General features: G+C 64.6%; 100 protein-coding genes and 2 pseudogenes (1 of these 102 only partly in view). 39 read left to right on the forward strand and 63 right to left on the reverse strand.

The features are described from left to right. The 6 genes and pseudogenes from DNK34_RS00005 to gloB form a co-directional block, all read right to left on the reverse strand. Positions 1–325 (reverse strand): annotated as a pseudogene (locus tag DNK34_RS00005) (ABC transporter permease); the annotation flags it as partial. A gap of 1 nt (position 326) precedes the next feature. Beyond that, positions 327–1,415 carry a microcin C ABC transporter permease YejB gene (locus DNK34_RS00010; protein WP_131177767.1) on the reverse strand — a complete coding sequence of 363 codons (1,089 nt, stop codon included), beginning with the start codon at positions 1,413–1,415 and terminating at the stop codon, positions 327–329. Further along, a complete protein-coding gene (locus DNK34_RS00015; protein WP_131177766.1) occupies positions 1,416–3,266 on the reverse strand; it encodes an extracellular solute-binding protein in 1,851 nt (616 codons plus the stop codon). It abuts the gene before it with no gap. Beyond that, positions 3,263–5,092, reverse strand: coding sequence for an extracellular solute-binding protein (locus tag DNK34_RS00020; RefSeq protein ID WP_131177769.1), 1,830 nt, complete (start codon positions 5,090–5,092; stop codon positions 3,263–3,265). The genes DNK34_RS00015 and DNK34_RS00020 overlap by 4 nt, the downstream gene beginning before the upstream one ends. A gap of 121 nt (positions 5,093–5,213) precedes the next feature. Then, positions 5,214–6,776 (reverse strand): LysM peptidoglycan-binding domain-containing protein, encoded by a 1,563-nt coding sequence (locus tag DNK34_RS00025; protein WP_131177765.1) that lies wholly within the window; start codon positions 6,774–6,776, stop codon positions 5,214–5,216. Positions 6,777–6,976: 200 nt separating this feature from the next. Further along, positions 6,977–7,750 carry a hydroxyacylglutathione hydrolase gene (gene gloB, locus DNK34_RS00030; RefSeq protein WP_131177764.1) on the reverse strand — a complete coding sequence of 258 codons (774 nt, stop codon included), beginning with the start codon at positions 7,748–7,750 and terminating at the stop codon, positions 6,977–6,979. Between the two features lie 74 nt (positions 7,751–7,824). Between gloB and DNK34_RS00035 the strand changes: the two genes are divergently transcribed. The 7 genes and pseudogenes from DNK34_RS00035 to nudC all read left to right on the forward strand — a co-directional run. Then, positions 7,825–8,586: a methyltransferase domain-containing protein gene (locus DNK34_RS00035; protein WP_131177763.1), complete on the forward strand. Its 762-nt coding sequence runs from the start codon at positions 7,825–7,827 to the stop codon at positions 8,584–8,586. A gap of 48 nt (positions 8,587–8,634) precedes the next feature. Next, complete coding sequence (gene rnhA / locus DNK34_RS00040) at positions 8,635–9,087, forward strand: ribonuclease HI (protein WP_131177762.1); 453 nt, start codon at positions 8,635–8,637, stop codon at positions 9,085–9,087. Further along, entirely contained in the window at positions 9,080–9,814 is a 735-nt protein-coding gene (gene dnaQ, locus DNK34_RS00045; RefSeq protein ID WP_131177761.1) for a DNA polymerase III subunit epsilon, read from the forward strand. The genes rnhA and dnaQ overlap by 8 nt, the downstream gene beginning before the upstream one ends. Positions 9,815–9,889: 75 nt before the next feature. After that, positions 9,890–12,178, forward strand: a complete 2,289-nt coding sequence (locus DNK34_RS00050; protein WP_131177760.1) for an Orn/Lys/Arg family decarboxylase — start codon at positions 9,890–9,892, stop codon at positions 12,176–12,178. A gap of 221 nt (positions 12,179–12,399) precedes the next feature. Further along, positions 12,400–13,212 carry a crotonase/enoyl-CoA hydratase family protein gene (locus DNK34_RS00055; RefSeq protein ID WP_131177759.1) on the forward strand — a complete coding sequence of 271 codons (813 nt, stop codon included), beginning with the start codon at positions 12,400–12,402 and terminating at the stop codon, positions 13,210–13,212. A gap of 37 nt (positions 13,213–13,249) precedes the next feature. Next, positions 13,250–14,908, forward strand: coding sequence for a FimL-related protein (locus tag DNK34_RS00060; RefSeq protein WP_131177758.1), 1,659 nt, complete (start codon positions 13,250–13,252; stop codon positions 14,906–14,908). Beyond that, positions 14,908–15,732: pseudogene (nudC, locus tag DNK34_RS00065) on the forward strand (NAD(+) diphosphatase); the annotation flags it as partial. The gene DNK34_RS00060 and the pseudogene nudC, both read left to right, overlap by 1 nt. Here nudC and DNK34_RS00070 read toward each other — a convergent pair. Next, entirely contained in the window at positions 15,706–16,491 is a 786-nt protein-coding gene (locus tag DNK34_RS00070; RefSeq protein WP_242675391.1) for a TSUP family transporter, read from the reverse strand. The pseudogene nudC and the gene DNK34_RS00070 overlap by 27 nt on opposite strands. A 98-nt stretch (positions 16,492–16,589) precedes the next feature. Here DNK34_RS00070 and DNK34_RS00075 point away from each other — a divergent pair, with 98 nt between their 5' ends. Then, on the forward strand, positions 16,590–17,237 hold the full coding sequence (locus DNK34_RS00075; RefSeq protein WP_131177756.1) for a hypothetical protein: 648 nt from the start codon (positions 16,590–16,592) through the stop codon (positions 17,235–17,237). 10 nt (positions 17,238–17,247) lie between these two features. Here DNK34_RS00075 and DNK34_RS00080 read toward each other — a convergent pair whose 3' ends face one another. From DNK34_RS00080 to DNK34_RS00095, 4 genes are all read right to left on the reverse strand, one after another. Then, on the reverse strand, positions 17,248–18,015 hold the full coding sequence (locus DNK34_RS00080) for an SDR family oxidoreductase (protein ID WP_131177755.1): 768 nt from the start codon (positions 18,013–18,015) through the stop codon (positions 17,248–17,250). A 26-nt stretch (positions 18,016–18,041) separates the two neighbouring features. Then, positions 18,042–19,109 carry a phosphotransferase family protein gene (locus DNK34_RS00085; RefSeq protein WP_131177754.1) on the reverse strand — a complete coding sequence of 356 codons (1,068 nt, stop codon included), beginning with the start codon at positions 19,107–19,109 and terminating at the stop codon, positions 18,042–18,044. A gap of 428 nt (positions 19,110–19,537) precedes the next feature. Further along, the gene (locus DNK34_RS00090) at positions 19,538–19,849 is read right to left on the reverse strand and encodes an SCP2 sterol-binding domain-containing protein (RefSeq protein WP_131177753.1); all 312 of its coding nucleotides are present in this window, start codon (positions 19,847–19,849) and stop codon (positions 19,538–19,540) included. 59 nt (positions 19,850–19,908) lie between these two features. Then, positions 19,909–20,607 carry a histidine phosphatase family protein gene (locus tag DNK34_RS00095; protein ID WP_131177752.1) on the reverse strand — a complete coding sequence of 233 codons (699 nt, stop codon included), beginning with the start codon at positions 20,605–20,607 and terminating at the stop codon, positions 19,909–19,911. Positions 20,608–20,818: 211 nt separating this feature from the next. Here DNK34_RS00095 and sohB point away from each other — a divergent pair, with 211 nt between their 5' ends. Together sohB and DNK34_RS00105 are read left to right on the forward strand one after the other, a co-directional pair. Beyond that, on the forward strand, positions 20,819–21,838 hold the full coding sequence (gene sohB, locus DNK34_RS00100; RefSeq protein WP_131177751.1) for a protease SohB: 1,020 nt from the start codon (positions 20,819–20,821) through the stop codon (positions 21,836–21,838). A 38-nt stretch (positions 21,839–21,876) separates the two neighbouring features. Then, positions 21,877–22,869 carry a YhdH/YhfP family quinone oxidoreductase gene (locus DNK34_RS00105; RefSeq protein WP_131177750.1) on the forward strand — a complete coding sequence of 331 codons (993 nt, stop codon included), beginning with the start codon at positions 21,877–21,879 and terminating at the stop codon, positions 22,867–22,869. Positions 22,870–23,367: 498 nt separating this feature from the next. On the opposite strand, the gene DNK34_RS00110 is transcribed toward DNK34_RS00105, so the two are convergent. Both DNK34_RS00110 and DNK34_RS00115 read right to left on the reverse strand, forming a co-directional pair. Further along, positions 23,368–23,868 carry a DUF934 domain-containing protein gene (locus DNK34_RS00110; RefSeq protein ID WP_131177749.1) on the reverse strand — a complete coding sequence of 167 codons (501 nt, stop codon included), beginning with the start codon at positions 23,866–23,868 and terminating at the stop codon, positions 23,368–23,370. Next, on the reverse strand, positions 23,852–25,510 hold the full coding sequence (locus DNK34_RS00115) for a nitrite/sulfite reductase (RefSeq protein ID WP_131177748.1): 1,659 nt from the start codon (positions 25,508–25,510) through the stop codon (positions 23,852–23,854). The genes DNK34_RS00110 and DNK34_RS00115 overlap by 17 nt, the downstream gene beginning before the upstream one ends. A 424-nt stretch (positions 25,511–25,934) precedes the next feature. On the opposite strand from DNK34_RS00115, the gene DNK34_RS25825 reads away from it, so the two are divergent. Continuing rightward, the gene (locus DNK34_RS25825) at positions 25,935–26,057 is read left to right on the forward strand and encodes a hypothetical protein (protein ID WP_278248892.1); all 123 of its coding nucleotides are present in this window, start codon (positions 25,935–25,937) and stop codon (positions 26,055–26,057) included. A gap of 8 nt (positions 26,058–26,065) precedes the next feature. Here DNK34_RS25825 and DNK34_RS00120 read toward each other — a convergent pair whose 3' ends face one another. After that, on the reverse strand, positions 26,066–26,287 hold the full coding sequence (locus tag DNK34_RS00120; protein ID WP_131177747.1) for a DUF2970 domain-containing protein: 222 nt from the start codon (positions 26,285–26,287) through the stop codon (positions 26,066–26,068). A 322-nt stretch (positions 26,288–26,609) separates the two neighbouring features. After that, entirely contained in the window at positions 26,610–27,077 is a 468-nt protein-coding gene (locus tag DNK34_RS00125; RefSeq protein ID WP_131177746.1) for an OsmC family protein, read from the reverse strand. Between the two features lie 340 nt (positions 27,078–27,417). On the opposite strand from DNK34_RS00125, the gene DNK34_RS00130 reads away from it, so the two are divergent. The 3 genes from DNK34_RS00130 (at position 27,418) to DNK34_RS00140 (ending at position 29,570) form a co-directional block, all read left to right on the forward strand. Further along, entirely contained in the window at positions 27,418–28,347 is a 930-nt protein-coding gene (locus DNK34_RS00130; protein WP_131177745.1) for a ZIP family metal transporter, read from the forward strand. An 89-nt stretch (positions 28,348–28,436) separates the two neighbouring features. Beyond that, positions 28,437–29,219 (forward strand): substrate-binding periplasmic protein, encoded by a 783-nt coding sequence (locus tag DNK34_RS00135; protein ID WP_165496859.1) that lies wholly within the window; start codon positions 28,437–28,439, stop codon positions 29,217–29,219. A 48-nt stretch (positions 29,220–29,267) separates the two neighbouring features. Further along, entirely contained in the window at positions 29,268–29,570 is a 303-nt protein-coding gene (locus DNK34_RS00140; protein WP_131177743.1) for a DUF1883 domain-containing protein, read from the forward strand. 51 nt (positions 29,571–29,621) lie between these two features. Here DNK34_RS00140 and DNK34_RS00145 read toward each other — a convergent pair whose 3' ends face one another. The 3 genes from DNK34_RS00145 to metH form a co-directional block, all read right to left on the reverse strand. Further along, complete coding sequence (locus DNK34_RS00145; RefSeq protein WP_131177742.1) at positions 29,622–29,978, reverse strand: hypothetical protein; 357 nt, start codon at positions 29,976–29,978, stop codon at positions 29,622–29,624. Positions 29,979–30,128: 150 nt separating this feature from the next. Beyond that, entirely contained in the window at positions 30,129–30,455 is a 327-nt protein-coding gene (locus tag DNK34_RS00150; RefSeq protein ID WP_131177741.1) for a DUF5629 family protein, read from the reverse strand. Further along, positions 30,452–34,162 carry a methionine synthase gene (gene metH / locus DNK34_RS00155; protein WP_131177768.1) on the reverse strand — a complete coding sequence of 1,237 codons (3,711 nt, stop codon included), beginning with the start codon at positions 34,160–34,162 and terminating at the stop codon, positions 30,452–30,454. The genes DNK34_RS00150 and metH overlap by 4 nt, the downstream gene beginning before the upstream one ends. Before the next feature lie 219 nt (positions 34,163–34,381). Between metH and DNK34_RS00160 the strand changes: the two genes are divergently transcribed. The 3 genes from DNK34_RS00160 to nfuA all read left to right on the forward strand — a co-directional run bounded on the left by DNK34_RS00160 (position 34,382) and on the right by nfuA (position 38,482). Continuing rightward, complete coding sequence (locus DNK34_RS00160; RefSeq protein ID WP_131177740.1) at positions 34,382–36,661, forward strand: fatty acid cis/trans isomerase; 2,280 nt, start codon at positions 34,382–34,384, stop codon at positions 36,659–36,661. A 145-nt stretch (positions 36,662–36,806) separates the two neighbouring features. Next, positions 36,807–37,838 carry an acyltransferase family protein gene (locus DNK34_RS00165; protein ID WP_131177739.1) on the forward strand — a complete coding sequence of 344 codons (1,032 nt, stop codon included), beginning with the start codon at positions 36,807–36,809 and terminating at the stop codon, positions 37,836–37,838. Between the two features lie 59 nt (positions 37,839–37,897). Further along, entirely contained in the window at positions 37,898–38,482 is a 585-nt protein-coding gene (gene nfuA / locus DNK34_RS00170; protein WP_131177738.1) for a Fe-S biogenesis protein NfuA, read from the forward strand. A 63-nt stretch (positions 38,483–38,545) separates the two neighbouring features. Here the strand turns inward: nfuA and DNK34_RS00175 are convergent, their stop codons facing one another. From DNK34_RS00175 to DNK34_RS00205, 8 genes are all read right to left on the reverse strand, one after another. Beyond that, positions 38,546–39,721: an MFS transporter gene (locus DNK34_RS00175; RefSeq protein ID WP_131199520.1), complete on the reverse strand. Its 1,176-nt coding sequence runs from the start codon at positions 39,719–39,721 to the stop codon at positions 38,546–38,548. Next, positions 39,705–39,956 (reverse strand): DUF1272 domain-containing protein, encoded by a 252-nt coding sequence (locus DNK34_RS00180; RefSeq protein WP_131176459.1) that lies wholly within the window; start codon positions 39,954–39,956, stop codon positions 39,705–39,707. Before DNK34_RS00180 ends, DNK34_RS00175 begins: the two co-directional genes overlap by 17 nt. Next, positions 39,949–40,959, reverse strand: coding sequence for a GlxA family transcriptional regulator (locus tag DNK34_RS00185; protein ID WP_131176460.1), 1,011 nt, complete (start codon positions 40,957–40,959; stop codon positions 39,949–39,951). Before DNK34_RS00185 ends, DNK34_RS00180 begins: the two co-directional genes overlap by 8 nt. 92 nt (positions 40,960–41,051) lie before the next feature. Further along, positions 41,052–42,062, reverse strand: a complete 1,011-nt coding sequence (locus tag DNK34_RS00190) for a DNA topoisomerase IB (protein ID WP_131176461.1) — start codon at positions 42,060–42,062, stop codon at positions 41,052–41,054. A 10-nt stretch (positions 42,063–42,072) separates the two neighbouring features. Further along, complete coding sequence (locus DNK34_RS00195) at positions 42,073–42,762, reverse strand: YetF domain-containing protein (RefSeq protein WP_131176462.1); 690 nt, start codon at positions 42,760–42,762, stop codon at positions 42,073–42,075. 188 nt (positions 42,763–42,950) lie between these two features. Then, on the reverse strand, positions 42,951–43,220 hold the full coding sequence (locus tag DNK34_RS00200; protein ID WP_131176463.1) for a hypothetical protein: 270 nt from the start codon (positions 43,218–43,220) through the stop codon (positions 42,951–42,953). Between the two features lie 103 nt (positions 43,221–43,323). Continuing rightward, a complete protein-coding gene (locus DNK34_RS25345) occupies positions 43,324–43,497 on the reverse strand; it encodes a hypothetical protein (protein ID WP_165497328.1) in 174 nt (57 codons plus the stop codon). 118 nt (positions 43,498–43,615) lie between these two features. Then, positions 43,616–44,695 carry a patatin-like phospholipase domain-containing protein gene (locus tag DNK34_RS00205; RefSeq protein ID WP_131176464.1) on the reverse strand — a complete coding sequence of 360 codons (1,080 nt, stop codon included), beginning with the start codon at positions 44,693–44,695 and terminating at the stop codon, positions 43,616–43,618. Between the two features lie 139 nt (positions 44,696–44,834). Between DNK34_RS00205 and DNK34_RS00210 the strand changes: the two genes are divergently transcribed. From DNK34_RS00210 to DNK34_RS00225, 4 genes are read left to right on the forward strand one after another with little or no spacing between them, the layout of a single operon-like run. After that, entirely contained in the window at positions 44,835–45,143 is a 309-nt protein-coding gene (locus DNK34_RS00210) for a PepSY domain-containing protein (RefSeq protein WP_131176465.1), read from the forward strand. Beyond that, on the forward strand, positions 45,143–45,457 hold the full coding sequence (locus tag DNK34_RS00215) for a PepSY domain-containing protein (RefSeq protein WP_131176466.1): 315 nt from the start codon (positions 45,143–45,145) through the stop codon (positions 45,455–45,457). Before DNK34_RS00210 ends, DNK34_RS00215 begins: the two co-directional genes overlap by 1 nt. Position 45,458: 1 nt before the next feature. Beyond that, positions 45,459–46,127, forward strand: coding sequence for a response regulator transcription factor (locus DNK34_RS00220; RefSeq protein WP_131176467.1), 669 nt, complete (start codon positions 45,459–45,461; stop codon positions 46,125–46,127). Next, positions 46,124–47,446 (forward strand): sensor histidine kinase, encoded by a 1,323-nt coding sequence (locus DNK34_RS00225; RefSeq protein WP_131176468.1) that lies wholly within the window; start codon positions 46,124–46,126, stop codon positions 47,444–47,446. The genes DNK34_RS00220 and DNK34_RS00225 overlap by 4 nt, the downstream gene beginning before the upstream one ends. A gap of 105 nt (positions 47,447–47,551) precedes the next feature. Here the strand turns inward: DNK34_RS00225 and DNK34_RS00230 are convergent, their stop codons facing one another. Further along, complete coding sequence (locus DNK34_RS00230) at positions 47,552–48,148, reverse strand: NADPH-dependent FMN reductase (RefSeq protein WP_131176469.1); 597 nt, start codon at positions 48,146–48,148, stop codon at positions 47,552–47,554. Positions 48,149–48,589: 441 nt separating this feature from the next. On the opposite strand from DNK34_RS00230, the gene DNK34_RS00235 reads away from it, so the two are divergent. From DNK34_RS00235 to DNK34_RS00250, 4 genes are all read left to right on the forward strand, one after another. Then, on the forward strand, positions 48,590–49,906 hold the full coding sequence (locus DNK34_RS00235; protein WP_131176470.1) for a Na+/H+ antiporter family protein: 1,317 nt from the start codon (positions 48,590–48,592) through the stop codon (positions 49,904–49,906). Between the two features lie 191 nt (positions 49,907–50,097). Beyond that, the gene (locus tag DNK34_RS00240; protein ID WP_131176471.1) at positions 50,098–51,780 is read left to right on the forward strand and encodes a methyl-accepting chemotaxis protein; all 1,683 of its coding nucleotides are present in this window, start codon (positions 50,098–50,100) and stop codon (positions 51,778–51,780) included. Between the two features lie 114 nt (positions 51,781–51,894). Then, the gene (locus DNK34_RS00245) at positions 51,895–52,959 is read left to right on the forward strand and encodes an AI-2E family transporter (protein ID WP_131176472.1); all 1,065 of its coding nucleotides are present in this window, start codon (positions 51,895–51,897) and stop codon (positions 52,957–52,959) included. 144 nt (positions 52,960–53,103) lie between these two features. After that, positions 53,104–55,116, forward strand: coding sequence for a methyl-accepting chemotaxis protein (locus tag DNK34_RS00250; protein WP_131176473.1), 2,013 nt, complete (start codon positions 53,104–53,106; stop codon positions 55,114–55,116). A gap of 40 nt (positions 55,117–55,156) precedes the next feature. Here the strand turns inward: DNK34_RS00250 and nuoN are convergent, their stop codons facing one another. From nuoN to DNK34_RS00365, 23 genes are all read right to left on the reverse strand, one after another. Next, positions 55,157–56,644: an NADH-quinone oxidoreductase subunit NuoN gene (gene nuoN / locus DNK34_RS00255; RefSeq protein WP_165496864.1), complete on the reverse strand. Its 1,488-nt coding sequence runs from the start codon at positions 56,642–56,644 to the stop codon at positions 55,157–55,159. A 33-nt stretch (positions 56,645–56,677) separates the two neighbouring features. After that, positions 56,678–58,207 (reverse strand): NADH-quinone oxidoreductase subunit M, encoded by a 1,530-nt coding sequence (gene nuoM / locus DNK34_RS00260; RefSeq protein WP_131176475.1) that lies wholly within the window; start codon positions 58,205–58,207, stop codon positions 56,678–56,680. A gap of 41 nt (positions 58,208–58,248) precedes the next feature. Further along, complete coding sequence (gene nuoL, locus DNK34_RS00265; RefSeq protein WP_131176476.1) at positions 58,249–60,096, reverse strand: NADH-quinone oxidoreductase subunit L; 1,848 nt, start codon at positions 60,094–60,096, stop codon at positions 58,249–58,251. Continuing rightward, positions 60,093–60,401, reverse strand: a complete 309-nt coding sequence (gene nuoK / locus DNK34_RS00270; RefSeq protein WP_131176477.1) for an NADH-quinone oxidoreductase subunit NuoK — start codon at positions 60,399–60,401, stop codon at positions 60,093–60,095. The genes nuoL and nuoK overlap by 4 nt, the downstream gene beginning before the upstream one ends. Further along, complete coding sequence (nuoJ, locus tag DNK34_RS00275; RefSeq protein ID WP_131176478.1) at positions 60,398–60,907, reverse strand: NADH-quinone oxidoreductase subunit J; 510 nt, start codon at positions 60,905–60,907, stop codon at positions 60,398–60,400. Before nuoJ ends, nuoK begins: the two co-directional genes overlap by 4 nt. 88 nt (positions 60,908–60,995) lie before the next feature. Then, a complete protein-coding gene (nuoI, locus tag DNK34_RS00280; RefSeq protein WP_131176479.1) occupies positions 60,996–61,544 on the reverse strand; it encodes an NADH-quinone oxidoreductase subunit NuoI in 549 nt (182 codons plus the stop codon). A 12-nt stretch (positions 61,545–61,556) separates the two neighbouring features. After that, on the reverse strand, positions 61,557–62,549 hold the full coding sequence (gene nuoH, locus DNK34_RS00285) for an NADH-quinone oxidoreductase subunit NuoH (RefSeq protein ID WP_131176480.1): 993 nt from the start codon (positions 62,547–62,549) through the stop codon (positions 61,557–61,559). Then, entirely contained in the window at positions 62,546–65,290 is a 2,745-nt protein-coding gene (nuoG, locus tag DNK34_RS00290) for an NADH-quinone oxidoreductase subunit NuoG (RefSeq protein ID WP_131176481.1), read from the reverse strand. Before nuoG ends, nuoH begins: the two co-directional genes overlap by 4 nt. A gap of 145 nt (positions 65,291–65,435) precedes the next feature. Then, a complete protein-coding gene (gene nuoF / locus DNK34_RS00295; protein ID WP_131176482.1) occupies positions 65,436–66,788 on the reverse strand; it encodes an NADH-quinone oxidoreductase subunit NuoF in 1,353 nt (450 codons plus the stop codon). Continuing rightward, positions 66,785–67,297 (reverse strand): NADH-quinone oxidoreductase subunit NuoE, encoded by a 513-nt coding sequence (gene nuoE / locus DNK34_RS00300; RefSeq protein WP_131176483.1) that lies wholly within the window; start codon positions 67,295–67,297, stop codon positions 66,785–66,787. The genes nuoF and nuoE overlap by 4 nt, the downstream gene beginning before the upstream one ends. A gap of 1 nt (position 67,298) precedes the next feature. Continuing rightward, positions 67,299–69,080 (reverse strand): NADH-quinone oxidoreductase subunit C/D, encoded by a 1,782-nt coding sequence (gene nuoC / locus DNK34_RS00305; protein WP_131176484.1) that lies wholly within the window; start codon positions 69,078–69,080, stop codon positions 67,299–67,301. Between the two features lie 62 nt (positions 69,081–69,142). Further along, complete coding sequence (locus tag DNK34_RS00310) at positions 69,143–69,820, reverse strand: NADH-quinone oxidoreductase subunit B (RefSeq protein WP_131176485.1); 678 nt, start codon at positions 69,818–69,820, stop codon at positions 69,143–69,145. A 10-nt stretch (positions 69,821–69,830) separates the two neighbouring features. Then, a complete protein-coding gene (locus DNK34_RS00315) occupies positions 69,831–70,244 on the reverse strand; it encodes an NADH-quinone oxidoreductase subunit A (RefSeq protein WP_131176486.1) in 414 nt (137 codons plus the stop codon). 462 nt (positions 70,245–70,706) lie between these two features. Then, a complete protein-coding gene (locus DNK34_RS00320) occupies positions 70,707–72,302 on the reverse strand; it encodes an isocitrate lyase (protein ID WP_131176487.1) in 1,596 nt (531 codons plus the stop codon). Between the two features lie 491 nt (positions 72,303–72,793). Then, positions 72,794–73,603 (reverse strand): secretin N-terminal domain-containing protein, encoded by an 810-nt coding sequence (locus DNK34_RS00325; RefSeq protein ID WP_131176488.1) that lies wholly within the window; start codon positions 73,601–73,603, stop codon positions 72,794–72,796. Beyond that, positions 73,600–74,235 (reverse strand): DUF7931 domain-containing protein, encoded by a 636-nt coding sequence (locus tag DNK34_RS00330; protein ID WP_131176489.1) that lies wholly within the window; start codon positions 74,233–74,235, stop codon positions 73,600–73,602. The genes DNK34_RS00325 and DNK34_RS00330 overlap by 4 nt, the downstream gene beginning before the upstream one ends. Before the next feature lie 238 nt (positions 74,236–74,473). Continuing rightward, positions 74,474–74,899 carry a GNAT family N-acetyltransferase gene (locus DNK34_RS00335; RefSeq protein WP_131176490.1) on the reverse strand — a complete coding sequence of 142 codons (426 nt, stop codon included), beginning with the start codon at positions 74,897–74,899 and terminating at the stop codon, positions 74,474–74,476. Then, positions 74,892–76,058, reverse strand: a complete 1,167-nt coding sequence (locus DNK34_RS00340) for a ribosomal protein uL16 3-hydroxylase (RefSeq protein WP_131176491.1) — start codon at positions 76,056–76,058, stop codon at positions 74,892–74,894. The genes DNK34_RS00335 and DNK34_RS00340 overlap by 8 nt, the downstream gene beginning before the upstream one ends. A gap of 81 nt (positions 76,059–76,139) precedes the next feature. Further along, entirely contained in the window at positions 76,140–77,510 is a 1,371-nt protein-coding gene (gene purB / locus DNK34_RS00345; protein ID WP_131176492.1) for an adenylosuccinate lyase, read from the reverse strand. A 186-nt stretch (positions 77,511–77,696) separates the two neighbouring features. Continuing rightward, the gene (gene hflD / locus DNK34_RS00350; RefSeq protein ID WP_131176493.1) at positions 77,697–78,317 is read right to left on the reverse strand and encodes a high frequency lysogenization protein HflD; all 621 of its coding nucleotides are present in this window, start codon (positions 78,315–78,317) and stop codon (positions 77,697–77,699) included. After that, complete coding sequence (mnmA, locus tag DNK34_RS00355) at positions 78,314–79,438, reverse strand: tRNA 2-thiouridine(34) synthase MnmA (protein ID WP_131176494.1); 1,125 nt, start codon at positions 79,436–79,438, stop codon at positions 78,314–78,316. The genes hflD and mnmA overlap by 4 nt, the downstream gene beginning before the upstream one ends. Before the next feature lie 81 nt (positions 79,439–79,519). Then, a complete protein-coding gene (locus DNK34_RS00360; RefSeq protein ID WP_131176495.1) occupies positions 79,520–79,960 on the reverse strand; it encodes an NUDIX hydrolase in 441 nt (146 codons plus the stop codon). Between the two features lie 343 nt (positions 79,961–80,303). Further along, positions 80,304–82,532 (reverse strand): NADP-dependent isocitrate dehydrogenase, encoded by a 2,229-nt coding sequence (locus tag DNK34_RS00365; RefSeq protein ID WP_131176496.1) that lies wholly within the window; start codon positions 82,530–82,532, stop codon positions 80,304–80,306. 552 nt (positions 82,533–83,084) lie between these two features. Here DNK34_RS00365 and icd point away from each other — a divergent pair. Further along, positions 83,085–84,341: an NADP-dependent isocitrate dehydrogenase gene (icd, locus tag DNK34_RS00370; protein ID WP_131176497.1), complete on the forward strand. Its 1,257-nt coding sequence runs from the start codon at positions 83,085–83,087 to the stop codon at positions 84,339–84,341. Between the two features lie 65 nt (positions 84,342–84,406). On the opposite strand, the gene cspD is transcribed toward icd, so the two are convergent. Continuing rightward, the gene (gene cspD, locus DNK34_RS00375) at positions 84,407–84,667 is read right to left on the reverse strand and encodes a cold shock domain-containing protein CspD (RefSeq protein ID WP_131176498.1); all 261 of its coding nucleotides are present in this window, start codon (positions 84,665–84,667) and stop codon (positions 84,407–84,409) included. Between the two features lie 219 nt (positions 84,668–84,886). Here cspD and clpS point away from each other — a divergent pair, with 219 nt between their 5' ends. Both clpS and clpA read left to right on the forward strand, forming a co-directional pair. Next, positions 84,887–85,249 (forward strand): ATP-dependent Clp protease adapter ClpS, encoded by a 363-nt coding sequence (clpS, locus tag DNK34_RS00380; protein ID WP_131176499.1) that lies wholly within the window; start codon positions 84,887–84,889, stop codon positions 85,247–85,249. A 29-nt stretch (positions 85,250–85,278) separates the two neighbouring features. Then, entirely contained in the window at positions 85,279–87,549 is a 2,271-nt protein-coding gene (clpA, locus tag DNK34_RS00385) for an ATP-dependent Clp protease ATP-binding subunit ClpA (protein ID WP_131176500.1), read from the forward strand. Positions 87,550–87,655: 106 nt separating this feature from the next. Here the strand turns inward: clpA and infA are convergent, their stop codons facing one another. The 4 genes from infA to trxB all read right to left on the reverse strand — a co-directional run bounded on the left by infA (position 87,656) and on the right by trxB (position 90,513). Then, the gene (gene infA, locus DNK34_RS00390) at positions 87,656–87,874 is read right to left on the reverse strand and encodes a translation initiation factor IF-1 (RefSeq protein WP_002553999.1); all 219 of its coding nucleotides are present in this window, start codon (positions 87,872–87,874) and stop codon (positions 87,656–87,658) included. 158 nt (positions 87,875–88,032) lie between these two features. Continuing rightward, positions 88,033–88,740: an arginyltransferase gene (locus tag DNK34_RS00395; RefSeq protein WP_131176501.1), complete on the reverse strand. Its 708-nt coding sequence runs from the start codon at positions 88,738–88,740 to the stop codon at positions 88,033–88,035. A 92-nt stretch (positions 88,741–88,832) separates the two neighbouring features. Next, entirely contained in the window at positions 88,833–89,513 is a 681-nt protein-coding gene (gene aat, locus DNK34_RS00400; RefSeq protein ID WP_131176502.1) for a leucyl/phenylalanyl-tRNA--protein transferase, read from the reverse strand. 49 nt (positions 89,514–89,562) lie between these two features. Continuing rightward, positions 89,563–90,513: a thioredoxin-disulfide reductase gene (gene trxB / locus DNK34_RS00405; protein WP_131176503.1), complete on the reverse strand. Its 951-nt coding sequence runs from the start codon at positions 90,511–90,513 to the stop codon at positions 89,563–89,565. 38 nt (positions 90,514–90,551) lie between these two features. Here trxB and DNK34_RS00410 point away from each other — a divergent pair, with 38 nt between their 5' ends. From DNK34_RS00410 to cysG, 7 genes are all read left to right on the forward strand, one after another. Next, positions 90,552–90,743 (forward strand): hypothetical protein, encoded by a 192-nt coding sequence (locus tag DNK34_RS00410; RefSeq protein ID WP_131176504.1) that lies wholly within the window; start codon positions 90,552–90,554, stop codon positions 90,741–90,743. After that, on the forward strand, positions 90,730–93,132 hold the full coding sequence (ftsK, locus tag DNK34_RS00415; protein WP_131176505.1) for a DNA translocase FtsK: 2,403 nt from the start codon (positions 90,730–90,732) through the stop codon (positions 93,130–93,132). The genes DNK34_RS00410 and ftsK overlap by 14 nt, the downstream gene beginning before the upstream one ends. 19 nt (positions 93,133–93,151) lie before the next feature. Next, positions 93,152–93,778, forward strand: coding sequence for an outer membrane lipoprotein periplasmic chaperone LolA (gene lolA, locus DNK34_RS00420; RefSeq protein WP_131176506.1), 627 nt, complete (start codon positions 93,152–93,154; stop codon positions 93,776–93,778). Positions 93,779–93,785: 7 nt separating this feature from the next. Further along, the gene (locus tag DNK34_RS00425) at positions 93,786–95,111 is read left to right on the forward strand and encodes a replication-associated recombination protein A (protein ID WP_131176507.1); all 1,326 of its coding nucleotides are present in this window, start codon (positions 93,786–93,788) and stop codon (positions 95,109–95,111) included. Beyond that, on the forward strand, positions 95,108–95,482 hold the full coding sequence (crcB, locus tag DNK34_RS00430) for a fluoride efflux transporter CrcB (protein WP_131176508.1): 375 nt from the start codon (positions 95,108–95,110) through the stop codon (positions 95,480–95,482). Before DNK34_RS00425 ends, crcB begins: the two co-directional genes overlap by 4 nt. Before the next feature lie 16 nt (positions 95,483–95,498). After that, positions 95,499–96,776: a serine--tRNA ligase gene (gene serS, locus DNK34_RS00435; RefSeq protein WP_131176509.1), complete on the forward strand. Its 1,278-nt coding sequence runs from the start codon at positions 95,499–95,501 to the stop codon at positions 96,774–96,776. Positions 96,777–97,000: 224 nt separating this feature from the next. Further along, positions 97,001–98,398, forward strand: a complete 1,398-nt coding sequence (cysG, locus tag DNK34_RS00440; RefSeq protein ID WP_131176510.1) for a siroheme synthase CysG — start codon at positions 97,001–97,003, stop codon at positions 98,396–98,398. 113 nt (positions 98,399–98,511) lie between these two features. Here the strand turns inward: cysG and DNK34_RS00445 are convergent, their stop codons facing one another. From DNK34_RS00445 to DNK34_RS00475, 7 genes are all read right to left on the reverse strand, one after another. Further along, positions 98,512–99,513: a TRAP transporter substrate-binding protein gene (locus DNK34_RS00445; protein WP_131176511.1), complete on the reverse strand. Its 1,002-nt coding sequence runs from the start codon at positions 99,511–99,513 to the stop codon at positions 98,512–98,514. A 224-nt stretch (positions 99,514–99,737) separates the two neighbouring features. After that, positions 99,738–101,036: a glycosyltransferase gene (locus DNK34_RS00450; protein ID WP_242675351.1), complete on the reverse strand. Its 1,299-nt coding sequence runs from the start codon at positions 101,034–101,036 to the stop codon at positions 99,738–99,740. 7 nt (positions 101,037–101,043) lie between these two features. Next, entirely contained in the window at positions 101,044–101,550 is a 507-nt protein-coding gene (locus tag DNK34_RS00455; RefSeq protein ID WP_131176512.1) for a disulfide bond formation protein B, read from the reverse strand. A gap of 307 nt (positions 101,551–101,857) precedes the next feature. Then, on the reverse strand, positions 101,858–103,288 hold the full coding sequence (locus DNK34_RS00460) for an efflux transporter outer membrane subunit (RefSeq protein ID WP_131176513.1): 1,431 nt from the start codon (positions 103,286–103,288) through the stop codon (positions 101,858–101,860). Continuing rightward, positions 103,285–106,458 carry an efflux RND transporter permease subunit gene (locus tag DNK34_RS00465; RefSeq protein WP_131176514.1) on the reverse strand — a complete coding sequence of 1,058 codons (3,174 nt, stop codon included), beginning with the start codon at positions 106,456–106,458 and terminating at the stop codon, positions 103,285–103,287. Before DNK34_RS00465 ends, DNK34_RS00460 begins: the two co-directional genes overlap by 4 nt. A 111-nt stretch (positions 106,459–106,569) precedes the next feature. After that, positions 106,570–107,802, reverse strand: coding sequence for a multidrug efflux RND transporter periplasmic adaptor subunit MexE (mexE, locus tag DNK34_RS00470; protein ID WP_131176515.1), 1,233 nt, complete (start codon positions 107,800–107,802; stop codon positions 106,570–106,572). 204 nt (positions 107,803–108,006) lie between these two features. Further along, positions 108,007–108,924 carry a LysR family transcriptional regulator gene (locus tag DNK34_RS00475; protein ID WP_131176516.1) on the reverse strand — a complete coding sequence of 306 codons (918 nt, stop codon included), beginning with the start codon at positions 108,922–108,924 and terminating at the stop codon, positions 108,007–108,009. A gap of 311 nt (positions 108,925–109,235) precedes the next feature. On the opposite strand from DNK34_RS00475, the gene DNK34_RS00480 reads away from it, so the two are divergent. Together DNK34_RS00480 and DNK34_RS00485 are read left to right on the forward strand one after the other, a co-directional pair. Then, the gene (locus DNK34_RS00480; RefSeq protein ID WP_131176517.1) at positions 109,236–110,252 is read left to right on the forward strand and encodes a zinc-dependent alcohol dehydrogenase family protein; all 1,017 of its coding nucleotides are present in this window, start codon (positions 109,236–109,238) and stop codon (positions 110,250–110,252) included. A gap of 258 nt (positions 110,253–110,510) precedes the next feature. Continuing rightward, complete coding sequence (locus tag DNK34_RS00485; protein WP_131176518.1) at positions 110,511–110,759, forward strand: hypothetical protein; 249 nt, start codon at positions 110,511–110,513, stop codon at positions 110,757–110,759. Positions 110,760–110,775: 16 nt separating this feature from the next. Here DNK34_RS00485 and gntR read toward each other — a convergent pair whose 3' ends face one another. Further along, positions 110,776–111,801 (reverse strand): HTH-type transcriptional regulator GntR, encoded by a 1,026-nt coding sequence (gene gntR, locus DNK34_RS00490; protein WP_131176519.1) that lies wholly within the window; start codon positions 111,799–111,801, stop codon positions 110,776–110,778. A gap of 181 nt (positions 111,802–111,982) precedes the next feature. Between gntR and DNK34_RS00495 the strand changes: the two genes are divergently transcribed. Beyond that, positions 111,983–112,516, forward strand: a complete 534-nt coding sequence (locus tag DNK34_RS00495) for a gluconokinase (RefSeq protein WP_131176520.1) — start codon at positions 111,983–111,985, stop codon at positions 112,514–112,516. 151 nt (positions 112,517–112,667) lie between these two features. Further along, a protein-coding gene (locus DNK34_RS00500) for a GntP family permease (RefSeq protein WP_131176521.1) crosses the window boundary here: on the forward strand, positions 112,668–113,100 show its beginning. It continues 944 nt past the right edge of the window; only the first 433 of its 1,377 coding nucleotides appear in the window; its start codon is at positions 112,668–112,670; its stop codon lies off the right edge, out of view.

The following is a 113,100-nucleotide window of genomic DNA, read 5'->3' on the forward strand; positions in this document are numbered from 1 at the left end:
GTTCGTAGTTGATGCTGGAGTAGCTGAAGGGGATCGGCGGCCAGACCATCCAGCCATCCTTCTGCTCGATCAGGTCCTTGATGTAGGGGCTCTTGTAATTGGCCTGCAGCGGGAATTCGCCGCCGAAGGTGGTTTCCGGATAGCGCTTGAGCACCGGGAAGTACAGTTCGCCGTCGTAGCTGACCACCAGCGGCTTGTCGTTGGCGATCAGTTCGGCGCCCAGGGTCACGAAGAACAGGGCGAGGAAGATCCACAACGACCACCAGCCGCGCTTGTGTGCCTTGAAGCGTTCGAAGCGGCGTTGATTGAGGGGCGAGAGTGCCATGTCAGCCCTCCCTGCTTTCGAAGTCGATGCGCGGATCGACCAGGGTGTAGGTGATGTCGCCGATCAGTTTCACGACCAGTCCCAGCAAGGTGAAGATGAACAGGGTTCCGAAGACCACCGGGTAGTCGCGGTTGATGGCCGCCTCGAAACTCATCAGGCCGAGGCCGTCGAGGGAGAAGATCACCTCGATCAACAGCGAGCCGGTGAAGAAGATGCCGATGAACGCCGCCGGGAAGCCGGCGATGATCAGCAGCATGGCGTTGCGGAACACATGGCCGTAGAGCACGCGGTTGTTGCTCAGGCCCTTGGCCCGGGCGGTGATCACGTACTGCTTGTTGATCTCGTCGAGGAAACTGTTCTTGGTCAGCAGCGTCAGCGTGGCGAAGTTGCCGATGACCAGGGCCGTGACCGGCAGGGCCAGGTGCCAGAAGTAGTCGAGCAGCTTGCCGGTGAAACTGAGCTCGGCGAAATTGTTCGAGGTCAGTCCGCGCAGTGGGAACCAGTCGTAGTAGCTGCCGCCGGCGAACAGCACGATCAGCAGGATGGCGAACAGGAACGCCGGAATCGCGTAGCCGACGATGATCGCCGAACTCGACCAGACGTCGAAGGCGCTGCCGTGGCGGGTGGCCTTGGCGATGCCCAGGGGGATGGACACCAGGTACATGATCAGCGTGCTCCACAACCCGAGGGAGATGGACACCGGCATCTTCTCGACGATCAGGTCGATGACCTTGGCGTCGCGGAAGAAGCTTTCGCCGAAGTCGAGGCTGGCGTAGTTCTTCAGCATGATCCAGAAGCGCTCGGGCGCCGACTTGTCGAAGCCGTACATCTTCTCGATCTCGGCGATCAGCTCCGGATCGAGGCCCTGGGCGCCGCGGTAGTTCGATCCGGCCACCGAGACTTCGCCGCCACCGCCGCCGGATACCCGGCCGGTGGCGCCGCCGGAGGCGGCATCGAAACCTTCCAGCTTGGCGATCATCTGTTCCACCGGTCCGCCAGGGGCGGCCTGGATGATGATGAAGTTGATCACCAGAATGCCGAACAGCGTGGGGATGATCAGCAGCAGGCGCCGCAGGATATAGGCCAGCATTCAGCGTTCTTCCTGCTCGGGGGCCTGCTTCGGCTCGGGGCCGACCACGTCGCCGATCGGTCGTTCCTGCCACCAGGTCATCAGGCCGTAGTCATAGAGGGGCGACTTCTCGGGGTGGCCGAAACGTTTCCAGTAAGCCACGCGGTAAGTGTCGACATAGTAGTTGGGGACCACGTAGTGCCCCCACAGCAGCACCCGGTCGAGGGCGCGGGTGTGGGTGATCAGCGACTGCCGCGAGTCGGCGCGGATCAGGCCTTCGACCAGTTGGTCGATGGCCGGGTCGCGCAGGCCGATGAGGTTGCGGCTGCCGGGGTTTTCCGAGCTGCTCGAATGCCAGAACTCGCGTTGTTCGTTACCGGGCGAGCTCGATTGCGGCCAGATCGACGAGGTCATGTCGAAATCCCGCGAGCGCAGGCGGTTGATGTATTGCGACACGTCGACACGACGGATCTGCAGGTCGATGCCCAGTTCGGCCAGGTTGCGCTTGAACGGCAGGATCACCCGCTCCAGGTTGGCCTGGGTATTGAGGAACTCGAACGCCAGCTGCTTGCCGTTGGCGTCGACCATCTTGTCGTTCTCGATACGGTAACCGGCTTCGGTGAGCAATTGATAGGCGCGACGCGCCTGGTCGCGGATGATGCCGCTGCCGTCGCTGACCGGCGGCTTGAAGGCCTCGGTGAAGACCTGGGGCGGGATCTGCGCGCGCAGCGGTTCGAGCAGTTTCAGCTCGTCTTCGCTGGGCAGGCCGCTGGCGGCCATTTCCGAGTTTTCGAAATAGCTGTGGGTGCGCTTGTAGGCCCCGTAGAACAGCTGCTTGTTGGCCCATTCGAAATCGAACAGCAGGGCGATGGCTTCCCGCACGCGGCGGTCCTGGAAGATCGCCCGGCGGGTGTTGAAGGCGAAGCCCTGCATGCCCGCCGGGTTGCGGTTGGGGAAGGCCTCCTGGACGAAACGGCCGGCGCGCAGGGCCGGGGAGTTGTAGCCGGTGGCCCAGTCCTTGGCCGAGTACTCGAGGTTGACATCGAACTGCCCGGCCTTGAAGGCCTCCAGGGCCACGGACATGTCGCGGTAATAGTCGATGCTGATCACGTCGAAGTTGTACTGGCCGCGGGCGACGGGCAGGTCCTTGGCCCACCAGTCCTTGACCCGCTCGAAGCGGATCGAGCTGCTCGGCGAGAAACCGGCGATGCGATAGGGGCCGCTGCCCAGGGGGATTTCCAGCCCGCCGCGGGAGAAATCGCGGTCGGCCCACCAGTGTTTGGGCAATATCTGCAGTTGGCCGAGAATCAGCGGCAATTCGCGATTGCCGGGGTGCTTGAAATCGAAGCGCACGGTGCGCTCGTCCTCGGCGACCACTTCCTTGACGTCGGCATAGTAGTGGCGATAGAGCGGATCGCCTTTCTCGAGCAGGGCATTGAAGGTGAAGATCACATCCTCGGCGGTGATCGGTTCGCCGTCATGGAAATGCGCCTTGGGGTTGAGATAGAAGCGCACGTAGCTGTCATCGGCGGCCTTTTCGATCTTCTCGGCGATCAGGCCGTATTCGGTGAAGGGTTCGTCCGGCGAGTGGTAGGTCAGGGTGTCGTAGATCAGGCCAATCCGATCGGCCGCATTGCCCTTGGGAATGAACGGGTTGAAGCTGTCGAAACCGTTCAGGCCGGGCAGCCGCAGGGTGCCGCCCTTGGGCGCATCGGGATTGACGTAGTCGAAATGCTGGTAGTCGGCGGGGTACTTGGGGGCTTCGCCGTACAGGGTCAGCGCGTGCTGGGGCGCGGCCTGGGTCAGGCTGGCGAGTCCGAGCAGCAGCAGGCCGCTGCCGTGCAACAGGAATGAGCGCAGCGGATGCGTCATTGAACGTTCTCCGTGGGTTTCAGCCACCAGGTGCGCAGCCCCAGGGTATAGGGCGGCGTGGCGACGAAGGCAAATCGATTGCGATACGCCAGACGGTGATAGTCGATGTACCAGTTGGGGATGGTGTAATACTGCCAGAGCATGACCCTGTCCAGCGCGCGGGTCGCGGCCACTTGCTGGTCCCGGGTCTGCGCCGAGAGCAGCTTGTCGAGCAGGGCGTCGACGATCGGATCATTGATGCCGGCGTAGTTCTTGCCCCCTTTGACGCTGGCCTGGCTGGAGTGAAAATACAGCGATTGCTCCAGGCCGGGGCTGAGGGTCTGCGGCAATGTCAGCAGGATCATGTCGAAGTCGAACTGATCCAGGCGCTGTTTGTATTGTGCCCGGTCGACCGTGCGCAGTCTGGCCTGGATGCCGATGCTGGCCAGGTTCTCGGTGAAAGGCTGAAGAATCCGCTCCAGATTGGGATTGACCAGCAGTATCTCGAAGCGCAGTGCTTGCCCCTTGTCGTTCAACAGGCGCTGGCCGGAAGGTTTCCAGCCCGCTTCGGCCAATAGACCGAGGGCACGGCGCAAGGTTTCCCGGGGGATGCCCCGGCCGTCCGTGGTCGGCATCCGGAAGGCTTCGCTGAACAGGTGCGGCGGCAGTTGCTGGCGGTAGGGCGAAAGCAGCAGCCACTCCGCTCCTTCGGGTTTGCCGGTGGCGGAGAATTCGCTGTTGGGGTAGTAGCTGCTGGCCCGGGTGTAGGAGCCATTGAACAGGGTGCGGTTGGTCCACTCGAAATCGAACATCAGCCCCAGGGCTTCGCGCACCCGCACGTCGGCGAAGGTGGTGCGCCGGGTGTTCATGAACAGGGCCTGGGTCTGGGTCGGGATCTGGTGCGGGATCTCGGCGCGGATCACGTCGCCGCGGGTGACCGCGGGAAAACGGTAGCCGTTGGCCCAGTTCTTCGCCTGCTGCTCGATATAGAAGTCGAATTCGCCGGCCTTGAACGCCTCGAAGGCGACGTGGCTATCGCGGTAGAACTCCACCTCGACACGCTCGAAGTTGTACTTGCCGCGATTGACCGGCAGCGATGCCCCCCACCAGTCCCTGACCCGATCGAAGGTCAGGCTGCGGCCGGGGTTGACCCGGGTGATGCGATAGGGCCCGCTGCCCAGGGGCGGTTCGAAGGTGGTGGCCTTGAAGTCGCGATCCTTCCAGTAATGCTGCGGCAGCACCGGCAGTTCGCCGAGGCGCAGGATCAACAGCGGATTGCCGGCGCGCTTGAAGACGAAGCGCACGCGGTGACGGTTGAGGATGTCGACCCGCTGCACTTCCTGCAGGTTGGTGCGGTACTGCGGATGACCGTCGCGCAGCAGCAGGCGATAGGAAAAGGCCACGTCGTAGGCGGTGATCGGTTTGCCGTCGTGGAAGCGCGCCTCGGGGCGCAGATTGAACACCACCCAGCTGCGATCCTCGCTGTATTCGACCGAGCGGGCGATCAACCCGTAGCTGGAGGCGGGCTCGTCGCCCGAGGGGTCGTACGGACCGGTACCGACCATCAGCGGCTCGTTCAGTTCGCTGACGCCGTACTGCAGGAAGTTCGCCGTGGCGACGGGGCTGATGCCCTTGAAGGTATAGGGATTGAGCGTGTCGAAACTGCCGGCGGCCATGATCCGCACCGTGCCGCCCTTGGGCGCCTCGGGATTGACCCAGTCGAAGTGGGTGAAGCTGGCGGGGTACTTGAGCGCACCGAACTGGGCATAGCCGTGGCTTTCGCTGAGCGTGGCCATGACCGGGAAACTGGCTGCCAGGCTGATCATCAGCGAGAGGAGGGGACGTATCAAGTGAAATATCCGATCCGAGGCGGCGTGGTCTTCCGTACAGTAACAGCTTGTATCGACAGGAAAAAGGCCGGGCTGATCAGCTTTTATGCAGTCTGTTGCGGCATGTTGGGCCCAGGGCTCAGTTGGGCAGGCGCAGGGTGAGAACCTGGCCGGGCTTGAGCGCCTTGCCGGTCTTCGGGTTCCAGCTTTGCAGGCTATTCATCTGCACCTTGAAACGCTTGGCGATCAGGTGCAGGGAGTCGCCCTTGCGGACCTTGTAGTAGGTCACGCCGTTACGCTCGAGCTCGGTACGCGCGGCAGTCGTCGCACCGCCGCCCTGCAGGCTGAGCCGCTGGCCGACACGCAAGGCGTTGCCCTGAAGCGCATTCCAGTGCTGTATATCCTTGACCGAGACATTGTGCGCCTTGGCGATCTGCCACAGGTTGTCGCCCTGCTTGACCCGGTAGCTGCGCGCCTCGGGCGTGGCGCTGGCAACGCGCTGGGGGGCGGTTTCGACTGCCGGCTGCCCGGCCTGCATGGGCAGATTCAGCACCTGGCCGACGCGCAAGGTGTTGCCGCCGAGCTGATTGAGTTCCTTGATGCTGGCCACGTTCAGGGCATGGCGATTGGCGATGCCATGCAGGTTATCGCCCGGGCGCACCACGTATTCCTGCCAGTCGAGCAGGTCCTGGGGCTTGATGGTGGAGAGGTTGGCGGTCAACAGCTCGGCTTTATCGGTCGGCACCAGCAGGTGCGACGGCCCGTCGAAGGTGATGCGTTTCTTGAAGGCCGGGTTGAGCTGGTACAGCTCGTCTTCATCCAGCTCGGCCAGGGCGGCGATGCGCGACAGGTCCATGCGCTGCTTGAGCTCCACTTCCTCGAAGTAGGGTTCGTTGGCGATCGGGTCGAGGCTCACGCCATAGGCCTCGGGCGCCATGACGACCTGAGACAGGGCGAGCAGCTTGGGCACGTAGTTCTGGGTTTCCTGCGGCAGCGACAGGTTCCAGTAGTCGGTGGGCAGGCCGAGTTTCTGGTTGCGCTCGATGGCCCGGCTGACGCGGCCTTCGCCGGCGTTGTAGGCGGCCAGGGCGAGCAGCCAGTCGCCATTGAACATGGCGTGCAGGCGCGCCAGGTAGTTCATCGCCGCCTGGGTGGAAGCGGTGACGTCGCGGCGGCCGTCGTACCAGTTGGTCTGACGCAGGTTGAAGTGGCGCCCGGTGGACGGAATGAACTGCCACAGGCCCACCGCATCGGCGGAGGAATAGGCGAACGGGTTGTAGGCGCTCTCGATCATCGGCAGCAGCGCCAGCTCCATCGGCATGTTGCGCTCTTCGAGGCGTTCGACGATGTAGTGGATGTACGGACTGCTGCGCTCGCCGGAGGTCTCGACGAAGGACGGATTGCTGGCGAACCACAGGCGCTGCTGCTCGATGCGCGGGTTGACGCCGATGGCATCCTGCAACTGATAGCCGTCGCGAACCCGCTCCCAGATGTCCTGGGGTTTGCTGGCCTGAGACGCGCCATTCAACCAGAGTGGCTCATGGGGTGTTCTGGCGCTCAGATCGAGGGGGTCGCCCTCCTCGGTCGGGCGTTGCTCGAGACTCTGACAGCCGCTCAGGACGACACACAGGAGCACGGCGAGCGTCGGATAACGCAGAGCCGATGCCTTTTTATTCAACGAGTTACGAGCTTGCGAAGGCATCGGCTGGTGGGCATCCCGGGTCGAAAGTCGAGCGATTCTAGAAACCGTTCCCGGGGTGGTCAAGTTTTAACCAGGATTTTGCGTCATGGTTGGCGCTTTTACAGCGTAACGGTTCACAGGCGAGGCGTTTGTCCACTGTAAACGTCACGTCCTGGCCGCAATTGGCGCAGGGCCGACACGGAGCAGGCTTGTACGGCTAGCTAGAAATTGTCCTTCCACGCGCGCAGCGCCGCGAACACCTCGGCCTCGCTGTCGATCGGGCGACCCGAGCGGCTGGCGAGCATTTCTTTAACGGATGTTTCCGCGCTGCGCAGAAAGGGGTTGGTGGCCCGTTCCAGGGCCAGTTCCGAGGGCAGGCTGATACGACCGGCCGCGCGCCATTCGCTGACCTGCCGCAGGCGTTCGGCGATGGCGGCGTTGTGCGGTTCCACCGCCTGGGCGAAACGCAGGTTGCTCAGGGTGTATTCATGGGCGCAGTAGATCCGGGTCGCGTCGGGCAGGGCGGCGAGGCGTTGCAGCGAGTTGTGCATCTGCAGCGGCGTGCCCTCGAACAGGCGGCCGCAGCCCGCCGCGAACAGGGTGTCGCCACAGAACAGCCAGTGCTGGTCGGCCTGGTAGTAGGCGATATGACCGAGGGTGTGGCCCGGCACCTCGAACACCTGCAGCGTCAGCCCCAGTACCTCGATCCGCTCGCCGTCGAGCAGGGCCTGCTGGCGGGCCGGGATCTCTTCATGGGCCGGGCCGAACACCCGGGCGCCGGTCTCACGGCTGAGTTGTTCGACGCCGCCGACGTGATCGAAATGGTGGTGGGTGACCAGGATGTCGCTCAGCGTCCACCCCGGGTTGGCGGCGAGCCAGGCCTGCACCGGGGCCGCGTCGCCCGGGTCGACCACGGCGCAACGGCGCTGCCGGGTATCCAGCAGCAGCCAGATGTAATTATCGGAGAATGCGCAGAGGGCATCGATCTTGATCATCGTGTGGGTCGCCAAGCGGGGGACAAAGGTGCATCTTAGGTGTCATTGTTAACGATGGCTATGCAGGTGACCCCATGAGCGACGATCCCTTTGTCCAAGCCGATGCCGACTGGCTCGCGCTGATCGGTGCCGCCCGGCAGTGGTTCGCCGGGCCGCTCGGGCGCTTGTTGCTGGAGCAGGAACAGCGCCTGCTGGACGACGAACTGGCGCGTTTCTTCGGCGGTTACCTGGTGCATTACGGGCCCTGCGCCGAGGCGTCGATCGAAACCGAGCAGATTCAGCGCAGCGTGCGCGTCGGGGCGCCGTTCGACGGCGTCGAGATCGTCTGCGAGGAGCAGTCCTGGCCATTGATCGAGCATGCCGCCGACGTGGTGGTGTTGCAGCACGGTCTGGATTTCAGCCTGTCGCCCCATGGCCTGCTGCGCGAGGCAGCGCGCAGCGTGCGCCCGGGCGGGCACCTGCTGGTGGTCGGGATCAACCCGCTGAGCCTGTGGGGGGCGCGCCATCTGTTCGCCCATGATGCCTTGCACGAGGCCCGTTGCATCGCGCCGGGGCGCATCTGCGACTGGCTGCACCTGCTCGGTTTCGCGCTGGAGAAACGCCGCTTCGGGTGTTATCGTCCGCCGCTTGCCGCGGCGGCCTGGCAGGCACGCCTGGCGCCCCTGGAGCGCTGGGGCGGCGCCTGGCAGTCGCCGGGTGGTGGCTTCTACGTGCTGGTGGCGCGCAAGCTGGTGGTCGGTTTGCGGCCGTTGCGCCAGTCCCGACGCGAGCCGATGGGCAAACTGGTGCCCATGCCGGTGGCCAAGGTCAGTCGACGCGACAACCCGCGTTCCTGAAGCCACCTCCTTACATTATCGAAACAAAGGCCAGAGAAAAGGCGTTGCATGTCCGATCAAGTTGAGCTCTACACCGATGGCGCCTGCAAGGGCAATCCCGGCATCGGTGGCTGGGGTGCGTTGCTGGTATTCCAGGGCGTGGAGAAGGAATTGTGGGGCGGCGAGGCCGTTACCACCAACAACCGCATGGAGCTGATGGGCGCGATCCGCGGGCTGGCCGAATTGAAACGGCCCTGCGATGTGCGCCTGGTGACCGATTCGCAATACGTCATGAAAGGCATCCAGGAATGGATGCCCAACTGGAAGAAGCGCGGCTGGAAGACCGCGAGCAAGGAACCGGTGAAGAATGCCGATCTGTGGCAGCAGCTCGATGAGCAGGTCAATCGGCACAATGTGACCTGGCAGTGGGTGCGCGGCCACATCGGCCATCCCGGCAACGAGCGTGCCGACCAACTGGCCAACCGCGGCGTGGAAGACATCAGGAGCATGAAGCGTGCGTAGAGTCGTACTGGATACCGAAACCACGGGTATGCCGGTGACCGATGGTCACCGGGTCATCGAGATCGGCTGTGTCGAGGTCGAGGGGCGACGCCTGACCGGGCGGCACTTCCACGTCTACCTGCAGCCGGATCGCGACATTGACGAGGGCGCCATCGCGGTGCACGGCATCACCAGCGAGTACCTCAAGGACAAGCCACGCTTCAAGGATGTGGCCGACGAATTCTACGAATTCATCAAGGGCGCGCAACTGATCATCCACAACGCGCCGTTCGACGTAGGCTTCCTCAATAACGAATTCGTGCTGATCGGTCAGCCCGAGCGCTCGGATATCGCCTCCTACTGCGACGTGCTCGACAGCCTGCAGATGGCCCGCGAGCGCCATCCGGGCCAGCGCAACAGCCTCGATGCGCTGTGCAAGCGCTATGGCGTCGACAACTCCGGACGCGATCTGCACGGCGCCTTGCTCGATGCGGAGATCCTCGCCGACGTCTACCTGACCATGACCGGCGGGCAGACCAACCTGTCCCTGGCCGGTGACGGTTCCGAAGGCGATGGCAACGGTCGCCAGCAGCCCACGGCGATCCGCCGCCTGCCGGCCGAGCGCCCCCGTGGACGCGTGATCCGCGCCGATGGCGAAGACCTGGCCGCCCATGCCGCGCGTCTGGCGCTGATCGAAAAGTCCGCCGGCGGGCCCTCGCTGTGGGCGCAGATGGAGCGTAAGGATTAGCCGCAAGCTACAAGCCACAAGCGGCAAGTAAAAGCCCGTTTGGCTTGCAGCTTGCGGCTACCAGGAGTTGCAGCGATGTACAAAGACCTCAAGTTCCCCGTGCTGATCGTGCACCGCGACATCAAGGCCGATACCGTGGCCGGCGAACGGGTGCGGGATATCGCCGGGGAACTGGAGCAGGATGGTTTCGTCATTCTCTCCACCTCAAGCTCGGCGGAGGGGCGCATCGTCGCGTCGACCCATCACGGCCTGGCCTGCATCCTGGTGGCGGCCGAGGGCGCGGGGGAGAACCAGCGCCTGCTGCAGGACATGGTCGAGCTGATCCGCATCGCCCGCCGGCGTGCGCCGCAATTGCCGATCTTCGCCCTGGGCGAGCAGGTCACCATCGAGAACGCCCCGGCCGAGGCCATGGCCGACCTCAACCAGCTGCGCGGCATCCTCTATCTGTTCGAAGACACCGTGCCGTTTCTGGCGCGTCAGGTGGCGCGTGCCGCGCGCAATTACCTCGATGGCCTGCTGCCGCCGTTCTTCAAGGCCCTGGTGCAACATACCGCCCAGTCCAACTATTCCTGGCACACGCCGGGCCACGGCGGTGGCGTGGCCTACCGCAAGAGCCCGGTGGGGCAGGCGTTTCACCAGTTCTTCGGCGAGAACACCCTGCGTTCCGATCTCTCGGTGTCGGTGCCGGAACTGGGCTCGCTGCTCGACCACACCGGGCCCCTGGCCGCGGCCGAGGAACGGGCGGCGCGCAATTTCGGCGCCGACCACACCTATTTCGTGATCAACGGCACCTCCACGGCGAACAAGATCGTCTGGCATTCGATGGTGGGCCGCGACGATCTGGTGCTGGTGGATCGCAACTGCCACAAGTCGATCCTGCACTCGATCATCATGACCGGCGCGATTCCGCTGTACCTGTCGCCGGAGCGTAACGAGCTGGGCATCATCGGGCCGATTCCGCTGAGCGAGTTCACCCGCGAGTCGATCCAGGCCAAGATCGACGCCAATCCGCTGGCCAGGGGGCGTGCGCCCAGGGTCAAGCTGGCGGTGGTGACCAACTCGACCTACGACGGCCTGTGCTACAACGCCGAACTGATCAAGCGCACCCTCGGCGACTCGGTGCAGGTGCTGCACTTCGACGAGGCCTGGTACGCCTATGCCGCCTTCCACGAGTTCTATGCCGGTCGCTATGGCATGGGCACGGCGCGCGAGGCTGACGGGCCGATGGTCTTCACCACCCATTCCACGCACAAGCTGCTGGCGGCGTTCAGCCAGGCGTCGATGATCCATGTGCAGGACGGCGGCGTGTGCAACGGTGTGCGCAAGCTCGACCGCGATCGCTTCAACGAAGCCTTCATGATGCACATCTCGACCTCGCCGCAGTACGGCATCATCGCCTCCCTGGACGTGGCCTCGGCGATGATGGAAGGGCCGGCCGGGCGTTCGCTGATCCAGGAAACCTTCGACGAGGCCCTGAGTTTCCGTCGCGCCCTGGCCAACCTGGGGCAGAGCCTGAGCGCCGAGGACTGGTGGTTCAGCATCTGGCAGCCGCCACAGACCGAGGGCGCCGATGACGTCGCGACCCACGACTGGCTGTTACAGCCCGAGGCGGATTGGCACGGTTTCGGCGATATCGCCGAGGACTACGTGCTGCTCGATCCGATCAAGGTGACCCTGGTCATGCCCGGGCTGACCGCGGGCGGGCGTCTCGACCAGCGCGGCATTCCCGCAGCGGTGGTCAGCAAGTTTCTCTGGGAGCGCGGCCTGGTGGTGGAGAAGACCGGCCTGTATTCCTTCCTGGTGCTGTTCTCCATGGGCATCACCAAGGGCAAGTGGAGCACCCTGCTCACCGAGCTGCTGGAGTTCAAGCGCAGCTATGACGCCAACCTGCCACTGACCAGCGTGCTGCCCTCGATCGCCCGCGAAGGCGGCGCCTGCTACCAGGGCATGGGCCTGCGCGATCTGTGCGATGCCCTGCACGACTGCTACCGGGAAAATGCCACGGCCAAGGCGCTCAAGCGCATGTACACGGTGTTGCCGCAGATCGCCCTCAAGCCCGCCGACGCCTATGACCGACTGGTGCGCGGCGAGGTGGAGGAGGTGCCCATCGAGGAGGTCGAGGGGCGGATCGCCGCGGTCATGCTGGTGCCCTATCCGCCGGGCATCCCGCTGATCATGCCGGGCGAGCGCTTCACCGCCGAGACGCGTTCGATCGTCGACTACCTGCGCTTCGCCCAGACCTTCGACCGCAGCTTCCCCGGCTTCGACGCCGACGTGCATGGCCTGCAGCGGCACGAGGGCGAGCAGGGCGGCTATTACACGGTGGACTGCGTCATCGAGGCGGGCGGGGCGTCGTTGTCATGAGCAGGCGAAGGGGCGATTCCAGGCAGATCATAGGTTTAGCGCAATAAGCTGAAGTGCATTGATCATTGACGGCGTGCGCCAGGTCACACTGGACGGCATCGACATTTGAGCCCTGCTTGTTATAGTTGCGCGGTTGTGGCCGGCTGCCGTCGTGCGGTCGCGCCAGCCGAGCAATCAAGAACCGTCCCGCACCTGTGCGCCACTTGCTGAGGATGACTGCCGTGTCCGACTACAAGGCCTTTCGTGTCGAGTTGGCAGATAAGGTCGCCCATGTGGTGATCGATCGCCCGGAAAAGATCAATGCCATGAACGCCGACTTCTGGACGGAGATCATCGATATCTTCCGCTGGGTCGACGACACCGATGAGGTGCGCGCCGTGGTGCTTTCCGGGGCCGGGCGGCATTTCTCCTCGGGTATCGACCTGAGTCTGCTGGCGCAGCTCGGCGGCCAGCTGGGCAAGGACGTGGGGCGCAACGCGCAGACCCTGCGGCGCAAGATTCTCGAGCTGCAGGCTTCGTTCAACGCCGTCGACAACTGCCGCAAGCCGGTGCTGGCGGCGATCCAAGGCTATTGCCTGGGTGGCGCCATCGACCTGGTGTCGGCCTGCGACATGCGCTACTGCGCGGAGGACGCGCAATTCTCGATCAAGGAAATCGACATCGGCATGGCCGCCGACGTCGGCACCCTGCAGCGCCTGCCACGGATCATCGGTGACGGCATGCTGCGCGAGCTGGCGTTCACCGGGCGCAGCGTCGATGCACGGGAAGCCCTGGACATCGGCCTGGTCAACCGCATCTTTGCCGATAAGGAAGCGTTGCTGGCCGGGGTGATGGACATTGCCCGGGTGATCGCCGCAAAATCGCCGATCGCCGTGCGCGGCACCAAGGAGATGATCCGCTACATGCGCGATCATCGAGTCGATGACGGGCTCGAGTATGTCGCCACCTGGAATGCCGCCATGCTGCAGTCCGTCGATCTGCGTGTGGCCATGGCGGCCCACATGAGCAAGCAGCATCCGGAATTCGCTGACTGAGGCGTTCTTTTCACCTGCGCGGGAGGCGCACTAGCGAATGGTTTCTGGAGCATCGTCACTGAGTCTGGTTCGCGACGAACTGTTCGCCACTATCGAAGAGGCCGAATCGAGCCTCGAACAGTTCATCGTCGAACGCAATAACGGCAGCCTGCTGCAGCAGGCCGTGGACAACCTGCAGCAAGTGCGCGGCACGCTCAATCTGATCGAACTGACCGGCGCCGAGCTATTGGCCCAGGAAGTCCTCGATCAGGCCACCGATATTCCCGCCGGCGTGGGCCAGGAGCGTGATACCCAACTGGCCGCGCTGAGCAATGCCCTGCATGTGCTGCGCCGCTACCTGGAAGGGCTGGACACGCATCGCCAGGAAATGCCCGAGCTGCTGCTGCCGGCGATCAACGATCTGCGCCAGGCCTGCGGCCAGCCGCCGTTGCCGGAAAGCTTCTTCTTCAGCGTGCGCCTCGACCAGGCGCGCCCGCGCATGGCGCCGCCGGCGCTGGATGCCGCGGCCAAGGAAGTCGAAGGCCGGCGCCTGCGACAGATGTACCAGGTCGGTCTGCTCGGCTTCATTCGCGAGCAGAATCCCCAGGCCAGCCTGAAACTGATGGGCCGGGCGATGATCCGCCTCGATGGCCTGTTCGCCAACGAGCCTCGTGGCCGCCTGTGCTGGCTCTGCGCCGCGGCGCTGGAAGCCCAGGCGGATGGCCAGTTGCTGCCGCGCAAGTCGCGCAAGCAACTGTTCTCGCGCATGGACCGGGAAATGCGCCAGATGCTCGGCAATGGGCAGTACGAACCGCCCCGCAGCCTGCTCAAGGAGCTGCTCTATCTGGTGGCGCTGGCGGGCAGCCAGGGCGCCCTGGCCAGCGAAGTGCGCGCCTTGTTCGGCATGACGCCGATGCCGTTCACCGACCACTTGCTGGAAGAGGAATACCAGCGTCTTTCCGGCCCGGGGCAGGCGGTGATGCGCTCGCTCAGTTCGGCGATCCGTGAAGAGCTGGCCAGCGTCAAGGATCTGCTCGACCTGATCGAGCGCGGCACCCTGCAGGCGGACGGTTTCGCCAGCCTGCATGCGTTGCTGGGCAAGCTGAGCAAGACGCTGGGCATGGTCGGCCTCAGTTCCGCCGGCAACTCGCTGGGGGCGCAGCTGCCGACCGTGGCGGCCTGGAGCGAGCAGAGCCCGGCGCAGCCCGATGAGCTGATCAAGCTGGCCGATGTCGTGCTGTATGTCGAGGGCATGGTGGCGACGCTGGAGCGTGGCGAGCGCGCGTCGGCGCCACGTGCGGAGCAGGAAGTCGGCTCCTTCGCCCATCATCAACTGCTCGAGGCGCGCATCGTCGTCATCGACGAGGCGCGTGCCGGGCTGGCGCTGGCCAAGCGCGCGATCACCGCTTACCTGGAGTCGGCGGGCGATCGCATGCACCTGGCCAATGTCCCCTTCAGCCTGCAGGCCGTGCGCGGTGGCCTGTGGTTCCTCGGCCAGGAGCGCGCTGCAGCGCTGGTCGGCGCCTGCGCCGAATACATCCAGACGCAGATGCTCGACAGCGAGCAGATGCCCGCCGAGCAGCGCCTGGAGACCCTTGCCGATGCCCTGAGCAGCCTGGAGTACTACCTCGAGTCCGGTGCGCTGCCGGCGCAACCCAACGTGCTCGACCTCGCCGCCGACAGCGTGCGCGCGCTCGGTCTGTCGGTGGCGGCTTGATGGTCGAGCCCTGGCAGCCCGCGATACTCGATGAGCGGCAGCCGGGCGGCTGGGCCCTGGCCCACCATCGCCAGCATTTCCTCGGCGACGCCAATGGCCTGCTGTTCCCCCGCGAGTGGCTCAAGGGGCAGGAACTGCCGGTGATCGCCGAGCATGGTATCGGCCACTTCCATGGCGATGCCCTGTATCTGCTGGAGCTGGAGCGGCAGGTCGAGCTACCCGGCTGCAGTTGGCAAGGCTTGCGCCAGGTGATGTTGCACGGCGATGCCGACCTGTACCGCATGCTCGGTTATGCCGCGCAGATCGGCACCTGGGCCAGCCAGAATCGCTTCTGCGGTTGCTGTGGCTCGGCCATGCAGCGGGTTCCCGGTGAGCGGGCCATGCACTGTGCGCACTGCCACCTGCATCACTACCCGCGTCTTTCGCCGAGCATGATCGTGCTGGTGACCCGCGGCGATGAAGTCCTGCTGGCGCGTTCTCCGCGTTTCGTCAGCGGCGTCTACAGCACCCTGGCCGGGTTCGTCGAGCCGGGTGAGTCGGTGGAGCAGTGCGTGGCCCGGGAGGTTCGCGAAGAGGTCGGGGTGGAGGTCTGCGACATCGAGTACGTCGGCAGCCAGAACTGGCCGTTCCCGCATTCGCTGATGCTGGGCTTCCATGCGCGTTATGCCGGCGGCGCCATCGTCCGCCAGGAAGAGGAGATCGAGGATGCGCAGTGGTTCAGCGTGCACGACCTGCCGCTCTTGCCCGCGCAGCGCTCCATCGCCCGGTATCTGATCGACCTGTACGTGGCGCGCCGCTTAGGCAGCTCCGAACCAGTGCTGCCAGACCAGCCGCGCGGTCAGCCCCAGTACCACCAGAATGAACACCGGGCGGATGAAGCGGGAGCCGCCGCGTATCGCTGTGCGCGCCCCGAGCCATGAACCGCCCATCAGCGCCAGGCCCATGCACAGGCCGAGCAGCCAGGCCACCTGGCCGGCGCCGATGAAGATGATCAGGGCGCAGATATTGCTGACGAAGTTCATGCTCCGGGCCACGCCGCTGGCGCGCACCAGATCCAGTGGATAGAGCAGCAGGGTGCTGACCGTCCAGAACGCGCCGGTGCCCGGGCCGGCCACGCCATCGTAGAAACCCAGGGTCAGGCCTTGTGGCCACTGCCGCTTCCGTGCGATCGGGGGATCGGCATCCACGGGAGCGGCGGGCGTGCGTCCGAACAGCAGGTAGAGCCCGCAGGCGAACACCACCACCGGCAGCATCTGGTTGAGCCATTCGGCCGGCATCCAGTGCACCACCACCGCGCCAGCGAAGGCGCCCACGGCGGTGCCGATCAGGGCGGTGCGCCATTGCCATGGGGCGAACAGCTTGCGCCGGTAGAAGGTGTAGCTGGCGATGCCGGCGCCGAAGGTCGAGCTGAGCTTGTTGGTGCCCAGCACCAGGTGAGGCGGCAGGCCGGCGGTGAGCAGCGCGGGGATGGTCAGCAGGCCGCCGCCACCGGCGATGGCATCGATGAAGCCGGCGACGAAGGCGACCAGGGCGAGGATCAGCAACGTCGTGGGATCGACGGCCAGTTCGAGCGGGAAGAACATAAAAGGCGACCTGTATCCGATTGCGCAGTGTTGTCGCTGTTCGGGAGCGAATGCGCTGCGCATAATGCCGGCATTTTCACGGACAAGGAATTGATTCGATGCAGTACAACGGTCTCGCCTGGGTGACGGCCCTGCTGGCATTGCTGGTGCTGTTCGTCGCCGCCCGTATCCTGTTCGACAGCCGCTGGTTCCTCGGCTGGCTGCGCGGTACCTGCGGCCTGGCGTTTCTCGCGCTGGCCGCCTTGGTGGGGCTGGTCGCCTATGACCTGAGCAGCTACCAGCCGCTGCCCGAGAACAAGCCGCTGCTGACCCTGAGCTTCCACGCCAGCGGCGACCTTTATCAGGTCGAGATCCTGGAGAACGGCCACGAGCGCAGTGTGACCCTGGAAGGTGATCTGTGGCAGTTGGATGCCCGTCTGCTGCAATGGAAAGGGCTGGCCGCGCTGATCGGCCTGCAGCCGGGCTACCGCCTGGAGAAACTGAGCGGGCGTTTCCTCGCCATCGAGCAACAGAGCCAGGCGCGCCATACCCAGGTCGAACTGGCGCAGAGCCTGTACGGCGTGGATCTGTGGCGCTGGTTGCGCCTGGGTCGGCACGACCTGTTCGTGTTCGATGCCCAGGCCCGGCGTGTCACCTACCTGCCGCTGGCCGATGACGCCGTGTTCAGCGTCAGCCTGACACCGACCGGGCTGCTCGCGCAGCCGATGAACCAGGCGGCCAACCAGGCCATGCATGACTGGCAGTGACAGCCGTCGCTCAGGAGAGGAAGCCGCCGTCCACGTTGAGCGCCACGCCCGTGGTGTAGCTGGAGGCGTCGCTGGCCAGGTACAGCACGGTGCCGGCCATCTCGCTCGGGTCGGCCACCCGCTTGAGCGGTATGCGCTGCAGGGCGATCTTGAGGATGGCGTCGTTCTTGGTCAGCGCCGAGGCGAACTTGGTATCGGTCAGCCCCGGCAGCAGAGCGTTGCAGCGGATGCCGAACTGTGCGCATTCCTTGGCGAAGACCTTGGTCATGCTGATCACCGCGGCCTTGGTCACCGAATAGATGCCCTGGAACTCGCCCGGCGATACGCCGTTGATCGAGGCGACGTTGATGATGCTGCCGCCACCGTTCTCCTTCATCAGCTTGCCGCCTTCGATGGACATGAAGTAGTAGCCGCGGATGTTCACGTCCACGGTCTTCTGGAAGGCGGCCAGGTCGGTGTCCAGCACGTTGCAGAACTGCGGGTTGGTCGCGGCGTTGTTGACCAGGATGTCGAGGCGGCCGAACTGCTGGCGGATCTGCGCGAAGACCGCCTGGATCTGCTCCATTTCGCCGATGTGGCAGGCCATGGCCGTGGCCTTGCCGCCCTCGGCATTGATCGCCTCGGCGACCGCCTGGCAGCCTTCGAGCTTGCGGCTCGAGACGATCACCTGGGCACCTTGCTGGGCCAGCAGCCTGGCGATGGCCTCGCCGATGCCGCGGCTGGCGCCGGAGACGAAGGCGATCTTGCCATCGAGGTCGAACAGTTGGGTCTTGGACATGGGGGAGGCCTTTGTCAGGAGTGGGGTCAGAGCGAAGACGTGCCGATGACCTGCAGGCTCATCTGTTCCAGCAGGCGGTTCATCTGCACGAAGGAGGCGAAGCGCTTGTCCTGGGTCTGACCGTGGTGGTAGCGGTAGTAGATCTGCTGGACGATGCCGGCCAGGCGGAACAGCCCGTAGGTGTAGTAGAAATCGAAGCAGGGGATCGCGATGCCGGCGCGTTCGGCGTAATAGTCGACGAACGCCTGGCGGCTGAGCATGCCCGGGGCGTTGCTCGGTTGCCGGCGCATCCGTTGCACCGGCGCCGGGTCGCTGGCTTCGATCCAGTAGGCCAGGGTGTTGCCCAGGTCCATCAGCGGGTCGCCAAGGGTGGTCAGCTCCCAGTCCAGCACGCCGATGATGCGCATGGGGTTGTCGGCGTCGAGGATGACGTTATCGAAGCGGTAATCGTTGTGCACGATGGCCGGGCGTGGATGGTCGGCGGGCATTTTCTCGCGCAGCCAGGTCTGCACCGCCTCCCATCGCGGTGCGTCCGGGGTCAGCGCATTCGCGTAGCGCTCGCACCAGCCGCCGATCTGACGCTGGACGTAGCCCTCGGGCCGGCCCAGATCGGCCAGGCCACAGGCCTGGTAGTCCACCTGGTGCAGGTCGACCAGCTTGTCGATGAAGCCCTTGCACAGCTCGCCGGTCTGCGTGGAGCTCAGGTTCAATTGTGGCGGCAGGTCGGCCCGCAGGATGATGCCCTTGACCCGCTGCATGACGTAGAACTCGGCGCCGATGACCGTTTCGTCGGTGCAGTGCACATAGGCTTTCGGGCAATAGGGGAAGCCGACGTTGAGCTGGTTGAGGATGCGGAACTCGCGGCCCATGTCATGGGCCGAGCGGGCCTTCTGGCCGAAGGGCGGTCGGCGCAGGACGAACTCCTGGCCGGGGTACTGCAAGAGATAGGTCAGGTTCGAGGCGCCACCGGGGAACTGGCTGATGCGCGGCTCGCCCTGCAGGCCATCGATATGGGCCTTGAGGTAGCGGTCGATGGCGACGGCATCGAGTTCCTCGCCGTCGCGGATGGCGGTGGACTGGTCGGTAAGCGTCATCCCTATCCCTTCTACTTATGATTGCCGGCACGCATCATTGGCCAATCTAATGGTGCGCATCGCCCCCGACAAGCGCAGCCCGGCGTTATAGATGCGCGTGTTGCCGCGGGATCAAGGGCTCTGATCATCCGCTGTTCACCCTTCTCCCTCCGGGAGAGGGGCCGGGGGAGAACGTCGCTTGCGACGGCCCGAAGGGTACCTCCAGGGAATGGCAGGCCATAAAAAATGGTCGGGAGCCATTTTTAACGCCGCTTGCGACGGCCCGAAGGGTGGCCGCCAGGGATGGCAGGCCATAAAAAATGGCCGGGAGTCATTTTTAACGTCGCTTGCGACGGCCCGAAGGGTGGCCGCCAGGGATGGCAGGCCATAAAAAAACCGGAATCCTCAGACTCCGGTTTCAGGCACACGGCAAGCGGCCGCCCGCTGACTCAGACCGGGAACAGCTCGCCCAGCTTCATGGCCAGCATCATGTCGCCTTCGGCGCGCAGCTTGCCGGCCATGAAGGCCTGCATGCCGTCGGTTTCGCCGCTGGTGATGCCCTTGAGGGTTTCCTTGTCCATGATCAGGGTGACGTTGGCGTCCGGGCTGTCGCCCTGCTTGACGTCGCAGGTGCCGTCCTTGACGACCAGGTAGTGGTTCTCGCCATCTTCGATGTTGAACTGGAAGACCAGGTCCAGGCCGGCGGCGGCACTGGAGTTGAACTTGGCCTGCATGGTTTGGACGATGTCTGCAACGCTCATGGTGTTTTCCTTTGTTTTCGGGTTTTTCTCGCACCCTCACGGGCGCAGTGGGCCGGCGCTCAGCGGTAGGTAATGAGCGACGGCGTCTTCAACAGCTGTAAATGCGCATGGCTGTTGAAGGAAGCCAGGGTCACCTGCTCGCCGCGGAACTTAAGGCAGCTTAGCGAGGTGTTGACGATTTGCCAGTTGAGCTGGAAAGCGCTGCTGACCGGTATATCGGTCAGCAGGTGCAGCAGCGCGGTAATGGTGCCGCCCGAGGTGAACACGGCGATGCGCTGACCGTCGTGGGCAGCCGCCAGCAGCCGCTCGAGCCCGCCGCGTACCTGCTCGAGAAAGGCCTGCCAGCTCTGCAGGGCGGGTTCGTTGTAGTCGCCACCGATCCAGGTATCCAGCAGCCGGGCGAACAGGCGTTGGAACTCGGCGCGGTTGTGCGCGGCATTGCGCATGATGTGCAGGGCGTCGGGTTCGTGGGGCAACAGCGCGGGAAGCAGGGTGCGGATCACCGCTTCGGCGTCGAATTCGTTGAAGGCGGCATCGATGGCCAGCGCTGGCGCTTCCGGCAATTGTTGCAGGGCGATGCTGGCGGTGTGTTTCTGCCTGAGCAGGTCGCCGCTGATGGCGTGATCCAGTTGCAGTCCGGTCTCGGCGAGGTAGGCACCCAGCACTTCGGCCTGACGGATACCGATGGGCGACAGCACATCGTAGTCATCCGCGCCGAACGAGGCCTGGCCATGTCGAATCAGGTAGATGCTGCCCACGTTCGCCGCGATCCCGGTGCCTTGAATGTCTGGCGAGGTTATGAGGATCACCTGGGGCTGTCAACGAAAAAACATACGCTTGTTTGAATCCTCTCCGGCCGCCGTCGCCGCCGATTCCAGGGCTGCTGGCCGTGCACCTGTGGCACCGGTATGCTTGGTCGAGGCGATGCCCGCGAGTCAGGGCATTGATATTTCGAATGAGGGGAAATGCGTGGAGTTTCTTGCTGATTACGCGGGCTTTCTGGCCAAGACCATCACCCTGGTGGTGGCCATCGTGGTGGTCCTGGTGACCCTGGCCGCCATACGTGGCCGCGGCCGTCGCAGTGCTGGGCAACTGCAGGTGACCAAGCTCAACGAGTTCTACAAGGATCTGCGCCAGCGCCTGGAGCAGTCGGTGCTGGACAAGGATCAGCTCAAGGCCCTGGGCAAGGAAGAAAGCAAGGCGGCCAAGCAGGCGAAGAAGAATCCGCCGCGTAAATCCCGTGTCTATGTGCTGGACTTCGAGGGCGATATCAAGGCCTCGGCCACCGACGGCCTGCGCCACGAGATCACCGCGTTGCTGAGCATGGCCACGCCCCAGGATGAAGTGGTGCTGCGCCTGGAGAGCGGCGGCGGCATGGTGCACAGCTACGGCCTGGCCTCTTCGCAACTGGCGCGCATCCGTCAGGCCGGGGTGCCGTTGACGGTGTGCATCGACAAGGTTGCCGCCAGCGGCGGCTACATGATGGCCTGCATCGGCGAGAAGATCATTTCCGCGCCGTTCGCCATCCTCGGTTCGATCGGCGTGGTGGCCCAGCTGCCCAACGTCAACCGCCTGCTGAAGAAGCACGATATCGATTTCGAGGTACTGACCGCCGGCGAGTACAAGCGTACCCTGACGATCTTCGGCGAGAACACCGAGAAGGGTCGGGAAAAATTCCAGGAAGATCTGGAAACCACCCATGAGCTGTTCAAGAACTTCGTGGCCCGCTACCGTCCCCAGCTGGAAATAGACGAGATCGCCACTGGCGAGGTATGGCTGGGCATGGCCGCGCTGGAGAAACAACTGGTCGATGAGTTGAAGACCAGCGACGAATACCTGGCCGAGCGTGCCCGGGACGCCGAACTGTTCCAACTGCACTACGCACAGAAGAAATCCCTGCAGGAGCGTGTCGGCCTGGCCGCCAGTGTGGCGCTGGATCGTTTCGCCCTGACCTGGTTGAGTCGGCTCAATCAGCAGCGTTTCTGGTAATTGCGCAAACCCCGGCCAGCCGGATGGAGGAGGGCGAGATGACAGGTTTCTTGGCACTACAGGCTTCAAGCAATGACGCAGGGCTGTTCGAGCAGCGGGTGATCGAACGGGATACCGACGACTTGCCGGCGGGTGAGTTGCTGATCCGCGTTCGCTACTCGTCGCTCAACTTCAAGGACGCCTTGTCGGCCAACGGCCTGCGCGGTGTGACACGGCAGTACCCGCATACGCCGGGTATCGATGCCGCCGGGGTGGTGGAGCATTCCGCGGTGGCCGAGTTCAGCGTCGGCGATGAGGTGATCGTCACCGGTTATGACCTGGGCATGAACACGGCGGGGGGACATGGCCAGTACATCCGTATTCCGGCCAGTTGGGCGATCAAGCGGCCCCAGGGGCTATCGCTGCGTGATGCGATGATTCTCGGGACCGCCGGGCTGACGGCCGCGCTCTGCGTCGACAAGCTGGAGCAGGCGGGGCTGACCACGGACAACGGGCCGGTGCTGGTGACCGGCGCTTCCGGCGGCGTGGGCAGTATCGCCGTGGCGCTGCTCACCTCGCTCGGTTACCGCGTGGCGGCCGCGACCGGCAAGGCCGCACAGCACGACTTTCTGACCCGCCTCGGCGCCGAGCGGATCGTTGCCCGCAGCGAACTGCAGGGCGGTACGGATCGCCCGCTGCTCAAGGAGCAGTGGGCGGGGGCCGTCGATACCGTCGGCGGGGACATTCTCTTCAATGTGCTCAAGGCCGTGCGTTATGGCGGCAGCGTGGCCTGCTGCGGGCTCACCGCCGGCGTGGAGTTCCAGGCCAGTGTGCTGCCGTTCATCCTGCGCGGCGTCAATCTGCTGGGGGTGGACTCGGTCGAGCTGCCGCTGGTGGTCAAGGCGTCGATGTGGGACAAGCTGTCGCTGCAGTGGAAGCTCGACGGCCTCGACGAGCTGGTCACCGAGGTGAGCCTGCAGCAGCTGCCGGAGGCCATTGCCCGCATTCTGCAAGGGGGCCAGGTTGGCCGCGTGCTGGTCAGGCTGGACTGAGCCGTCAGTCAAGCGTTTGGCCCGCAAAACGGCGGTTTGCTCCGACCCTGTAGGAGCCGCGACCTCGCGGCGATTGGTGGCCGTGATACGCATCGTGGGACGGCCACCCTCGCATCGCGCTACACGGCGGGTGGCTTTCTGCAATCCTGTAGGAGCTGTCGCGCCGTAGGATGGGTCGGGCCGCCTAGGTGGCAACCCATCAATTGCCGATGGGTTGCCACCCATCCTACGAGGCCGCCCGTCCTGCAATTTCTACGCGCCTATAAATCAATGGGTTACCTGATGTTCGATAAGCGCTGCGACCCCGCAGCGAATGGCGGTTGCGCCACGGATTTTTCGGGATGGCCGCAAGCGCATCGCGCCGAGGTCGACGCTCCTACACCGGTGGCGGCTTGCCGCTCTTCTGCGCCCCCCTGCTAGTATGGGCCAGGGAGATGCGCGATCCTGTGAAGAGTCTGCAAATGAAGAGCCCCGCCAATTTGGCGGGGCTCTCTGGTTTCAGCCGTGGCGGCGGCGGAACAGCGGCAGGGGCTGGTCGCTGGAGGCCTGATACACCTCGGAGAATTCCTCGAAGGCTTTCAGGGCGTCCTGCGGGTCCTTGTCCTCGCGCAGGGCGAAGGCATCGAAACCGCAGCGCTTGAGCGCCCACAACTGGTCGCGCAGCACGTCGCCGATGGCCCGTACTTCGCCCTTGTAGCCATAGCGGGTGCGCAGCAGGTAGGCGGTGGAGGAGTGGCGGCCATCGGTGAACGCCGGGAAATTCAGCGCGATGACCTGGAAGTTGTCCAGCTGATTGGCGATTTCCTCGATTTCCTCGTCCGCATCCAGCCATACGCCCAGGCCGCCATCGCGGGCCTTGAGCGCATGACCGTGCTCCACCCACAGCGCCAGCGGCACGATCAGGTCGTCGCAGTTGGACAGTTCTTCCAGGGTGGTTTCCTTGGGCAGCAGGTGCCAGCTTTCGTCGACCACCTGGCCGTTCTTAATGATTCGCTGCATATACGCGCTCCTTGAACGGGGCGACACCGATACGGCGGAAGGTGTCGATGAAGCTTTCTTCCTCGGTGCGTTGCTCGACATAGACGTTGACGATCTTGTCGATCACGTCCGGCATGTCGTCCTGGGCGAAGGACGGGCCGAGGATCTGCGCCAGGCTGGCGTCGCGGCCGGCGCTGCCGCCGAGGGACACCTGGTAGAACTCCTGGCCTTTCTTGTCCACCCCGAGGATGCCGATATGGCCGACGTGGTGGTGGCCGCAGGCGTTCATGCAGCCGGAGATGTTCAGGTCGATATCGCCGATGTCGAACAGGTAGTCGAGGTTGTCGAAACGGCGCTGGATGGCTTCGGCGACCGGGATCGACTTGGCGTTGGCCAGGGAGCAGAAGTCGCCGCCCGGGCAGCAGATGATATCGGTCAGCAGGCCCACGTTGGGCGTGGCGAAGCCCTGTTCGCGCAGTTCGCCCCACAGGCTGAACAGTTGCGCCTGCTCGACGTCGGCGAGGATGATGTTCTGGTTGTGGCTGTTGCGCACCTCGCCGAAGCTGTAGCGGTCGGCCAGGTCGGCGATGGCGTCCAGCTGCTTGTCGGTGACGTCGCCGGGCGCCACGCCGGTGGGCTTGAGCGACAGGGTGACCGCGACGTAGCCGGGCTTCTTGTGGGCGAAGGTGTTGCGCTGACGCCAGCGGGCGAAGCCCGGGTGCTCGGCGTCGAGCTGGGCGAGGGCCGCGTCTTCGTCGTTCAGGCTCTTGTACGTGGGGTCGACGAAGTGGGCGGCGACGCGCTGCACTTCTTCCTCGGTGAGGGTGGTGGGGCCGTCCTTCAGGTGGGCCCACTCGGCCTCGACGCGCTCGGCGAAGACCTCCGGCGTCAGCGCCTTGACCAGGATCTTGATCCGCGCCTTGTACTTGTTGTCGCGCCGGCCGTAGCGGTTGTACACGCGCAGGATGGCGTCGAGGTAGCTGATCAGGTGCTTCCAGGGCAGGAATTCATTGATGAAGCTGCCGACGATCGGGGTACGGCCCAGGCCGCCGCCGACGGAAACGCGGAAGCCCAGCTCGCCAGCGTCGTTGCTCACCGCCTCCAGGCCGATGTCGTGCACCTCGATGGCGGCACGGTCGCCGACCGCGCCGTTGACGGCGATCTTGAACTTGCGCGGCAGGTGCGAGAATTCGGGGTGGAAGGTCGACCACTGGCGGATGATCTCGCACCAGGGGCGCGGATCGACCAGTTCGTCCTTGGCCACGCCGGCGAACTGGTCGGTGGTGGTGTTGCGGATGCAGTTGCCGCTGGTCTGGATCGCGTGCATCTGCACGGTGGCCAGCTCGGCGAGGATTTCGGGCACGTCTTCCAGCTCCGGCCAGTTGAACTGCACGTTCTGACGGGTGCTGATGTGGGCGTAGCCCTTGTCGTAATCGCGGGCGATCTGCGCCAGCTTGCGGACCTGGGTGGACGACAGCAGGCCGTAGGGCACGGCAATGCGCAGCATCGGCGCGAAACGCTGGATGTACAGGCCGTTCTGCAGGCGCAGAGGGCGGAATTCTTCGCCACTCAGTTCGCCACTGAGGTAACGGCGGGTCTGGTCGCGGAATTGCTTGACGCGATCCTCGACGATTTGTTGGTCGTACTGGTCGTATACGTACATGGAGAATCCTGTTATCAGGCTGCTTGCCAGATCGGTGAAAGGCTACTGCGCGCAGCCACGTGGTGTGGAAGTTATCCGGGGTATCGCCCATGCAGTGCCCGTGCATGGCGTCTCCTCGATAAATTCGTCCCTGGCTGGTCGTCGCTCGCTACGTCTTCGATGACCTGTTACAGCAAATCTGCGCGCACGGCCGCGCACTCCAGGCGGAGCCGGGGGAAGATACCAGTTCAGGGTTATGCGCAAAAGTGAAGTTTAAGTATATGGAAAGAACTTTTGCTGCTAACCCGGACTTGAAGCATAACTGCGCCGGTTGAGCCGCCGGCAAAGCTGGTCTTAACTCAGTCTGACGCCTTCCCGAGCCTTGCGGTATTAGTGGGAAGCGTTCGCGAATGAGCCAGCCATAACGCCAAGAACGAGGCCATCGATGAGCGAGCATGACGACTCCGAAAACCGCCACAGCCGCGACAGCGTGGTCGACGCCAGGGCGATCTTCGCGCTGATCCTGATCGTGGTGATCAGCGCCGTGTATTGGGTCAGCCACCAATAGCAGGCCTGTCACAGGCCGGCGAAGTACAGCACCAGTTGCACCACGCCGATGATCAGCAGCACGAACAGCGCGGTAAACGAAACCCCCAGGATAATGAAATGGCTGGGTTTGCCGCGGCTGAAATCGCGGCTGCGGTTCTTCGCGCTTTGCACGCCCAGCGCCGCGGCCAGCACGCTGTGCAGCATCTCGCGCAGGCTCAGGGGCGCGTTGTCGTCCTCAGGTTCGCTCATGGGGCCTCCCTTTTAGCTTTCAGCCTAGGGTCTGTTGACGTTTCACGCACGCCGCGCCGGAGTCCGTTTTGCCGCGAGGCAAGGCACGAGCCGCGAAGTTTAGCGGGCTAAATGAGCCGGCGAGAAACGCAGCATCGCGGCAAAACGGGCCCGGCCCTGCGGGTTGCGCGGGAAATCTCGCCATGCGTTGTTGGAGGACTTGGCAAGGGAACAACCATTACCGGCGTCCTCCGCCTAGCCTGGCGAGATTTCTCGCGGCAACGCGGCTCGCGCTGAAACGTCAACAGACCCTAGCTGCCCACCCGTCATTGCAACAGTGCCGTCAGTCCCACTGCGGTTCGCAGTGCACCTCGCTGGTTACCGAATTGGCGATGAAACAGGCCTCGTGCGCCGCATGATGCAGGGCCTGCAACTGGGGCGCATCGGGCTGGGGGCCGGCGCCGAAGCTGACGCGCGGGCGCAACACGACTTCGGTCATGGCCAGCTTGCCCTGGCTGTCGCGAGCCAGCGTGCCCCGGGCGCAATCCTCGTAGCGATCGACCTGAAAGCCCTGCTTGGCGGCCAGGGACAGGAACCAGAGCATATGACAGCTCGACAGCGAGGCGACGAACGCCTCTTCGGGGTCCACGGCGCTGGCGTCGGACATCGGCAGGGGGACGACGTGGGGCGAGGAAGAGGCGGCCACTTCCAGACCGCCATCGAACTGCCAGCGGTGGGCGCGGCTGTAGCGATTGTCGAGGAAGGCTTGTTCGCCCCGTAGCCAGAGGATGGTCGCGTGATAAGCAGACATGCTTGAACTCCTGTGAAAAACTTGCGATGAAACGCTCCGTGTCGTGCGATTGTCGCAGACAATAGTGTCGCGACGCAGATCAAATGTCGGTCGCACGGTATCTACACGGGATTCAGCAATAAGCGCGCAGCATTGCCACATTCGTGTGGGAGCCGCGACCTCGCGGCGAATCGTGGCCATCGCGCGTTTGTGCGGCATGGCCGCCAGCGCATCGCGCCGGGGGCGGCGCTCCCACGGGCGAATCCTGATTGCGAACGGGCTCTTGCAGGCCGGGAATCAAGACGGTATCCACGGGAGTCCGACATCCGTCCCGCTATTTCGATCGTTACCGAGGGCTTTCATGCAAACACTTCCCCAGCCGCACAACAGCCTTGTACAAGCCTGGCTCGCCCAGATGCGGGCTTCGCCCTGGATCGCCACGGGCCTGGGCATTTCCCTGCTGGCAGTGCTGTGGCTGCTGGTCAGCAGTACCTTCAACGCCTTCTTCGCCGACAATCCCGAGCGGCTGCGGCACGCCCTGTACGGTGGTGGCGCGGGGTTCGCCGCCACGGCCGCCGGCGCCATGCTGGCCCTGGCCCTGGGCAGCATCAGTGTGCGCACCCAGGACACCCTGCTCGGTTTCGCCGCCGGCATGATGCTCGCCGCCAGTTCGTTCTCGCTGATCCTGCCCGGGCTGGAAGCAGCGCAAGGCATCACCGGCAACGGCATGCTCGGTGCCGCCACCGTGGTGCTGGGCCTCGGCCTGGGGGTGTTGCTGATGCTCGGCCTGGATCGCTTCACCCCGCACGAGCACGAAAGCACCGGACCCTGCGGGCCGGAAAGCGAGCGGATCAGCCGGGTGTGGCTGTTCGTCTTCGCCATCACCTTGCATAACCTGCCCGAGGGCATGGCCATCGGGGTCGGCTTCGCTGGCGATGACCTGACGGTCGGCATTCCCCTGGCCACCGCTATCGCCATTCAGGACATCCCCGAGGGGCTGGCCGTGGCCCTGGCGCTGCGCACCACCGGTCTGTCGGCATTGAATGCCGCGCTGATCGCCATGGCCAGCGGCCTGATGGAGCCGATCGGGGCATTGGTCGGCGTCGGCATGTCCAGTGGTTACGCGCTGGCGTATCCGATAGGCCTGGGGCTGGCCGCCGGGGCAATGCTGTTCGTGGTGTCCCACGAGATCATCCCCGAGACTCATCGCAATGGTCACCAGACCCCGGCGACCCTGGGGCTGATGGGCGGCTTTGCGGTGATGATGTTCCTGGATACCGCGCTGGGCTGATTGGCCTTTGCCGGCGCCTCATGCAAACTGCCGCATGCTGGCTGTCGTTGCGAAGGAAGTGGAGTTCGTGCGTGCGAATGAGTGAGGTCATGGGGCGAGGGCGCCGATTCGGCCGTGTCGTGTGCGTGCTGGGCGCATTGTGCGGCAGCGCGGCGGCGTTGGCAGAGCCCGAGCCGCTGCATGTGTATGTCGGCCAGGGGCAGATGCCCTTTGCCAACGGTAGCGCTGCGCAAGCGGGCCTGTTCGGCGATCTCATGCGTGAACTCTGCGTGCGTATCGAGCGGCAATGCCTGTTTCGCAGCGTGCCCTGGCGGCGGGTGCTGAGTGCGGCGGCCGAGGATCCACACGGCATCGTGCTCAACCTGGGGCGAACCCGGGAGCGGGAAGACAGTTTCGTCTGGCTGCTCGACGTGCTGCCCACGCCCTATGTGCTGGCCAGTCAGGACCGGGCGTTCGACAGCATCGCCGACGCGCTGGCCGCCGGCCCGGTCGCGGTGATGGCCGGCACGCCGCGAGCCGCCGCTGTCAACGCCGCACGTCGTGGCCGCCAGCAGGTGGTCGAGGTCACCGATCCCGAGCAGGCCGCACACCTGCTGCACAGCGGCCGAGTCGCCACCTGGTACGAGATCGATCTGCGTATCCTCTACCTGTGGCGGTACCTGGGGTACGACTCGTCCCCGCTATTCGGGCAGCCGATCAACCACACCCGCAGCTACATCGCCAGCGGCCTCAACCTCGAGGATGCCGAGCTGGTACATCAGCGCATGCTGGCGGCATTTCGTGACATGCGCCGGGACGGCAGCTGGCAGCGGATACTCGCCACTTACCTGGGGCCGGACAAAGCCGGGGCTGTGCTGTCGGACGATACCTGAGTCATGCTAGCCTTTCGTTTTGGCTGAAAAAGCCGCGTGGAGCGCCCGATGAAGTTCATACACCAGCGCGAACACCTCAATGAAGACGATATCGTCGTCATCGAGTGCTCGCAGACCTGCAACATCCGCCTGATGAACGATGCCAATTTCCGCAGCTTCAAGAATGGCGGGCGCCATACCTACCACGGCGGCGCGTTCGACAAGTTCCCGGCGAAGATCGTCGTGCCCAGCAGCGGCTTCTGGAACATCACCCTCGATACCGTCAGCCGCAAGGCGATCAGCGTGACCCGCAAACCGACGCTCAAGCACTCGATCAAGATCGTACGGCGTTCGTCGTCTCACCTGTCGTGACAGCGGTTGCTCGCCGCCGCAGCGCTGGCTGAATGACAGGCCTCCGGGCCTCTATTGCTCGCGTGACAGGCCAAAAAAGGTACCGCCAGCCCCGTCTGGCGTCAGCGTCACCAAGAATGGAATCTGCCGATCGCACAACTGAACCAGCCAGCGCTCCTCGACACTGCCATATTGCTGCGAGGCGATGCTTGGCCCGGTTCCCACCGGATTGATCTTGAGCACCTGGGTCTGGATGGATTCGACCTGATTGCACTTGGCATAAAGCTTCGCCTGCATGATCAGATGCTGCGAGATATCAGACTTGAGCGTGCCATCCGCATGGGATTCACCAGTGAAAGGCACCTTCGTGGCACAGCCCGCCAGGACCAGCAGCAGTGTCAGTGACGTGAGATAAAATCCATTTTTCATTGTCTTTCCTTCAGATAGCAACGTTCATTGAGGTCATCGCTCAGTGCCTGACCAGAATGATGCTCCAGGCGGCCACTAGAGTTGGCTTGCCAGTGGGGGGCGGCTTCCCAGGCCTCCATACCCATAACGGATAGTCGCCATCGTCCCGACTTATTCGTCGTCGCTGCTGGCGGCCGTTGCCGCGAAACACTTGAGCCCATGCCCCGAGAGGTTCCAGCCGTCATCCTCGGCCCGGTACTCGGCTTCCATCACCGCGTTATAGCTGAACTGCCAGTGTTTGCGCTCGCGCCCGTCCTGGGCCTCGATGCTCAGCACTGGCGCTTCGCTGGCGAAGCTCTGCCCGGCTGCGGCGGCGGCATCGGCCTGATCGAGCAGGGCGTCGTCGAGCTGGAAGGCGAAGGCGTGCAGGCCGTCGATCTCCAGCATGTCGGCGCTTTCCAGCTGATCGAGCAGGTACGGCACTGGCTCGTCGTTCATTCGTCATACCCCAGGTTGGGCGCCAGCCAGCGCTCGGTGACCGCCAGTGGCTGCTGCTTGCGGGCGCTGTAGCTGTCGACCTGGTCCTTGTCCACCTTGCCCACGGCGAAATACTGCGCCTGGGGATGGGCGAAATACCAGCCGCTGACGGCGGCGGCCGGGAACATGGCGTAATGCTCGGTGAGGAACACGCCGCTGCGCCCGGCCCTGTCGAATCCGGCCTCGGGGTCGAGCAGGGCGAACAGGGTCTTCTTCTCGGTGTGATCCGGGCAGGCCGGGTAGCCGGGAGCGGGGCGGATACCCTTGTAGGCTTCCTTGATCAGTTCTTCGTTGCTCAACTGTTCGTCCGGCTGGTAGCCCCAGTATTCCTTGCGCACACGCTCGTGCAGCCATTCCGCGCAGGCTTCGGCGAGGCGGTCGGCCAGGGCCTTGACCATGATCGAGTTGTAGTCGTCGCCGGCGTCCTGGTAGGCCTTGGCCACTTCCTCGGCGCCGATCCCGGCGGTGGTGATGAAGCCGCCCACGTAATCGGTCACGCCGCTGTCCCTGGGCGCGACGAAGTCGGCCAGCGACAGGTTCGGCTTGCCGTCCGGCTTGATGGTCTGCTGGCGCAGGTGGTGCAGGGTGGCCAGGGGTTCGCCGTCGTCTCCGTAGACCTGCAGGTCGTCGTCGTGCACCTGGTTGGCCGGCCAGAAGCCGAACACGGCACGGGCGCTGATGAGTTTCTCGTCGATCAGTTTCCTGAGCATGGCCTGGGCGTCGGCGAACAGCGCGCTGGCCGCTTCGCCGACCACCTCGTCACTGAGGATGCGCGGGTATTTGCCGGCCAGATCCCAGGAGATGAAGAAGGGCGTCCAGTCGATGTACCTGGCCAGCACCTCGAGGTCGATGTCGTCGAGCACCCTGACTCCGGTGAAGCTGGGCACGGTCGGCCGGTAGCCGGCCCAGTCGAACTGCGGCTTGTTGGCCACCGCGGCGGTGTAGGGCAGGCGCTCGGTGCGGGCGCTGCGGGCGGCGGTACGCTCACGCACCTCGACGTAATCGGCGCGGGTGCGGGCGACGAAATCCTGCTTGAGCTCCTTGGACAGCAACTGGGTGGCCACGCCCACGGCGCGCGAGGCGTCGGTGACGTAGACCACGGCGTCGTTCTGGTACCTGGGCTCGATCTTCACCGCGGTATGGGCCTTGGAGGTGGTGGCGCCGCCGATCATCAGCGGCAGCTTGAAGCCTTGGCGCTGCATCTCGCGGGCGACGTGCACCATCTCGTCGAGCGACGGCGTGATCAGCCCGGACAGGCCGATGATGTCGCACTTCTCGGCGATGGCGGTCTGCAGGATCTTTTCCGCCGGCACCATCACGCCGAGGTCGACGATGTCGTAGCCGTTGCAGCCGAGCACCACGCCGACGATGTTCTTGCCGATGTCGTGCACGTCGCCTTTCACCGTGGCCATGAGGATCTTGCCCTTGGCTTCCGGCTTGTCGCCTTTCTCCGCCTCGATGAAGGGGATCAGGTGGGCCACGGCCTGTTTCATCACGCGGGCGGACTTGACCACCTGGGGCAGGAACATCTTGCCCGAGCCGAACAGGTCGCCAACGATGTTCATGCCGCTCATCAGCGGCCCCTCGATCACCTCGATCGGCCGCTTGAACGACTGCCGGGAGAGTTCGGTGTCTTCGACGATATGGGTGGTGATGCCCTTGACCAGCGCGTGCTCCAGCCGCTTGTTGACGTCCCAGCCGCGCCATTCCTCGGTTTCCGCTTCCTTGACGCTGCCGTCGCCGCGGTATTTGTCGGCGATCGCCAGCAGCGCTTCGGTGCCCTCCGGGGTGCGGTTGAGGATCACGTCCTCGACCGCGTCGCGCAGCTCGCGCGGGATCTCGTCGTAGATCTCCAGCTGGCCGGCGTTGACGATGCCCATGGAGAGGCCGTTCTGGATCGCGTAGTAGAGGAACACCGAGTGGATCGCCTCGCGGACCGGGTTGTTGCCGCGGAACGAGAACGACACGTTGGACACCCCACCGCTGGACAGCGCGTAGGGCAGGTGGTCGCGGATGTAGGCGCAGGCCTCGATGAAGTCCACCGCGTAGTTGTTGTGTTCCTCGATGCCGGTGGCGACGGCGAAGATGTTCGGGTCGAAGATGATGTCCTGCGGCGGGAAGCCCACCTCATCGACCAGGATGTCGTAGGAGCGCTTGCAGATTTCCTTCTTGCGCGCCGCGGTGTCGGCCTGGCCGGCCTCGTCGAAGGCCATCACCACCACAGCGGCGCCGTAGCGCTTGCACAGCCTGGCGTGGTGCTTGAACTGCTCGACGCCTTCCTTCATCGAGATCGAGTTGACGATGCCCTTGCCCTGGATGCACTTGAGGCCGGCCTCGATCACCTCCCACTTGGAGGAGTCGATCATGATCGGCACGCGGGAGATGTCCGGCTCGCCGGCGATCAGGTTGAGGAACCTGACCATGGCCGCCCTGGAGTCGAGCATGCCCTCGTCCATGTTGATGTCGATCACCTGGGCGCCGGCCTCGACCTGCTGCAGGGCGACCTCTAGGGCCTCGGTGTAGTTCTCCTCGCGGATCAGCCGGGCGAAGCGCGCCGAGCCGGTGATGTTGGTGCGCTCGCCGACGTTGACGAACAGCGACTGGCGGTCGATGGTGAACGGCTCCAGGCCGGACAGGCGACAGGCCGGGGCGATCTGCGGGATCGCCCGTGGCGGGTACTTGGCCACGGCCTCGGCGATGGCCTGGATATGCGCCGGGGTGGTGCCACAGCAACCGCCGATGATGTTGAGAAAGCCGCTCTGGGCGAACTCCTCGATCACTGTGGCGGTCTGCGCCGGGGTCTCGTCGTACTCGCCGAAGGCGTTGGGCAGGCCGGCGTTGGGGTGGGCGGAGACATGGGTGTCGGCCTTGGCCGCCAGCTCCGCCAGGTAGGGGCGCAGGTCGGCGGCGCCGAGGGCGCAGTTCAGGCCGACGGAGATCGGCCTGGCGTGGGCCACCGAGTTCCAGAAGGCTTCGGTGGTCTGCCCGGACAGGGTACGCCCGGAGGCATCGGTGATGGTGCCGGAGATCATGATCGGCAACTCGAAGCCAAGCTCCTCGAACACCCCCTGCACGGCGAAGATCGCCGCCTTGGCATTGAGGGTGTCGAAGATGGTCTCGATCAGGATCAGGTCGGCGCCACCTTCGATCAGGCCCTGGCTGGCCTCGGTGTAGTTCTCCACCAGTTCGTCGAAGGTGACGTTGCGGTAGCCGGGATCGTTGACGTCCGGCGAGATCGAACAGGTGCGACTCGTAGGACCGAGCACGCCGGCGACGAAGCGTGGCTTGTCCGGGGTTTCCAGGGTCTTGGCATCCGCTACCCGGCGGGCCAGGCGCGCGCCTTCGACGTTGAGCTCGTAGACCAGCGCTTCCATGCCGTAGTCGGCCTGGGACACCTGGGTGGCGTTGAAGGTATTGGTTTCCAGGATGTCGGCGCCGGCATCCAGGTAGGCCTTCTCGATGGCGCCGATCACGTCCGGGCGGCTGAGGATCAACAGGTCGTTGTTGCCCTTGACGTCCTGCGGCCAGTCGGCGAAACGCTCGCCGCGGTAATCCGCTTCCTCGAGCTTGTAGCTCTGGATCATCGTGCCCATGCCGCCGTCGAGGATCAGGATGCGCGCCTGCAGGGCATGCTGAAGCGCTTGGAGACGGGCGGAACGATCTGACAGGGACATGGACGACGCTACCTGAACGGGACTGCAAACAAGGGGACGGGATAATAGCAAAGGTTGGCGGTTTTTCTGCGCCGCGCGCCATTGCATGAATTATGCTCATGTTGGTAGCTACAAGCCGCAAGCTTGAGGCTTATGGCTGCCACCCGCAGGGTAATGGCGCAGCGCTGCCGCTGCGGCTAGAATCGCCGGTCATTTTTTGCCGGAACGTCGAACATGCTGCCCCGGGTGCTGTCGAGCCTATGCCTTTTTCTGGTCAGCCCGTTGCTGGCCGCGCAGCCCATTTCCTACAGCCGGGACATCCAGCCGATCTTCACCCGCCACTGCGTGGCCTGCCATGCCTGCTATGACGCGCCGTGCCAGCTCAACCTGGGCAGCGGCGAAGGCGCCGAGCGTGGTGCCAACAAGCTGCCGGTGTACGACGGCACGCGCAGCAAGACCCAGGACACCACGCGTCTGTTCGTCGATGCCCATGGCGAGCAGGCCTGGCGGCGCAAGGACTTCTTCTCGGTGCTGGAGCAGCAGGGCAGTCAGGCGGCGCTGATGGCGCGCATGCTCGAACTGGGCCATGCCACGCCGCTGGCGGCCAACGGCAAACTGCCCCAAGAGCTGGCCATCGGTATCGACCGGGTCAACCAGTGCCCGTTGCCGGGTGAGTTCGATGCCTTTGCCGGCGACAACCCCATGGCCGGCATGCCGTTCGCCGTGACCGGGCTCAGCGAGCAGGACTACCAGACCGTGCAGCGCTGGCTGGCCGAGGGCGCGCCGCTCGACCAGGTGGACCTGGTCGCCAGCGCCGCCGAGGCGCGACAGATAGCCAGCTGGGAAGCTTTTCTCAATGCTCCGGGGGCGCGGCAGCAACTGGTCAGTCGCTGGCTCTACGAGCATCTGTTTCTCGCCCATCTGTATTTTGATGATGGCGAGTCCGGGCACTTCTTCCAACTGGTGCGCTCGCGCACGCCCAGCGGCGAGCCGGTGGACATCGTCGCCACGCGCCGGCCCAACGATGATCCGGGTACCACCATCTATTACCGCCTGCAGCCGATCCAGGGCGTGATCGTGCACAAGACGCACATCACCTACCCGTTGAGCGCGCAGAAACTGCAGCGGGTCAAGACGCTGTTCCTCGGCAGCGACTGGCAGGTGGATAGCCTGCCCGGCTATGGCGTGCAGCGCCGCGCCAATCCCTTCGAGACCTTCGCCGCGATTCCGGCCCGGGCGCGCTACCAGTTCATGCTCGATAACGCCGAATACTTCGTGCGCACCTTCATCCGCGGGCCGGTGTGTCGCGGGCAGATCGCCACCGACGTGATTCGCGACAATTTCTGGGTGCTGTTCCAGGACCCGCAGCACGACCTGTATGTCACCGACCCGGCTTACCGCGGCGAAACCACGCCGTTGCTGGCCATGCCCGGCCAGCTCGACCAGATCGGCGATCTACTCGGGCTGTGGCGCAGCTATCGTGACAAACGCAACGACTACGAGAAATTGCGCGCCCGGAGCTATGCCGACGCCCCGGCGCCGCAGTGGTCGCATATCTGGGCCGGCAACGACAACGCGCTGCTGTCGATCTTCCGTCAGCACGACAGCGCCGCGGTGCGCAAAGGCCTGATCGGCGAGATCCCGCAGACCCTGTGGTGGATGGATTACCCGCTGCTGGAGCGCACCTACTACCAACTGGTGGTCAACTTCGACGTGTTCGGCAACGTCTCGCACCAGGCGCAGACGCGGCTGTACTTCGACCTGATCCGCAATGGCGCCGAGCAGAACTTCCTGCGTCTGATGCCGGCCGATGCGCGCCAGGGCCTGTTCAGCGACTGGTACCAGAACAGCGGCAAGCTGAAAGCCTGGATGGACTACTACCCGCTGGACCGCAAGACCCCGAGCGGGCTGACGCTTGCCGAAGAAGACCCCAAGCGTGACTTCGCCCAGGGCTTGCTGCAGCGCTTCGCCAGCCTCAATGCGCGGCCCGATCCGATCAACCGCTGCACGGGCGCCCACTGCCATCGCGACGACCTGCCGGCCGAGCTGCGCAACGCCGAGCAGGCGCTGAGCCGCCTGGCCGCACGCCCGGCGGCGGCGCTCAAGGTCATCCGGCAGTTGCCGGAAGCGACCCTGCTGCGCGTCGAAACCGAGGATGGCAAGCGCGAGGTGTACAGCCTGCTGCGCAATCGCGCCCATAGCAACGTGGCCTTCATGTTCGGCGAGGACCTGCGTTATCAACCGCGCCTGGACACCCTGACCCTCTACCCGGGCGTGCTCAGCAGCTACCCGAACTTCATGTTCTCGTTGCGGACGCTGGAGGTTCCCGAGTTCGTCGGCGCGCTGGAGCAGGCGAAGGATGCCGCCGGCTTCGAGCGTGTCGTCGCACGCTGGGGTATCCGCCGTAGCCATCCCGAGTTCTGGCGCTACTTCCATGACCTCACGGCCTATATCCGCGAAACCGAGCCGGTGGAGGCGGGGGTGCTGGATATGAATCGCTACCAGAACCTCTGAGTCCATGCCCCGCAAGGGGCGGCGTTTTTGCCAGACCTTTCTCCGCCCTCTGCGGTCGGACGCTGTGCGCCCCTGTTTCGGGACGGGGTGCTACAGCTATTCGACGTCCTGGCGTCAGGTAAAGAGAAGGAGGGGTTGGGTTTTTATGTTGATTTCAGTACAGGCGCTGCGTGCGTTGGCGGCCTGGGTCGTGGTTTTCCATCATGTGATGCAAGTGTTCTTCAATTTCGAGGCGGACAGTTTCATTGGCCAGCTGTTCGCCGACAAGGGCGCCGTCGGCGTCGATGTGTTCTTCATCATCAGCGGGCTGGTGATCTACCTGTCCACCCAGGGCAAGGAGGTCACGCCCTGGCGTTTCATGCTCAATCGCGCCCTGCGCATCGCGCCGGCCTACTGGCTGTACACGCTGCTCGCCGCCCTGATCATCGCCTTTGCCAATCCGGTGATGCCGACCCAGGAATTCGACCTGCAGCACCTGATGCTGTCATTGCTGTTCATCCCCGCAGAGAATCCCGCCGGTTTCGGCCTCTATCCGACGCTCAACGTCGGCTGGACGCTGAACTACGAAATGTTCTTCTACCTGCTGTTCGCCCTGGCCTTCACCGTGCCCGAGCGCTTTCGCCTGAGCCTGATCGCCGCTGCGCTGTTGCTCAGCGGCCTGCTGGCGCGGCAGCCGTGGGTCAGCGACTTCTACCGCGACAGCATCGTCTACGAGTTCCTCTTCGGCGTGGTGCTGGGCATGTTCTATCGCCGTGGCTGGATTCGTCAGGGCCTGTGGCTGCCGGTGCTGCTGATCGCCGCTGCGCTGCTGGCCATCTATCATCTCGACAACTCCATGCGCCTGTTGCACTGGGGCCTGCCCAGCGCCCTGATCGTCGCGGCCTGCGTTGCCATGGAACCCTGGTTCCGCGGCAACCGCCTGCTGGCGAGAATGGGCGACTGTTCCTATTCGGTGTATCTGCTGCACGTCATCGTGCTGTCGCTGGGCTGGTACCTGCAGGCCAGCCTGGACTTGAACCCGTATTGGGTAATCGCCGCCTGCATGCCGGTGATCGCGCTGGCCTCCTGGGGCAGCTACGAGCTGATCGAGAAGCGCTTTTTCCGCCAGGCCAAGGCCTGGGTGGCTGCCGAAGCGGCAGGCGGCGGGGCGCAAGGCCTTTCCCGAGTAAAACAGTAGGACTTTATCCGCATGGAGCATTTGGCGTACACTGCAGCCCATGACCGTGAGGAGTTGCCATGAGCACCATTACCATTACCGACGCCGCCCATGACTACCTGGCAGACCTGCTGAGCAAGCAGGACACGCCGGGGATCGGCATCCGCGTTTTCATCACCCAGCCCGGCACCCAGTACGCCGAGACCTGCATCGCCTATTGCAAGCCGGGCGAGCAGAAGCCGGAAGACCAGGCCATCGGCCTGGCCAGCTTCACCGCCTGGATCGATGCCGTCAGCGAGCCGTTCCTCGAGGATGCCGTGGTCGATTACGCCACCGACCGCATGGGTGGCCAGCTGACCATCAAGGCACCGAACGCCAAGGTGCCGATGGTCAACGAAGACAGCCCGATCAACGAGCGCATCAGCTATTACCTGCAGACCGAGATCAACCCCGGCCTGGCCAGCCATGGCGGTGAGGTCAGCCTGATCGACGTGGTCGAGGACGGTATCGCCGTGCTCAGGTTCGGCGGCGGTTGCCAGGGCTGCGGCCAGGTCGACCTGACCCTCAAGGAGGGGATCGAGAAAACCCTGCTCGAGCGTATCCCGGAGCTCAAGGGGGTGCGCGACGTGACCGATCACACCAACAAGGAAAACGCCTACTACTGATCGCCGACCTGCGTCCCGGGCCGCGCTCGCCCGGCCCGGACGGGGCGGGGCGGGGCGGGGCGTTCAGGGCAAATCGCCGATCGGACGTCGGCGGCTGCCAAGCAGCGCCAATGCGGCCAGTATCAGCAAGGGCAGCATGGCGAGGTTCACCGGACCCCAGCCCAGGCCGCTGATCAACGCCCCCGAGGCGAACGAGGCCACGGCGGCGACGCCCCCGTTGGCCAGTTCCATCAGCCCCTGGGCCTGGCCGCGCTCGTCGCTGCCGTGGCCTTGTCCCAGCTGGGTGGTGCCGGCCACCAGCATCAGGTTCCAGCCCACGCCGAGCAGGAACGACGACAGCAGGAAGTGGCCCTGGCTCAGGCCGGCCACGGCCGTGCCGGCGCTGATCATCAGCAGCACGATACCGAGCATGGCCACGCGCATGCTGCCGAGGCGGTCGACCAGGCTGCCGGCCGCGAATGCCGGCAGGAACATGCCCAGCAGGTGCCACTGGATCACCTGGGCGCTGTTTTCCAGGGACAGGCCGCAGAAACTCATGGCCAGCGGCGTGGCGTTCATCACCAGAATCATCAGCCCGTGGCCGCAGGCGGCGATGATCACGGCCGCCCGCACCTTGGGACGTGCGAGCAGATCCAGCATCAACCGGGGGCTGCCCGCGACGCGGGCCGGCACGCTGCCTTCGCGCAAGCTGGCCAGCAACAGCAGAGCGAGCAGGGCGAGGCTGGCCAATAGCAGGTAGGCACCGACGAAGGGCGTGCTCAGGGCATGGCGCGACCACAGCGTCAGCGTCGGCGCCACCAGGGCCGCACAGACACCGCCACCGATGACCCAGGCCGCTGCGCGGCCCTTGTGCGCTTCGTCCACGGCTTCCAGGGCGGCGAAACGGTAGTACATGGCCGACGCCTGGTACACGCCGATGGGTAGCGCGCCGAGGCAGAACAGGGTGAAATCGGCGAGGTAGACGCCCAGGGCGCTGATCAGCCCGCCAACGATCCCGGCCGCGGCGCCCAGGGTCAGCCCCGGGCGACGGCCGTGACGCTGCATGAACAGCGACAGTGGATGGGTGGCCAGCAGATTGCCCAGCACCAGAAGCGCCAGCGGCAGCGTCGCCAGGCTGTTGTAAGGCGCCAGTTGCAGGCCGATCAGCGCGGTCAGGGTGATGCCGATCAGCGAGCAGCTCCAGTACAGCGCCTGGGCCACGAACAGGGTGAGCAGCGTGCGGTTACGCAGTAGCGACATGGCAGCCTCCGGGCTTGTGCAGGCGTTGCGTCGATGCCGGGTTGGCGGCCAGGCGTTCGGCCGGGCGGATCGGCCTGCGCAGCAGCTCCCCCGAGCAGTTCGGGCAGCGGCCGTGCAGCCGCGTGTCGGCGCAGTGCCGGCAGAAGGTGCATTCGAACGAGCAGATCCGCGCGTCCACGGAATCCGCTGGCAGGTCGCGGTCGCAGCACTCGCAATTGGGTCTCAGTTCAAGCATGGGGCGTCTCCCGGCCGAAGCGTTCGGCGTATTCCTGGGGGCTGACGGCAAGGTGTTTGTGAAAAACCCGGCGCAGGTTCTCCGGGTGACCGAAGCCGGTGAGCCTGGACACCGTGGCGATCGAGGCCTGGGCATCCTGCAACAGCGCCCGGGCCGCCTCCAGGCGCACGCGCTCGACGTAGCGGGCCGGGCCGGTGCCCAGTTCCCTGGCGAACACGCGCGAGAGTGTGCGCGGGGTCAGTCTGGCCCGTTCGGCCAGCGCTTCCAGGGACAGATCCCCGCCCAGGTTGCCGGGAATCCAGGCCAGCAGTTCGGCCAGCCTCGGCGTATGGCTCGGCTCCGGCGCCAGCAGGGCGCTGAACTGGGCCTGGCCACCGGGGCGGCGCAGGAACATCACCAGGCGACGCGCCACGGCCAGGGCCATGCTGCGACCGAGATCGGCCTCCACCAGGGCCAGCGCCAGGTCGATCCCCGCGGTCACGCCCGCGGAGGTGAACAGGTGCGCGGCACCGCTGCGGTCGTCCGGGTCGTAGGTGTGCAGGCAGTTGGCGTCCACCCGCACCGCCTCGTGCTGGCGCAGGCTGTCCATATCGGCCCAATGGGTGGTCACCCGCTGGCCATCCAGCAGCCCGCTGCGGGCCAGGATCAGCGCGCCCGAGCAGACCGAGCCGAGGCGGCGGATATGCGGTTCGGCACTGCGCAGCCAGGCCAGCAGCGCCTGGTTGTCACACTGGGCGGTCTCGCCGCTGCCGCCGGGGACGAGCAGGGTATCCAGGCCGCTCGGGTCGCAATCGGCCCAACTGGCGTCGGCCAGCATGCGCATGCCGGAGGAACTGTTCACCGGGCCGGCCCGTTCGCTCAGCAACTGCAGCCGGTAGGCGTCGCCCAGGCCTTGCCGGTTGCGCTCGGCATTGGCCGAGGCGAATACCTGCAGCGGCCCAACCACATCCAGGCTCATGAAGTCGGGGTAGAGCAGGGCGGCGATGCATTTGACGCTGTCCATTGTCGTTCTCGCGGGAAAGATGGACAGAGTGTGCGCAGGCTTATGCCTGGCGGCAATGACAATGACCCCACATATCTGGCCATTTTACTTTGTCAGGCGGGTGGCAGCCTCTCCAGAAAGCGCATCAGCAGGCTTTCCTCGGCGCGCAGGCCCTTGCGTGCGGCCGCCAGGCGCAGAGCCGCCAGTTCCCCGGCCTGGAAGGCGTCGATCAGCGCCGGGTGGATATAGCATTTGCGGCACACCGCCGGTGTGTTGCGCAACTGCTCGGCCACGTCCTTGACCATGGCCACCACGTGCTTCCTGGCCATGCTCTCGGGTTGCCAGTCCAGCTCCCGCAGCAGGCCCAGGGCCAGGGTGCTGCCGGCCCAGGTGCGGTAGTCCTTGGCAGTGAAATCGGCACCGGTCAGTTCGCGCAGGTAGGCATTGATGTCGCTGGAGGTCACCGTATGCCGCTGGCCCTGTTCGTCGAGGTACTGGAACAGGTGCTGGCCCGGCAGTTCCAGGCAACGGCGGATGATGCGCGCCAGGCGTTTGTCACTGACCTCGACCTCATGTTCGATGCCGCTCTTGCCGCGAAAGTGGAAGCGGATGGCGCTGCCTTGTACCTCGACATGGCGATTACGCAGGGTGGTCAGGCCGTAGGAACGGTTTTCCCGGGCGTAGCGAGAATTGCCAATACGGATCAGGGTACTGTCGAGCAGGGTGATCACCGTGGCCATGACCTTCTCACGCCCGTGCTCGGGTAGCAGCAGGTGCTGCTCCAGGGTCTGGCGCAGCTTCGGCAGGGCCTGGCCGAACAGCAGCAGGTTGGCGTATTTGTCGGTGTCGCGTACTTCCCGCCAGCGCGGGTGGTAGCGGTACTGCTTGCGCCCACGGGCGTCACGGCCGGTGGCTTGCAGATGTCCTTTCGGGTCGGCGCAGATCCATACCTCGGTATAGGCCGGTGGCACGGCCAGGGCGTCGATGCGGGCGATCTGTCGCGGATCGCGGATGCGTTCGCCGGCCGCATCGAAATAGCGGAATTTGCCGCGCAGCTTGCGGCGGCTGATGCCCGGCATGCGGTCATCGACATAGTGCAGGTCGTGTTCGACGACAATCGTCATGCTCGTGCGCTCATGCTCTTGGATTGCTCAGGGCCCGCACCCACTGGCGGTAGCCGCAGCGCGGGCAGTCCTGCAGTTGCCCGGCGACCAGCTGTTGCAGTTCACCGCAATGATTACAGGCGTACAGGTCGCTCTGCTGCGCCAGGGGTTGTACCGCTTTCAGGGGTGCAGGCAGCACCGGAAGGCCTGGCCGGGTGCTGGCCGTATCGTAGAAATACAGGCTCACGCCGCCATTGATTTCGACGATCCCCAGGCGTACCTGGCCGAGGTGCTCGACCCCGCCCTGACGCAGTTCCATGAGGAATTCATCGTGGGAGATATTGCCTGCGGTGAGCGTTTCCAGTTCGAAGCGGCCGTCGCGGATCAGGATGAACGGCTCGCCTTCCATCCAACGCTGCAGGCGCGGGCTGCGACTCATCACCTGGGTGGTCAGGCGGTAGGCCAGGCTCATGGCGACGAACACGGTCAGCACGGGCAGCAGCGGCACATCCTCGTAGAAGGTCATGTCGCCGGCTGCCGAACCCAGCGTCAGGATCACCACCAGTTCGAACAGCGACAGTTGCTTGACGCCTCGTCGTCCGGCGACTTTCAGGAACAGAAAGACGACGATATAGGCGAGCAGGGTGCGCGCCACCACTTCGCCGAGAAATACCAGGGGCTGACCGTCGAGGAACAGGCGTTGCCAATCGAAGGCAGGCATAGCGATCAACTTTTCCGTATCGATACAGGATTAGCCCGTTGATCGATAAGGGAAGTTCAGTGTTTTTGCGGTATGAGGCGTGCGGCGAGGAGGGAACTTGAGGGGGGATAAAAGAGGCGCTTTAAGTTGGGTGCGCCAGCCCTGATAAAGAGCGGCGCGCACCACACTCTAAGGTTTAACGCGAGCGTCTATTCCGGCATGCTCCACGGGGCGAGATCGAAACCTTTGCGGCTCAGCTCGTCACGGGATTTTTTCAGCGCCTTGGCCAGCTCTTGCGGGTCGCTGTACGTGCTGCTGGTAAGTTGCGCGCGATCGATCAGGCGCGTGTTGGTGCGGTCCACGACCGTCAGGCTCAACATACCGCTACCGTCCTGTGGCGCCCAGGCGACACATTGAAAAGGTTGAAAGGCACGGTCGGCAATCAGCAGTGCATCGTTGAAACGCAGCGAGGCGTTCATGGGGTCGGTTCTCCGAGGGTATCCCAGTGATTCAGAAGTCAGCGGGTTTTCAATCCAACACTGACCGGTTCATAGCAGTTGATGATTCGACAGGGCCGTCAAGTCACATCCAGGGGATTAAATTTTTCGAAAAAGCGAAAAACAAGTTGTGAAGTTGATCCGCATCAAAGTTTTCAACGGCGGCAACTTCGACAGGGCATGCCGGATATAAACCGCCTTGAAAGAACACCAACACTTTATTGGAAACAAACGGCGCCGCAGGGTTCCCTGCGCTCATCGACTTTTATCAATAAGGGCAGACGTTTAAACGGGCTGGATAGAACGATGTCGGCTTTCCGGCATGCTCGGGCAGGCCGCCGCCCTGGGCAGGTGAGCGCAGCGGATAAGCAGTGCGCTCAGAGCGGGAGCATTCGATCGGCCAGGCGGCCGCTCTGCGCGAGTTCGAGAAACTCGTCGCCCATGCGCCGGCTTTCGTCCATGGCGACGCGCCAGTAGCGTTCGCGACTGCTGTCGTCGCCGAGAAAACGGGTGAAATCCTTGCGATCCGGCAGCTTGCCGTAGGGCAGCCGTGCCAGGTAGGCGGGAGAAGGCGCCACTAGCAGGACATCCTGCAGGCGCGTGGCATCGCCGCGGCGCCAGGGCATGCTCTTGTCGAACCAGCCGGGGATGATGCGATCGGTGAAGTGCGGATAGAGTACGATGTCACTGCCGCTGTAGGGCAGATCCAGGTGGTAGTCGAGCAGGCCGCCGTCGCGGTAGGTGCCGGGGCCGGCACCGGGAATGTCGCGTACACCCTGCATGACCAGGGGGATGGAGCCCGAGGCGAGCAGGGCGTGACGCAGGTTGCCGAGATCCAGCGGCAGGCAGCGCGAGGGAAAGTCGACCAGCTCATGCAGCGGCGGGGCCAGCCGCGCATCGTGCAGGATCAGCCGCTCGAAATGGCGGGCCAGCCGCGCCCGGCCCAGCAGGTTGTTGCCGATCACCGAGGACAGGCCCAGTCCCAATGCGCCGCGGCGATCCTGGGCCAGCAACCCGTGGCTCTTCACCACGACGATGTTCAGGCGGTAGTGGGCGTTGCTCAGCACCTCGGCGTCCTGGCTGCCGAGCAGATCCTCGAGCATTCGCGTACAGCTGCGCGACACTTCGGCCATGCTCACGCCCTTGGCGAAGCGTTGCGCGGTGTACAGTTCGCCCAGGCGGCGCAAGCCTGCGGCGGCATCCGGCAGGCAGGCACTGGCGAAGCGCCAGGAACCGATGGACGCGCCGATCAGCGAGCGCTCGCGCGGTGCGCGCGCCAGCCAGTCGCCGAACAGGGCGATATCCAGCCCCTGGATGCCCAGCGCCTTGGGGCCTCCGGCGGCGCCCGGCAGGATGCCCACGTCGGCGGGCTGCAGGCCCTGTTCGCGGATACGGGCGAAGGCGCGCCGGCCGGCCTTGAGGGTGAGGGCGGGAAACTTGATCTGTATGGCGCTCATGCGGGTCTCCATCTGCAGGTCGGGGAGTATAGAGCGGCTGACCCGCCGGTGACGCGCTACGGACGGCTGAATTCAGTTTGGCTTAAGTCGCATCCCATACCCTGCAAGCGTCGAAACGGAAGCCATTGGAGACATCGCCATGAAAAGCCCGACGCTGCTGTTTGCCGCCGCTGCCCTGAGCGCCACCGCCGCTATCGCCCAGGCCCGCGACCTGGGGCCTGACGAAGCGCTGCAACTGCGTGACGCCGGCACCATCCTGTCCTTCGAAAAACTCAACGAGGCTGCCCTGGCGCAGCATCCAGGCGGTAGACTGGAGGGCAGCGAGCTCGAAGAAGAGTACGGTCGCTATCTCTACCAGGTCGAAGTGCGTGACGCCAAAGGTCAGCAGTGGGATGTCGAACTGGATGCGACCGATGGCACCCTCCTCAAGAACCACCTGGACGACTGATGAAAGGCATCCGAGGTTTATCCATCGTTTCGCTGGTGTTGCTGGTGCTGCTGAGCGGCATCGCCGGCGCGCGCGATCTCGATCAGGACGAGGCCCGGCATCTGCGTCTCAGCGGCGTGATCATGCCGCTCGATCAACTGATGCGGGCGGCGCTGGAGCGCTACCCCGGGGCGACCTTGCTGGAAGCCGAGCTGGAAGAAGACGATGGCATCTTCATCTACGAAGTGGAATTGCTGACCCGCGAGGGTGTGGTGCGCGAACTGGAACTGGATGCCCGTGACGGGCGGATCCTGAAGGATGAGGTAGACGACTGAGATGCGCCTGTTGCTGGTGGAAGACCATGTTCCTCTCGCCGACGAGCTGATCGCCGGGCTGACCCGCCAGGGCTACGCCGTCGATTGGCTGGCCGATGGCCGCGATGCCGCCTACCAGGGGGCCAGCGAGCCCTACGACCTGATCATTCTCGACCTCGGCCTGCCCGGCAAGCCGGGCCTCGAGGTGCTGCAGGAGTGGCGCAAGGGCGGCCTGGCCACGCCGGTGCTGATCCTCACCGCGCGCGGCTCCTGGGCCGAGCGCATCGAGGGGCTCAAGGTCGGCGCCGACGACTACCTGAGCAAACCCTTCCACCCGGAAGAACTGCACCTGCGTATCCAGGCCCTGCTGCGCCGTGCCCGCGGCCTGGCCAACCAGCCGCAGCTGCAGGCCGCCGGGCTGCAGCTGGACGAAGGGCGCCAGTGCGTCAGCCGCGGCGACGCTGAGATCGAACTCACCGCCGCCGAATTCCGCCTGCTGCGCTACTTCATGCTGCACGCCGGGCAGATCCTCTCCAAGAGCCATCTGGCCGAGCACCTGTACGACGGTGAAACCGAGCGTGACTCCAATGTCATCGAGGTGCACGTCAATCACCTGCGCCGCAAGCTGGGCCGCGAGGTGATCGAGACCCGCCGTGGGCAGGGCTACCGCTTCAGCGGTAGCGCCGTTTGAGATCGATTCAGCGGCGTCTGAGCCTGGGCCTGATCAGCGTTCTGCTGATCATTGGCCTGCTGCTGGCACAGACCTGCCTGTGGCTGTTCGACAACAGCCTGCGCCGCTACATGCAGGCCGGCCTGGAGGATGAGGCGCAGTCGCTGCTGATCGCGCTGGTCCGTGGCCCGCAAGGTCTCCAGCTGGACGAGTCGCGACTCAGCGGCGCCTTCCAGCGTCCCTATTCCGGCCTGTACTTCCGCATCGAGTTCGCCGACAGGAGCTGGCGTTCGCGCTCGCTGTGGGACAGCGAGCTGCTGGCGAGCGAGGAGGGTGGGCTGCTCCCCGAGCTGAGCGATGGCCCCCAGGGCCAGCTGTTGCTGACCTATCGCGGCGATTACCAGCGTTTCGGCCAGCAACTGTCCATCTATGTGGCCCGCGATTACACCCCGGTGCTGCAGAGTTTTCGCCGTGTACAGCGCATCGGCCTGGCACTGGGCCTCGGCGGCCTGGCGCTGATCCTGCTGCTGCAGCGCCTGACCGTCAGCCGCGCGCTGCGCCCACTGGAGCAGACGCGCCTGCAGATCGCCCAGTTGCAGGAGGGCCAGCGCAGCGAACTGGACAACCAGGTGCCCGAGGAGCTGGAGCCGCTGGTCGAGCAGATCAACCATCTGCTGGCGCATACCGAAGACACCCTCAAGCGTTCGCGCAATGCCCTGGGCAATCTCGGTCATGCGCTGAAGACCCCCCTGGCGGTACTGGTCAACCTGGCCTCGCGCGAGGAGCTGCGCGCGCACCCGGCGCTGCGCGACAGCCTGCTCGAACACCTGCAGCAGATCGAACAGCGCATCGCCCGCGAGCTGGGCCGTGCGCGGCTGGCCGGGGAGGCCTTGCCCGGTGCCCACTTCGATTGCCAGCAGGAGCTGCCGGGGCTGTTCGCCACCCTGGGCATGATCCATGACCGCGGCCTGCGGTTGAGCTGGCAGGCGACGCCCACGGACCTGCGCCTGCCACGTGATCGCGAAGACCTGCTGGAACTGCTCGGCAATCTGCTGGACAACGCCTGCAAGTGGGCCGACGGGCAGGTTCGCCTGCACATCGAGCGCACGGCCGAGGCCTATGTGCTGGACGTCGATGACGACGGCTCGGGGATCGAGAGCGAGCGGCGCGAGGATGTGCTCAGTCGCGGTACTCGCCTGGACGAACAGACCGCCGGCCACGGCCTGGGGCTGGGCATCGTGCGCGATATCGTCGACGCCTGGGGCGGGACGATATCGCTGCATGACAGTGACCTGGGCGGACTACGGGTAAGGATCGAACTGCCGCTGCGCGGCCGCTGATTCTTGGCCTGTCTTTGAGCGAAGATCGTCCCGGGTTTCGCTTCGCTCTACCCAGGCTACGGCGCGCTCGTTTCTGACATTGCGGGTGGAAATGCTCCCTGCCGCTTACATGCCGTTGGTGAACGCCGGGTTGCTCAGGTCGATGCCGGCCCGTACCGGTTTCAGGGCATGGCCGTACTGAACCAGGATATCCAGGGTGTAGTCGATGCGCGCGCGCAGACGGCTGTCGTCTTCGCTGGCTGGCTGTTCGTCGTTCAGCAGCTTTTCCACATGCCGCACGATCAGGTGTTCGGGCAGGTAGCACAGGCGGCAGTTCTTGTAGCTGGAGCTGCGCAGCTCGGCGATCGGGCTGCCGCCACCGATTCCCGATGACACGCCGACCAGCAGCCCTGGCTTGTGCCCCAGCTCGGCCTTGCTGGTATAGATGAAGAAGTTCTTGGTCGCCGGGCAGGCCATGCCGTTCCATTCCGGCGCGACCACCACCAGCGCATCGGCGCGTTTCAGGCGCTGGCTGTAATCGGCCCAGGTGCCGTTGTCCTCGGCCGGCCACAGCGGCAGTGGCCCGGCGCCCAGGTCGAGTACCTGGCTCAGTTCGGCGCTGGTGTTGCCCAGGGCGATCAGGCGCTGGCGCAGGAAGTGGGCGACTTTTGCCGACTGGCTGCCAGGGCGGCTGGAACCGGCGATCAGAACGATATCGAGCATGGTGATCCTCCATAGACTGAAGGGCGCAACGGTAACGCCGGCAACGAAGAGCGGGCAACAGCGTTCGGGTTATTTGCTTATAAGCCGATTTTTAGCGGCAAGCCGCAAGCACCACATATGAACTCAAATGGCTATGAATTGCCGCCAGGGCAATCGTGCTATGTCGATGAAAAGCGCTGGAGGCTGGAAAACTGGACGAGAAACCGCTGTTTCACGTCGTGCTCGAGCCGCTTTTCGTTCAACCTCCAGCTTTCCAGCGCTGTTTTCGGCTCGGGCTCCTGTTTCGCTCTACCTCCTGCATCCATGCAGTCGCCGGCTCTTCGAGCGCATAGCGCGATTGCCCTGGACTTGCCGCTTGAAGCTTGCAGCTTGCAGCTGCTTTGCGGCAAAGTGCGACGCTTTTTCGCCGCCGCCAAAGTGGCCGCGCCTGAGGAGCCATTCATGAACGCAGTCATCGCCGCCGTCGGCATCATGCTGATACTCAGCCTTTGCCGGGTGCACGTGGTGGTGGCACTGATCGTCGGCGCACTGGCCGGTGGCTTGCTCGGTGGGCTGGGCGTACAGGGCTCCCTGGCCGCCTTCAACAAGGGCCTGGGCGGTGGCGCCACGGTGGCCTTGTCCTACGCACTGCTCGGTGCCTTCGCCGTGGCCATCGCCAAGTCGGGCCTGGCCCACGCCCTGGCGGACAGGGCCCTGGCCATGGTCGGTCGCCAGGACGTGCGCGGCGGCGGTTCGCTGAAGTGGCTGCTGATCGCTCTGCTGCTGGTGGTGGCGGTGTCGTCGCAGAACATCCTGCCGATCCACATCGCCTTCATTCCCTTGCTGGTGCCGCCGCTGCTGTACGTCGTCACCCGACTGCAGATCGATCGCCGGCTGATCGCCTGCGTGATCACTTTCGGCCTGATCACGCCCTACATGTTCCTGCCGGTGGGCTTCGGCAACATCTTCCTCAACGAGATCCTGCTGGCCAACGTGGTGCGCAGTGGTGTCGACGTCAGTGGCGTGAATGTCAGCGAGGCCATGCTGATTCCCGCGCTGGGCATGGTTACCGGCCTGCTGATCGCGCTGGTCAGCTACCGCGGCAAGCGCAGCTACGACCTGGCGCGCATCGAGCGCACCGAGCGCGTGGACATTCCCTACAGCCGCCGTAGCCTGCTGGTCGCCGCCCTGGCCGTGGCCACGGCGTTCGGTGTGCAACTGTGGCTGGATTCGATGATCATCGGCGCGTTGTTGGGCTTCGTGGTGTTCTCGGCTTCCGGCATCGTGCGCTGGAAGGAGGCCGACGACCTGTTCACCGAGGGCATGAAGATGATGGCGATGATCGGCTTCATCATGATCGCCGCCTCGGGCTTTGCCGAGGTCATGCGCGAGACCGGTGAAGTGAAGGGCCTGGTCGATGCCAGCGCGGCCTGGATCGGCGACAGCAAGGGACTCGCCGTGCTGATGATGCTGCTGGTCGGCCTGCTGGTGACCATGGGCATCGGTTCATCGTTCTCCACGGTACCGATCATCGCCGCCATCTTCGTGCCCCTGTGCGTGCAGCTGGGGTTCAGCCCGCTGGCCACGGTGTGCATCGTCGGCACCGCGGGAGCGATCGGCGATGCCGGCTCGCCCGCTTCGGACTCGACCCTGGGGCCGACCTCGGGCCTGAACGTCGACGGCCAGCACAACCATATCTGGGATACCGTGGTGCCCACCTTCCTGCATTACAACCTGCCGCTGCTGGTATTCGGCTGGGTAGCGGCCATGCTGCTGTAACGGTCACGCATCGGCCATGCGGCGTTGAAAACAGGCTGGAGCGCGCGCGCAAACCACTCGCCTGCCGAAGCGAGCCTTTGAGCGGGGCCAGGGGGCGCCCGTTCCACGGCCGGGTTTAACATTCTCGACGGGGCTGCCGATATGCACGGTAGCCGCGTTGTATTTCGTATGGCTCACAAGGAAAACAAAAAATGCGCCTGACCTTGAAATCGAAAGTCGTTCTGTTGGCTCTGATCCCGGTGTTGCTGTTCGCCGTGGTGCTCAGTGGTGCCGCGGCCAAGGTGCTGTACGGGCTGGCCGAGCAGGAGGTGGAAGAAACCCGCAACCGCCTGCTGGAGGAAAAACGCAGCGAACTGCAGAACTACATGTCCATCGCCCTGGGTTCCGTACAGAGCCTGTACGACGCGGCGGCCAATGGCGACCTGGCCAGCCGTGAGCGGGCCATCGCCATCCTGGCGAAGATCAAGTACGGCAAGGACGGCTATTTCTTCGCCCACGATTCCAACGTGGTGCGCCTGTTTCGCAGCGACAGCCCGGTGGATGTCGGCAACAACCTGTCGGACCGCCGCGATGTCAACGGCGTCTACATCAACCGCGAACTGGTGCGCGTCGCCAAGGACAACAGCTACTACGTCAACTATTCCTCGCCGCTGCCCGGCAACGAGGCGGTGCAGGTGCCCAAGCTCGCCTACAGCTACTACCTGCCGAAATGGGACATGGCCCTCGGCACGGCGCTGAACCTCGACGGCGTCGAGGCGCAGATCGCCGGGGTGCAGGAAGAAATCGACCAGCGCGTAGGCACCATCATCACCAGCATCATGGTCATCGGCGGGGTGCTGCTGGTGGTGTTCGGCGTGGTCGGCCTGATCCTCAGCAACACCTTTCTGCGTCCGTTGCAGCAGATCAAGGCCAACCTGGACGACATCGCCGCCGGCGAGGGCGATCTGACCCGGCGCCTGCCCATCGGCAGTCACGACGAGCTGGGAGAACTGGCCGGCTCGTTCAATCGTTTCGTCGAGAAGGTGCATGGCCTGGTGCGGCAGATCGTCGAGATGACCGGCCAGTTGACCGAACTGGTCGGCCAGGTCTCCGCCCAGGCCCAGCGCTCGGAACAGGCCATGGAACGTCAGCGCCACGAGACCGATCAGGTGGCCACGGCGATCAACGAAATGTCCGCCGCCGCCCATGAAGTGGCCAAGAGCGCCCAGGGCGCAGCGGAAGCGGCGCAGCAGACGGATCGTGAAGGCCTGGCGGCGAAACAGGTGGTGGACGGCAGTATCGAGCGCATCCACTCGCTGGTCAGCGATATCCGCGGCAGCGGCGTGTCCCTCGACAGCCTGCAGCAGGACGTGCAATCGATCGTCAGTGTGCTCGACGTGATCCGTTCCATCGCCGAACAGACCAACCTGCTGGCGCTCAATGCCGCCATCGAGGCGGCGCGTGCCGGCGAGGCCGGCCGCGGTTTCGCCGTGGTGGCCGACGAGGTGCGCGCCCTGGCCAGCCGCACCCAGCAGAGTACCCAGGAGATCCAGGGCATGATCAACCGCCTGCAGAGCGGCACCCTCGAGGCGGTCAACTCGATGCGTCAGTCCAGCGATGCCGGCGAGATCACCAGCGAGCAGGCCAACAAGGCTGGCGCCTCGCTGGATGCCATCGCCCGCCTGATCGGCACCATCAACGCCATGAACGCGCAGATCGCCAGCGCCGCCGAGGAACAGACCGCGGTGGCCGAGGAGATCAACCGCAGCGTGCACCAGATCGCCGTGGCCGTGGACAGCGTGGCCGACGAGACCCAGCAGGGGGCGCAGACCGCGCGCAGCCTGGCCGACCTGGGCGAGCGTCTGGGGCAACTGGTACGGCAATTCCGGATCTGATCCGGGAGGGGCAGGGAGTGCCCCATGGCCAGCACCTGATGGCCATACAAGTTTGTCGCACTTTGTCCGCGCCGCCAGGGACTAAACAGGACACCCCTGTATCGCGGAAATACCATGTCCGACACCTCGCTGGAAAAGAAAGCCTTCATCCTGCTGCTGCTGATCGTCAGCATCGCCTTCGGCTGGATCCTGCTGCCATTCTATGGCGCGGTGTTCTGGGCGGTGGTGCTGGCGGTGGTGTTCGCACCGATGCAGCGGCGCCTGGCCAAGCGTATCGGCGGGCGCGGCAACCTGTCGGCCCTGTTGACCCTGATCATCTGCCTGCTGGTGGCGGTGCTGCCGGTGATTTTCACCACCTCGATGATGGTGGCCGAGGGGACCGCGCTCTACCAGCGCATCGAATCCGGTGAGCTGGATGTCGGCGCCTATGTCACCAGCACCAAGGAAATGCTGCCGATGTTCATGCAGAACCAGCTGGATCGTCTGGGTATGGGCAACCTCGACGGCCTGCGCGAGCAGATTTCCAATGGCGCCATGGCCGGCAGCCAGTACCTGGCGACCAAGGTATTCGCCATCGGCCAGGGCACCTTCGAGTTCGTCATCGGCTTCTTCATCATGCTCTATCTGCTGTTCTTCCTGTTGCGCGATGGCCAGGAGCTGGTGCGCGACATCCGCATGGCGGTACCGCTCGGCGATACCCAGAAGCGCCGCCTGCAGATCAAGTTCACCCGTGTGGTGCGCGCGACGGTAAAAGGCAACATCGTGGTGGCGGCCGTACAGGGTGCCCTGGGCGGCCTGATCTTCTGGGGGCTGGGCATCCCCAGCCCGTTGCTGTGGGGCGTGCTGATGGCTTTCCTGTCGCTGCTGCCCGCGGCAGGCGCCGGGATCGTCTGGGGCCCCGTGGCGATCTATCTGCTGGCCAATGGCAGTATCTGGCAGGGCGTGGTGCTGATTCTCTTCGGTGTGCTGGTGATCGGCCTGGTGGATAACATCCTGCGCCCGATCTTGGTGGGCAAGGACACGCGCATGCCGGACTACCTGATCCTGATCTCCACCCTGGGCGGGCTGGCGCTGCTGGGGCTCAACGGTTTCGTCATCGGCCCGCTGGTGGCCGCGTTGTTCGTGTCGTGCTGGAACCTGTTCAGCGCCGGCAAGAAGAGCGTGAAGCTGCCCAGCTGAGGCTGCACTGCCAATTTCCACGGCGTGCCGATATGCCGCATGGCGCTGGGCAATACGCAACGCTGACAGCGCTGGCGGTGACCATACAGAGCAGATCGGTCGTGCTAAATTGAGCGCCACCGATCAGGCTCAGAAGAGGTCGCCATGTTCAGGTTTTCCCGTCGTCAATCCAGTGCCGGAGTCGCGAGCCTCGTCAGCAGTCTGGGGCAGCTTTCCAGGCAACTCGATACGGTGCGCCTGCTACCGACCTATATCTGCGGATACGTTTCTCCGCATCTGGATCTGGATGCGGTGGCGCGGCAATTGGCCCAGCGTTTCCCCGACGCGACCGTCAGCCTGTGCAGTTCGGCCGGTGAACTGAGCAGCGAGAACGGGCGCAACCTCTATTGCCAGACGGGCGAGCACTGGGATCGCATCGTCCTGCAACTGTTCGATGCCAGCGTGATCGCCGCTGCCGAGGTGGTACGCGTCCCCCTCGGCAGCGAAGATATTCGTGGCGGCGGCGCGCGCAAGCCACTGGCCGAGCGTATTGCCCGGCTGACCGCGGCCCTGCGCCAGTTGCAGGTGAACATGGCCATCGATTACCGCGACACCCTGGCCTACGTCAGTTTCGACGGGCTCAGCGCCTCGGAGTCCTTCTTCATGGAGGCGCTTTACGAATCGGGGCGCTTTCCCTGCCTGTTCGTCGGCGGGTCGGCCGGAGGCACCCTGGATTTTCGCAGCACCGGCCTGCACGATGGCCAGCGGCGCTACGAGAACCATGCCCTGATCGTGTTTCTCAAATGTGCGCCAGGCGTGCGCTTCGGCGTGTTCAAGAGCCAGAACTTCCAGGCCACGGATTTTTCCCTGAGCGTGCTCAGCGGCTCCCTGGAGGAGCGCTACATTTCCCAGGTGGTCAACCCGCAAGGTCAGGTGCGCAGCATGATCGATGCCCTGTGCGAGCGCTTCGGCTGCGCGCCCGGGCAACTGGAAAGCCACCTGGCGGACTATTCGTTCGCCGTGCGGGTCGGCACGGAGTTGTTCGTGCGCTCCGTTTCGCGCATCGACGTGCAGAGCCAGCGGGTGCATCTGTATTGCGACGTGGCGCCCGGGGAAGAACTGCTGATGGTCAAGCGCACGTCCCTGATCGAGACCACGCGGCGCGACTTCGAAGGTTTCATGCAGGATAAATCCGGGCTCCCCCTGGCAGGCCTGCTCAACGACTGTATCCTGCGGCGGCTGAACAACCCGCGCGAACTGGCGGGGATGGACGATGTGTTCCAGGGCATCCCGGTCACCGGTCTGTCCACCTTCGGCGAGATCCTCGGGCTCAATCTCAACCAGACGCTGACCGCGGTGTTCTTCTTCAGGGTCGCCGCCAGGCAAGCGTTCCATGATGCCTATACCGATGATTTCATCGCCCAATACGGTGAATTCAAGGCGTTCTTCCTGCGCCGGCAGATCAAGAAACTGAGCGGTCTGAACCAGGTGGTGGTCCGGCAGATCGAGCAGTTCAAGCGCCGCGACTTCAGCAGCCAGCTGGATGTGAACGGGCTGGATGCGAGCATCCAGCCGGTGTTCCACGGCCTGGCCGATCTTGGCCAGGTACTGCACGCGGCCCAGCAACAGCAGGAAATGGTCGATGGCGAGCTGCGCCACTGTGCGCAGAACCTGCACGAATCCATGGACGACCTGGGGCACACTATCGGCCGGCAGACCACGGTGATCGAGCAGGCCGGCGGATCGGTGCGGCAACTGGTGACCCGGGCCGAGGAGGTGGTGGGCAGTGCCCGTGACCTGGCGCAGTCCAGCCAGCGCATCCAGTCGGTGGTGCAAGTGATTCAGCAGATCGCCGGGCAGACCAACCTGCTGGCGCTCAACGCCGCCATCGAGGCGGCTCGCGCCGGGGACATGGGCCGTGGTTTCGCCGTGGTGGCCGACGAGGTGCGACAACTGGCCGGCAAGACCCGGCAGAACGCCGAGGAAATCGGCAGCGACATCGAACAGCTCGCCGAGGCCATTCGCCTGGTTGCCCAGCATATCGAGACGCAGTCGGCCGATGTCGCGGCACTGACCACCTTGCTCGATGCCCTGCAGGCGTCCAGTGGCTCCACCGTGGACACCTCGCAACGGACCAAGGGCGTTGCCGACATGCTGATCGCCATGACCGACCGCTGAACGGCGCGCGGGCCCGGTGGCGCGCGCCGCCAGGCCAGACTCAGGGGGCGATGCTGGCCAATCCGGCCTGCTGCACCAGATCCAGCAACGGCTGCGGGTAGACGCCGAGGATGAAGGTGAGCAGCGCCACCACCAGCAGCATGATGCCGCCGGCGCGCTGGCCCCAGTTGAAGGGGGCGTCGTGGCGATGCAGGCTGGGCTCGACCAGGAACAGGGTGACCATCACCCGCAGGTAGTAGAACACCGCGATGGCGCTGCCCAGTACCAGGGCGCCGAGCAGCCACCAGAGCTGACCCTGCACGCCGGCGGCGATGACGTAGAACTTGCCGATGAAGCCGGCGGTCAGCGGGATGCCGGCCAGCGACAGCATCATCAGCGTGAGCACCGCGGTCAGGTACGGGCGGCGCCAGAACAGGCCACGGTACTCGTACAGGGCGTCGGCGTCGCGACCGTTGTAGGGCGTGGACATCAGGGTGATCACGCCGAAGGCGCCGAGGCTGGTCAGCACGTAAGTGGCCAGGTACACGCCGATGGCTTCCACCGCCAGGCCCTTGCTGGCGATCAGCGCCACCAGCAGGTAACCGAAGTGGGCGATGGAGGAGTAGCCGAGCAGGCGCTTGAGGTTGTTCTGGGTCAGCGCCAGCAGGTTGCCGAACAGGATCGAGGCGATGGCGATCACCGTCAGCAGGTCGTTCAGCCAGCCGCCGGCGGTGGCCGGCGACACCTGATACAGGCGCAGCAGCACGGCGAACACCGCGACCTTGCTGGCGGTGGCGAGGAAGGCGGCGACCGGCGCCGGGGCGCCTTCGTAGACGTCCGGCGTCCACAGGTGGAAGGGCACCATGGACAGCTTGAAGGCCAGGCCGACGAGCATCATGCCGATGCCGATCTGTACCAGCAGGCTGCCGCCGGCGCTGGCCAGGCTGCCGCCGATCTCGACGAAGCTCAGGCTGCCGGCTTCGGCGTACAGCAGGGCCATGCCGAACAGCAGGAAACCGCTGCCGGCGGCCGACAGCACCATGTACTTGATGCCGGCTTCCAGCGAGCGCTTGTTGAAGTAGGCGTAGGCGATCATGCCGTAGGTGGGAACCGACAGCAGTTCCAGGCCGATGAACAGGCCCGCCAGGTGCTCGGTGCTGACCAGCACCAGTCCGCCGGCGGCGGAGAGCAGCAGGAGCAGGTACATTTCCTCACGGTTGCGCGGGTAGCCCTTGGTCTGGCCGTCGCTGACCGTGGCTTCGCCGAGGTAGGCATGGGTCAGGGTCACGCAGGCCAGGGTGGCGGCCAGCACCAGCGCCATGTAGTAGCAGGCGAAGGTGTCGATCTGCATCAGCGGGGTCACCTGCAGCGGCGTGACGCCCAGGCTGGGCAGCAGCGACAGCAGGGCCAGGTTGAGGCCGAGCACCGAGAGGATGAAGGTCATCGCGTGGCTGCGCTTCCAGGCGATGGCCAGCATCACCACCAGGATGGTGGCGCAGGTGACCAGCAGCGGCAGCAGGGCGATCAGGTGTTGGGTGGTGAATTCCACAGCGTGATGTTCCATAAAATTTGAACCCTTACCCTATCGGCCCGAAGCGAGTTGATTGAGGGCGCCACCGATCCACTGCTGCACGCCTTGCATGCTGGCGGCGGAGGTGTCGAGCACCGGCTGCGGGTAAACACCGAGCAGGATCAGCAGCACGGCCAGGCACAGCACCATGCTCAGTTCGCGCGGCTGCAGGCCCGGCAGGGCGGTTTCGACCTTGACCGGGCCGAAGTAGGCCCGGTGGATCATGATCAGCGAATACACCGAGCCGAGCACCAGGCCGGTGGCCGCGATGATGGTGATCCAGGGCGCGACCGGGAAGCTGCCGATCAGGATCAGGAACTCGCCGACGAAGTTGCCGGTGCCCGGCAGGCCCAGCGCCGCGGCGGCGAAGAACAGGCTGAGCGCCGGCAGCCAGGGCAGGCGCGCCCAGATACCGCCCATCTCGCGCATGTCGCGGGTGTGCAGGCGTTCGTACAGCTGGCCACAGAGAATGAACAGCGCGGCGGCGGACAGGCCGTGGGCCATCATCTGCACCACCGCGCCCTGCAGGGCGATCAGGCTGCCGGAGTAGATGGCGATCAGCACGAAGCCCATGTGCGAGACGCTGGAGTAGGCCACCAGGCGCTTGATGTCGGTCTGGGCGAAGGACAGCAGCGCGCCGTAGACGATGGCGAACACGCCCAGGCCCATGGCGATCGGGGCGAACTCGGCCGAGGCATCGGGGAACAGCGGCAGGGCGAAGCGCAGCAGGCCGTAGGCGGCGGTCTTCAGCAGGATACCGGCCAGATCCACCGAGCCGGCGGTCGGCGCCTGGGCGTGGGCGTCGGGCAGCCAGGAGTGCAAGGGCACCACCGGGAACTTCACCGCGAAGGCGATGAAGAAACCGAGCATCAGCAGGTACTCGGTGCCACCCGACAGCTCGGTCTTGAGCAGGTCGGCGTAGTTGAAGGTGAGCACGCCGGTCTGGTCGAAGTGCACGAACACCAGGCCGAGGATCGCCACCAGCATGATCAGGCCGCTGGCCTGGGTGAAGATGAAGAATTTGGTCGCCGCGGTGATGCGGCTCTTGCCAGGGCTGCCGCTATGACCCCAGAGCGCGATGAGGAAGTACATCGGCACCAGCATCATTTCCCAGAAGAAGAAGAACAGGAACAGGTCGATGGCGAGGAACACGCCGACCACGCCGCCGAGAATCCACATCAGGTTGAGGTGGAAGAAGCCCACGCGGTTCTGGATCTCGTTCCACGAGCAGAGCACCGAGAGCACACCGAGCAGGCCGGTGAGGCTCACCATCAGCACCGACAGGCCGTCCATCGCCAGGTGGATGCTGATGCCGAAGCGCTCGATCCAGCGCACCTGGAATTCATGGGCCCAGCGCGGATCGGCGCCGGGCGCCGGCGCCAGGCTGAAGTCGCCACTGGCCCACAGCCACAGGCCGAGGCCGAACAGCAGGGACATGCTCAGCAGGGCGATCCAGCGCGGCAGGGTGCCGCCGAAGCGTTCCGCCTGCCAGCACAACAGGCCGCCGATGAAGGGAATCAGGATTAGCCAAGGCAGAATCATGACGGACGGGGTTCCTTAGGAAAAGTATTCGGGATCATCGGTCAGGCCAGCAGCACGGCGGCGAGCACCAGCACGGCGCCCCCGGCGATGGAGATGGCGTACCAGCGCAGGTGCCCGGTCTCGCTGCGGCTCAGCACCCCGTGCCCGCCACGCGCCAGGCGCGGGATGATGCCGATGGCGCCATCGATCGGGTCATGGGCCAGCACGCGGCAGAGCAGCAGGTAGGGCTGCACGAACAGCTTGTCGTAGAGCCAGTCGAAGCCCCAGGCGGCGAACCACCACGCCGAGAGGAAGCGACCGGGGCCACTGCTGGCCACCGCCGTGGCGAAGCTGCGTTTGCCGAGGAACAGCAGGGCCGCCAGGAGGATGCCGGCCAGGGCGATGCAGGCCGAAACGATTTCCAGGCTGTGCTTGGCCTCGCCACCGGCGTGGCCGGCGCTCTCGGGCAGCACGCCGGCCAGCGGCGGGCTGATCCAGGCGCCGATGAAGGTCGACAGCACGATCAGTACGATCAGTGGCAGGTTGTGGGCGATGCCATGACCGGCATGGGCCTCGGTCTTCTGCTCGCCGTGGAAGGCGATGAAGATCAGGCGGAAGGTGTAGAGGGAGGTCATGAAGGCGCCGACCAGGCCGGCGTAGAGCAGGCCGGAATGGCCACTGGCGAAGGCTTCCCAGAGAATCTCGTCCTTGGAATAGAAACCTACGGTGACCAGCGGCAGCGCGGCCAGCGCCGAGCCGCCGACGATGAAGCTGGCGTAGGCCAGTGGCAGTTTCTTCCACAGGCCGCCCATCCTGAAGATGTTCTGCTCGTGGTGGCAGGCATGGATCACCGAGCCGGAAGCGAGGAACAGCAGGGCCTTGAAGAAGGCGTGGGTCATCAGGTGGAAGATCGCCGCGTCCCAGGCGCCAACGCCCAGGGCGAGGAACATGTAGCCGATCTGGCTCATGGTCGAGTAGGCGAGGATGCGCTTGATGTCGGTCTGCACCAGGGCGGCGAAGCCGGCCAGCACCAGAGTCACGCCGCCAACGATGCCGACCAGCTCGAGAATCTCCGGGGTCAGCAGGAACAGGCCGTGGGTACGCGCGATCAGGTACACGCCGGCGGTGACCATGGTCGCCGCGTGGATCAGCGCCGACACCGGCGTCGGGCCGGCCATGGCGTCGGCCAGCCAGGTCTGCAGCGGCAGTTGGGCCGATTTGCCCACCGCGCCGCCGAGCAGCATCAGCGTCGCCAGCCACAGCCAGCTGTCGCCTGCGGCGTACCGCTGCGGCGCCAGCACCATCAGTTCCTGGATGTTCAGGGTGCCGAGGTTGAGGAACAGCAGGAACAGGCCGATCATCAGGAACACGTCGCCGATGCGGGTGACGATGAAGGCCTTGAGCGCGGCGTTACCGTTGGGCACGTGCTTGTAGTAGAAACCGATCAGCAGGTAGGAGCACAGGCCGACGCCTTCCCAGCCGAAGAACAGCGTCATCAGGTCGTCGCCCAGCACCAGCAGCAACATGCTGAAGATGAACAGGTTGGTGTAGGCGAGGAAGCGCGAGTAGCCCTCTTCGCCACGCATGTACCAGCTGGCGAACATATGGATCAGGAAGCCCACGCCGGTGACCACGCCGAGCATGGTCAGCGACAGGCCGTCCAGGTACAGGGTGAAGCTCGGCGCCAGGCCGTCGACATTCATCCACTGCCACAGGGTCTGTGTGTACACGCCGCCTGCCGGTGGCGCGACATTGAACTGCCAGACGATCCAGGCGCTGGTCAGGGCGGACAGGCCCACCGAGCCGACGCCGATCAGCGCGGCGCTGGCTTCGCTCAGGCGGCCGCGGGAGAAGGCCAGGATCAACCAGCCGAGCAGGGGGAACAGCAAGGTCAGGAATAGAAGGTTCATCCGCGCATCTCGCTGGCTGCGTCGATATCGAGGGTGTGGAAGCGGCGATACAGCTGCAGCAGGATCGCCAGGCCGATGCTGGCCTCGGCGGCTGCCAGGGTGATCACCAGGATGAACATGATCTGGCCGTCGGCCTGGCCCCAGCGCGCGCCGGCCACGACGAAGGCCAGGGCGGCGGCATTCATCATCACTTCCAGGCTCATCAGTACGAAGAGGATGTTGCGGCGCACCATCAGGCCGACCAGCCCCAGGCTGAACAGCACGCCGGCCAGGGCCAGGCCGTGCTCCATTGGAATACCGTTCATGGCGTTGCGTCCTTGATGTCGTTGCGGCCGAGGTGGTAGGCGGCGACCAGGGCGGCGAGCAGCAGCATGGAGGCCAGTTCGACGGCCAGCAGATAGGGGCCGAACAGATGGATGCCCACGGCTTTGGCGTCTACCGTGGTGTGGCCGATGGTGGCGCCGCTGGGGGCGACGAACAGCACGTACAGCAACTGCCCCAGCAGCAGGGCCGAGAGCACGGCCGGGCCGATCCAGATGCCGGGCGTCAGCCATTTGCGCTCCTGATCCACGGCCGCCGGGCCAAGGTTGAGCATCATCACCACGAACACGAACAGCACCATGATGGCGCCGGCATAGACGATGATCTCCAGGGCGCCGGCGAAGGGCGCGCCGAGGCTGAAGAACACCATGGACACGGCGAGCAGGGAAATGATCAGGTAGAGCAGGGCGTGCACCGGGTTGGTACTGGCGACCACGCCGAGGGTCGAGGCGACCGCGACCCCGGCGGCGAAATAGAAAGCGAATTCCATTAGCGGCTCCTGGAGGACTGGAGGGCTGGAGAAAAGGCCGGGCTGCTCGTCCAGCTTTCCAGCCTCCAGCGCTTTTTATCGAGAGACTTCATGGCAGCAGCCCCTTGACGTTGATCGGCTCGGCTTCGTTCTGCGCGGCGCCCTTCGGCTTGCCGGCGATGGCCATGCCGGCCACGCGGTAGAAGTTGTAGTCCGGGTTCTTGCCCGGGCCGGAGATCAGCAGATCTTCCTTCTCGTAGACCAGATCCTGGCGCTTGAACTCGCCCATCTCGAAATCCGGGGTGAGCTGGATCGCGGTGGTCGGGCAGGCTTCCTCGCACAGGCCGCAGAAGATGCAGCGCGAGAAGTTGATGCGGAAGAAGTCCGGGTACCAGCGCCCGTCCTCGGTCTCGGCCTTCTGCAGCGAGATGCAGCCCACCGGGCAGGCCACCGCGCACAGGTTGCAGGCCACGCAGCGTTCCTCGCCGTCGGGGTCGCGGGTCAGCACGATGCGCCCGCGGTAGCGCGGCGGCAGGTATACCGGCTCTTCCGGGTATTGCAGGGTGTCGCGTTTGCGGAAGCCATGACTGAACACCATCGCCAGGCTGCGTAACTGAGTGGCGGTGCCAACCAGGATGCCCCAGATGTACTTGAACATTGTCGTCTCTCCTTACTGGGCCGCGGCCAGCACGAATGCGCCGGTCACCAGCAGGTTGATCAGGGTCAGCGGCAGGCAGAACTTCCAGCTGAACGCCATGACCTGGTCATACCGTGGGCGCGGGATGGAGGCGCGCAACAGGATGAAGATCATGATGAAGAAGCAGGTCTTGAGCGCGAACCAGATGAACGGGATCTGCGGCAGGATGCCGAACGGGCCGTGCCAGCCGCCGAAGAACAGGGTCACCAGCAGCGCGGAAATGGTGACGATGCCGATGTACTCGCCGACGAAGAACATGCCCCATTTCATGCCGGCGTATTCGATGTGGTAACCGTCGGCCAGCTCCTGCTCCGCTTCCGGCTGGTCGAAGGGGTGGCGGTGGGTCACGGCGACGCCGGCGATGAAGAAGGTACAGAAGCCGAAGAACTGCGGAATGATGAACCACAGGTGCTCGGCCTGGTAATCGACGATGGCGCGCATGTTGAACGAGCCGACCTGGGCGACGATGCCCATCAGCGCCAGGGCCAGGAACACTTCGTAGGACACCGTCTGCGCGGAGGCGCGCAGGGCGCCGAGCAGGGCGAACTTGTTGTTGCTCGACCAGCCGGCGAACAGCACCGCATACACCGACAGGCCGGCCATGGCGAAGAAGAACAGGATGCCGATGTTCAGATCCGCCACGCCCCAGTTGGGGGTGATGGGAATGATGGCGAAGGCCACCAGCATGGCGCCCATGGCGATGATCGGCGCCAGGGTGAAGATCGCCTTGTCGGCGAAGGGCGGCGTCCAGTCTTCCTTGAAGAACATCTTGATCATGTCCGCGGCGATCTGGAACATGCCGAACGGGCCGACCCGGTTGGGGCCGTAGCGATCCTGCCACCAGCCGAGCAGACGCCGCTCGACGAAGCTGAGCAGGGCGCCGGTGACCACCACCGCAAGGAGGATGACGATGGCCTTGAGCACTTCCTGGATGATGTCGAGCAACTGGGGAGTCAGCCAACTCATTGCGCGTCCTCCCTGCTGTTGGCAATCGAAAGCGCGGTGACGGCTGCGCCGGCGAGCGCTGGCGGAATGCCCGGCAAGCCGGCTGGCAGACCGATCAGGCCGATAGCCAGCTCGTCGATCACGCGCAGCGGCAGGCGCAGAGCCTGACCATTGACGGTCAGTTGCAGCAGGGCGCCGTCATTGACCCCCAGGCGCTCGGCTTCGGCCTTGGCCAGGGCGGCATAGGGCGCCGGCATGCGCTCGGCGATCGGTGCGGCGCGCGAAGCCATCTCATCGCTGCCGAACAGGTGATGCAGCGGCACCGCCTGCCAGGTGTCCAGGGCCGGGTTGAACGGCGCGGCCACGGCGAACCAGGCCAGGCTCTGGCCGCGGCTCTCGATCAGGCGCACGCCCGGATCGCCGGCGCGCAGGTGACCGCCGACTTCGTCCTGGAACTTGTTCCAGGCCTGGGGCGAGTTCCAGCCCGGCGACCAGGCGAAGGGAATCTGCTGGCGGGCTTCCTGACTGCCGGAATAGCCTTCCATGGAGAAGGCGAAGGCGCTGTCGATATCCTGGGAAGCGCGCGGCTCGTGCACGCTGATATTGGCGCGCATGGCGGTGCGGCCGCTGTAGCGGTGCGGCTCGCGGGCCAGCTTGAGGCCCCGGATGCGGAACGAGGCGCTTGGCGCGGCATCGCGGATGCCGGCCAGCTGCGCACCGCTGGCGGCGCAGGCGGCGGTGACCTGATCCAGTTGCGTCCAGTCGACGGGGCGCCCCTGCAGCGTGCTGTGCAGCGCGTGCAGCCAGCGCCAGCCCTCGCGTACCAGCACCTTGGCGTCGTAATAGGCGGGGTCGTAGACCTGGAAGAAACGCTGGGCGCGGCCTTCCTGGCTGACCAGGGTGCCGTCGCCTTCGGCGAAGCTGGCTGCCGGCAGCAGCAGGTGCGCCCTGGCCGTGGTGGCCGTGCTCTGATGATCGGCGACGATCACCACCCTGGCGGCTGCCAGGGCGGCGTCCACACGGGCGGCATCGGCGCGGCGGTAGAGATCGTTCTCCAGTACCACCAGGGCGTCGGCCTGGCCCGAGGTCAGCGCTTCGAGGGCGTCGTCGAGGCTGTTGCCGGCGAACCGCTCGCTCATCAGCAGGGCCAGGCCCATGCTGTTGGCTTCCGGTACCACCAGGCTGATGGAGGCGTTCTTCTGGCGATTGTTCAGGGCGCTGGCGATATTCGCCGCGGCTTCGATCAGCGCGCGGTTGCCCAGGGAAGCGCCGGAGACGATCAGCGGACGCTTGGCGGCTAGCAGGGCCTCGGCAATGCGCTGCACCAGTTCGGCGGCTTCGTTTTCCAGGTCGCTGACCGCCGGGGCGCTCGGGTCGATGGCGTGGGCCACGGCGAAACCGATGCGGGCCAGGTCGTCCGGGGCGGCGTGCACGCACTGCTCGGCGATGTCGTCCAGGCGGGTGGCGGTGACGCTGGCGATGAACAGCGGGTTGAGGGCGTGCTGGGCGACGTTCTGTACCGCCGCCATGTGCCAGTCCTGGATCTTGGCGCCGGCGGCGATCTCGGTGGCCTTGCCCTTGACCGACTGGCGCAGGGCCAGGGCGAGGCGGGCGGCGGTCTGGGTCAGGTCTTCGCCGAGGACGAACACCGCGTCATGGCTTTCGATATCGCGCAGGGTCGGCACCGGCAGCGGGCCGTCCTGCAGAATGTCGCGGATCAGGCGGATATTGGCCTGCTCGGCGGCCGCGATGCCGGAGTAGAAGTTGTCTTCGCCGACCAGCTCGCGCAGGGCGAAGTTGCTCTCCAGGCTGGCTCGCGGCGAGCCGATGCCGATCACCTTGCGCTTCTTCAGCAGCGCGGCGGCCTGATCCAGCGCCGAGTCCAGGCCCATCTTCATCTTGCTGAGCACCATCAGCGGCTGACGCGGACGGTCTTCACGGTTGACGTAGCCGTAGCCGAAGCGACCGCGGTCGCAGAGGAAATACTGGTTCACCGAGCCGTTGAAGCGGTTCTCGATGCGGCGGATCTCGCCGTAGCGCTCGCCGGGGCTGATGTTGCAGCCGCTGGAGCAGCCATGGCAGATACTCGGGGCGAACTGCATGTCCCACTTGCGGTTGTAGCGTTCGGAGTGGGTCTTGTCGGTGAACACGCCGGTCGGGCAGACCTCGACCAGGTTGCCGGAGAACTCGCTCTCCAGGGTTCCGTCCTCGACGCGGCCGAAATACACGTTGTCATGGGCGCCGTAGACGCCCAGGTCGGTACCGCCGGCGTAGTCCTTGTAGTAGCGCACGCAGCGGTAGCAGGCGATGCAGCGGTTCATCTCGTGGGCGATGAAGGGGCCCAGTTCCTGGTTCTGGTGCGTGCGTTTGCTGAAGCGATAGCGGCGCGCGTTGTGGCCGGTCATCACCGTCATGTCCTGCAGGTGGCAGTGGCCGCCTTCCTCGCACACCGGGCAGTCGTGCGGGTGGTTGGTCATCAGCCATTCGACCACGCTGGCGCGGAAGGCCTTGGCTTCCTCGTCATCGATGGAAATCCAGGTGTTATCGGTGGCCGGCGTCATGCAGGACATGACCAGGCGTCCGCGCGTGTCGTTCTCGTCGGTGTACTGCTTCACCGCGCACTGGCGGCAGGCGCCGACGCTGCCCAGCGCCGGGTGCCAGCAGAAGTAGGGGATATCGAGCCCGAGGGACAGACAGGCCTGCAGCAGGTTGTCCGCGCCATCGACTTCGAGATCTTTGCCGTCTACGTGGATAGTGGCCATTTCTAATATCTTCTTACCCGCCGAGGCGGGCCTGGCTAATAGGATTCTTTTCTAGGGCTGGAGGCTAGAGGCTGAAGGCTGGACGAAAAAGCGACTCGGTCCTCGTCCAGCCTCAAGCCTTCAGCCTCCAGCGTCTTTCAATTCTTCATGCCGGTACTGCGCTGGAAGCGGCCGTCTGGGCCACGCCCGCCTCGAACTCCGAACGGAAATACTTGATCGCGCTGCCCAGCGGCTCCACGGCGCCCGGCGCATGGGCGCAGAAGGTCTTGCCGGGGCCGAGGAAGTTGACCAGGCCGAGCAGGGTGTCGATGTCTTCGCGGGTACCTTGCCCCCGCTCCAGCGCGCGGAGGATCTTCACGCTCCACGGCAGGCCGTCGCGGCACGGCGTGCACCAGCCGCAGGACTCGCGGGCGAAGAACTCTTCCATATTGCGCAGCAGCGCGACCATGTTGACGCTGTCGTCGATGGCCAGGGCCAGGCCGGTGCCCATGCGGGTGCCGACCTTGCCGATACCGGCGGCGTACATCTTCGCGTCCAGGTGTTCCGGCAGCAGAAAGCCAGTGCCGGCGCCGCCCGGCTGCCAGGCCTTGAGGCGGTAACCGTCGCGCATGCCGCCGGCGTAGTCTTCGAACAGCTCGCGGGCGCTGATGCCGAATGGCAGTTCCCAGATGCCGGGGTTGTTCACCTTGCCGGAGAAGCCCATCAGCTTGGTGCCGTGGTCTTCGCTGCCTTCGCGGGCCAGGGATTTGTACCAGTCGACGCCGTTGGCGACGATGGCCGGGACGTTGCACAGGGTCTCGACGTTGTTGACGCAGGTCGGCTTGCCCCACACGCCCACGGCGGCGGGGAAGGGCGGCTTGGCGCGCGGGTTGGCGCGGCGCCCTTCCAGGGAGTTGATCAGCGCGGTCTCCTCGCCGCAGATATAGCGGCCGGCGCCGGTGTGCACGAACAGTTCGAAGTCGAAGCCGCTGCCGAGGATGTTCTTGCCGAGCAGGCCGGCGGCCTTGGCTTCATCGATGGCGCGGTTGAGGTTGGCGGCGGCATCGACGTATTCACCACGCAGGAAGATGTAGCCGCGGTAGGCCTTCAGGGCCCGGGCGCTGATCAGCATGCCTTCGATCAGCAGGTGCGGCAGCTGCTCCATCAGCATGCGGTCCTTCCAGGTGTTGGGCTCCATCTCGTCGGCGTTGCACAGCAGGTAACGGATGTTCATCGAATCGTCGTTGGGCATCAGGCCCCACTTGACCCCGGTGGGGAAGCCCGCGCCGCCGCGGCCCTTGAGCCCGGAGTCCTTGACCGTCTGCACGATATCGGCCTGGGCCATGTCGGCCAGGGCCTTGCGCGCGGCGGCGTAGCCGTTCTTCTGCTGGTATTCCTCCAGCCAGAGCGGTTGCGCATCGTCGCGCAGGCGCCAGGTCAGCGGGTGAGTCTCTTCGCTGCGGGCGATGCGGTTGGCCGGGCCGAAGGAGGTCAGGATGTTCGAGCTGCGGCTGGTCATCGGAAACTCTCCAGCAGTTGGGCGACGCCGTCGGGACGCACGTCGCCGAAGGTTTCGTCGTCGATCATCAGCGCCGGGGCCTTGTCGCAGTTGCCCAGGCAGCACACCGGCAGCAGGGTGAAGCGGCCGTCGGCGGTGGTCTGGCCGGGGACGATGCCGAGTTCGCCCTTGATGCTTTCCAGCACGTTTTCATGGCCGCCGACGAAGCAGGTCATGCTGTCGCACACGCGGATGATGTGGCGGCCGACCGGCTGGCGGAATATCTGACTATAGAAGGTGGCCACGCCCTCGACGTCGCTGGCCGGGATGCCGAGGATCGCGCCGATGGCGTCGGCGGCGCCGTCCGGCACCCAGCCGCGGGCCTTCTGCACGATCTTCAGGGCTTCGATGGAGGCCGCGCGCGGGTCCTCGTAGTGGTGCATCTCGTGCTCGATGGCCGAGCGCTCGGCGTCGCTGAGGGCGAAACGGTCAGTCTGGATCAGGTGGTCTGCAACGGTTGCTTGGCTCATGTCAGCGGTCCACGTCGGCCATAACGAAGTCGATACTGCCCAGGTACGCGATGAGGTCGGCGACCATGCTGCCGCGGATCACCGAGGGGATCTGCTGCAGGTGCGGGAAGCTCGGCGTACGGATGCGCGTGCGGTAGCTCATGGTGCTGCCGTCGCTGGTCAGGTAGTAACTGTTGATGCCCTTGGTCGCCTCGATCATCTGGAAGGCTTCGTTGGCCGGCATGACCGGGCCCCAGGAAACCTGCAGGAAGTGGGTGATCAGGGTCTCGATGTGCTGCAGCGTGCGCTCTTTGGGCGGCGGCGTGGTCAGCGGGTGATCGGCCTTGTACGGCCCTTCGGGCATGTTCTTCAGGCACTGCTCGATGATGCGCACGCTCTGGCGCATTTCCTCGACGCGGACGATGCAGCGGTCATAGGCATCGCCGTTGACCGCCAGCGGTACCTCGAAGTCGAAGTGCTCGTAGCCGGAGTAGGGGCGCGCCTTGCGCAGGTCGAAGTCGAGGCCGGTGGAGCGCAGGCCGGCGCCGGTGACGCCCCATTCCAGGGCTTCCTTGGTGTTGTACTGCGCCACGCCGATGGTGCGGCCCTTGAGGATGCTGTTCTTCAGCGCCGCCTTCTCGTATTCGTCGAGACGCTTGGGCAGCCACTCGACGAACTCCCTGACCAGGCCGTCCCAGCCGCGCGGTAGGTCGTGGGCGACGCCGCCGATGCGGTACCAGGCCGGGTGCAGGCGGAAGCCGGTGATGGCCTCGATCACCTTGTAGGCGCGCTGGCGGTCGGTGAAGGTGAAGAACACCGGGGTCATGGCGCCGACGTCCTGGATGTAGGTGCCGAGGAACAGCAGGTGGCTGGTGATGCGGAAGAACTCGGCCAGCATGATGCGGATGACGTCGACCCGCTGCGGCACCTTGATGCCGGCCAGCTTCTCCACCGCGAGCACGTAGGGCAGGTTGTTCATCACCCCGCCGAGGTAGTCGATACGGTCGGTGTAGGGGATGAAGCTGTGCCAGGACTGGCGCTCGGCCATCTTCTCGGCGCCCCGGTGGTGGTAGCCGACCTCCGGCACGCAGTCGACGATCTCCTCGCCATCGAGCTGCAGGATGATACGGAAGGCGCCGTGGGCGGACGGGTGGTTGGGCCCGAGGTTGAGGAACATGTAGTCCTCGTTCTCGCTCTGGCGCTTCATGCCCCAGTCCTCGGGGTTGAAGCGCGCGGCTTCTTCCTCGAGCTGCTGCTTGGCCAGGGTCAGGCTGAACGGATCGAACTCGGTAGCGCGCGCCGGGTAGTCCTTGCGCAGCGGGTGTCCTTCCCAGGTCGGCGGCATCATGATCCGGGTCAGGTGCGGGTGACCGCTGAAGTGGATGCCGTACATGTCCCAGACTTCGCGCTCGTACCAGTTGGCATTCGGCCAGATGGCGGTGACGGACGGCAGGTTGAGGTCGCGCTCGTGCAGCGCCACCTTGATCATCACGTCGCTGTTACGCTCGATCGACAACAGGTGGTAGAACACCGTGAAGTCGGCATCGGGCAGGCCGCGGCGCTGGGTGCGCAGGCGCTCGTCGACGCCGTGCAGGTCGTAGAGCATGACGTAGGGGCGCGGCAGCTGACGCAGGAAGCGCAGCACCTCGACCAGCTTGTCGCGGGCGACCCAGAGCACCGGCATGCCGGTGCGGGTGGCCTGGGCCGTGAAGCTGTCGGCGCCAAAACGGGTATGGAGTTCAACGACGACGTCTTGGTCGTCAGCCTGGTACGGCGCAATGGACAGAACGGTGTCTGCAGTCATGGTCTCGGTCGCTATCGGTCAACGTAGAGAATGAATCCGGGCTTTCCTCGGGGAAAGCGGGCTCAGACTTCGTCGGGGCTGCGCAGGTTGGTAACAGCGATGCGCTGCTCGCGACGCTGTTCCTTCTGGGACGGCATCTCGGCGCGGTACACGCCTTGATCGCCAACCACCCAGGACAGCGGGCGGCGCTCCTGACCGATGGATTCCTGCAGCAGCATCAGCCCTTGCAGAAACGCTTCGGGACGGGGCGGGCAGCCGGGTATGTAGACGTCGACCGGGAGGAACTTGTCGACCCCCTGAACGACCGAGTAGATATCGTACATACCGCCGGAATTGGCGCACGAACCCATGGAGATGACCCATTTGGGTTCGAGCATCTGCTCATAGAGGCGCTGGATGACGGGCGCCATCTTGATGAAGCAGGTGCCGGCGATGACCATGAAATCGGCCTGGCGCGGCGATGCGCGGATCACTTCGGCGCCGAAGCGGGCGATGTCGTGGGGCGCGGTGAAGGCGGTGGTCATCTCCACGTAGCAGCAGGAAAGGCCGAAGTTGTACGGCCACAGGGAGTTCTTGCGGCCCCAGTTCACGGCACCGTTGAGCACATCCTCGAGCTTGCCCATGTAGATGTTCTTGTGCACCTGATCGTCCAGCAGCGGGTCGGCGACGACCTCCCGCCTGCCGATCGGGTATTGCTCGTTGGGAGCATCCGGATCGATCCGAGTAAGTTTGTATTGCATCGCCAAAGCCTCATTGTTTCAGCTTCGCCTGCCGAGCCTTGCGGCCTTCGGGCGCCCAATCGAGCGCACCGATACGCCAAAGGTAGACAAGACCTGCCAACAGAATGGTTATGAAAACGGTAGCTTCGATGAAGCCGGCCCAGCCGCTTTCGCGAACGGAGACGGCCCAGGCGAAGAGAAAGAGGGCTTCGACGTCGAAGATCACGAAGAGCATCGCGACCAGATAGAATTTTGCCGATAGGCGCAGACGCGCGCTGCCGGTGGGAAGCATGCCTGATTCGAAGGGCTCGTTCTTGCTGCGGCCCCACGCCTTGCTACCCAGCAGGCTGGACAGGCCGAGCATGAAGGCACAGAGGCCAACGACCCCGAGCAGGAAAACGGCCAACGCCCAGTTGTGGGACAGGATACTGCTTGCTTCCGACATGCCGGAACTCCTTGTTCAAGGAACGGCGTTCACTCGTGTTTGAAAGTTATGGCGAGGCCTGCAGATCGCCTCGCAATCTATTTCAACAATGTTATGCCTGTATCGGGTGTAAGTAAATTTTTCAGAGCAAAAAAATAACTTGAGCCGATAGAAAAAATGCATTTGTTATCTGAAAAATCCTTTTATATCAAATGTTTATATTTTGCAGGTGACGCCCTATAAAGGTGCCTGGCATCCATGTAGTGCATAACTTGATGCGCTTCTTTGTGAATAATTCTCATTTGAGAATCTTTTGTTTTAGTGATTTTAGTTGTCGCTTAGTTATCTATGTTTGGCGCACTTTCAGACTAAGTGACTATTGCCAGTTATTCCAATTTCTGCGCACTCATGAAAAAGCCCCGGCATCGCTGCCAGGGCTTCGGGGTGATGCCGAGCCGCCGGTTCAGGCCGGCACGGGCTGGATCAGTGGAACTGGTTCATGGTGTTGTCCTTGCCGCTGGCCTTGAGCGCGGCCTCGCCGGCGAAGTACTCCTTGTGGTTGTCGCCGATATCGGAGCCGGCCATGTTCTGGTGCTTGACGCAGGCGATCCCCTGGCGCAGCTCCTGGCGTTGCACGCCCTTGACGTAGGCCAGCATGCCCTGGTCGGCGAAGTAGCCCTTGGCCAGGTTGTCGGTGGACAGCGCCGCGGTGTGGTAGGTCGGCAGGGTGATCAGGTGGTGGAAGATGCCGGCATGGGCCGAGCCGTCGCGCTGGAAGGTGCGGATCTTCTCGTCGGCGATCTGGGCCAGCTCGGTCTCGTCGTAGTCCACGCTCATCAGCTTGGCGCGGTCGTAGGTGGAGACGTCCTTGCCCTCGGCGACGAAGGCGTCGAACACCTGCTGGCGGAAGTTCAGCGTCCAGTTGAAGGACGGGCTGTTGTTGTAGACCAGCTTGGCGTTGGGGATGACCTCGCGGATGCGGTCGACCATGGCCTTGATCTGGCCGACGTGCGGCTTCTCGGTTTCGATCCACAGCAGGTCGGCGCCGTTCTGCAGCGAGGTGATGCAGTCCAGTACGCAACGGTCTTCGCCGGTGCCCTTGCGGAACTGGAACAGGTTGGACGGCAGGCGCTTGGGACGCAGCAGCTTGCCGCCCCGGTTGAGCACCACGTCACCGTTGTTCAGCTCGGCCGCCGAGACCTCTTCGCAATCGAGGAAGGCGTTGTACTGGTCGCCCAGGTCGCCCGGCTGCTTGGTCACGGCGATCTGCTTGGTCAGGCCGGCGCCCAGGGAGTCGGTGCGGGCGACGATCACGCCGTCGTCCACGCCCAGTTCGAGGAAGGCGTAGCGAACCGCATTGATCTTGGCTAGGAAGTCTTCATGGGGCACGGTCACCTTGCCGTCCTGGTGGCCGCACTGCTTCTCGTCGGAGACTTGGTTCTCGATCTGGATGCAGCAGGCCCCGGCTTCGATCATCTTCTTGGCCAGCAGGTAGGTGGCTTCCGGGTTGCCGAAACCGGCGTCGATGTCGGCGATGATCGGCACCACGTGGGTTTCGTAGCCGTCGATCTGGGCCTGGATCTCGTCCTGCCTGGCCTTGTCGCCGGCGTCACGGGCGGCGTCCAGGGCGGTGAACAGCAGATCCAGCTCACGGGCATCGGCCTGGCGCAGGAAGGTGTAGAGCTCTTCGATCAGCCCGGAGACAGCGGTCTTCTCGTGCATCGACTGATCCGGCAGCGGGCCGAAGTCGGAACGCAGCGCCGCGACCATCCAGCCGGACAGGTAGAGGTAGCGCTTGTTGGTGGTCTTCAGGTGCTTCTTGATCGAGATCAGCTTCTGCTGCCCGATGAAGCCGTGCCAGCAGCCCAGCGACTGGGTGTAGACGGAAGCGTCGGCATCGTACTCGGCCATGTCCTTGCGCATGATGGCGGCCGTGTACCTGGCGATGTCCAGACCGGTCTTGAAGCGGTTCTGGGCGCGCATGCGGGCAACGGATTCCGGGTTGATGGCGCTCCAGCTGTTACCTGCTGCTTCTTTCAGGGCGGCAACGGCTTTGATGTCGTTTTGATAAGCTGACATGGTCAATCCTTCAAGTATGTGTTGGGTCGAGCACCGAACGTTCCCACGCAAAACCCGCGCGGCGCGGGCAGGGTGCGGGGCTCACCGCAGAGCGGCGGAATCGAGACCGGAAGGAGGTTGCGAGCAGGGTGGGTGGACGATTCGCATCTGGCTCAACAGGGCTCGCCTTGGGCGAGTCACCGAGTGCTTGCCGGCTCGTGGATGCCGTCGATTGCACTGCGCTGGCCGATACGTGAAACGCTTCCCCGTCCCTCAGGACAACTTCGTTCCAGTCGCAATCTCGTCGAGCTGCCTTGTGGGCTTAACAACACGGAGCGCTCCTTACGGGTGGCGAGGGAGCGATCCGGAGACCCCGTTCTCAGGGCCCCTGATTAGCGGGAGCGAGGCCATCATGCGACTGGCGAAAATGTTCGTCAACCGTTTTTGTAGTGTTTTTTCGAGGCTACTACATAAGTAGTAGAGTGACCGTGCGGTCACTCTGCGCGGGCCTTTCAGTCGATCACGTCGACCTTCACGCGCAAGGTCATGTCGTCGCGGCCCTGGGTCGAATAGCGCCGGGCAATGCCGCGCTGATCGGCCTGACTTTCCTCGACGCTGCCGCCGATGCTGATCCATTCGCCGACGCGACCGCTGACCCGGGTGTCGGCGCCCTGGATGTCGATCACGCCGGGTTGCGTCTGGCTGAGGCGGTCGCGGTTGCTGCTGATGTCGATATGCACGATATCGCCGCTGAGGCTGGCGGTGACGTAGAAACCGCGGGTGACGTCGCGGTATTCGGTGTTGTTGTAGACCTGGCCATAGGGGCCACGGCTGCTGCTGGTGATCGGCACGCTCTGACCGACCTGGATCAGTGCCGGGGAGCCTTCGCTGGCCTGCACCTGCTGGGTGCCGCCGCCACGGCTATCGGTGCTGCGGCGGATGATGCGTGCCTGATCGCGGCCGTCTGTTTCGCCGCGACCGATCTCCACGCGTCCGCTGCCCGCGCTGATGCTGCCGTCGACCCCATAGCCGCGATCGCTACGGTAACTGGCCTCGCTGCTGTCGACGCTGATCAGCAGGCGTTTGGGCTGGGTGTCCAGCTGCTGGAGCAGGGCGCGTACCTCCTCGATCTTGGCCGCCGGAGCATTGACGATCAGCTGATTGCCGTAAGGGCTGACACGCCCTTCGCTGCCGAGCACCGACTGCACGATCGGCAGCACGTCGGCAGCCATCCGGTAGTTGAGCGCAATCACCTCGGTCGCGGCGTTCGCCGAAAGGCTGAAGGCGAGCAGGGTGGCGCTAAGCAGGACGCGCGATTTCATAGCAGAAAGCTCCGCAAATCAGGGTCGGTGATACTGGTGTCCCAGGCCTGGTCGAACTGCCGCCGCAGCTGGCGTACCCGGGCCGGATCGCTGTACTTGGCGTAACCGGCGAACTGGGCCGGTTCCGGGCGCAGCAGCAGGCCCTGTTCGTCGGCCAGCAGAAAGGCGCCGTCGACGTCCGGGTAGTCCGGGTGGCAGCGGCGGATCTGCAGGTTGCTCGACAGGCGCCGCGACAGCGTCACCAGGCGGTGGCCTTCCCTGACCGCGCGCCTGGCATCCTTGACCAGGATGCGCAGGCGATTGTTCGGGCTGCCCAGCAGAAAGCGGCTGCAGGCCTGCTGCACACTGCTGTGGTGATAGAGCCAGGGTTCCAGGTCGGGACTGTACAGGCACAGGCTGCGGCGGGCCTGCTGGAGCAGGGCGAGCGCATGGGCGCGGGCCTGTTCGGCGAGGCTGAAGCGCTGCAAGGCCTGCTCCGCGCCGAGGACGAATGGCGCCGGTTCCCAGGCCGCCGGTTGCGGGCGCTGATCGGGCGGATTGTGCAGGGTGAAGCGTCCAGGGGACTGGAAGTCGATGGCGGCGAGCGCGTGCTCGTCGTCGAGGGGAATATCTGCGCTGTCTTCTTCGTTCATGCCGACCTCCGACCGCCTGCGCGGTCGTGCTGAAGCGTCAACAGCCCCTACTAGTTGTTTGGTCCCGGAATCAGGATCGCCTGTAGGAGCGTCGCCCCCGGCGCAATGCGATGGCGGCCATGCTGCAAAACGATTCGCCGCGAGCTCGCGGCGCCTACACGAATGTGGCCATGCTGCCGCTTATTTGCTGAATCCCGTGTAGATACCGTGCGACCGACATTTGACCGGTGTCGCGACACTAGCGGCTGCTGCGTACCATGTCGACATGGGGGATCCCGGCCTCCAGGTACTCGTCACTGATCACAGTAAAGCCCAGCTTTTCATAGAACGGCGTCGCCTGCACCTGGGCGCTGAGCATTTGCTGACGCAGGCCACGCTTCTCGGCCTCGGCGATGACCGCCCGCAACAGGGCTTCGCCGACTTTCAGGCCGCGCCAGTCCTTGAGCACCGACACGCGGCCGATGTGCCCGTCGCTGAGCAGGCGCGCGGTGCCGATCGGGTAATCGCCTTCGCAGGCGAGAAAATGCACGGCATCGCTGTCTTCGGCATCCCATTCCAGCTCGGGCGGCACTGCCTGTTCGGCGACGAATACCGTTTCGCGGATGCGCCGCAGTTCGTCGTAATCCTTGTGCCAGTCGGCGATGCGTACGTGCAACTCATTCATCGGCAAACTCCAGGCTCCCTTGTCTGGCCAGTTCGAGCAGCAGATTACGCGCTTCGTCGCCGGACAGCCATGGGCCGAGGTTTTCCAAGTGCAGGGCGTCCGCCGAGCAGATCAGCTTGAGCAGTTCGCGCAGGTCGGCGGACAGCAGGCGGCTCTGGCCACTGGCGAACAGGACCAGGTCTGCGCCGACCTCGGACCAGGCCAGACGGGCGCTGGGGTTGCGGATCAGCACGGCGCCTTCCTCGAGGGTCTCGAGGAAGCCGTCTTCATCGATATCGATGCCGGCGATCAGTTCCGGGTAGCGCGGTTCGGTCATGAACTGGCCGAACCAGGTCATCAGCAGGCGCTCGTCGCCCATGTGCTCGCTGAGCAGCGCCTTGAGGCGATCGAGGGCGTCGCGCTGGATCTGGTGCGGGTCGCTGGTCGGCTGTGCGTCGGCGTCGCTGTAGCGCTGTTCTTCTGGGAGGAACTGGCCGAGAAAATCGGTGAAATGGGTCAGTACTTCAGCGGCGCTGGGGGCGCGGAAGCCCACGGAATAGGTCATGCAATCGTCCTCGGCGGTACCACAGTGGGCCAGGAGCGGCGGCAGATAGAGCATATCGCCGGGCTCGAGCACCCATTCTTCGGTTTTATCGAACTGGGCGAGGATCTTCAGATCCACGTCCTGCAGCAGGGGGCTATCGGAGTCGCACATCTGGCCGATCTGCCAGCGGCGCCGGCCGTAGCCCTGCAGGAGAAACACATCGTAGTGATCGAAATGCGGGCCGACGCCACCGCCTGGTGTGGCGAAGCTGACCATCACATCGTCGATCCGCCACTTGGGCAGGAACTTGAACGATTCCATCAGCTCGGCCACGTCGGGAACGAACTGATCGACGGCCTGTACCAGCAGGGTCCAGTCGCGCTCCGGCAACTGGCTGAAGGTCTCTTCGGCAAACGGGCCGCGGCGCACTTCCCAGGGCGTTTCGCCGTGTTCGAGCACCAGCCGCGACTCGACTTCCTCCTCGAGGGCCAGGCCGGCCAGTTCGTCAGGCGAGATCGGGCTCTCGAAGGCGGGAATGGCCTGACGCACCAGCAGGGGCTTCTTCTGCCAGTAATCGCGCAGGAACTCGCGTGCGCTCAGGCCACCCAATAGTTGAAGAGGGGCATCAGGATTCATCTATAAGTCCTTGATATTGATTGGTACGCGCAAAAAGAAACGCCCGGCTTCAGCCGGGCGTCCGTGGCGGCCAGGGGCGCTTCAGATGCGCTTGGCCTGGGCCACCGCATTACCGATGTAGTTGGCCGGGGTCAGCTGCTTGAGCTCTTCCTTGGCTGGCTGCGGCATGTCGAGGCCGTCGATGAATGCCAGCAGGGCTTGCGGGCTGATGCCCTTGCCGCGCGTCAGCTCCTTGAGCTTCTCGTAGGGGTTGTCGATGGCATAGCGGCGCATGACCGTCTGAATCGGCTCGGCCAGCACTTCCCAGCAGGCATCCAGATCATCAGCAATTCGTTGAGCATTGAGCTCCAACTTGCTGATTCCCTTGAGACTTGCTTCATAGGCGATGACGCTATGGGCAAAACCGACACCGAGGTTGCGCAGTACGGTGGAGTCGGTCAGGTCGCGCTGCCAGCGGGAAATCGGCAGCTTGCTGGCCAGGTGCTGGAACAGGGCGTTGGCGATACCGAGGTTGCCTTCGGAGTTCTCGAAGTCGATCGGGTTGACCTTGTGCGGCATGGTCGAGGAGCCGATTTCGCCGGCGACGGTCTTCTGCTTGAAGTAGCCGAGGGAGATATAGCCCCAGATATCCCGATCGAAATCGATGAGGATGGTATTGAAGCGGGCGATGGCGTCGAACAGTTCGGCGATGTAGTCGTGGGGCTCGATCTGCGTGGTATAGGGGTTCCACTGCAGGCCCAGGTCGTTCTCGATGAACTGGCGGGCGTTGGCTTCCCAGTCGATCTGCGGGTAGGCCGACAGGTGGGCGTTGTAGTTGCCCACCGCGCCATTGATCTTGCCCAGCAGCGGTACGGCCGCGACCTGATTGATCTGCCGCTCGAGGCGATAGACCACGTTGGCCAGTTCCTTGCCCAGGGTCGTCGGCGAGGCCGGCTGGCCATGGGTGCGCGAGAGCATCGGCACGTCGGCGAATCTGACCGCCAGCTCGCGGATGGCCGCGGCGATCTGGCGCATCAGCGGCAGCAGCACGCCATCGCGCCCTTCACGCAGCATCAGGGCGTGGGACAGGTTGTTGATGTCCTCGCTGGTGCAGGCGAAGTGGATGAACTCGCTGACCTTGTCCAGCTCCGGCAGCTTGGCCGCCTGCTCCTTGAGCAGGTATTCCACGGCCTTGACGTCATGGTTGGTGGTGCGCTCGATGTGCTTGACGCGCTCGGCATGCTCGACGGCGAAATCGTCCGCCAGTTCGTTGAGCACGGTCTGGGCCTCGGCGGAGAAGGGCGCGACCTCGGCCACGCCGTCATGGGCGGCAAGGCGCTGCAGCCAGCGAACCTCGACCAGCACGCGGAAGCGGATCAGGCCGTATTCGCTGAAAATGGGGCGCAGGGCGCTGGTTTTGCCGGCATAGCGGCCATCTACGGGGGAAACCGCGGTGAGCGAGGAAAGCTGCATGGGAGGCGTTCTCGGACAGTCGGCGTTGAAAAGGGCGCGTATTATACATGAAGCGGCAAGCCTCAAGCTGCAAGCTTCAAGCAAAAGCTGCAGGCAGTTCGAGCACGGGCCTTCGATTAAAAGCGCTGGAGGCTGGAAGGCTGAACGACAAGCTTTTTCGTCCAGCATTCACACCTTCTTCGTTGTTTAGCCGCGCAGCATCGGGTACAGCTCCTTGAGCAGCTTGCGCCGGCTGAACACCAGTTGCCAGCGATGCCCGCCCAGTTGCCGCCACAGGCGCGCGGCGCGAATGCCGCTGAGCAGCAGGGCGCGGATCTTCGAGGCATTGCTGGGCTGCTGCAGGTGACGGCTGTCGCCCTGTACCTGAATACGCTGGCGGAAGGTGCTGATGGTGTCCTGGTACAGGGCACCACAGGAGGAGATCACGTTCTCGTGCGCCGGGCCGAAATGCTCGACCTGCTGCTGGATCTGGTCGAGGCGGCTGCCCATCAGTTGCAGCAGATCGTCACGCTTGGCCAACTGTCGCTCCAGGCCGAGCAGGGCCAGGGCATAGCGCAGCGGTTCGCGCTGCAGGGTGGTCGGGTCGCGCTCCAGGGCGCTGACCAGGGCGCGATAGCCATCGCGCAGGTTGAGGTCGTCGCCACCGTAGACGTCCAGCGTGCTCTGCGGGTCGCGGATCAACAGGCTGCCGAGCATGCAGGTCACCTCGGGCTCGCTTGCCTGGCCGCTCTTGGCGACCTTGTCGACCAGTACCGCTGCCTGGAAAACCGCGCCCAGGGCGATCAGCTGTTCCTGTGTCGGAGTCATAGGCATAGGGTGTTGTCCTTGTCGTACCAGGGTTCAGCCGTTTCGATGACGCCGCCGCCCAGGCAGATTTCACCATCGTAGAACACTACCGACTGGCCCGGCGTGACGGCGCGCTGCGGCTCGACGAAGGTAGCGCGATAGCCGTCCGCGGTGCGTTCGAGGGTGCAGGCCTGATCGCTCTGCCGGTAGCGCACCTTGGCCGTCAGTTGGCGCGGCGCATCCAGCTGGATCGGGTTGACCCAGTAGATCTCCGAAGCGAGCAGGGCGCGGGAAAACAGCCAGGGATGGTCGTTGCCCTGGCCGACCACCAGCACGTTGCGCTCGAGATCCTTGTGCAGCACGTACCAGGGTTCGTCGCTCGCATCCTTCATGCCGCCGATACCCAGCCCCTGGCGCTGGCCGATGGTGTGGTACATCAGGCCGTGGTGGCGGCCGATGACCTCGCCCCCGGTGGTTTCGATATCGCCTGGCTGCGCCGGCAGGTACTGCTTGAGAAAATCGCTGAAGCGGCGCTCGCCGATGAAGCAGATGCCGGTCGAGTCTTTCTTCTTCGCGGTGGCCAGGTCGTATTGCTCGGCGAGCGCGCGCACCTGGGGCTTTTCCAGTTCGCCGACCGGAAACAGCGTCCTGGCGATCTGTTCGCCGCCCACGGCGTGCAGGAAATAGCTCTGATCCTTGTTCGGGTCCAGGCCCTTGAGCAGTTCGGTGCGACCATCACCATCGCGCCGACGCACGTAATGGCCGGTGGCGATCAGATCGGCACCGAGCATCAGGGCGTAGTCGAGGAAGGCCTTGAACTTGATCTCGCGGTTGCACAGGATGTCCGGGTTCGGCGTGCGACCGGCCTTGTATTCGGCGAGAAAGTGCTCGAACACGTTATCCCAGTATTCGGCGGCGAAGTTGGCGGTATGCAGCTTGATGCCAATGCGGTCGCACACCGCCTGCGCATCGGCCAGGTCGTCCATGGCGGTGCAGTAATCGGTGCCGTCGTCTTCGTCCCAGTTCTTCATGAACAGGCCTTCGACCTGATAGCCCTGTTCGAGCAGCAGCAGGGCCGATACGGATGAGTCGACGCCGCCGGACATGCCGACGATAACGCGCTGGGTAGCTGGATCTTGCATGGGATGGCTATGCACAGGCTTCAAAGGGACGGGATTCTAGCAGGATGAGGGGGCTGGCGCGATCCGGGCCTGGCGCTGCGCTCATTCGCGGATCAGGGCGAGGGGAAAGCGCTCGCCGCGCAGGTAGTCGTCCAGGCAGCGCAGCACCAGCTCGCTGCGCAGGCGCCCGGCCTGGGCCCGCAGTTCGTCGCGGCTCAGCCAGTGGATACCGACGATGTCCTCGTCCAGCGCGCGCTGTGGGTGATGCCGCAGCAGGCTGGCGGTGAAGCAGACACGCTGGTAGGTCACGCCATTGCTGGGCGCGGTATAGAGGTAGATGCCGGTGACCCCGGTCAGCTCGACGTCGCAGCCGGTTTCTTCGAGGGTTTCGCGTAGCGCGGCCTGGCGCAGGCTTTCCCCGGCCTCCAGGTGTCCGGCAGGCTGGTTGAGCACCAGGCGGCCGCCCTCGAGTTCCTCGACGAACAGAAAGCGCCCCTGATGTTCCACCAGGGTCGCGACGGTGACATGTGCGTACCAGTCCATAGAGTTCTCTCAGGAATATCGGGTAACCCACTGATTTATATTGGCCTGCAGGATAGAGCTGGGCCGCCTAGGTGCTGACCCACCGGCAATTGATGGGTTGCCACCGATCCTGCGGGATTCAACAATAAGCGCAGAATTGCCAGACTCGTGTAGGAGCCGCGACCTCGCGGCGAATCGTGACCATACCGCGACTTCTGCAGTATGGCCGCCATCGCATCGCGCCGGGGTCGACGCTCCTACGTGCGAACCCAGACTGCGAACGCAAGGAGCAAGACGGCTGCATCGTCAGAAACGACGACCCCGGCACAGGGCCGGGGTCGTCGGATTACCTCAGCTGTTCAGCTCAGGCCAGTGTCGCCAGGGCGGCGTTGAAGGTCTCGCTGGGGCGCATGACCTTGCTGGTCAGCTCCGGGTCGGGATGGTAGTAACCGCCGATATCCGCCGGCTTGCCCTGTATCGCGCCCAGCTCGGCAACGATTTTCGCTTCGTTGTCGGCCAGGGCCTTGGCCAGTGGCGCGAATTGCGCCTGCAGGGCGGCGTCTTCGTTCTGTGCTGCCAGGGCCTGGGCCCAATACAGCGTCAGATAGAAGTGGCTGCCGCGGTTGTCGATGCCGCCGACCTTGCGCGCCGGCGACTTGTCGCTGTCGAGGAACTGGCCGGTGGCCGCATCCAGGGTCTTGCTCAGCACCAGGGCCTTGGGGTTGCCATAGGCATTGCCCAGGTGCTCGAGGGAGGCCGCCAGGGCGAGGAACTCACCGAGCGAATCCCAGCGCAGGAAGTTTTCCTCGACCAGTTGCTGCACGTGCTTGGGCGCCGAGCCGCCGGCGCCGGTTTCGAACAGGCCGCCGCCGCTCATCAGCGGTACGATCGAGAGCATCTTGGCACTGGTGCCCAGCTCCATGATCGGAAACAGGTCGGTCAGGTAGTCGCGCAGCACGTTGCCGGTCACCGAGATGGTGTCCTTGCCTTCGCGGATGCGGGCCAGGGAGAAGCGAATGGCGTCGACCGGGGAGAGGATGCGGATGTCCAGGCCCGAGGTGTCGTGATCCTTCAGGTAGCGTTGCACCTTCTCGATCATCACGCCGTCGTGGGCGCGGGCCGGATCCAGCCAGAACACCGCCGGGGTGGCGCTGGCGCGAGCGCGGTTGACGGCCAGCTTGACCCAGTCCTGGATCGGCGCGTCCTTGGTCTGGCACATGCGCCAGATGTCGCCGGCCTCGACGTCCTGCTGCATCAGCAACTGGCCTTTGCCGTCGGTCACGCGCACCACGCCGTCGGCCTGGATCTGGAAGGTCTTGTCGTGGGAGCCGTACTCTTCGGCCTTCTGCGCCATCAGGCCGACGTTGGCCACGCTGCCCATGGTGGTCGGGTCGAAGGCGCCGTGCTGCTTGCAGTCGTCGATGGTGGCCTGGTAGATGCCGGCGTAGCAGCGATCCGGAATCACCGCCTTGGTGTCGTGCAGTTGGCCGTCGGCGCCCCACATCTTGCCCGAGTCGCGGATCATGGCCGGCATCGAGGCGTCGACGATGACGTCGCTCGGCACGTGCAGGTTGGTGATGCCCTTGTCGGAGTTGACCATGGCCAGCGGTGCGCGCTCGGCGTACACGGCCTGGATGTCGGCTTCGATCTCGGCCTGCTTGTCGGCCGGCAGGCTCTTGATGCGGGCGTACAGGTCGCCGATGCCGTTGTTCAGGTTGAAGCCGACCTCCTGCAGCACGCTGGCGTGCTTGTCGAGGGCGGCCTTGTAGTACTCGGCGACGATCTGGCCGAACATGATCGGGTCGGAGACCTTCATCATGGTGGCTTTCAGGTGCACCGACAGCAGCACGCCCTGTTTCTTGGCGTCTTCGATCTCGGCGGCGATGAAGCGGCGCAGCGCCTTGGTGCTCATCACCGAGCAGTCGAGGATCTCGCCAGCCAGCACGGCGGTTTTTTCTTTCAGAACGGTGCTGCTGCCGTCCGCGGCGATCAGCTCGATCTTCACGCTGCCATCGGCGTCGATCAGCGTGGCTTTCTCGCTGCCGTAGAAGTCGCCACTGTTCATGTGGGCGACGTGGGATTTGGAGTCGGCGCTCCAGGCGCCCATCTTGTGCGGGTGTTTCTTGGCGTAGTTCTTCACCGACAGCGGCGCGCGGCGATCGGAGTTGCCTTCGCGCAGTACCGGGTTCACGGCGCTGCCCTTGATCTTGTCGTAACGGCTGCGGATCTCACGGGCCGACTCGCTGTCGGCCGTTTCCGGGTAGTCGGGCAGGGCGTAGCCCTTTTCCTGCAGCTCCTTGATCGCGGCTTTCAGTTGCGGAACCGATGCGCTGATGTTGGGGAGCTTGACGATGTTGGCTTCCGGCGTGGTCGCCAGGTTGCCCAGTTCGGCCAGGTGGTCGGACTGCTTCTGAGCGTCGCTCAGGGATTCGGGGAAGCTTGCCAGGATCCGGCCGGCCAGGGAGATATCGCGGGTTTCGACGGCGATGTCCGAGGAGGCGGTGAAGGCCTTGATGATCGGAAGCAGGGAGTAGGTCGCAAGTGCGGGGGCTTCGTCAGTGAAGGTGTAGATAATCTTCGAGCGTGTGGTCATGGTTGATTTAACTCTCTTTTGCTGAACTTGCACAAAACCTGACGCGGAGGGAGAAGGCGAACGGCCTTCCCGCGGGCATCAATGAGTGTGAATTCGAAGTTCCATCTCGATGATGTTGAGTGTCGCGGTCGACTGGTGGCGGTAGCGGATCGCCTCGAAAGGTCGACTCGACGGGCACTGGAAGTCTCGTTGCAGACCAATGCGCCTTTATGACTACTCAGTCAGCGCCAAGTATACCAAACCAACGGCCTGTGGCATTCATCAAGTTGCTCCGTCAATAACGCCGAATGGCCATTCATCCGGTCAAATGCATGATTTTCGGGGCCATCTGCACCGTTTTCGCGGTTTCCCGCTGGCTCTCGCAGGCATGGCCGGGCCACTGTTTACAGCTATCCGCCCGTCAATACGACGATGGTCTGCCGCCATCCGTTGCCCGGCGCGGCGGGACGCCGACGGTGGCGCCATCGGGCGGACTCGGCGTGCCCTGCTAATCTTTTCCTCGATACGCCGGGGCGTATCAGGACGCCAACCATTTCGAGAGCGGAGTCAAGCATGGGCTATCACAAGATCCAGGTGCCAGCGACCGGCGAAAAAATCACCGTCAATGCCGACATGTCCCTCAACGTACCCGACAATCCGATCATCCCCTACATCGAAGGCGATGGCATCGGCGTGGACATCAGTCCGGTCATGATCAAGGTCGTCGATGCGGCCGTGCACAAGGCCTATGGCGGCAAGCGCAAGATTTCCTGGATGGAGGTCTACGCCGGCGAAAAGGCCACCCAGGTCTACGACCAGGACACCTGGCTGCCCAAGGAAACGCTCGAGGCGGTGCGTGATTACGTGGTCTCGATCAAGGGGCCGCTGACCACGCCGGTCGGTGGCGGCATCCGCTCGCTCAACGTGGCGCTGCGCCAGGAGCTCGACCTGTATGTCTGCCTGCGTCCGGTGCGCTGGTTCGAGGGCGTGCCCAGCCCGGTGAAGAAGCCGGGCGATGTCGACATGACCATCTTTCGCGAGAATTCCGAAGACATTTACGCCGGTATCGAATGGAAGGCCGGCTCGCCGGAGGCGACCAAGGTCATCAGGTTCCTCAAGGAGGAGATGGGCGTGACCAAGATCCGCTTCGACCAGGACTGCGGCATCGGGATCAAGCCGGTTTCCAGGGAGGGTACGCAGCGCCTAGTGCGCAAGGCGCTGCAGTACGTGGTGGACAACGACCGGGATTCGCTGACCCTGGTGCACAAGGGCAACATCATGAAGTTCACCGAGGGCGCCTTCAAGGAGTGGGGCTACGAGATCGCCCGGGATGAATTCGGCGCCCAACTGCTCGATGGCGGGCCTTGGATGCAGTTCAGCAACCCCAGGAGCGGTAAGCAGGTCATCGTCAAGGACGCCATCGCCGACGCCATGCTCCAGCAGATCCTGCTGCGTCCGGCCGAATACGACGTCATCGCCACGCTGAACCTCAACGGCGACTACCTTTCCGATGCCCTGGCCGCCGAGGTGGGCGGTATCGGTATCGCGCCGGGGGCCAACCTGTCCGATAGCGTGGCGATGTTCGAGGCGACCCACGGCACCGCGCCGAAATACGCGGGCAAGGATCAGGTCAATCCGGGGTCGGTGATCCTGTCGGCGGAGATGATGCTGCGTCACATGGGCTGGCTGGAGGCCGCCGACCTGATCATCAAGGGCACCAACGGCGCCATTTCGGCAAAAACCGTGACCTACGACTTCGAGCGCCTGATGGACGGCGCCACGCTACTCTCCTGCTCGGCCTTCGGCGATGCGCTGATCTCGCACATGTGAGCGTTGCCGGAACGAAAACGAAAAAGCCGGTCTCGCGACCGGCTTCCTGGGTTCAGCGGAGTGTGTCAGGCCTCGACGGTTTCCCCCCGGGTTCTGACGGTCGCAGGGGCGGCAGTCTCGGCCTGGGCCGCACTGATATTCACCGCATGCAGCCCCTTGGGGCCTTGAATAATATCGAAGCTGACGGCCTGCCCGGCTTTCAGGGTCTTGTACCCGTCCATCTGGATAGCCGAGTAATGGGCGAACAGGTCCTCATCTCGGCCGTCGGCCAGGATGAATCCATAGCCCTTGGCGTTGTTGAACCACTTGACCTTACCACTTAGCATACTGATATCCCTCTGCAAAGGACTCCATCGCTGGAGTATCATCCACTTAGATTCCACGCTCACCGCGATCGATTCGTCTGAGCGCAAGCCCTTTCACCCCGTGCGGGTATCCTTTGGTTGTAACACCCTTTTGCCGATAGTCAAGGCGGCGCACGAAGCAGCGATAAACGGGTCAGACTCAGTATCCCCATCCACTCAGCCAAGAACCTTTATTCCAGCATGCATGCAAGTAGCCAGATTCGACTAACATTCAATCAGGATCGACCGGCACCGCATGAGGATGACTCCTCAGGGCTTGCCGTGGAGGAATCCAAGCCGATACTTCAGGCACCTCCGCTCTACAAGGTGGTCTTATTCAATGACGACTACACCCCGATGGATTTCGTGGTCGAGGTGCTCGAGATGTTTTTCAATCTCAACCGCGAGGTGGCGACCAGGATCATGTTGACCGTCCATACCGAAGGTCGCGCCGTATGCGGGCTGTACACCCGCGACATCGCCGAGACCAAGGCTACGCAGGTCAACCAGTACGCGAGAGAAAGCCAGCATCCATTACTCTGTGAGATCGAGAAGGACGGTTAGCGCCGGCCACTTGGGCATGAGGTGAAGCTATGTTAAATCGAGAGCTCGAAGTCACCCTCAATCTGGCCTTCAAGGAGGCTCGTACCAAGCGTCATGAATTCATGACGGTTGAGCACCTCCTGCTGGCTCTATTGGATAATGAAGCCGCGGCCAGCGTGTTGCGCGCCTGCGGCGCCAACCTCGACAAGTTGCGCAACGATCTGCAGGAGTTCATCGACTCCACCACACCGCTGATTCCCCAGCACGACGAAGAGCGCGAAACCCAGCCGACCCTCGGCTTCCAGCGGGTGCTGCAGCGTGCGGTGTTCCACGTGCAGAGTTCCGGCAAGCGCGAGGTGACCGGGGCCAACGTGCTGGTGGCGATCTTCAGCGAGCAGGAGAGCCAGGCGGTGTTCTTGCTCAAGCAGCAGAGCGTGGCGCGCATCGACGTGGTCAATTTCATTGCCCACGGCATTTCCAAGGTGCCGGGCCAGGCCGGTCAGGCGGAAACCGAACAGGAAATGCAGGATGAGGAGGGGGGCGAATCCTCGACCTCCGGCAACCCGCTGGATGCCTATGCCAGCAACCTGAACGAACAGGCGCGCCAGGGCCGTATCGACCCGCTGGTCGGGCGCGAGCACGAGGTCGAGCGCGTTGCCCAGATCCTCGCCCGGCGGCGCAAGAACAACCCGCTGCTGGTCGGCGAGGCCGGCGTCGGCAAGACCGCCATCGCCGAGGGCCTGGCCAAGCGTATCGTCGACAACCAGGTGCCCGACCTGCTGGCCGACAGCGTGGTCTATTCCCTGGATCTCGGCGCCTTGCTGGCCGGTACCAAATACCGCGGCGACTTCGAGAAACGCCTCAAGGCGTTGCTCACCGAGCTGCGCAAGCGGCCCCATGCCATCCTGTTCATCGACGAGATCCACACCATCATCGGTGCCGGCGCTGCGTCGGGCGGGGTCATGGATGCCTCCAACCTGCTCAAGCCGGCGTTGTCCTCGGGCGAAATCCGTTGCATCGGCTCGACCACCTTCCAGGAGTTCCGCGGCATCTTCGAGAAGGATCGCGCCCTGGCGCGGCGCTTCCAGAAGGTCGATGTCACGGAGCCCTCGGTCGACGACACCATCGGCATCCTCAAGGGCCTCAAGGGGCGTTTCGAGCAGCACCATGGCATCGAATACACGGATGAGGCGCTGCGTGCCGCCGCCGAACTGGCCTCGCGCTACATCAACGACCGCCATATGCCGGACAAGGCCATCGACGTCATCGACGAGGCCGGCGCCTACCAGCGTCTGCAGCCCGAGGAAAAGCGCGTCAAATGCATCGACGTGGCCCAGGTCGAGGACATCGTCGCCAAGATCGCGCGCATCCCGCCAAAACACGTCAGCAGCTCCGACAAGGAACTGCTGCGCAACCTGGAGCGCGATCTCAAGCTGACCGTGTTCGGCCAGGACGCCGCCATCGACTCCCTGGCGACCGCCATCAAGCTGTCCCGTGCCGGCCTCAAGGCGCCGGACAAGCCAGTGGGTTCGTTCCTCTTCGCCGGGCCCACGGGGGTCGGCAAGACCGAGGCGGCACGTCAGTTGTCCAAGGCCCTGGGGGTGGAACTGGTGCGCTTCGACATGTCCGAGTACATGGAGCGGCACACTGTGTCACGCCTGATCGGTGCGCCGCCGGGCTATGTCGGCTTCGACCAGGGCGGCCTGCTCACCGAGGCCATCACCAAGCAACCGCATTGCGTGCTGCTGCTCGACGAGATCGAGAAGGCCCACCCGGAAGTCTTCAACCTGCTGCTGCAGGTCATGGACCACGGCACCCTGACCGACAACAACGGGCGCAAGGCGGACTTCCGCAACGTCATCCTGATCATGACCACCAATGCCGGCGCCGAGACCGCGGCCCGGGCGTCCATCGGCTTCACCTATCAGGATCATTCTTCCGATGCCATGGAAGTGATCAAGAAGAGCTTCACGCCCGAGTTCCGCAATCGTCTGGACACCATCATCCAGTTCGGTCGCCTGAGCCACGACGTGATCAAGAGCATCGTCGACAAGTTCCTCACCGAGCTGCAGGCGCAGCTCGAGGACAAGCGCGTCATGCTCGAGGTCAGCGACGCCGCACGCGACTGGCTGGCGGAGCAGGGCTACGACGTGCAGATGGGCGCGCGGCCGATGTCGCGCCTGATCCAGGATCGCATCAAGCGGCCGCTGGCCGAGGAAATCCTGTTTGGTGAGCTTTCCGAGCATGGCGGCACCGTGCATGTGGACATCGAAGACGGCGAACTGACGTTCGACTTCGAAACCACGGCGGAAATGGCCTGAAGCCGGGCGCCGTAAGGCGCCCATGCAGATACGCAAACGCCCGGCACGAGCCGGGCGTTTGCGTTGGCGCTGGGCAGGTCGGGAAAGGCGCTGCCTTTCCTGCCTGTCAGCGGGCGCGGTAGGTGATGCGACCCTTGCTCAGGTCGTAAGGCGTCAGCTCTACGCGAACCTTGTCGCCAGTCAGAATGCGGATGTAGTTCTTGCGCATCTTTCCGGAGATGTGCGCGGTAACGACGTGCCCGTTTTCCAACTCCACGCGAAACATGGTGTTGGGCAGGGTGTCGACGACAGTGCCTTCCATTTCGAAGCTGTCTTCTTTCGACATGCAGTAAAGCCCTCGGTATCCAATGAATGGCCCGGCGCAACTGGCCCCAGGCAAAAGCGGCGTGCATTGTGCCCGAAAATCGGGGTTGACGCCAAGGGTCTGTTCCTGTTTCGGCGCAAGCCGAAGGGGCGGGCTGAGGAGCAACAGGCCCTGGGGCTTCAGGTCAGCATGACCCAGCGCTGATTGACGAACAGCTCGATGGGGCGGTATTGCGTCTTGTAATTCATTTTCCGGCAGTTCTTGATCCAGTAGCCCAGATAGACCGCCTGCAGGTCCAGCCTGAGCGCTTCGCCGATCTGCCAGAGGATGGCGAAGCGGCCCAGGCTGCGCCGCTCCTCTTCCGGTTCGTAGAAGGTGTAGACCGCCGACAGGCCGTTGGGCAGCACGTCGGTCACGGCAATGGCCAGCAGCCGATCCTGCTCGCGGAATTCGTAGAAGCGGGCGAACGGCAGATCGCGCACCAGAAAGGTGGAGAACTGCTCGCGGCTTGGCGGGTACATGTCGCCATCGGCGTGGCGTTGCTCGATGTAGCGGACGTAGAGGGCGTAATACTCTTCGCTGAAGACTGGCTTGACCGCACGCACCTGGATCGACTGGTTGCGCGCGAGGATGCGCCGCTGCTGACGGTTGGGGCTGAACTGGCGGGCCGGGATGCGCGCAGGCACGCAGGCATTGCAACGCTGGCAATGCGGGCGGTAGAGGTGGTCGCCACTGCGCCGGAAGCCCATTTCCGACAGCTCGGCGTAAACCTGCGCATCCATGGGCTGGCTAGGGTCGAGAAACAGGGTGGTGGCCTGTTCGTCGGGCAGATAGCTGCAGGGATGGGGCTGCGTGGCGTAGAACTTCAGGCGAGCCAGCTCGGTCATGATCGACTCCCGGGGTAAGCCTTCGCTCAGTGTATGCCAGGCTGCCGAGATCGACTAGGCGACCTGTCGCGGCGGTGAGCCCGGAGTGGGTGTCAGCTCTGCCAATCCGCCTGGCTGGGCCGATCCAGGAAGCGTTGCAGGTATCCGGCGAACTCGTCGCGCGGGATCGGGCGGGCGCCGAAGCTGTGCAGGTGCTGGGTGGGCATCTGGCAGTCGATGAGCTCGAAGCCCCAGCGCGCCAGGTGCTCGACCAGGGTCACGAAGCCGACCTTGGAGGCATTGTCGGCGCGGCTGAACATCGACTCACCGAAGAACAGCCTGCCCATGGCCAGGCCGTAGAGCCCGCCAACCAGGCGCTCCTGCTGCCAGACCTCGACGCTGTGGGCGATGCCGCGTCGGTGCAGTTCGATATAGGCCTGCTGCATCGGCGTGGTGATCCAGGTGCCGTCGGCATAGTCGCGCGGCGCCGCACAGGCCTGGATGACCTCGACGAAGGCCGTGTCGAAGGTCGTTCGGTAGTGCCCCTGGCGCAGCACCTTGCGCAGGCTGCGCGATACGTGCAATTCGCCCGGCAGCAGCACGGTGCGCGGATCGGGCGACCACCAGAGGATCGGCTGGCCGTCCTGGTACCAGGGAAAGCAGCCATGCCGGTAGGCCTGGACCAGGCGTTCGGCGCGCAGGTCGCCACCGGCGGCGAGCAGGCCGTTGGGCTCGCGCAGCGCCTTGTCGAGCGGCGGAAAGGTCAGCGAATCGCGTTGCAACCAGGTCAGCATGGGCGGAACCGCGGCAGGGGAGGGCGGGACGGACCCCGCCCGGAGTCGATCAGATGTCGTCGAGGAACTTCTCGACGTCCAGTGCCGCCATGCAGCCGGCGCCGGCCGAGGTGATGGCCTGGCGGTAGACGTGATCGGCCACGTCACCCGCGGCGAAGACGCCCTCGATGCTGGTGGCGGTGGCATTGCCTTCGTTGCCGCCCTTGACCAGCAGATAGCCATCACGCATTTCCAGCTGGCCCTGGAACAGGTCGGTGTTGGGCTTGTGACCGATGGCGATGAACACTCCGGCCAGGGGCAGGTCGACGCTGCTGTTGTCCAGGGTGTTGCGCAGGCGGGCGCCGGTCACCCCGCTAGCGTCGCCCAGCACTTCTTCCAGGGTGTGGTTCCAGTGCAGGCGGACGTTGCCGTTGGCCGCTTTCTCGAACAGTTTGTCCTGCAGGATCTTCTCCGAGCGCAGCTTGTCGCGGCGATGGATCAGGTGCACTTCCCGGGCGATGTTGGACAGGTACAGGGCTTCTTCGACCGCCGTGTTGCCGCCGCCGATCACCGCCACCACCTGGTTGCGGTAAAAGAAGCCGTCGCAGGTGGCGCAGGCGGAAACGCCCTTGCCGGCGAAGGCGTCTTCGGACGGCAGGCCGAGGTATTGCGCCGAGGCGCCCGTGGCGATGATCAGCGCATCGCAGCTGTAGGTGCCGCTGTCGCCCTTGAGGGTGAAGGGACGGCGCTGCAACTCCGCGGTGTGGATATGGTCGTAGATGATCTCGGTTTCGAAACGCTCGGCGTGTTTCTGCATGCGTTCCATCAGGGCCGGGCCGGTCAGCCCCTCGACGTCACCGGGCCAGTTGTCCACTTCTGTGGTGGTGGTGAGTTGGCCGCCGGGCTGGATGCCGGTGATGATGACAGGCTTCAGGTTGGCGCGAGCGGCATAGACGGCGGCGCTGTAACCGGCAGGGCCGGAGCCCAGGATGATCAGGCGGGAATGCTTGACTTCGCTCATAAAAACACCTCATAAGCCTTTGTCACAAAAGAGAATGCATGCTCAAATTGAGCCGCACGCAGGAACAGTGGCCGATATGCTACACCGAAGCACGGGACAAGCGGGAGCCGGCCAAGCAGAGCGCTTCCCATGGCTGCCCCGGCATGGCGTACAATATCGACGTTTTCGCCCTCAACCGATCATTCGGCGCGCCATGGGCGCAGGAACAGATGCGTTTTGAAGAACTCTAGCTCTACAGCACCGGCGCCGGCCTGGCGCCAGCAATTGCCCTCCCGGCTCAAGGAAGGCGCGCTGATCGCCCTCGGCGCCCTGTGCCTGTACCTGTGGATGGCGCTGCTCACCTATGACCCGGCCGACCCGGGCTGGACCCACACCAGCAACGTCGAGCAGGTGCACAATGCCGCCGGGCGTGCCGGCGCCTGGTTCGCCGATGTGCTGTTCATGGCCCTCGGCTATTTCGCCTACCTGTTCCCGCTGCTGCTGGGGCTCAAGGCCCTGCAGGTGTTCCGGGCCCGCCACGAGCCCTGGCACTGGAGCGGCTGGCTGTTTTCCTGGCGCCTGATCGGCCTGGTGTTCCTGGTCCTGTCGGGGGCCGCGCTGGCCTACATCCATTTCCATGCCGGCACCGGCATGCCGGCCTCGGCCGGTGGCGCACTGGGCGAGAGCCTGGGGCAACTGGCGGTCGCCGCGCTGAACGTGCAGGGCAGTACCCTGGTGTTCATCGCCCTGTTCCTGTTCGGCCTGACGGTGTTCACCGACCTGTCCTGGTTCAAGGTCATGGACCTGACCGGCAAGATCACCCTGGATCTGCTCGAACTGATGCAGAGCCTGGTCAACCGCTGGTGGAATGCCCGCCTGGAGCGCAAGCAACTGGTCGCGCAACTGCGCGAGGTGGATGATCGGGTCAACGAAGTCGCCGCACCGGTGGTGCGCGATCGCCGCGAGCAGGCCAAGGTCAAGGAGCGCCTGATAGAACGCGAACAGGCGCTGAGCAAGCACATGAGCGAGCGCGAGAGCCGGCCTGCGCCGGTGATCACACCGCCTGCCGCGCCCAGGTCGGTGGAGCCGAGCAAGCGTGTGCAGAAGGAGAAACAGGTGCCGCTGTTCGTCGACAGCGCCGTGGAGGGCACCCTGCCGCCGATTTCCATTCTCGACCCGGCGGAAGCGAAGAAAGTCGCCTATTCGCCCGAATCGCTGGCCGGTGTCGGCCATCTGCTGGAGATCAAGCTCAAGGAGTTCGGGGTCGAGGTGTCGGTCGACTCGATCCATCCCGGCCCGGTGATCACCCGTTACGAGATCCAGCCGGCCGCCGGCGTCAAGGTCAGCCGCATCGCCAACCTGGCCAAGGATCTGGCGCGCTCGCTGGCGGTGACCAGCGTGCGGGTGGTCGAGGTGATTCCGGGCAAGACCACCGTGGGCATCGAGATTCCCAACGAAGACCGGCAGATCGTGCGCTTCTCCGAAGTGCTGTCGTCGAGCGAATACGACGAAGCCAAATCGCCGGTGACTCTGGCCCTGGGCCACGATATCGGCGGCAAGCCGGTGATCACCGACCTGGCCAAGATGCCGCACCTGCTGGTCGCCGGTACCACCGGCTCGGGCAAGTCGGTGGGCGTGAACGCGATGATCCTGTCGATTCTGTTCAAGTCCAGCCCGGAAGACGCCAAGCTGATCATGATCGACCCGAAAATGCTCGAGCTGTCGATCTACGAAGGCATTCCGCACCTGCTGTGCCCGGTGGTCACCGACATGAAGGAAGCGGCCAACGCCCTGCGCTGGAGCGTCGCCGAGATGGAGCGCCGCTACAAGCTGATGTCGAAGATGGGCGTGCGCAACCTGGCGGGCTTCAACCGCAAGATCAAGGACGCCATCGAAGACGGCACGCCGATCGCCGATCCGCTGTACAAGCGCGAGAGCATGGAGGACGAGGCGCCGCTGCTCAAACCGCTGCCGACCATCGTGGTCGTGGTCGACGAATTCGCCGACATGATGATGATCGTCGGCAAGAAGGTCGAAGAACTGATCGCGCGCATCGCGCAGAAGGCGCGGGCGGCGGGCATCCACCTGATCCTCGCCACCCAGCGGCCGTCGGTGGACGTGATCACCGGCCTGATCAAGGCCAACATCCCGACCCGCATGGCCTTCCAGGTGTCGAGCAAGATCGATTCGCGCACCATCATCGACCAGGGCGGTGCCGAGCAACTGCTCGGCCACGGCGACATGCTGTACATGCCGCCGGGTACCAGTCTGCCGATCCGCGTGCATGGCGCCTTCGTCTCCGACGAGGAGGTGCACCGCGTGGTCGAGGCCTGGAAGCTGCGCGGCGCACCGGATTACAACGAGGACATCCTCGCCGGCGTGGAAGAGGCCGGTAGCGGTTTCGAGGGCAGCAGCGGCGAGGGCGGCGACGACAGCGAGGACGATCCGCTGTACGACGAAGCGGTGAACTTCGTGCTGGAAAGCCGCCGCGCGTCCATCTCGGCGGTGCAGCGCAAGCTGAAGATCGGCTACAACCGGGCCGCCCGCATGATCGAAGCCATGGAAATGGCTGGCGTGGTCACCTCGATGAATACCAATGGTTCGCGTGAAGTGATAGCCCCCGGGCCGAGCCGCGACTAATACCTGAAAGAGGATTCCCATGCGTCTGATTCGCCTGTTGTTGCTCGCCACGCTGAGCGTGACCAGCCTGTTCGCCCATGCCGATGACGAGGCGGCCGTGCAGCGCCTGACCCAACTGCTCAACCAGGCGCAGACCATCACCGCGCGGTTTTCCCAGCTGACCCTGGACGGCAGCGGCACCCAGCTGCAGGAAACCGCCGGCGAACTGGCCCTCAAGCGCCCCGGGCTGTTCCGCTGGCACACCGACGAGCCGATGGAGCAGTTGCTGGTCTCCAATGGCGAAAAGGTCTGGCTGTACGACCCGGATCTCGAGCAGGTGACCATCCAGACCCTCGACCAGCGCCTGACCCACACCCCGGCGCTGCTGCTCTCCGGCGATGTGTCGCAGATCCGCGAGAACTTCGAGATCAGCTACAAGGAAGGCGGCAGCGTGGTCGACTTCATCCTCAAGCCGAAATCCAGGGACACCCTGTTCGACAGCCTGCGCCTGTCCTTCCGCAGCGGCGTGCTCAACGACATGCAACTGATCGACAGCATCGGCCAGCGCACCAATATCCTGTTCCTCAGCGTGAAGATGAACGACGCCCTGGATGACAAGCAGTTCAGCTTCGACATTCCCGAAGGCGCCGACGTCATCCAAGAGTAGGGCATCGATGGATCTGTTCCGCAACGCGCCCGTCGCCCAGCCCCTGGCCGCTCGCCTGAGAGCGACCAGCCTGGACGAGTACGTCGGTCAGGAACACCTGCTGGCCCGCGGCAAGCCGTTGCGCGAGGCGCTGGAGCAGGGCGCGCTGCACTCGATGATCTTCTGGGGCCCGCCCGGGGTCGGCAAGACCACCCTGGCGCGCCTGCTGGCCCAGGTCACCGATGCCCATTTCGAGACCCTCTCCGCGGTGCTGTCCGGGGTCAAGGAGATCCGCCAGGCGGTGGAAGTCGCCCAGCAGCACGCGGCGCAGTACGGCCGCCGCACCATCCTCTTCGTCGACGAAGTGCACCGGTTCAACAAGTCCCAGCAGGATGCCTTTCTGCCCTACGTCGAAGACGGCACCCTGATCTTCATCGGCGCGACCACGGAAAACCCCTCGTTCGAACTGAACAACGCCTTGCTCTCGCGGGCACGGGTCTATGTGCTCAAGAGCCTCGACGAGGCGGCCCTGCGCAAGCTGGTCGGCCGCGCCCTGAACGAGCCCAAGGGCCTTGGCGAGCGCCACCTGAGCCTGCCCGACGAGAGCTTCCAGGTGCTGATGAGCGCCGCCGATGGCGACGGCCGGCGCTTTCTCAACTTTCTCGAGAACGCGGCGGATCTGGCCGAGGACGGCAGCGCGATCAGCGTCGAGTTGCTGCGCGACCTGCTCGGCGACACCCAGCGCCGCTTCGACAAGGGCGGCGAGGCCTTCTACGACCAGATATCCGCGCTGCACAAGTCGGTACGCGGTTCCAGCCCGGACGGCGCGCTGTACTGGTTCGCGCGCATGCTCGATGGCGGCTGCGACCCGCTGTACATCGCCCGCCGGGTGGTGCGCATGGCCAGCGAGGACATCGGCAACGCCGACCCCCGCGCGCTGACCCTGTGCCTGAACGCCTGGGACGTGCAGGAGCGCCTGGGCAGCCCGGAAGGCGAGCTGGCCGTGGCCCAGGCCATCGTCTACCTGGCCTGTGCGCCGAAGAGCAACGCGGTCTACAGCGCCTTCAAGGCCGCTGTGCGCGATGTCGCCGAGAACGGCTCGCGCGAGGTGCCGCTGCACTTGCGCAACGCGCCGACCAAGCTGATGAAGCAGCTCGGCTACGGCGACGAATACCGCTACGCCCATGACGAGCCGGACGCCTATGCCGCCGGCGAAGACTACTTTCCCGAGGATATCGAGCCCCGTATCTATTACCAGCCGGTGCCGCGCGGCCTGGAACTGAAGATCCGCGACAAGCTCGCTCACCTGGCGGCCCAGGACGCCAACAGCCCGCGGCAGCGCAGAAAGCCATGATGGTCACCCTTTTCGCCGTCGCCGTTGGCGGCGCCCTCGGCACCCTGGCGCGTTTTGCCGCGGGTAACTGGGTCAATGCCCACTGGCCACAGCATTTCTATACGGCAACCTTGCTGGTGAACCTCGTCGGCTGCCTGCTGATCGGGGTACTCTACGGCCTGTTCGCGCTACGCCCCGAGGTGCCACTGCCGATCCGCGCAGGGTTGGTCGTCGGTGTACTGGGCGGCTTCACGACGTTTTCTTCATTTTCCCTGGACACCCTGCGCCTGCTGGAAAGCAGCCAGGCGCCACTGGCCCTGGGCTATGTGGCGCTGAGTGTGCTGGGCGGCCTGCTTGCCACCTGGGCAGGCCTTTCGCTAACCAAACTCTGATCGACGAGAACCTGAAATGCTCGATTCCAAACTGGTGCGCAGCCAACTGCACGAAATTGCCCAGCGTCTGGCCACCCGTGGCTATGAACTGGACGTGACCCGCGTCGAAGCCCTCGAGGCTCAGCGCAAGTCCGTTCAGACCCGTACCGAGCAATTGCAGGCAGAGCGCAACAGTCGATCCAAGTCCATCGGCCAGGCCAAGCAGCGCGGCGAAGACATCGCGCCGTTGCTGGCCGAGGTCGACCGCATGGGCAGCGACCTGGAAGAGGGCAAGCGTGAACTGGACGCCATCCAGGTCGAACTGGACAACCTGCTGCTGAGCATTCCCAACCTGCCGGACGATTCGGTGCCGGTCGGTACCGACGAGGACGGCAACGTCGAAGTGCGCCGCTGGGGCACGCCGAAGACCTTCGATTTCCCGGTGCAGGATCACGTGAGCCTCGGTGAGCGGCATGGCTGGCTGGATTTCGAAACCGCCGCCAAGCTGTCCGGTGCCCGTTTCGCCCTGCTGCGCGGCCCGATCGCGCGCCTGCACCGCGCCCTGGCGCAGTTCATGATCAACCTGCACACCGCCGAGCATGGTTACGAGGAAGCCTACACGCCTTATCTGGTACAGGCACCAGCATTGCAGGGCACTGGCCAGCTGCCGAAGTTCGAGGAAGACCTGTTCAAGATCAGCCGCGAAGGCGAGGCCGACTTCTACCTGATCCCCACCGCCGAAGTGTCGCTGACCAACATCGTCGCCGGTGAAATCGTCGACGCCAGGCAACTGCCGATGAAGTTCGTCGCCCATACGCCGTGCTTCCGCAGCGAAGCCGGCGCATCGGGCCGCGATACCCGCGGCATGATCCGCCAGCACCAGTTCGACAAGGTCGAGATGGTGCACGTGGTCGAGCCGGGCAAGTCCTTCGAGGCCCTGGAGGAACTGACCGGCCATGCCGAGAAGGTGCTGCAACTGCTCGAACTGCCGTATCGCGTATTGGCGCTGTGCACCGGTGACATGGGCTTCAGCGCGACCAAGACCTACGACCTGGAAGTCTGGGTGCCGAGCCAGGACAAGTACCGCGAGATTTCCTCCTGTTCCAACTGCGGCGATTTCCAGGCACGGCGCATGCAGGCGCGCTACCGCAACCCGGAAACCGGCAAGCCGGAACTGCTGCACACCCTCAATGGCTCCGGCCTGGCGGTGGGCCGCACACTGGTGGCGGTGCTGGAAAACTACCAGCAGGCCGACGGCAGCATCCGCGTGCCCGAGGTGCTCAAGCCCTACATGGGCGGCGTCGAGGTCATCTAGGGCAGCGGCAAGCCTCAAGCTGCAAGCGACAAGAAGAGCTTGCGGCTTGAAGCCTGGAGTACGTAGGGTGGACGCCACCTGGAGCGCGCAATGGTGGATGAAAAAGCGCCGGCTACGCGTCCCGATCCACCCTACGTAAGAATTTCTGAAATGGAGCGGCAAGTCCGATCCCGCGAGCGACTGGATACGCTTGCGGCTTGTGGCTTGCAGCTTGAGGCTGCTGTATGGATTTCCTTCCCCTGTTCCACAAACTGCAGGATCGCCGCGTACTGGTGATCGGCGGCGGCGAGATCGCCTTGCGCAAGGCGCGCCTGCTGGCCGATGCCGGCGCGACGCTGCGCGTGGTTTCCCCCGAAGCGGGTTCCGAACTGCGAGAACTGGTGGAGCAGGGCGCGGGCCAGTTGCTGCTGCGCGGCTACCAGGTCGATGATCTGCAGGGCGTGTCCCTGGTCATCGCCGCCACCGATGACGTGCCGCTCAATGCACGGATTTCCGAACAGGCGCAGGCACTCGGCATTCCGGTCAATGTGGTCGATGCGCCGGCGCTGTGCAGCGTGATCTTTCCGGCCATCGTCGATCGCTCGCCACTGATCGTGGCGGTCAGCAGCGGCGGCGATGCGCCGGTGCTGGCGCGCCTGATCCGCGCCAGGATCGAAACCTGGATCCCGTCGACCTACGGCCAGTTGGCCGGGTTGGCGAAGACCTTCCGCGCTCGGGTCAAGCAGCTGTTTCCCGAGGTACAGCAGCGGCGGGTGTTCTGGGAGGAGGTGTTCCAGGGGCCGATCGCCGAAAGCGTGTTCGCCGGCAAGCCGGGCGAGGCCCGGCGCCTGCTCGAGGACAAGGTCAGCGGTGCCGCGCCGCAGGCGCTGGGAGAGGTGTACCTGGTCGGCGCCGGCCCCGGCGACCCCGACCTGCTGACCTTCCGCGCCCTGCGCCTGATGCAGCAGGCCGACGTGGTGCTCTACGACCGCCTGGTCGCGCCGGCGATCATCGAGTTGTGCCGCCGCGATGCCGAGCGCATCTATGTCGGCAAGCGTCGCGCCGATCATGCCGTGCCCCAGGAGCAGATCAACCGGCGCCTGATCGATCTGGCCAAGGTCGGCAAGCGGGTGCTGCGGCTCAAGGGCGGCGACCCGTTCATCTTCGGCCGTGGCGGCGAGGAGATTGAGCAACTGGCAGCCCATGGCATCCCGTTCCAGGTCGTGCCCGGCATCACCGCCGCCAGCGGCTGCTCGGCCTACGCCGGTATTCCGCTGACCCACCGTGACCACGCCCAGTCGGTGCGTTTCGTCACCGGCCACCTCAAGGATGGCAGCAGCGATCTGCCTTGGCCGGAGCTGATCGCCCCGAGCCAGACCCTGGTGTTCTACATGGGCCTGGTCGGCCTGCCGATCATCTGCCGGCAACTGATCGCCCATGGCCGCGCCGCCAGCACGCCGGCGGCGCTGATCCAGCAGGGCACCACGGACAATCAGCGGGTGTTCACCGGCACCCTGGCCAACCTGCCGGAGCTGGTCGCCCAGCATGACGTGCATGCGCCGACGCTGGTGATCGTCGGCGAGGTGGTGCAGTTGCGCGATAAGCTGGCCTGGTTCGAAGGCGCCCAGCAGACGGCTCGATAGTCGTCTTGTTTCCGTGAACTTGTAGCCCGGCGTTGAGCGAAGCGATACCCGGGAGCTGCCCTGGGTATCGCTTCGCTCAACCACAGGCTACGGCTTCATAAGCGTTTGCGGGGTCAGTCCTGGCGTTTGCGATTGACCGTCTGCGCCGCTTTCATCACATCGCTGCCGATGACGCTCTCGAACTGTTTCCATACCGGCTGCATGGCCATGCGCCAGGCGTCGCGCTGCTCGCCGCTGAGACTGATGACCTGGCTCTTGCCCGAGGCCTCGATACGCCGGCGATCTTCCTGGTTGTCGGCTTCGGCCTGGCGGTTCACCGAATGGGTGACCTCATCGATGATCGTTTCCAGCTCCATGCGAACCTGGTGCGGGATGCCGTACCAGAAGCGCGCGTTGCTCACCAGCATGTAGTCGAGCACGCCATGGTTGGTCTCGGTGATATAGGGCTGGACTTCGTGCAGCTTCTGGCTGTACAGGTTCGACCAGGGGTTCTCGGCACCTTGCACCTGGCCACTCTGCAGGCTTTTGTAGACCTCGGCGAAGGGCATCTTCACCGGGGTGGCGTTCAGTTGGGCGAACTGCGCCTCGAGCACCACGGAGTTCTGGATACGGAAGCTCAGGCCGGCGGCATCGGCAGGCGAGCGCAGGGCCTTGGTCGCCGACATCTGCTTCATGCCGTTATGCCAGTAGGCCAGGCCGACAATGTTGTGGTCTTCCATGGCCCGCAGCAATTGGCGGCCTTTGGCGCGTTTCTGAAAACGGTTGACCGCCTCCAGATCGTCGAACATGAACGGCAGATCGAAGACCTGCAGCTGCTTGGTGTATTGCTCGAACTTGGCCAGCGACGGTGCGAGCAACTGGACCTCGTTGTTGCGCAGGGCTTCCAGTTCATCGGCATCGCCGTACAGCGATGAGTTGGCATAGACCTCGACCTTGACCTTGCCGGCCAGGCGTTCTTCGACGAGACGCTTGAACAGCAGCGCCCCTTGCCCCTTGGGCGTCTCGTCGGTGACGACATGGGAGAGCTTGATCAGCAGCGGGCTTTCCTGGGCATGGCCAGCGGTTGAGGCGAGCGCCAGGGCGCAGGCGGCCGCGACGACGATCGATTTGAACATGCGAATGACCTTATTGTTATCGGTTTTATTGTGGTCGGACGCGGTTGGCAGTGCGTCCGTGCTTCTTGTCGTGACCAGTGCGGTCAGTGCGGTATTTCTGCAATAACCGCTCCATTTTCATGCAATTTCCCCGCGCCGCCTGTACCGGGGCACGGTGCGTGATGCAGTTCGCAGGCGATGGCGAATTGCCGCCAAATCAGTCTGAAAAATAGGCGGGATATTGCCTATTCTGTCTCCTTGCCCGGTATGCCGCGCTTGGCCGCGATCCACTGCGACATGTATTGGGTACTCTTGTGCTGGTGATGGCGCAGCATCGCGCCGACGAAATTATCCCGTCGATGCGCTTCACGGCTGGCGAACAGCCTCTCGAGCCGCGCCACCAGGGCCTGTCCCAGCCGTGCCCGGTCGAAACGCGAAGCCAGGATCGCATCGCCATGGCGTTGCGCCTGCTGCCAGCACGCGGCGTCTTCGTGCAGGTTGACGGCGGCCTCGGCGAAGGCCGCCGCCTCATCGACCACGGCGCCGCCCCAGGGCAGTTCGGCCTGCATGCCTTCGCTGCCCAGCGTGGTGGTCACACTGGGCGTGCCGCAGGCCATGGCATCGGCCAGTTTGCCCTTGATGCCCGCGCCGAAGCGCAGCGGCGCCAGGCATACCCGGGCCTGGGTCATGACGCGGTGGGCATCGTCCGCCCAGCCGAGTACGTGAAAGCCTTGCCTGGCGTTGTGCAAGGCGGTGGCCCTGGGCGGCGGATAGGCGCCGTAGACATGCAGTTGGGCCTGGGGCAGGCGCTGGCGGATCAGCGGCCAGAGCGCGTGCTTGAGCCACAGCACGGCATCCCAGTTGGGCGCATGGCGGAAATTGCCGATACTGATGAAATGCTGCCGTTCGGCAAAGGGCAGGGGCGCGATCCGCGGCGGGATCAGCATCAGGGCGCAGTCATGCAGCAGCGCCGCCGGCACGCCGAACTGCCGTTGCAGCAGTGCCATCTCATACGCCGAAATCATCAGGGTCAGATCGCTGCGGTAGATCGCGGCGACTTCGCGCTGGGCCATGTCACTGCTGGCCATGACCTCGAACAGCTGCGCCGGCGAAGCGTGGACCGGCCCCACCTGCTGTCTGTCCGCCTCCTGGCCACACAGCTGTTGGCGTGCCTTGAGCAGCTTGTGGCGGGCATCGCGCAGGCAATGCAGGTCGCTGGTATCGAGCACCCGCAGGGCATGGGGGCAGGCTCGCTCGACCCGCCAGGCGAACTGTTCTTCGCTGAAGAAACGGTCGAACAGCACCAGATCCGGCTGCAGTTCGGCGACGAAGGCATCGAAGCTGTCGCAGTTCAGGGCGATGCAGACTTCGGGGATGCCCAACTCGCCCAGATCGGCACGATGCTCCGATAGCGCGGCGGCACTGGCGAAGGTGACCTGCCAGCCCTGGCCGCGGAAGACCTCGAGCAGTTCGAGCATGCGGCTACCGGCGGCGGACGAGCGGGGTTCCGGCCAGACATAGCCGACGACCAATACCTTGCGCACGCGTGGCTCAGCGTTTGCCGCGGATGCTGCGCCACAGGCTGAACAGCACCAGGGCGGCCAGGGCGGCGATGCTCAGCAGCGTCCACAGCGTGAACGGCAGGCCGAGAATCGTGTAATCGTTCTGCCCACAGACACCGCCGCTCATGAATACGCCCGGCCAGTATTCATGCAGCGGCAGCCACTGGTAGTAGAAGGGGAAGGGCGAACAACTGAAGCTTTCCATGATGCCCAGTTCGATCAGTACCACATGGGTATTGTCGACCAAGGCCATGCCGGTGGCGGCCAGCAGCAACGGCCAGGCGAGGAACGCCAGCCAGGTCTGCCGGGCGGCGCTTGCCGCACTGAGCAGCAGGGCGAGAAGCGCAGCCAGGGCCAGCCACAGGCGGATCTGCACGCACAGGGTGCAGGGTTCCCAGCCGAACAGATGCTGTGCGACCAGCGCGCCGCCGAGCATGGCGACACAGGCCAGGGCGATCAGCAGTAACAGCGTGGCGGGCGTGGCAAAGCGGGACATGGACTTCTCCAGGAATGACGGGCTACAGCGACAAGCTGCCGTTTGTACCGGAAGGTGGCGTGCACGGCAATCGAGGATTCCGATGAAAACCATCATTTTCCGAGCACCAATGGCGATACCCGGGGGGCGGTCGTCCTGGGTATCGCTGCGCTCAACCGCAGGCTACGGGGATCTTCCGTAGCTCGGTGTTGAGCGCAGCGAAACCCGGGAGGGTTATCGGAGGGTGCCGATAAAAAAGCCCCACGGCCAGGAGTGCATGCCGTGGGGCGTCAGGGACTGGCCGGGCCAGCCGGGGAGGGAACGCGGTTCAGGCGCTGGGCTGCCAGCCTCCGCCCAGGGCCTTGTAGATGGCGACGATGCCGCGATAGAGCTCTATTTCCGCTTGCGCCTGGCTGTCTTCCGCGGCCAGACGCTCGCGCTCGGCATCCAGCAGTACCAGGAAGTCAGCGCTGCCTTCGCGATACTGCAGCCCGGCCTGGGCGGCCGCGGCGCGGCTGGCTTCGGACTGGCGCACCAGGGCCAGCAGGCGTTGCTGGCGTTTGGCGTAATCGCTGAACGCATTCTCCGATTCCTCCAGGGCCAGCAGCACCTGCTGCTCGTAACCCGCCAGGGCGCCATCGGCTTCGGCCTCGGCGCCACGCAGGCGGGCCCGTACGCTGCCCAGGTCGAAGGCGGCCCAGGTGATGCTCGGCGCCACGCCCCAGGCCTGGGCGGCGGAGGCGCCCAGTTGCGAGCCACGGCCGGCGGTGAAGCCGAGAAAGCCGCTGAGGCTGACCCGCGGGAACAGGTCCGCGGTGGCGACGCCAATGCGCGCGGTGGCCGCCGCCAACTGCCGCTCGGCGGCGCGCACGTCGGGGCGCCGGCGCAGCAGTTCGGCCGGGTCGCCGATTGGCAGCGCCTTGGCGATGGCCGGTAGTGGCCGCGCCGACAAATCGACGCGCAACTGCTCCGGGCGCTGGCCGAGCAGGGTGGCGATGCGGTTGCGCGCACGCACCTGGTCGGCCTGCAGCTGCGGCAGGGTCGATTCGGTGGCGGCCAGGCGCGCATCGGAACGCAGCACATCCAGTTCGCTGCCCACGCCCGCATCGCGCAACTGCTCGATGATGCCCCGGGAATCCTGCTGGTTCTTCAGGTTTTCCCGGGCGATGCGTTCGCGCAACTGAGCGCCGCGCAGGTCGCCATAGGCATCCACCAGCTCGGCGATCAGGCTGACCTGCAGTTGCTGGTAGTCGGCCTGGGCGATGTCGATCTGCGCCTCGCTGGCCTGCAGCTGCCGTTGAATACGTCCGAACAGATCCAGTTCCCAGGCCATGTCCAGGCCCAGGTCATAGCGTTCGGCATTGACCCGTTGTTCGCTCAGGCCGGGTTGCTGCGCCTTGCCGACTTCAGCGCTGGCCCGGCTGGTCACGGTGGGCAGGCGGTCGTTGGCGACATCGTCGCGGATGGCCCGGGCGGCGCGCAGGCGGGCATAGGCCACCCGCAATTCGCGGTTTTCCTGCTGCGACTGTTGCACCAACTGGTTGAGTGTCGGATCGTCGAACTGCTGCCACCACAGCGCCTCGAAGCGCGTGGCGTCGTAGTGCTCCTGGGCAACCTGGGCGGACTGTGCGGGCTGGGTGTCCGGAGCCCGATAATCCGGGCCCACGGCGCAGGCGCTCAGGGCCAGCGCCAGGGCGCTGAGCAACAGGCCGCGTGGCGCCGTGAGGCGGGTGTGATGCTTGGCTCGTAGCAGGCTCATGCCTGTACCTCCTGCAGGCGGGCGGCTTTCTTCGCCTCGCGTTTTTCCACGAAGCTACGAATCAGTACATAGAACACCGGGGTCAGCAGCAGGCCGAAGAAGGTCACCCCGAGCATGCCGCTGAACACCGCGACGCCCATGGCATGGCGCATTTCCGCACCGGCGCCGGAGGACAGCACCAGCGGGACCACGCCCATGATGAAGGCGAAGCTGGTCATCAGGATCGGCCGCAGGCGCAGGCGGCAGGCCTCCAGCACCGCGGCGACACGATCCATGCCTTCTTCCTGTTTGTCCTTGGCGAACTCCACCAGCAGGATGGCGTTCTTGCAGGCCAGGCCGACCAGCACGATCAGACCGATCTGGGTGAAGATGTTGTTGTCGCTACCGGCCAGAATCACCCCGGCGATGGCCGACAGCAGGGTCATCGGTACGATCAGGATCACCGCCAGCGGCAGGCTCCAGCTTTCGTACTGCGCGGCGAGCACCAGGAAGGCCAGCAGCACGCACAGCGGGAAGACGAACAGCGCGGTATTGCCCGCGAGGATCTGCTGATAGGTCAGTTCGGTCCACTCGAAGCTCATGCCATTGGGCAATTCCTCCCTCAGCAGCCGGGCCATGGCCGCTTCCGCCTGCCCGGAGCTGTAGCCCGGTGCCGCGGCGCCGTTGATTTCCGCGGTGATGAAGCCGTTGTAATGCATCACCCGGTCGGGGCCGGCGCTATCGCTGACCTTGACGAAGGTCGACAGGGGCACCATCTCGCCGCGGTTGTTGCGCACCTTCAACTGGCCGATCTGCTCGGCCTCCAGGCGGAACTGCTGGTCGGCCTGGACGTTGACCTGATAGGTACGGCCGAAGCGATTGAAGTCGTTGGCATACAACGAGCCCAGGTAGACCTGCATGGTGTCGAAGATCTCATCGATGGCCACACCGTGGGTCTTGGCCTTCTCGCGGTCGATGTCGGCCTCGACCTGCGGCACGTTGACCTGATAGCTGGTGAACAGCCCGGCCAGTTCCGGCACGTTCTGGCTCTTGGCGATGATGTTCTGGGTCTGCCTGTACAGTTCCTCGTAGCCGAGGTTGGCGCGATCCTGCAACTGCACGCGGAAGCCGCCGATGGTGCCCAGCCCCATCACCGGCGGTGGTGGGAAGATGGCGATGTAGGCTTCCTGAATCTCGCTGAACTGCGCGTTGAGCTCGGCGGCGATGGCGTTGGCGGACAGGCTCTCGTCCTTGCGCTGGCCGAAGTCTTTCAGGGCGACGAAGACGATGCCGCTGTTCGGGCTGTTGGTGAAGCCGTTGATCGACAGGCCAGGGAAGGCGATGGTGTTTTCCACGCCGGGATACCTGGCGGCGATGTCCGACATGCGCTTGATCACCGCTTCGCTGCGATCCAGGCTGGCGGCGTCGGGCAATTGGGCGAAGGCCACCAGGTACTGCTTGTCCTGCGGCGGCACGAATCCGCTGGGCGTGCTGGCGAAACCCAGGTAGGTCAGCCCCATCAGCCCGGCATAGACCACCAGGGCGATGCCGCTGCCACGCAGGATCCGCCTTACGCTGCCGACATAGCCATGGCTGGCGCGCTCGAAGACGCGGTTGAACGGGTTGAACAGCCAGCGCCCGAACAGCCTCTCCAGCAGCCGGGAGAACCTGTCCTTGGGTTCGTGATGGCCCTTGAGCAGCACGGCCGCCAGGGCCGGCGACAGGGTCAGCGAGTTGAACGCCGAGATCACCGTGGAGATGGCGATGGTCAGGGCGAACTGCTGGTAGAACTGCCCGGTGAGCCCGGAAATGAACGCGGTGGGGACGAATACCGCGCACAGCACCAGGGCGGTGGCGACGATCGGCCCGGTGACTTCCTTCATGGCCTGCTTGGTGGCTTCGACCGGGGTCTTGCCCAGGCCGATATTACGCTCGACGTTCTCCACCACCACGATGGCATCGTCCACCACGATGCCGATGGCCAGCACCAGGCCGAACAGCGACAGGGCGTTGAGCGAGAAACCAAACATGTGCATCACCGCGAAGGTGCCGATCAGCGACACCGGCACCGCAGCCAGAGGAATGATCGAGGCGCGCCAGGTCTGCAGGAACAGGATCACCACCAGCACCACCAGGACGATGGCCTCGAGCAGGGTGTGCACCACCGCCTCGATCGAGCCGCGCACGAAGATGGTCGGGTCGTAGACGATTTCGTAGTCCACGCCCTGGGGGAAGCTCTGCTTCAGTTCGGCCATGCGCTCGCGCACAGCATCGGAAATGGCGATGGCGTTGGAGCCCGGGCGCTGGAAGATCGGCATGGCCACGGCGGGTTTGTTGTTCAGCAGCGAACGCAGGGCGTACTGGTTGGAACCCAGTTCGATGCGGGCGATGTCCCGCAGCCGGGTGATCTCGCCGTTCTCGCCGGCGCGGATGACGATGTTCTCGAATTCTTCTTCGGTGACCAGGCGGCCCTGGGTATTGATCGACAACTGGAAGCTGTTGTCGCCGGCGGCCGGTGGCGCCCCCAGCGAGCCGGCGGCGACCTGGCGGTTCTGCTCACGGATGGCGTTGACCACGTCGCTGGCGGTCAGCCCGCGCGAGGCGACCTTGTCCGGGTCGAGCCACACGCGCATGGAGTAGTCGCCCAGGCCGAACAGTTGCACGTCGCCGACGCCGTCCAGGCGCGACAGCTCGTCCTTGATGTTCAGCGCCGCGTAGTTGGACAGGTAGAGCATGTCGTAGGCGTCGTTCGGTGACGTCAGGTGCACCACCATGGTCATGTCCGAGGACGCCTTGTCCACCGTCACGCCGAGGCGCTGTACCTCGGTGGGCAGGGTCGGCATGGTGCGGGTCACGCGGTTCTGCACCTGCACCTGGGCGGTATCCAGGTTGGTGCCCAGGGCGAAGGTGATGGTCAGGGTCATGCGCCCGTCGTTGGTCGCCTGGGACGACATGTAGAGCATGCCCTCGACGCCGACGATGGCCTGCTCCAGTGGCGAGGCCACGGTTTCGCCGATGACCTTGGGGTTGGCGCCGGGGAAGTCGGCCCTGACCACCACCGTGGGGGGCACCACTTCCGGGTATTCGCTGATCGGTAGCTGGAACAGCGAAATGGCGCCGCCGATCAGGATGATCAGCGACAGAACCGCGGCGAAGATCGGCCGCTGAATGAAGAACTGGGAGAAGTTCATCGGGTTTGTCCTTTACATGACGGGCACAGTCCAGCCTTCCCCCCGTTGCGGGGGAGAAGGTGTCGGTTACGGCAGGGGTTCGCGGGCAGCGCGCTGCTGCCCGCAACGGCGTTACTTCAGGCTGAGGTTCAAGGACTCGGCCCTGGCGGCGGAACGGCTGCTGGCCAAGGCCTGGCGCTGACGTTCCAGAGCGGCGAGCGTGTCGTCGTCGGCCATGGGCACCGACTGCGGGTCGACCGTGGAGCCGGGCATCGCCCGCTGCAGGCCGTTGACCACGATGCGTTCGCCCTTGGCCAGGCCATGGCGCACGATACGCAAGCCTTCGAGCTTCGGCCCCAGCTCGACCGAACGGTAGACCACCGTGTTGTCGTCGCCGAGCACCAGGACGTACTTCTTGCCCAGGTCGGTACCGACGGCGGCATCCTGGATCAGGGTGGCGTCGTAGGTATCGCTGCCCACCAGCTTGAGCCTGGCATACAGCCCCGGGGTGAAGCGGCCATCGCGATTGTCGAATACCGCACGGCCGCGGATGGTGCCGGTCTGCGGGTTGACCTGGTTATCCAGGAAGTCCAGCTGGCCGAGGTGCGGGTGACCGGTCTCGCTGGAGAGCCCGAGGTACACGGGGCTCTTGCCGCGCGTGTCGTGGCCGGCCTGGCGGGCCAGTTCGACGTACTTGAGGAATGCGCGCTCGTCGGCATCGAAATAGGCGTACACCCTGTCGGTGGAGACCACCGAGGTGAGCAGCGACTGACTGGCGGTGACCAGGTTGCCGGCGGTAACCTCGGCACGGCTGACGCGGCCGTCGATGGGCGCAGTCACCCGGGTGAAACTGAGGTTGAGGCGGGCGTTGTCCAGTTCGGCCTGAATCCCGGCGACCTCGGCCTGGGCCTCCTGGGCCGCGCTGCTGCGGGCATCGGCCAGTTCGGTGGAAATGGCGTTGCTCTGGCGCAGGCGTTCGCCACGGCGGGCCTCGCTGACGGTGCGGGTCTGGTTGGCGCGGGCCTGCTGCAACTGGGCCTCGAGGCGTTTGACCTCGGCCTGGAAGGGGCGGGGGTCGATCTGGAATAGCAGATCGCCTTTCTTCACCAGGGCGCCTTCGGCGAAACTCACCTGATCGATGAAGCCCGAAACCCGTGGTCGGATCTGCACCGACTCGGGCGCCTCCAGGCGACCGGTGAACTCGTCCCATTCGTTGAGCGGCTGCTCGATGACTTCGGCCACGCTGACTTTCGCCGCCGGCGTCTGCTGCTGGGTAACGTCCTGGTTCTTGTCACAGGCGGCGAGCACCAACAGCGCCGCCAGCGCGAGGGGAAATTGCCAGAGTTTTGGGTTGGTCCGTTGCATGATTTGCGATCCGCCAAGAGGTTTTACGAATGGGCGGAGTCTGCTGCGAGCGCTGCTCGGGAACGAATCGAACGCCGCGAAGGTGACTATCATCGAGAATGATGATGTTTCATCGCAGGATTATCGATAGGACGCTATCGAACTATTCTGCAAATGGCTGAACACCCCTGCGGGCGCGGCGTGCACGCCATCCTGCGAGAGCTGTCAGTCGAGGCTGTCGGGATCACCGAAGAACATCTGGATACGCGAGCGCAGCCAGCGTTCGGCCGGATCGTTGTCCTGGGCGCCACGCCAGGCCATGGACATCTCGAAGGCGTCGCACTCGAAGGGCAGGTCTTCGGCACGCAGGCCGCCAGCGGCGGTCAGGGTCGCCGCGGTGTAGTCGGGTACCACGGCAATCAGATCCGTGCCCGACAGCAGGGTGCCCAGGCCATTGAACTGGGGCACCGCCAGCACCACCTTGCGGGTGCGGTCGAAGCGCGCCAGCTGGTCGTCGATGAAACCGTTGAGGTCGCCGGCGAAGGACACCATGGCATGGGGACGGGCACAGTAGTCGTCCATGCTCAGGGTGCCGGGAGCGGCGTCGGCGCGCAGCAGCTTGGGTTTGCTGCGGCGCAGGGTCTTGCGCTTGGCGTTGGCCGGCAGCTCCTCGGTGTAGCTCACGCCAACGGAAATTTCCCCGGATGCCAGCAGGTTGGGCATCAGCAGGTAGTTGGCCCGGCGTACCACCAGGACCACGCCGGGCGCCTCGGAGCGCAGGCGACGGAGCAGGGCGGGGAGCAGGGCGAATTCGACGTCGTCGGACAGGCCGATACGGAATACCGCCGTGCTGGTCGCCGGATCGAACGCCGCGGCGCGGCTGACGGCGGTGGAAATGGAGTCCAGCGCCGGCGAGAGCAGGGCGAAGATCTCCTGGGCCCGCGCGGTGGGTTCCATGCTACGGCCGGTACGCACGAACAGGGGATCATCGAACAGATTGCGCAGCCGTGAGAGCGCCGCGCTGATGGCTGGCTGGCCGAGAAACAGTTTCTCCGCGGCCCGGGTCACGCTGCGCTCATGCATCAGCGTTTCGAAGACGATCAGCAGGTTGAGGTCGAGGCGACGCAGGTCGTTGCGGTTCATCCGGTTACCATAGGGTGAGCGTGCCCGGACGGAAAACCGAGTGCACTTGCCAGAGCGAGACGCTAATGAGCCTTCGCCGCCAATAGTACGAGCACTCGGGCGAATTAGGAAAGACACGCGTAGCGCGTTGCCGTTCCGGTAAGGGTTGCGCTGGAACGGCGGCGCCCCCGACAATATACCCACACGTATCCGCAGGCCTTTATCACTGCTAGGCATGAAGACTATCGACCGGGGCGGGTGGTGTTGCTTGCGCGCAGCGGATAGAGTCGATAACCAGTGAAGTGTCAATCCGTGATCAGTTGAGGTTAGCGATGTCCCGCATGATCCGTTTCCATAAGTTCGGCGACGCCGACGTACTCCAGTGCGAAGAGTTGCCAACCCCTACCCCGGGAGCGGGGGAGGTACTGGTACGCGTCCAGGCCGTCGGCCTGAGCTGGGGCGACGTGCTGTGGCGCCAGAATCTGGCGTCCGAAGAAGCCAAGCTGCCTTCTGGAGTCGGCGCCGAACTGGCCGGTATCATCGAGGCCGTGGGCGAGGGCGTGGACGACCTCGAGGTCGGCACCGCCGTGGCGGCGTTCCCGGCCAGCACGCCCAATCGTTATCCCGCCTGGGGCGATCGCGTGCTGATGCCGCGTTATGCCCTGACGCGCTACCCGGATGTGCTTTCGCCCGAGGAAGCCAGCATCCATTATTCCGGCCTGCTGTTCGCCTACTTCGCCATGGTCGATCTGGCCAAGCTCAAGCCCGGACAGCACGTGCTGATCACCGAGGCCAGCCACTGCCTGGCGCCGCAATCGGTGCAACTGGCCAAGGCCCTAGGCGCCAATGTCATCGCTTCGACCAGCGTCGCCGACAGCCGCGCCTTTCTGCGCGAGCTGGGCGCCGACAAGATCATCTTCACCGAAGAGCAGGATCTGGTGCTGGAGGTCGAGCGCTACACGGAAGGCAAGGGCGCCGAGATCATCCTCGACCATTGCGCCGGCCAGCAGTTGAAGCTGCTCGGCGATGTCGCCGCGACCCGCGGCAAACTGATCCTGTACGGCATCAACGGCGGTAACGATGCGGCATTCCCTGCGTGTGCAGCGTTCAAGAAGCACCTGCAGTTCTTCCGCCACTGCGTGCTGGACTTCACCGGTCACTCGGAGCTGGGCATCGAGCAGGACTGCGCGGCGGTGCAGCGTGCGTTGCAGCACATCAATCAGCTGACCGCCGACCGTCTGCTCACGCCGCGTATCGACAAGGTGTTCGCTTTCGAAGACTTCGTCGAGGCCCATCGCTACATGGAGACCGGCCCCGAGAGTGGGCGCGTGGTGCTGACGCTGGAGTGATCGCGCAGGAGCGCCCAGCCGAATGAAAAAAGCCCGGTGTGAGCACCGGGCTTTTTTTGGGGTGACATTTCCCTATGTCCTGGCCGGAGCATGCCACACTCTCTGTGAAGGTTTCGTGAAGAAGCCCGCATGAATCATAGGCAGAAGAGCGCAGTAGACGGATCGCGTACATCGCCTACAGTCATCTGATGGGGCCAAAGAACCGGGCCCCGTAGCCAGGCAAGAACGGGCGAGCTTTTTCCTTACGGAGTGTTCTCCATGCCAGTACAGTCCAAAGCACCTGCGTTCGTTCACACCAGCAGAAGCGGTTCACGCCATGTGCAACTCGAGTTCATCTGGGCCGATAGCCTGGGTGGAGCGGCCCAAGCCGTCATCGCCACCTTCAGCGATGACAGCGGCAGAACGCTCAAGCGGTTCACCCTGCAGGGGCCGTTCAGCGAGCCGGGCAGCGCCCGCGATGCCGCGTTGGCCCGGGCAACGGCCTGGTTCGACCACGGCCGCGAATGAGCGCGGCAGGCCCCGGTCAACTGCTTTCGCGTACGCGTAATTCGAAGCCGAGGTCGACTCTGGAGGCGCCTGGCTGGCCATCCAGCAGGCTCAGCAGCAGGGCGGCGGCCTTGCTGCCCACTTCGGCTCGCGGCGTATGGATGGAGGTGAGTCTGGGGACGGTGTGGGCGGAGGCGGGCAGGTCGTTGAAACCCACCAGCGCCACCTGTTCCGGAACCGCCAGCCCGGCACGTTGCGCCTCGAACAGGGCGCCCTGGGCCAGGTCGTCGTTGCAGAAGAAGATACCGTCGACATCGGGGTGGCGCTGCATCAGTTCCTGGAACAGCTGGCCACCCAGGCCGATGGACGAGGGCAGGGGATGCAACAGCTCCAGCGCCGGATCGTAGACGCCGGCCGCCTGCAGTGCCCGGCGAAAGCCCTCGGCGCGCTGCATGACCCGCGGGTCCAGCTGGGCGGCTATGTAGGCGAGCCGGCGGCGATTGCTTTGCAGCAGGTGCTGCGCCGCCGCTTCACCGGCGGCCTCCTGGGAAAATCCGACACAGGAAATACCGGGAGCCGTGCTCAGTTCCATCATGTGTACGCAGGGCATCCGGCTGGCATTGAGCAGGTGCCGCGCGCCCTCGGTGCGATCGAAACCGGTCAGCAGCATGCCCATGGGCCGATAGGGCAGGTAATTGCGGATCAGCCGTTCTTCTTCCTCACGGCAGTAGTGGTAATCGCCAATCAGCACCTCGATGCCGCGCGGACGCATGACGGCGTGAATCGCGTCGAGGGTTTCGATGAACAGCTGATTGGACAGGGAAGGGATCAGCACCACCACCGACGAGCTATGGGCAGAAGCCAGGGTGCGCGCCGCCGGGTTGACCACGTAGCCAAGCTGCTGCGCTGCCTCGCGCACCCGCTCGGCCAGTTCCGGGTTCACCGTGGCCACCCCGCGCAACGCCCGCGACGCGGTGATCGCGGAAACTCCGGCGAGGCTCGCGACCTCCGCCAGGGTGGGCATGCCGGTGGTGCGGGAACGGTTACGCGTCGGAGACTTCATGGCAAGGCTTGTCAAGGGTGTTGTTTGCTGTTTAAGGTAGCGCTGTCTCTGAGGCTTGGCAAATGTTGCACAGGCCTCGAGCACCTGAAACTGGCGCATAAAAGTTACAACATCCGAAGCCGCTGTCTTGCTGAAGGGTCATTCTTCCAAAGACAGCGCTGTCTTCCGCTGGAGGTGCTGCATGGATATTCCGACCACCGCCCTGGTCATCATGGGCGTCTCCGGGTGTGGCAAGAGCTGCGTCGGAGAGTCAATCGCCCAGCGCGTCGGTGGCTTTCTCATCGAAGGCGACCAGTTCCACCCGCCCGCCAACATCGAAAAGATGCGCGCCGGCATTCCCCTCACCGATGCCGATCGCGCCGATTGGCTCGCCCGCCTGGGCGAGGAGCTCGCCGCCGCGCTGAATACGCACGGCCGCCCGCTGCTGACCTGTTCGGCGCTCAAGCGCACATACCGCGAGCGACTGCGCCAGGCCGTTCCCGGGCTGGGTTTCGTGTTTCTCGAACTGACGCCGGAGGAGGCCGCGAAGCGGGTGGCCAATCGCCCGGGGCATTTCATGCCGGCGAGCCTGATCGACAGTCAGTTCGCCACGCTCGAACCGCCTCATGACGAGGCCGCGACCCTGGTTCTCGACGCGACCCTGCCCGTGGAGACGCTGAGCCAGCGGGCTGCGCAGTGGTGGCTCGGCTCGAATCCACGCTTCGGACAGACCTGAGGTAATACTGCCCGCAGCAACGCTTCTCCCATAACAAAGACAATTGGAGGCGACATGTCCCGCATGAATCATCCCCAACAGGTTCGTCACACGAACGCCAAAAAACACTTGGTAATCGCCAGGCCGCTCACCCAGTGCGGAGGGGCCAGCCATGAATGAGCTAGCCAGCGCGCCCAGCGCCACCGTCCTGCTGCTTATCGCCGCAGGGGCCGTGCTCCTGCTGCTTCTGCTGATCATGCGCTTCAAGCTGCATGCCTTTCTTGCGCTGGTCCTGGTGAGCATCACCACGGCGCTGGTCACGCGGATTCCCTACGCCGACATCGTGCCCACGCTGCTCACCGGTTTCGGCAACACCCTGGCGGCCGTGGCCTTGCTGGTCGGCCTGGGGGTGATGATCGGCCGGCTGCTGGAAATCACCGGTGGCGCCCAGGTGCTCGCCGATACGCTGATCGCCAGGTTCGGCGAGCGGCGCGCGCCCTTCGCCCTGGGCATCGCCTCGCTGCTGTTCGGCTTTCCGATCTTCTTCGATGCCGGGCTGATCGTCATGCTGCCGATCATCTTCAGTGTCGCCAAGCGCTTCGGCG

Source organism: Phytopseudomonas dryadis (genome assembly GCF_004327355.1).
Classification (GTDB): Bacteria; Pseudomonadota; Gammaproteobacteria; order Pseudomonadales; family Pseudomonadaceae; genus Aquipseudomonas; species Aquipseudomonas dryadis.

What these genes read in the sequence shown, in the direction of transcription:
- DNK34_RS00230 (WP_131176469.1), bottom strand. Translation starts at nt 48,148, where the DNA reads ATGCTCGATATCGTTCTGATCGCCGGTTCCAGCCGCCCTGGCAGCCAG.
- nuoI (WP_131176479.1), bottom strand. Translation starts at nt 61,544, where the DNA reads ATGTTCAAGTACATCTGGGGCATCCTGGTTGGCACCGCCACTCAGTTA.
- DNK34_RS00205 (WP_131176464.1), bottom strand. Translation starts at nt 44,695, where the DNA reads ATGAGCGCCATACAGATCAAGTTTCCCGCCCTCACCCTCAAGGCCGGC.
- DNK34_RS00195 (WP_131176462.1), bottom strand. Translation starts at nt 42,762, where the DNA reads ATGCCTGCCTTCGATTGGCAACGCCTGTTCCTCGACGGTCAGCCCCTG.
- nuoH (WP_131176480.1), bottom strand. Translation starts at nt 62,549, where the DNA reads ATGAGTTGGCTGACTCCCCAGTTGCTCGACATCATCCAGGAAGTGCTC.
- DNK34_RS00145 (WP_131177742.1), bottom strand. Translation starts at nt 29,978, where the DNA reads ATGAAAAATGGATTTTATCTCACGTCACTGACACTGCTGCTGGTCCTG.
- DNK34_RS00160 (WP_131177740.1), top strand. Translation starts at nt 34,382, where the DNA reads ATGCTGCCCCGGGTGCTGTCGAGCCTATGCCTTTTTCTGGTCAGCCCG.
- lolA (WP_131176506.1), top strand. Translation starts at nt 93,152, where the DNA reads ATGCGTCTGATTCGCCTGTTGTTGCTCGCCACGCTGAGCGTGACCAGC.
- aat (WP_131176502.1), bottom strand. Translation starts at nt 89,513, where the DNA reads ATGCTGACCTGGTTGCAACGCGATTCGCTGACCTTTCCGCCGCTCGAC.
- DNK34_RS00180 (WP_131176459.1), bottom strand. Translation starts at nt 39,956, where the DNA reads ATGCTTGAACTGAGACCCAATTGCGAGTGCTGCGACCGCGACCTGCCA.
- DNK34_RS00165 (WP_131177739.1), top strand. Translation starts at nt 36,807, where the DNA reads ATGTTGATTTCAGTACAGGCGCTGCGTGCGTTGGCGGCCTGGGTCGTG.
- DNK34_RS00480 (WP_131176517.1), top strand. Translation starts at nt 109,236, where the DNA reads ATGTCCCGCATGATCCGTTTCCATAAGTTCGGCGACGCCGACGTACTC.
- DNK34_RS00075 (WP_131177756.1), top strand. Translation starts at nt 16,590, where the DNA reads ATGCAGTACAACGGTCTCGCCTGGGTGACGGCCCTGCTGGCATTGCTG.
- gloB (WP_131177764.1), bottom strand. Translation starts at nt 7,750, where the DNA reads ATGATCAAGATCGATGCCCTCTGCGCATTCTCCGATAATTACATCTGG.
- nuoG (WP_131176481.1), bottom strand. Translation starts at nt 65,290, where the DNA reads ATGGCCACTATCCACGTAGACGGCAAAGATCTCGAAGTCGATGGCGCG.
- DNK34_RS00250 (WP_131176473.1), top strand. Translation starts at nt 53,104, where the DNA reads ATGTTCAGGTTTTCCCGTCGTCAATCCAGTGCCGGAGTCGCGAGCCTC.
- DNK34_RS00475 (WP_131176516.1), bottom strand. Translation starts at nt 108,924, where the DNA reads ATGAACCGCAACGACCTGCGTCGCCTCGACCTCAACCTGCTGATCGTC.
- DNK34_RS00130 (WP_131177745.1), top strand. Translation starts at nt 27,418, where the DNA reads ATGCAAACACTTCCCCAGCCGCACAACAGCCTTGTACAAGCCTGGCTC.
- DNK34_RS00410 (WP_131176504.1), top strand. Translation starts at nt 90,552, where the DNA reads ATGCTCAAATTGAGCCGCACGCAGGAACAGTGGCCGATATGCTACACC.
- hflD (WP_131176493.1), bottom strand. Translation starts at nt 78,317, where the DNA reads ATGACTCCGACACAGGAACAGCTGATCGCCCTGGGCGCGGTTTTCCAG.
- DNK34_RS00080 (WP_131177755.1), bottom strand. Translation starts at nt 18,015, where the DNA reads ATGTCCAAGACCCAACTGTTCGACCTCGATGGCAAGATCGCCTTCGTC.
- DNK34_RS00445 (WP_131176511.1), bottom strand. Translation starts at nt 99,513, where the DNA reads ATGTTCAAATCGATCGTCGTCGCGGCCGCCTGCGCCCTGGCGCTCGCC.
- DNK34_RS00190 (WP_131176461.1), bottom strand. Translation starts at nt 42,062, where the DNA reads ATGACGATTGTCGTCGAACACGACCTGCACTATGTCGATGACCGCATG.
- DNK34_RS00070 (WP_242675391.1), bottom strand. Translation starts at nt 16,491, where the DNA reads ATGTTCTTCCCGCTCGAACTGGCCGTCGATCCCACGACGTTGCTGATC.
- DNK34_RS00395 (WP_131176501.1), bottom strand. Translation starts at nt 88,740, where the DNA reads ATGACCGAGCTGGCTCGCCTGAAGTTCTACGCCACGCAGCCCCATCCC.
- DNK34_RS00010 (WP_131177767.1), bottom strand. Translation starts at nt 1,415, where the DNA reads ATGCTGGCCTATATCCTGCGGCGCCTGCTGCTGATCATCCCCACGCTG.
- DNK34_RS00495 (WP_131176520.1), top strand. Translation starts at nt 111,983, where the DNA reads ATGGATATTCCGACCACCGCCCTGGTCATCATGGGCGTCTCCGGGTGT.
- DNK34_RS00035 (WP_131177763.1), top strand. Translation starts at nt 7,825, where the DNA reads ATGAGCGACGATCCCTTTGTCCAAGCCGATGCCGACTGGCTCGCGCTG.
- DNK34_RS00455 (WP_131176512.1), bottom strand. Translation starts at nt 101,550, where the DNA reads ATGTCCCGCTTTGCCACGCCCGCCACGCTGTTACTGCTGATCGCCCTG.
- DNK34_RS00140 (WP_131177743.1), top strand. Translation starts at nt 29,268, where the DNA reads ATGAAGTTCATACACCAGCGCGAACACCTCAATGAAGACGATATCGTC.
- nuoL (WP_131176476.1), bottom strand. Translation starts at nt 60,096, where the DNA reads ATGAACCTTCTATTCCTGACCTTGCTGTTCCCCCTGCTCGGCTGGTTG.
- DNK34_RS00200 (WP_131176463.1), bottom strand. Translation starts at nt 43,220, where the DNA reads ATGAACGCCTCGCTGCGTTTCAACGATGCACTGCTGATTGCCGACCGT.
- nuoM (WP_131176475.1), bottom strand. Translation starts at nt 58,207, where the DNA reads ATGATTCTGCCTTGGCTAATCCTGATTCCCTTCATCGGCGGCCTGTTG.
- nuoC (WP_131176484.1), bottom strand. Translation starts at nt 69,080, where the DNA reads ATGACTGCAGACACCGTTCTGTCCATTGCGCCGTACCAGGCTGACGAC.
- icd (WP_131176497.1), top strand. Translation starts at nt 83,085, where the DNA reads ATGGGCTATCACAAGATCCAGGTGCCAGCGACCGGCGAAAAAATCACC.
- clpA (WP_131176500.1), top strand. Translation starts at nt 85,279, where the DNA reads ATGTTAAATCGAGAGCTCGAAGTCACCCTCAATCTGGCCTTCAAGGAG.
- cspD (WP_131176498.1), bottom strand. Translation starts at nt 84,667, where the DNA reads ATGCTAAGTGGTAAGGTCAAGTGGTTCAACAACGCCAAGGGCTATGGA.
- DNK34_RS00485 (WP_131176518.1), top strand. Translation starts at nt 110,511, where the DNA reads ATGCCAGTACAGTCCAAAGCACCTGCGTTCGTTCACACCAGCAGAAGC.
- DNK34_RS00090 (WP_131177753.1), bottom strand. Translation starts at nt 19,849, where the DNA reads ATGAGCGTTGCAGACATCGTCCAAACCATGCAGGCCAAGTTCAACTCC.
- DNK34_RS00115 (WP_131177748.1), bottom strand. Translation starts at nt 25,510, where the DNA reads ATGTACGTATACGACCAGTACGACCAACAAATCGTCGAGGATCGCGTC.
- DNK34_RS00310 (WP_131176485.1), bottom strand. Translation starts at nt 69,820, where the DNA reads ATGCAATACAAACTTACTCGGATCGATCCGGATGCTCCCAACGAGCAA.
- mnmA (WP_131176494.1), bottom strand. Translation starts at nt 79,438, where the DNA reads ATGCAAGATCCAGCTACCCAGCGCGTTATCGTCGGCATGTCCGGCGGC.
- DNK34_RS00325 (WP_131176488.1), bottom strand. Translation starts at nt 73,603, where the DNA reads ATGAAATCGCGCGTCCTGCTTAGCGCCACCCTGCTCGCCTTCAGCCTT.
- DNK34_RS00085 (WP_131177754.1), bottom strand. Translation starts at nt 19,109, where the DNA reads ATGACGCTTACCGACCAGTCCACCGCCATCCGCGACGGCGAGGAACTC.
- DNK34_RS00340 (WP_131176491.1), bottom strand. Translation starts at nt 76,058, where the DNA reads ATGAATCCTGATGCCCCTCTTCAACTATTGGGTGGCCTGAGCGCACGC.
- DNK34_RS00105 (WP_131177750.1), top strand. Translation starts at nt 21,877, where the DNA reads ATGACAGGTTTCTTGGCACTACAGGCTTCAAGCAATGACGCAGGGCTG.
- DNK34_RS00175 (WP_131199520.1), bottom strand. Translation starts at nt 39,721, where the DNA reads ATGTCGCTACTGCGTAACCGCACGCTGCTCACCCTGTTCGTGGCCCAG.
- nuoF (WP_131176482.1), bottom strand. Translation starts at nt 66,788, where the DNA reads ATGACCAGCCGCAGCTCGAACATCCTGACCTCCTTCGGCCCGGCCAAC.
- trxB (WP_131176503.1), bottom strand. Translation starts at nt 90,513, where the DNA reads ATGAGCGAAGTCAAGCATTCCCGCCTGATCATCCTGGGCTCCGGCCCT.
- nfuA (WP_131177738.1), top strand. Translation starts at nt 37,898, where the DNA reads ATGAGCACCATTACCATTACCGACGCCGCCCATGACTACCTGGCAGAC.
- serS (WP_131176509.1), top strand. Translation starts at nt 95,499, where the DNA reads ATGCTCGATTCCAAACTGGTGCGCAGCCAACTGCACGAAATTGCCCAG.
- DNK34_RS00330 (WP_131176489.1), bottom strand. Translation starts at nt 74,235, where the DNA reads ATGAACGAAGAAGACAGCGCAGATATTCCCCTCGACGACGAGCACGCG.
- DNK34_RS00120 (WP_131177747.1), bottom strand. Translation starts at nt 26,287, where the DNA reads ATGAGCGAACCTGAGGACGACAACGCGCCCCTGAGCCTGCGCGAGATG.
- mexE (WP_131176515.1), bottom strand. Translation starts at nt 107,802, where the DNA reads ATGCAACGGACCAACCCAAAACTCTGGCAATTTCCCCTCGCGCTGGCG.
- DNK34_RS00240 (WP_131176471.1), top strand. Translation starts at nt 50,098, where the DNA reads ATGCGCCTGACCTTGAAATCGAAAGTCGTTCTGTTGGCTCTGATCCCG.
- DNK34_RS00460 (WP_131176513.1), bottom strand. Translation starts at nt 103,288, where the DNA reads ATGAGCCTGCTACGAGCCAAGCATCACACCCGCCTCACGGCGCCACGC.
- DNK34_RS25825 (WP_278248892.1), top strand. Translation starts at nt 25,935, where the DNA reads ATGAGCGAGCATGACGACTCCGAAAACCGCCACAGCCGCGACAGCGTG.
- DNK34_RS25345 (WP_165497328.1), bottom strand. Translation starts at nt 43,497, where the DNA reads ATGAGCGCAGGGAACCCTGCGGCGCCGTTTGTTTCCAATAAAGTGTTG.
- crcB (WP_131176508.1), top strand. Translation starts at nt 95,108, where the DNA reads ATGATGGTCACCCTTTTCGCCGTCGCCGTTGGCGGCGCCCTCGGCACC.
- DNK34_RS00245 (WP_131176472.1), top strand. Translation starts at nt 51,895, where the DNA reads ATGTCCGACACCTCGCTGGAAAAGAAAGCCTTCATCCTGCTGCTGCTG.
- DNK34_RS00150 (WP_131177741.1), bottom strand. Translation starts at nt 30,455, where the DNA reads ATGAACGACGAGCCAGTGCCGTACCTGCTCGATCAGCTGGAAAGCGCC.
- DNK34_RS00185 (WP_131176460.1), bottom strand. Translation starts at nt 40,959, where the DNA reads ATGGACAGCGTCAAATGCATCGCCGCCCTGCTCTACCCCGACTTCATG.
- clpS (WP_131176499.1), top strand. Translation starts at nt 84,887, where the DNA reads ATGCATGCAAGTAGCCAGATTCGACTAACATTCAATCAGGATCGACCG.
- DNK34_RS00025 (WP_131177765.1), bottom strand. Translation starts at nt 6,776, where the DNA reads ATGCCTTCGCAAGCTCGTAACTCGTTGAATAAAAAGGCATCGGCTCTG.
- DNK34_RS00110 (WP_131177749.1), bottom strand. Translation starts at nt 23,868, where the DNA reads ATGCAGCGAATCATTAAGAACGGCCAGGTGGTCGACGAAAGCTGGCAC.
- DNK34_RS00360 (WP_131176495.1), bottom strand. Translation starts at nt 79,960, where the DNA reads ATGGACTGGTACGCACATGTCACCGTCGCGACCCTGGTGGAACATCAG.
- DNK34_RS00365 (WP_131176496.1), bottom strand. Translation starts at nt 82,532, where the DNA reads ATGACCACACGCTCGAAGATTATCTACACCTTCACTGACGAAGCCCCC.
- DNK34_RS00210 (WP_131176465.1), top strand. Translation starts at nt 44,835, where the DNA reads ATGAAAAGCCCGACGCTGCTGTTTGCCGCCGCTGCCCTGAGCGCCACC.
- nuoE (WP_131176483.1), bottom strand. Translation starts at nt 67,297, where the DNA reads ATGAGCCAAGCAACCGTTGCAGACCACCTGATCCAGACTGACCGTTTC.
- nuoK (WP_131176477.1), bottom strand. Translation starts at nt 60,401, where the DNA reads ATGAACGGTATTCCAATGGAGCACGGCCTGGCCCTGGCCGGCGTGCTG.
- infA (WP_002553999.1), bottom strand. Translation starts at nt 87,874, where the DNA reads ATGTCGAAAGAAGACAGCTTCGAAATGGAAGGCACTGTCGTCGACACC.
- DNK34_RS00220 (WP_131176467.1), top strand. Translation starts at nt 45,459, where the DNA reads ATGCGCCTGTTGCTGGTGGAAGACCATGTTCCTCTCGCCGACGAGCTG.
- DNK34_RS00320 (WP_131176487.1), bottom strand. Translation starts at nt 72,302, where the DNA reads ATGTCAGCTTATCAAAACGACATCAAAGCCGTTGCCGCCCTGAAAGAA.
- DNK34_RS00235 (WP_131176470.1), top strand. Translation starts at nt 48,590, where the DNA reads ATGAACGCAGTCATCGCCGCCGTCGGCATCATGCTGATACTCAGCCTT.
- DNK34_RS00335 (WP_131176490.1), bottom strand. Translation starts at nt 74,899, where the DNA reads ATGAATGAGTTGCACGTACGCATCGCCGACTGGCACAAGGATTACGAC.
- DNK34_RS00015 (WP_131177766.1), bottom strand. Translation starts at nt 3,266, where the DNA reads ATGACGCATCCGCTGCGCTCATTCCTGTTGCACGGCAGCGGCCTGCTG.
- nuoJ (WP_131176478.1), bottom strand. Translation starts at nt 60,907, where the DNA reads ATGGAATTCGCTTTCTATTTCGCCGCCGGGGTCGCGGTCGCCTCGACC.
- DNK34_RS00050 (WP_131177760.1), top strand. Translation starts at nt 9,890, where the DNA reads ATGTACAAAGACCTCAAGTTCCCCGTGCTGATCGTGCACCGCGACATC.
- DNK34_RS00215 (WP_131176466.1), top strand. Translation starts at nt 45,143, where the DNA reads ATGAAAGGCATCCGAGGTTTATCCATCGTTTCGCTGGTGTTGCTGGTG.
- rnhA (WP_131177762.1), top strand. Translation starts at nt 8,635, where the DNA reads ATGTCCGATCAAGTTGAGCTCTACACCGATGGCGCCTGCAAGGGCAAT.
- DNK34_RS00425 (WP_131176507.1), top strand. Translation starts at nt 93,786, where the DNA reads ATGGATCTGTTCCGCAACGCGCCCGTCGCCCAGCCCCTGGCCGCTCGC.
- cysG (WP_131176510.1), top strand. Translation starts at nt 97,001, where the DNA reads ATGGATTTCCTTCCCCTGTTCCACAAACTGCAGGATCGCCGCGTACTG.
- DNK34_RS00060 (WP_131177758.1), top strand. Translation starts at nt 13,250, where the DNA reads ATGGTTTCTGGAGCATCGTCACTGAGTCTGGTTCGCGACGAACTGTTC.
- DNK34_RS00135 (WP_165496859.1), top strand. Translation starts at nt 28,437, where the DNA reads ATGGGGCGAGGGCGCCGATTCGGCCGTGTCGTGTGCGTGCTGGGCGCA.
- DNK34_RS00315 (WP_131176486.1), bottom strand. Translation starts at nt 70,244, where the DNA reads ATGTCGGAAGCAAGCAGTATCCTGTCCCACAACTGGGCGTTGGCCGTT.
- DNK34_RS00465 (WP_131176514.1), bottom strand. Translation starts at nt 106,458, where the DNA reads ATGAACTTCTCCCAGTTCTTCATTCAGCGGCCGATCTTCGCCGCGGTT.
- DNK34_RS00125 (WP_131177746.1), bottom strand. Translation starts at nt 27,077, where the DNA reads ATGTCTGCTTATCACGCGACCATCCTCTGGCTACGGGGCGAACAAGCC.
- gntR (WP_131176519.1), bottom strand. Translation starts at nt 111,801, where the DNA reads ATGAAGTCTCCGACGCGTAACCGTTCCCGCACCACCGGCATGCCCACC.
- purB (WP_131176492.1), bottom strand. Translation starts at nt 77,510, where the DNA reads ATGCAGCTTTCCTCGCTCACCGCGGTTTCCCCCGTAGATGGCCGCTAT.